The organism is Sagittula sp. SSi028, assembly GCF_048553715.1.
GTDB lineage: Bacteria > Pseudomonadota > Alphaproteobacteria > Rhodobacterales > Rhodobacteraceae > Sagittula.
In genome coordinates this window covers 224390-339060 of sequence record NZ_JBLZNC010000003.1, presented here as the reverse complement: position 1 = coordinate 339060, position 114671 = coordinate 224390, and the positions used below count along the sequence as shown (strand labels likewise).

General features: G+C 61.8%; 101 protein-coding genes, 2 tRNA genes, 3 pseudogenes and 2 riboswitches (1 of these 108 cut by a window edge). Of the genes and pseudogenes, 61 read left to right on the top strand and 45 right to left on the bottom strand.

Annotated elements, in window-relative coordinates; all coding sequences use genetic code 11:
- The 13 genes from ACN5AZ_RS07780 to selD form a co-directional block, all read left to right on the top strand.
- Positions 1-1346, top strand: partial view of an acyl-CoA dehydrogenase C-terminal domain-containing protein gene (locus ACN5AZ_RS07780; RefSeq protein WP_419428295.1) — the 3' portion only. The gene continues 436 nt to the left of window position 1, outside the view; 1346 of the gene's 1782 nt are visible here — the last part of the coding sequence; its start codon lies beyond the left edge, outside the window; it ends in the stop codon at positions 1344-1346.
- Positions 1347-1801: 455 nt separating this feature from the next.
- Positions 1802-2440 (top strand): glutathione S-transferase family protein, encoded by a 639-nt coding sequence (locus ACN5AZ_RS07775; RefSeq protein WP_419428294.1) that lies wholly within the window; start codon positions 1802-1804, stop codon positions 2438-2440.
- 136 nt (positions 2441-2576) lie between these two features.
- The gene (locus tag ACN5AZ_RS07770) at positions 2577-3788 is read left to right on the top strand and encodes an acetyl-CoA C-acetyltransferase (RefSeq protein ID WP_419428293.1); all 1212 of its coding nucleotides are present in this window, start codon (positions 2577-2579) and stop codon (positions 3786-3788) included.
- A gap of 93 nt (positions 3789-3881) precedes the next feature.
- Positions 3882-6083: a 3-hydroxyacyl-CoA dehydrogenase NAD-binding domain-containing protein gene (locus tag ACN5AZ_RS07765; protein ID WP_419428292.1), complete on the top strand. Its 2202-nt coding sequence runs from the start codon at positions 3882-3884 to the stop codon at positions 6081-6083.
- 385 nt (positions 6084-6468) lie between these two features.
- Positions 6469-6690, top strand: a complete 222-nt coding sequence (locus ACN5AZ_RS07760) for an STAS domain-containing protein (protein ID WP_419428291.1) — start codon at positions 6469-6471, stop codon at positions 6688-6690.
- Entirely contained in the window at positions 6687-7061 is a 375-nt protein-coding gene (locus tag ACN5AZ_RS07755) for a response regulator (protein WP_419428290.1), read from the top strand. The genes ACN5AZ_RS07760 and ACN5AZ_RS07755 overlap by 4 nt, the downstream gene beginning before the upstream one ends.
- Positions 7061-9199, top strand: coding sequence for a chemotaxis protein CheA (locus ACN5AZ_RS07750; RefSeq protein WP_419428289.1), 2139 nt, complete (start codon positions 7061-7063; stop codon positions 9197-9199). Before ACN5AZ_RS07755 ends, ACN5AZ_RS07750 begins: the two co-directional genes overlap by 1 nt.
- A complete protein-coding gene (locus ACN5AZ_RS07745) occupies positions 9192-9659 on the top strand; it encodes a chemotaxis protein CheW (protein WP_419428288.1) in 468 nt (155 codons plus the stop codon). The genes ACN5AZ_RS07750 and ACN5AZ_RS07745 overlap by 8 nt, the downstream gene beginning before the upstream one ends.
- Positions 9659-10510 carry a CheR family methyltransferase gene (locus tag ACN5AZ_RS07740; protein WP_419428287.1) on the top strand — a complete coding sequence of 284 codons (852 nt, stop codon included), beginning with the start codon at positions 9659-9661 and terminating at the stop codon, positions 10508-10510. Before ACN5AZ_RS07745 ends, ACN5AZ_RS07740 begins: the two co-directional genes overlap by 1 nt.
- A gap of 29 nt (positions 10511-10539) precedes the next feature.
- Complete coding sequence (locus ACN5AZ_RS07735) at positions 10540-10926, top strand: response regulator (RefSeq protein ID WP_419428286.1); 387 nt, start codon at positions 10540-10542, stop codon at positions 10924-10926.
- A 402-nt stretch (positions 10927-11328) separates the two neighbouring features.
- On the top strand, positions 11329-12414 hold the full coding sequence (locus ACN5AZ_RS07730) for a CheB methylesterase domain-containing protein (protein ID WP_419428285.1): 1086 nt from the start codon (positions 11329-11331) through the stop codon (positions 12412-12414).
- Positions 12411-12947, top strand: a complete 537-nt coding sequence (locus ACN5AZ_RS07725) for a chemotaxis protein CheD (RefSeq protein ID WP_419428284.1) — start codon at positions 12411-12413, stop codon at positions 12945-12947. Before ACN5AZ_RS07730 ends, ACN5AZ_RS07725 begins: the two co-directional genes overlap by 4 nt.
- A gap of 139 nt (positions 12948-13086) precedes the next feature.
- Positions 13087-15222: a selenide, water dikinase SelD gene (selD, locus tag ACN5AZ_RS07720; RefSeq protein ID WP_419428283.1), complete on the top strand. Its 2136-nt coding sequence runs from the start codon at positions 13087-13089 to the stop codon at positions 15220-15222.
- On the opposite strand, the gene mnmH is transcribed toward selD, so the two are convergent.
- Positions 15195-16262: a tRNA 2-selenouridine(34) synthase MnmH gene (gene mnmH / locus ACN5AZ_RS07715; protein WP_419428282.1), complete on the bottom strand. Its 1068-nt coding sequence runs from the start codon at positions 16260-16262 to the stop codon at positions 15195-15197. The genes selD and mnmH overlap by 28 nt on opposite strands.
- A 141-nt stretch (positions 16263-16403) precedes the next feature.
- On the opposite strand from mnmH, the gene ACN5AZ_RS07710 reads away from it, so the two are divergent.
- Positions 16404-16478, top strand: a tRNA-Phe gene (locus tag ACN5AZ_RS07710).
- A 66-nt stretch (positions 16479-16544) separates the two neighbouring features.
- On the opposite strand, the gene ACN5AZ_RS07705 is transcribed toward ACN5AZ_RS07710, so the two are convergent.
- On the bottom strand, positions 16545-17723 hold the full coding sequence (locus ACN5AZ_RS07705; RefSeq protein ID WP_419428281.1) for a tyrosine-type recombinase/integrase: 1179 nt from the start codon (positions 17721-17723) through the stop codon (positions 16545-16547).
- A 12-nt stretch (positions 17724-17735) separates the two neighbouring features.
- On the bottom strand, positions 17736-18275 hold the full coding sequence (locus ACN5AZ_RS07700; RefSeq protein ID WP_419428280.1) for a hypothetical protein: 540 nt from the start codon (positions 18273-18275) through the stop codon (positions 17736-17738).
- A 125-nt stretch (positions 18276-18400) separates the two neighbouring features.
- Between ACN5AZ_RS07700 and ACN5AZ_RS07695 the strand changes: the two genes are divergently transcribed.
- The 6 genes from ACN5AZ_RS07695 (at position 18401) to ACN5AZ_RS07670 (ending at position 27718) form a co-directional block, all read left to right on the top strand.
- Positions 18401-18649 carry a helix-turn-helix transcriptional regulator gene (locus tag ACN5AZ_RS07695; protein ID WP_419428279.1) on the top strand — a complete coding sequence of 83 codons (249 nt, stop codon included), beginning with the start codon at positions 18401-18403 and terminating at the stop codon, positions 18647-18649.
- Positions 18650-18659: 10 nt separating this feature from the next.
- Positions 18660-19166: a helix-turn-helix domain-containing protein gene (locus tag ACN5AZ_RS07690; RefSeq protein WP_419428278.1), complete on the top strand. Its 507-nt coding sequence runs from the start codon at positions 18660-18662 to the stop codon at positions 19164-19166.
- Positions 19141-20217, top strand: a complete 1077-nt coding sequence (locus tag ACN5AZ_RS07685; RefSeq protein ID WP_419428277.1) for a site-specific integrase — start codon at positions 19141-19143, stop codon at positions 20215-20217. Before ACN5AZ_RS07690 ends, ACN5AZ_RS07685 begins: the two co-directional genes overlap by 26 nt.
- A 314-nt stretch (positions 20218-20531) precedes the next feature.
- Positions 20532-25841 carry a DEAD/DEAH box helicase gene (locus ACN5AZ_RS07680; RefSeq protein ID WP_419428276.1) on the top strand — a complete coding sequence of 1770 codons (5310 nt, stop codon included), beginning with the start codon at positions 20532-20534 and terminating at the stop codon, positions 25839-25841.
- Positions 25838-26461 (top strand): hypothetical protein, encoded by a 624-nt coding sequence (locus ACN5AZ_RS07675; protein ID WP_419428275.1) that lies wholly within the window; start codon positions 25838-25840, stop codon positions 26459-26461. The genes ACN5AZ_RS07680 and ACN5AZ_RS07675 overlap by 4 nt, the downstream gene beginning before the upstream one ends.
- A gap of 69 nt (positions 26462-26530) precedes the next feature.
- Complete coding sequence (locus ACN5AZ_RS07670; RefSeq protein ID WP_419428274.1) at positions 26531-27718, top strand: hypothetical protein; 1188 nt, start codon at positions 26531-26533, stop codon at positions 27716-27718.
- A 929-nt stretch (positions 27719-28647) separates the two neighbouring features.
- Here ACN5AZ_RS07670 and ACN5AZ_RS07665 read toward each other — a convergent pair.
- The 5 genes and pseudogenes from ACN5AZ_RS07665 to ACN5AZ_RS07645 form a co-directional block, all read right to left on the bottom strand.
- Positions 28648-29908, bottom strand: a pseudogene (locus ACN5AZ_RS07665) (AAA family ATPase); the annotation flags it as partial.
- Between the two features lie 135 nt (positions 29909-30043).
- Positions 30044-30767 (bottom strand): annotated as a pseudogene (locus ACN5AZ_RS07660) (transposase); the annotation flags it as partial.
- A 419-nt stretch (positions 30768-31186) separates the two neighbouring features.
- Complete coding sequence (locus ACN5AZ_RS07655; RefSeq protein WP_419428273.1) at positions 31187-31795, bottom strand: AAA family ATPase; 609 nt, start codon at positions 31793-31795, stop codon at positions 31187-31189.
- Positions 31796-31961: 166 nt separating this feature from the next.
- On the bottom strand, positions 31962-33059 hold the full coding sequence (gene ychF / locus ACN5AZ_RS07650) for a redox-regulated ATPase YchF (protein WP_419428272.1): 1098 nt from the start codon (positions 33057-33059) through the stop codon (positions 31962-31964).
- A gap of 88 nt (positions 33060-33147) precedes the next feature.
- Positions 33148-34521, bottom strand: a complete 1374-nt coding sequence (locus ACN5AZ_RS07645; protein ID WP_419428271.1) for an MATE family efflux transporter — start codon at positions 34519-34521, stop codon at positions 33148-33150.
- A 261-nt stretch (positions 34522-34782) separates the two neighbouring features.
- On the opposite strand from ACN5AZ_RS07645, the gene trpA reads away from it, so the two are divergent.
- Complete coding sequence (trpA, locus tag ACN5AZ_RS07640) at positions 34783-35574, top strand: tryptophan synthase subunit alpha (protein ID WP_419428270.1); 792 nt, start codon at positions 34783-34785, stop codon at positions 35572-35574.
- Positions 35575-35710: 136 nt separating this feature from the next.
- Positions 35711-36874: an alpha-hydroxy acid oxidase gene (locus ACN5AZ_RS07635; protein ID WP_419428269.1), complete on the top strand. Its 1164-nt coding sequence runs from the start codon at positions 35711-35713 to the stop codon at positions 36872-36874.
- 57 nt (positions 36875-36931) lie between these two features.
- Here ACN5AZ_RS07635 and ACN5AZ_RS07630 read toward each other — a convergent pair whose 3' ends face one another.
- Positions 36932-38368 (bottom strand): KAP family P-loop NTPase fold protein, encoded by a 1437-nt coding sequence (locus ACN5AZ_RS07630; RefSeq protein ID WP_419428268.1) that lies wholly within the window; start codon positions 38366-38368, stop codon positions 36932-36934.
- Between the two features lie 354 nt (positions 38369-38722).
- Here ACN5AZ_RS07630 and ACN5AZ_RS07625 point away from each other — a divergent pair, with 354 nt between their 5' ends.
- Positions 38723-39346: a 50S ribosomal protein L25/general stress protein Ctc gene (locus ACN5AZ_RS07625; protein WP_419428267.1), complete on the top strand. Its 624-nt coding sequence runs from the start codon at positions 38723-38725 to the stop codon at positions 39344-39346.
- 347 nt (positions 39347-39693) lie between these two features.
- On the opposite strand, the gene ACN5AZ_RS07620 is transcribed toward ACN5AZ_RS07625, so the two are convergent.
- Positions 39694-39921 carry a hypothetical protein gene (locus ACN5AZ_RS07620; RefSeq protein ID WP_419428266.1) on the bottom strand — a complete coding sequence of 76 codons (228 nt, stop codon included), beginning with the start codon at positions 39919-39921 and terminating at the stop codon, positions 39694-39696.
- Between the two features lie 204 nt (positions 39922-40125).
- Positions 40126-40231: riboswitch (TPP riboswitch) on the top strand.
- A 55-nt stretch (positions 40232-40286) separates the two neighbouring features.
- On the opposite strand from ACN5AZ_RS07620, the gene thiD reads away from it, so the two are divergent.
- From thiD to doeA, 12 genes are all read left to right on the top strand, one after another.
- On the top strand, positions 40287-41114 hold the full coding sequence (gene thiD / locus ACN5AZ_RS07615) for a bifunctional hydroxymethylpyrimidine kinase/phosphomethylpyrimidine kinase (RefSeq protein ID WP_419428265.1): 828 nt from the start codon (positions 40287-40289) through the stop codon (positions 41112-41114).
- Positions 41111-42088, top strand: a complete 978-nt coding sequence (locus ACN5AZ_RS07610; protein ID WP_419428264.1) for an FAD-dependent oxidoreductase — start codon at positions 41111-41113, stop codon at positions 42086-42088. Before thiD ends, ACN5AZ_RS07610 begins: the two co-directional genes overlap by 4 nt.
- Entirely contained in the window at positions 42072-42269 is a 198-nt protein-coding gene (gene thiS / locus ACN5AZ_RS07605) for a sulfur carrier protein ThiS (protein ID WP_419428263.1), read from the top strand. The genes ACN5AZ_RS07610 and thiS overlap by 17 nt, the downstream gene beginning before the upstream one ends.
- 2 nt (positions 42270-42271) lie before the next feature.
- Complete coding sequence (locus ACN5AZ_RS07600; protein WP_419428262.1) at positions 42272-43042, top strand: thiazole synthase; 771 nt, start codon at positions 42272-42274, stop codon at positions 43040-43042.
- The gene (locus ACN5AZ_RS07595) at positions 43039-43635 is read left to right on the top strand and encodes a thiamine phosphate synthase (RefSeq protein WP_419428261.1); all 597 of its coding nucleotides are present in this window, start codon (positions 43039-43041) and stop codon (positions 43633-43635) included. The genes ACN5AZ_RS07600 and ACN5AZ_RS07595 overlap by 4 nt, the downstream gene beginning before the upstream one ends.
- Positions 43632-44624, top strand: a complete 993-nt coding sequence (locus tag ACN5AZ_RS07590; protein WP_419428260.1) for a ThiF family adenylyltransferase — start codon at positions 43632-43634, stop codon at positions 44622-44624. Before ACN5AZ_RS07595 ends, ACN5AZ_RS07590 begins: the two co-directional genes overlap by 4 nt.
- A complete protein-coding gene (locus tag ACN5AZ_RS07585) occupies positions 44621-45553 on the top strand; it encodes an ABC transporter substrate-binding protein (protein ID WP_419428259.1) in 933 nt (310 codons plus the stop codon). The genes ACN5AZ_RS07590 and ACN5AZ_RS07585 overlap by 4 nt, the downstream gene beginning before the upstream one ends.
- Positions 45553-46236, top strand: a complete 684-nt coding sequence (gene tenA, locus ACN5AZ_RS07580) for a thiaminase II (protein WP_419428258.1) — start codon at positions 45553-45555, stop codon at positions 46234-46236. Before ACN5AZ_RS07585 ends, tenA begins: the two co-directional genes overlap by 1 nt.
- On the top strand, positions 46233-46958 hold the full coding sequence (locus ACN5AZ_RS07575; protein ID WP_419428257.1) for an ABC transporter ATP-binding protein: 726 nt from the start codon (positions 46233-46235) through the stop codon (positions 46956-46958). The genes tenA and ACN5AZ_RS07575 overlap by 4 nt, the downstream gene beginning before the upstream one ends.
- Positions 46955-47686: an ABC transporter permease gene (locus ACN5AZ_RS07570; RefSeq protein ID WP_419428256.1), complete on the top strand. Its 732-nt coding sequence runs from the start codon at positions 46955-46957 to the stop codon at positions 47684-47686. Before ACN5AZ_RS07575 ends, ACN5AZ_RS07570 begins: the two co-directional genes overlap by 4 nt.
- 79 nt (positions 47687-47765) lie before the next feature.
- A complete protein-coding gene (locus ACN5AZ_RS07565) occupies positions 47766-48944 on the top strand; it encodes a GAK system CofD-like protein (protein ID WP_419428255.1) in 1179 nt (392 codons plus the stop codon).
- Between the two features lie 134 nt (positions 48945-49078).
- Positions 49079-50278, top strand: a complete 1200-nt coding sequence (gene doeA / locus ACN5AZ_RS07560) for an ectoine hydrolase DoeA (protein ID WP_419428254.1) — start codon at positions 49079-49081, stop codon at positions 50276-50278.
- Positions 50279-50310: 32 nt separating this feature from the next.
- On the opposite strand, the gene ACN5AZ_RS07555 is transcribed toward doeA, so the two are convergent.
- Genes ACN5AZ_RS07555 through ACN5AZ_RS07545 form a run of 3 tightly spaced genes read right to left on the bottom strand, consistent with a single transcriptional unit; the run spans position 50311 to position 52626 of the window.
- Positions 50311-51303 carry an MDR family oxidoreductase gene (locus tag ACN5AZ_RS07555; protein WP_419428253.1) on the bottom strand — a complete coding sequence of 331 codons (993 nt, stop codon included), beginning with the start codon at positions 51301-51303 and terminating at the stop codon, positions 50311-50313.
- The gene (locus tag ACN5AZ_RS07550) at positions 51300-51956 is read right to left on the bottom strand and encodes a TetR/AcrR family transcriptional regulator (RefSeq protein ID WP_419428252.1); all 657 of its coding nucleotides are present in this window, start codon (positions 51954-51956) and stop codon (positions 51300-51302) included. The genes ACN5AZ_RS07555 and ACN5AZ_RS07550 overlap by 4 nt, the downstream gene beginning before the upstream one ends.
- 43 nt (positions 51957-51999) lie before the next feature.
- Positions 52000-52626: an alpha/beta family hydrolase gene (locus ACN5AZ_RS07545; RefSeq protein ID WP_419428251.1), complete on the bottom strand. Its 627-nt coding sequence runs from the start codon at positions 52624-52626 to the stop codon at positions 52000-52002.
- Between the two features lie 484 nt (positions 52627-53110).
- Between ACN5AZ_RS07545 and ACN5AZ_RS07540 the strand changes: the two genes are divergently transcribed.
- From ACN5AZ_RS07540 to ggpS, 7 genes are all read left to right on the top strand, one after another.
- On the top strand, positions 53111-54124 hold the full coding sequence (locus tag ACN5AZ_RS07540) for an amino acid ABC transporter substrate-binding protein (RefSeq protein ID WP_419428250.1): 1014 nt from the start codon (positions 53111-53113) through the stop codon (positions 54122-54124).
- A gap of 81 nt (positions 54125-54205) precedes the next feature.
- The gene (locus tag ACN5AZ_RS07535; RefSeq protein ID WP_419428249.1) at positions 54206-55468 is read left to right on the top strand and encodes an amino acid ABC transporter permease; all 1263 of its coding nucleotides are present in this window, start codon (positions 54206-54208) and stop codon (positions 55466-55468) included.
- An 18-nt stretch (positions 55469-55486) separates the two neighbouring features.
- The gene (locus tag ACN5AZ_RS07530) at positions 55487-56896 is read left to right on the top strand and encodes an amino acid ABC transporter permease (RefSeq protein WP_419428248.1); all 1410 of its coding nucleotides are present in this window, start codon (positions 55487-55489) and stop codon (positions 56894-56896) included.
- 15 nt (positions 56897-56911) lie between these two features.
- Positions 56912-57691: an amino acid ABC transporter ATP-binding protein gene (locus ACN5AZ_RS07525; protein WP_419428247.1), complete on the top strand. Its 780-nt coding sequence runs from the start codon at positions 56912-56914 to the stop codon at positions 57689-57691.
- A 246-nt stretch (positions 57692-57937) separates the two neighbouring features.
- A complete protein-coding gene (locus ACN5AZ_RS07520; protein ID WP_419428246.1) occupies positions 57938-59071 on the top strand; it encodes an NAD(P)H-dependent glycerol-3-phosphate dehydrogenase in 1134 nt (377 codons plus the stop codon).
- Positions 59068-59841: an HAD-IIB family hydrolase gene (locus ACN5AZ_RS07515; RefSeq protein ID WP_419428245.1), complete on the top strand. Its 774-nt coding sequence runs from the start codon at positions 59068-59070 to the stop codon at positions 59839-59841. Before ACN5AZ_RS07520 ends, ACN5AZ_RS07515 begins: the two co-directional genes overlap by 4 nt.
- A gap of 3 nt (positions 59842-59844) precedes the next feature.
- Entirely contained in the window at positions 59845-61362 is a 1518-nt protein-coding gene (gene ggpS / locus ACN5AZ_RS07510; protein WP_419428244.1) for a glucosylglycerol-phosphate synthase, read from the top strand.
- 21 nt (positions 61363-61383) lie between these two features.
- Here ggpS and cobF read toward each other — a convergent pair whose 3' ends face one another.
- Genes cobF through cbiE form a run of 6 tightly spaced genes read right to left on the bottom strand, consistent with a single transcriptional unit; the run spans position 61384 to position 66575 of the window.
- Positions 61384-62121 carry a precorrin-6A synthase (deacetylating) gene (gene cobF, locus ACN5AZ_RS07505; RefSeq protein ID WP_419428243.1) on the bottom strand — a complete coding sequence of 246 codons (738 nt, stop codon included), beginning with the start codon at positions 62119-62121 and terminating at the stop codon, positions 61384-61386.
- A gap of 10 nt (positions 62122-62131) precedes the next feature.
- On the bottom strand, positions 62132-62851 hold the full coding sequence (gene cobA, locus ACN5AZ_RS07500) for a uroporphyrinogen-III C-methyltransferase (protein WP_419428242.1): 720 nt from the start codon (positions 62849-62851) through the stop codon (positions 62132-62134).
- A complete protein-coding gene (locus ACN5AZ_RS07495; protein ID WP_419428241.1) occupies positions 62848-64161 on the bottom strand; it encodes a cobyrinate a,c-diamide synthase in 1314 nt (437 codons plus the stop codon). Before ACN5AZ_RS07495 ends, cobA begins: the two co-directional genes overlap by 4 nt.
- Positions 64161-64964: a precorrin-4 C(11)-methyltransferase gene (gene cobM / locus ACN5AZ_RS07490; RefSeq protein ID WP_419428240.1), complete on the bottom strand. Its 804-nt coding sequence runs from the start codon at positions 64962-64964 to the stop codon at positions 64161-64163. Before cobM ends, ACN5AZ_RS07495 begins: the two co-directional genes overlap by 1 nt.
- Before the next feature lie 28 nt (positions 64965-64992).
- Positions 64993-65355 (bottom strand): cobalamin biosynthesis protein, encoded by a 363-nt coding sequence (locus tag ACN5AZ_RS07485; protein ID WP_419428239.1) that lies wholly within the window; start codon positions 65353-65355, stop codon positions 64993-64995.
- Positions 65352-66575, bottom strand: coding sequence for a precorrin-6y C5,15-methyltransferase (decarboxylating) subunit CbiE (gene cbiE / locus ACN5AZ_RS07480; RefSeq protein WP_419428238.1), 1224 nt, complete (start codon positions 66573-66575; stop codon positions 65352-65354). The genes ACN5AZ_RS07485 and cbiE overlap by 4 nt, the downstream gene beginning before the upstream one ends.
- Here cbiE and ACN5AZ_RS07475 point away from each other — a divergent pair.
- Positions 66574-67305, top strand: a complete 732-nt coding sequence (locus tag ACN5AZ_RS07475) for a cobalt-precorrin-6A reductase (RefSeq protein ID WP_419428237.1) — start codon at positions 66574-66576, stop codon at positions 67303-67305. The genes cbiE and ACN5AZ_RS07475 overlap by 2 nt on opposite strands.
- On the opposite strand, the gene cobJ is transcribed toward ACN5AZ_RS07475, so the two are convergent.
- The 7 genes from cobJ to ACN5AZ_RS07440 are packed head-to-tail and all read right to left on the bottom strand — an operon-like array spanning position 67306 to position 75354.
- Positions 67306-68052: a precorrin-3B C(17)-methyltransferase gene (gene cobJ / locus ACN5AZ_RS07470; protein WP_419428236.1), complete on the bottom strand. Its 747-nt coding sequence runs from the start codon at positions 68050-68052 to the stop codon at positions 67306-67308.
- Positions 68049-68789: a precorrin-2 C(20)-methyltransferase gene (cobI, locus tag ACN5AZ_RS07465; RefSeq protein WP_419428235.1), complete on the bottom strand. Its 741-nt coding sequence runs from the start codon at positions 68787-68789 to the stop codon at positions 68049-68051. The genes cobJ and cobI overlap by 4 nt, the downstream gene beginning before the upstream one ends.
- A gap of 2 nt (positions 68790-68791) precedes the next feature.
- Positions 68792-69421 carry a precorrin-8X methylmutase gene (locus tag ACN5AZ_RS07460; RefSeq protein WP_419428234.1) on the bottom strand — a complete coding sequence of 210 codons (630 nt, stop codon included), beginning with the start codon at positions 69419-69421 and terminating at the stop codon, positions 68792-68794.
- The gene (locus ACN5AZ_RS07455; protein ID WP_419428233.1) at positions 69418-70542 is read right to left on the bottom strand and encodes a cobalamin biosynthesis protein CobG; all 1125 of its coding nucleotides are present in this window, start codon (positions 70540-70542) and stop codon (positions 69418-69420) included. Before ACN5AZ_RS07455 ends, ACN5AZ_RS07460 begins: the two co-directional genes overlap by 4 nt.
- Positions 70539-73838, bottom strand: coding sequence for a cobaltochelatase subunit CobN (gene cobN, locus ACN5AZ_RS07450; RefSeq protein WP_419428232.1), 3300 nt, complete (start codon positions 73836-73838; stop codon positions 70539-70541). Before cobN ends, ACN5AZ_RS07455 begins: the two co-directional genes overlap by 4 nt.
- Positions 73839-73884: 46 nt before the next feature.
- The gene (gene cobW / locus ACN5AZ_RS07445; RefSeq protein ID WP_419428231.1) at positions 73885-74937 is read right to left on the bottom strand and encodes a cobalamin biosynthesis protein CobW; all 1053 of its coding nucleotides are present in this window, start codon (positions 74935-74937) and stop codon (positions 73885-73887) included.
- A gap of 3 nt (positions 74938-74940) precedes the next feature.
- Entirely contained in the window at positions 74941-75354 is a 414-nt protein-coding gene (locus tag ACN5AZ_RS07440) for a DUF1636 family protein (protein ID WP_419428230.1), read from the bottom strand.
- Between the two features lie 104 nt (positions 75355-75458).
- Positions 75459-75681: riboswitch (cobalamin riboswitch) on the bottom strand.
- 35 nt (positions 75682-75716) lie between these two features.
- On the opposite strand from ACN5AZ_RS07440, the gene cobO reads away from it, so the two are divergent.
- From cobO to ACN5AZ_RS07415, 5 genes are all read left to right on the top strand, one after another.
- Positions 75717-76340 carry a cob(I)yrinic acid a,c-diamide adenosyltransferase gene (cobO, locus tag ACN5AZ_RS07435; RefSeq protein ID WP_419428229.1) on the top strand — a complete coding sequence of 208 codons (624 nt, stop codon included), beginning with the start codon at positions 75717-75719 and terminating at the stop codon, positions 76338-76340.
- Positions 76341-76416: 76 nt separating this feature from the next.
- The gene (locus ACN5AZ_RS07430) at positions 76417-76677 is read left to right on the top strand and encodes a YrhK family protein (RefSeq protein WP_419428228.1); all 261 of its coding nucleotides are present in this window, start codon (positions 76417-76419) and stop codon (positions 76675-76677) included.
- 61 nt (positions 76678-76738) lie between these two features.
- Positions 76739-78184: a cobyric acid synthase gene (locus tag ACN5AZ_RS07425; protein WP_419428227.1), complete on the top strand. Its 1446-nt coding sequence runs from the start codon at positions 76739-76741 to the stop codon at positions 78182-78184.
- Positions 78185-78274: 90 nt separating this feature from the next.
- On the top strand, positions 78275-79366 hold the full coding sequence (locus ACN5AZ_RS07420; protein WP_419428226.1) for a carboxynorspermidine decarboxylase: 1092 nt from the start codon (positions 78275-78277) through the stop codon (positions 79364-79366).
- Positions 79367-79409: 43 nt separating this feature from the next.
- The gene (locus ACN5AZ_RS07415) at positions 79410-80663 is read left to right on the top strand and encodes a saccharopine dehydrogenase family protein (RefSeq protein WP_419428225.1); all 1254 of its coding nucleotides are present in this window, start codon (positions 79410-79412) and stop codon (positions 80661-80663) included.
- A gap of 61 nt (positions 80664-80724) precedes the next feature.
- Here the strand turns inward: ACN5AZ_RS07415 and cobD are convergent, their stop codons facing one another.
- The 4 genes from cobD to ACN5AZ_RS07395 are packed head-to-tail and all read right to left on the bottom strand — an operon-like array spanning position 80725 to position 83979.
- A complete protein-coding gene (gene cobD / locus ACN5AZ_RS07410) occupies positions 80725-81696 on the bottom strand; it encodes a threonine-phosphate decarboxylase CobD (RefSeq protein ID WP_419428460.1) in 972 nt (323 codons plus the stop codon).
- Entirely contained in the window at positions 81696-82643 is a 948-nt protein-coding gene (gene cbiB, locus ACN5AZ_RS07405; protein ID WP_419428224.1) for an adenosylcobinamide-phosphate synthase CbiB, read from the bottom strand. The genes cobD and cbiB overlap by 1 nt, the downstream gene beginning before the upstream one ends.
- Entirely contained in the window at positions 82640-83407 is a 768-nt protein-coding gene (locus ACN5AZ_RS07400) for a propanediol utilization protein (protein ID WP_419428223.1), read from the bottom strand. Before ACN5AZ_RS07400 ends, cbiB begins: the two co-directional genes overlap by 4 nt.
- Complete coding sequence (locus ACN5AZ_RS07395; protein WP_419428222.1) at positions 83404-83979, bottom strand: histidine phosphatase family protein; 576 nt, start codon at positions 83977-83979, stop codon at positions 83404-83406. Before ACN5AZ_RS07395 ends, ACN5AZ_RS07400 begins: the two co-directional genes overlap by 4 nt.
- 77 nt (positions 83980-84056) lie before the next feature.
- Between ACN5AZ_RS07395 and cobU the strand changes: the two genes are divergently transcribed.
- Genes cobU through cobS form a run of 3 tightly spaced genes read left to right on the top strand, consistent with a single transcriptional unit; the run spans position 84057 to position 86308 of the window.
- Complete coding sequence (gene cobU / locus ACN5AZ_RS07390; protein WP_419428221.1) at positions 84057-84581, top strand: bifunctional adenosylcobinamide kinase/adenosylcobinamide-phosphate guanylyltransferase; 525 nt, start codon at positions 84057-84059, stop codon at positions 84579-84581.
- Entirely contained in the window at positions 84565-85581 is a 1017-nt protein-coding gene (gene cobT / locus ACN5AZ_RS07385; RefSeq protein WP_419428220.1) for a nicotinate-nucleotide--dimethylbenzimidazole phosphoribosyltransferase, read from the top strand. The genes cobU and cobT overlap by 17 nt, the downstream gene beginning before the upstream one ends.
- Entirely contained in the window at positions 85574-86308 is a 735-nt protein-coding gene (gene cobS / locus ACN5AZ_RS07380; protein ID WP_419428219.1) for an adenosylcobinamide-GDP ribazoletransferase, read from the top strand. The genes cobT and cobS overlap by 8 nt, the downstream gene beginning before the upstream one ends.
- 2 nt (positions 86309-86310) lie before the next feature.
- On the opposite strand, the gene ACN5AZ_RS07375 is transcribed toward cobS, so the two are convergent.
- The gene (locus ACN5AZ_RS07375) at positions 86311-87306 is read right to left on the bottom strand and encodes an aldo/keto reductase (protein ID WP_419428218.1); all 996 of its coding nucleotides are present in this window, start codon (positions 87304-87306) and stop codon (positions 86311-86313) included.
- 91 nt (positions 87307-87397) lie between these two features.
- Complete coding sequence (locus ACN5AZ_RS07370; protein WP_419428217.1) at positions 87398-88072, bottom strand: response regulator; 675 nt, start codon at positions 88070-88072, stop codon at positions 87398-87400.
- 184 nt (positions 88073-88256) lie between these two features.
- Here ACN5AZ_RS07370 and ACN5AZ_RS07365 point away from each other — a divergent pair, with 184 nt between their 5' ends.
- Both ACN5AZ_RS07365 and ACN5AZ_RS07360 read left to right on the top strand, forming a co-directional pair.
- Positions 88257-88952: a sensor histidine kinase gene (locus ACN5AZ_RS07365; protein WP_419428216.1), complete on the top strand. Its 696-nt coding sequence runs from the start codon at positions 88257-88259 to the stop codon at positions 88950-88952.
- 55 nt (positions 88953-89007) lie between these two features.
- On the top strand, positions 89008-90012 hold the full coding sequence (locus ACN5AZ_RS07360; RefSeq protein ID WP_419428215.1) for an Ldh family oxidoreductase: 1005 nt from the start codon (positions 89008-89010) through the stop codon (positions 90010-90012).
- Here the strand turns inward: ACN5AZ_RS07360 and ACN5AZ_RS07355 are convergent.
- The 9 genes from ACN5AZ_RS07355 to glpD all read right to left on the bottom strand — a co-directional run bounded on the left by ACN5AZ_RS07355 (position 90009) and on the right by glpD (position 100416).
- Positions 90009-91127: an iron-containing alcohol dehydrogenase gene (locus ACN5AZ_RS07355; RefSeq protein WP_419428214.1), complete on the bottom strand. Its 1119-nt coding sequence runs from the start codon at positions 91125-91127 to the stop codon at positions 90009-90011. The two genes, ACN5AZ_RS07360 and ACN5AZ_RS07355, sit on opposite strands and share 4 nt — an antisense overlap.
- Positions 91124-92626: a glycerol kinase GlpK gene (gene glpK / locus ACN5AZ_RS07350; protein ID WP_419428213.1), complete on the bottom strand. Its 1503-nt coding sequence runs from the start codon at positions 92624-92626 to the stop codon at positions 91124-91126. Before glpK ends, ACN5AZ_RS07355 begins: the two co-directional genes overlap by 4 nt.
- A gap of 159 nt (positions 92627-92785) precedes the next feature.
- Entirely contained in the window at positions 92786-94507 is a 1722-nt protein-coding gene (locus ACN5AZ_RS07345) for an extracellular solute-binding protein (protein WP_419428212.1), read from the bottom strand.
- 69 nt (positions 94508-94576) lie between these two features.
- Positions 94577-94852, bottom strand: a complete 276-nt coding sequence (locus tag ACN5AZ_RS07340) for a DUF2160 domain-containing protein (protein WP_419428211.1) — start codon at positions 94850-94852, stop codon at positions 94577-94579.
- Between the two features lie 14 nt (positions 94853-94866).
- Positions 94867-95730 carry a carbohydrate ABC transporter permease gene (locus ACN5AZ_RS07335; protein WP_419428210.1) on the bottom strand — a complete coding sequence of 288 codons (864 nt, stop codon included), beginning with the start codon at positions 95728-95730 and terminating at the stop codon, positions 94867-94869.
- 1 nt (position 95731) lies between these two features.
- Positions 95732-96604, bottom strand: coding sequence for a carbohydrate ABC transporter permease (locus tag ACN5AZ_RS07330; protein ID WP_419428209.1), 873 nt, complete (start codon positions 96602-96604; stop codon positions 95732-95734).
- Positions 96604-97680, bottom strand: coding sequence for an ABC transporter ATP-binding protein (locus ACN5AZ_RS07325; RefSeq protein ID WP_419428208.1), 1077 nt, complete (start codon positions 97678-97680; stop codon positions 96604-96606). Before ACN5AZ_RS07325 ends, ACN5AZ_RS07330 begins: the two co-directional genes overlap by 1 nt.
- A 10-nt stretch (positions 97681-97690) precedes the next feature.
- Positions 97691-98779 (bottom strand): ABC transporter ATP-binding protein, encoded by a 1089-nt coding sequence (locus tag ACN5AZ_RS07320; RefSeq protein WP_419428207.1) that lies wholly within the window; start codon positions 98777-98779, stop codon positions 97691-97693.
- 50 nt (positions 98780-98829) lie between these two features.
- Positions 98830-100416 carry a glycerol-3-phosphate dehydrogenase gene (gene glpD, locus ACN5AZ_RS07315; protein WP_419428206.1) on the bottom strand — a complete coding sequence of 529 codons (1587 nt, stop codon included), beginning with the start codon at positions 100414-100416 and terminating at the stop codon, positions 98830-98832.
- Positions 100417-100656: 240 nt separating this feature from the next.
- On the opposite strand from glpD, the gene ACN5AZ_RS07310 reads away from it, so the two are divergent.
- Positions 100657-101418, top strand: a complete 762-nt coding sequence (locus ACN5AZ_RS07310) for a DeoR/GlpR family DNA-binding transcription regulator (protein ID WP_419428205.1) — start codon at positions 100657-100659, stop codon at positions 101416-101418.
- 71 nt (positions 101419-101489) lie between these two features.
- On the opposite strand, the gene ilvD is transcribed toward ACN5AZ_RS07310, so the two are convergent.
- From ilvD to ACN5AZ_RS07295, 3 genes are all read right to left on the bottom strand, one after another.
- On the bottom strand, positions 101490-103337 hold the full coding sequence (gene ilvD, locus ACN5AZ_RS07305; protein ID WP_419428204.1) for a dihydroxy-acid dehydratase: 1848 nt from the start codon (positions 103335-103337) through the stop codon (positions 101490-101492).
- Between the two features lie 119 nt (positions 103338-103456).
- Positions 103457-104521 (bottom strand): 2Fe-2S iron-sulfur cluster-binding protein, encoded by a 1065-nt coding sequence (locus ACN5AZ_RS07300; protein ID WP_419428203.1) that lies wholly within the window; start codon positions 104519-104521, stop codon positions 103457-103459.
- 4 nt (positions 104522-104525) lie between these two features.
- Entirely contained in the window at positions 104526-105758 is a 1233-nt protein-coding gene (locus ACN5AZ_RS07295; RefSeq protein WP_419428202.1) for an aromatic ring-hydroxylating oxygenase subunit alpha, read from the bottom strand.
- Positions 105759-105902: 144 nt separating this feature from the next.
- Here ACN5AZ_RS07295 and ACN5AZ_RS07290 point away from each other — a divergent pair, with 144 nt between their 5' ends.
- The gene (locus ACN5AZ_RS07290) at positions 105903-106784 is read left to right on the top strand and encodes a LysR family transcriptional regulator (RefSeq protein WP_419428201.1); all 882 of its coding nucleotides are present in this window, start codon (positions 105903-105905) and stop codon (positions 106782-106784) included.
- On the opposite strand, the gene ACN5AZ_RS07285 is transcribed toward ACN5AZ_RS07290, so the two are convergent.
- Positions 106781-107422 carry a TetR/AcrR family transcriptional regulator gene (locus tag ACN5AZ_RS07285; RefSeq protein ID WP_419428200.1) on the bottom strand — a complete coding sequence of 214 codons (642 nt, stop codon included), beginning with the start codon at positions 107420-107422 and terminating at the stop codon, positions 106781-106783. The genes ACN5AZ_RS07290 and ACN5AZ_RS07285 overlap by 4 nt on opposite strands.
- Positions 107423-107535: 113 nt before the next feature.
- Here ACN5AZ_RS07285 and ACN5AZ_RS07280 point away from each other — a divergent pair, with 113 nt between their 5' ends.
- The 6 genes and pseudogenes from ACN5AZ_RS07280 to ACN5AZ_RS07255 all read left to right on the top strand — a co-directional run bounded on the left by ACN5AZ_RS07280 (position 107536) and on the right by ACN5AZ_RS07255 (position 114009).
- Positions 107536-109572, top strand: coding sequence for an FAD-dependent oxidoreductase (locus ACN5AZ_RS07280; RefSeq protein ID WP_419428199.1), 2037 nt, complete (start codon positions 107536-107538; stop codon positions 109570-109572).
- A 111-nt stretch (positions 109573-109683) separates the two neighbouring features.
- Positions 109684-110049, top strand: coding sequence for a response regulator (locus tag ACN5AZ_RS07275; RefSeq protein ID WP_419428198.1), 366 nt, complete (start codon positions 109684-109686; stop codon positions 110047-110049).
- A gap of 115 nt (positions 110050-110164) precedes the next feature.
- Positions 110165-111508: an EAL domain-containing protein gene (locus tag ACN5AZ_RS07270; protein WP_419428197.1), complete on the top strand. Its 1344-nt coding sequence runs from the start codon at positions 110165-110167 to the stop codon at positions 111506-111508.
- A gap of 45 nt (positions 111509-111553) precedes the next feature.
- Positions 111554-113527 carry an ATP-binding protein gene (locus ACN5AZ_RS07265; protein WP_419428196.1) on the top strand — a complete coding sequence of 658 codons (1974 nt, stop codon included), beginning with the start codon at positions 111554-111556 and terminating at the stop codon, positions 113525-113527.
- Between the two features lie 163 nt (positions 113528-113690).
- Positions 113691-113795: pseudogene (locus ACN5AZ_RS07260) on the top strand (IS5/IS1182 family transposase); the annotation flags it as partial.
- Positions 113796-113934: 139 nt separating this feature from the next.
- Positions 113935-114009 (top strand) — tRNA-Asn (locus tag ACN5AZ_RS07255).
- Positions 114010-114671: the final 662 nt, after the last annotated feature.

The following is a 114671-nucleotide window of genomic DNA, read 5'->3' as shown; positions in this document are numbered from 1 at the left end:
CCATGTACCTCCCCAAGATGGTGACCTGTGAATGGACCGGCACCATGAACCTGACCGAGCCGCACTGCGGCACCGATCTGGGCCTGATGCGCACCAAGGCCGTCCCGCAGGAAGATGGCACCTACAAGGTCTCCGGCCAGAAGATCTTTATCTCTGCGGGCGATCACGACATGTCCGAGAACGTGATCCATCTGGTGCTGGCCAAGATCCCCGGCGGCCCCGAAGGCATCAAAGGCGTCTCACTGTTCATCGTCCCGAAATTCATCGTCGATGAGAACGGCAACCCCGGCACCCGCAACGGCGTCTCTGTCGGCAAGATCGAAGAGAAAATGGGCATCCACGGCAACTCGACCTGTGTGATGAACTACGACGAGGCAACCGGCTACCTGCTCGGCACCGAGCACAAAGGCATGCGCGCCATGTTCACCATGATGAACGAGGCCCGCCTCGGCGTTGGCCTGCAGGGCTACGCGCAGTCCGAAGTCGCCTACCAGAACGCGCTGGAGTACGCCAAGGACCGCCTGCAGGGCCGCGACGTGACCGGTGTCAGAAACCCCGAAGGCCCCGCCGATCCGTTGATCGTGCACCCCGACATCCGCCGCAACCTGATGGACCAGAAATCCTTCAACGAAGGCGCACGGGCATTCACCTACTGGGGTGCGGAAATGATCGACCGCGCCCACCGCAACAACGACGAAGCCGCCCACGGCCTGATCTCGCTGTTGACCCCGGTCATCAAAGGGTTCCTGACCGACAAGGGCTTCGAGATGGCGACCAACGCCCAGCAGGTCTACGGCGGCCACGGCTACATCGAAGAATGGGGCATGTCCCAGTTCGCCCGTGATGCCCGCATCGCCATGATCTACGAAGGCGCAAACGGCGTGCAGGCGCTCGACCTTGTCGGCCGCAAGCTGGCACAGGACGGCGGCAAACATGTGATGGCCTTCTTTGCAATGGTCACCGATTTCATTAAGGACACCAAAGGCCGCTCCGACGCCTTCGAGAAGGATTTCCGCGAACCGCTGAAAGCCGCCTCCAAGGATCTGCAAGCCGCTGGCATGTTCTTCATGCAAAACGGCATGAAGAACCCCAACGCAGCGCTGTCCGGCTCCTATGACTTCATGCACATGTTCGGACATGTCTGCCTGGGCCTGATGTGGGCGAAAATGGCAATCGCTGCCGAGGACAAGCTGACCGCCGGTGACGCGGATGCGGATTTCCTTAACGCCAAGATTGCAACCGGCCGCTACTACATGGCGCGTCAACTGCCGATGACCTCCACGCACCTCACGCGGATCGAAAGCGGTGCTGACACGGTTATGGCGCTGGACGCGGCCCAGTTTTAATCCAGCAGGTGGGGTATCACGCCCCACCTGCCCCCCTCGGGGCTGCTTGAGCCAACAGCGAGACAGAAACCACGTCCGTGACCTTCCAGACCCCGCGAGTTTGCGCTGGCAACAGCATACAAAATAGACCGTTACGCGAAGGGGAGAGCGCGCAATGAGGTATTTGAACCAAGAAAAAGCAGGAAGGGCGCGTTTCGGACCCCGACTCGGGGCTGCATACGCCCTTCCTACCGTGCCCGGCCCTTTGGCTAGAATCGGGGCTTTTCCTTGGACGGTCATCGGCTCCTCAGCCTGTACCGTGGCTCCAAATTCCTCGAGATCTTCTAACATTCCCTTAACCGCCGCAAATTCCGGCTTTTTCTTGGGTCAAATACCTCACGGGGGTGTGGGGGTGTGAAACCCCCACGACGCGCCGCTACGAGTTGGATACAGCTTTCGGCAGGAGGACTATACCAATGACGATGACACTCTATTGCTTTGGGGAATCAGGACATTCCTATAAAGCGGCGCTGGCTTTGGAACTGGCGGGTCTGGACTGGGCGCCACGAAAGGTCGATTTCTTCAACGGCGAAACCCGCGGGCCCGCCTACCGTGGTGAGGTCAACGAGATGGGCGAATGTCCCGTTCTTGAGGACGGAGAGCTGCGCCTGTCACAATCGGGCGTGATCCAGCAGTATCTCAGCGACACCTACGGCCATTTTGGCGGTGACACCGCCGCCGAGCGACGCGAAATTCTGCGGTGGGTGCTGTGGGACAACCACAAGCTGTCGTCGATGGCCGGTGTGACACGCTTCCTTATGCATTTTTTGCCAGAAGATAAGCGCCCGCAGGAGGTAATCGCCTTTAATCAAGGCCGGCTGGCCAATGCTTACGCTGTTCTGGACACGCATCTTCAAGGGCGCGACTGGATCGTGGGCAGCGCGCCGACAAATGCCGATCTCACATGTTGCGGGTATCTGTTCTATCCCGAAACCTTCGGATTTGACCGTGCAGATTGGCCAAACATCGACCGTTGGATGTCGAACATCCAGTCTTTACCGGGTTGGAAGGCGCCATATGATCTGATGCCCGGATCTCCGGCTGATCGCGCGTGACACTCTGCCGCCACATATCATCTGGCGTGGTCCCGTTTCGCGGACCGAACGCTGCCGCACTTATGGTCGGGGGCTGTATGGCCCCCTGCCCCACACACTTCAGAGTTTCGAATTCGAATAAGAAAGGACGTGTCTGATGACCGAAGCCTATATCTATGATGCTGTGCGCACCCCGCGTGGCAAGGGTCGCAAGGACGGCGCGCTGCACGAAGTCACCTCTTTGCGTCTGGGCGCACAGGTGCTGAACGCGGTCAAGGAACGCAACGGTCTGGACGGCCACGCGGTCGAGGATGTCATCTGGGGCAACGCCACGCAGGTGATGGAACAGGGCGGCTGTCTGGCACGCTCGACCGTTCTGGCCTCGGATCTGGACGAACGCATTCCCGGCCTGTCTATCAACCGTTTCTGCGCCTCCGGGATGGAAGCGGTGAACCTCGCGGCCAACCAGGTCAAGGGCGGGGCCGGTCAGGCCTATATCGCTGGCGGCGTTGAAATGATGGGCCGTGTGGCCATGGGCTCTGATGGCGCGGCCATTGCGGTTGATCCGTCGATCGCCATGGAAAGCTACTTCGTGCCGCAGGGGATTTCGGCCGACATTATCGCTACCGAATATGGCTTCAGCCGCGATGATGCAGACAGCTTGGCGGTGGAATCCCAAAAGCGCGCCGCAGCCGCTTGGGAAGACAACCGTTTTGCCAAATCGGTGATCACGGTGCGTGACCAGAACGGTCTCGCGATCCTCGATCGCGATGAATACATGCGTCCCGGCACCGATATGCAAAGCCTCGGCGCGCTCAAGCCGTCGTTCAAGGAAATGGGCGAAGTCATGCCCGGCTTCGACAACATTGCCTTGATGAAATACCCCCACCTTGAGCGCATCAACCACGTGCACCACGCGGGCAACTCCTCGGGGATCGTGGACGGCTCTGCCGCCGTTCTGATCGGCAACAAGGCGTTTGGCGAGCAATACGGCCTGAAGCCGCGCGCCCGCATTCGCGCCACCTGCAAGATCGGCACCGATCCGACCATCATGCTGACCGGCCCCGTGCCCGCGACGGAAAAGATCCTGCGCGACAGCGGCATGTCGATCTCCGACATCGATCTGTTCGAGGTCAACGAGGCCTTTGCTTCCGTGGTTCTGCGTTTCATGCAGGCGTTCGACGTCGACAGCTCGAAGGTCAACGTGAACGGCGGCTCCATCGCCATGGGCCACCCGCTGGGCGCCACCGGCGCGATCATCATCGGCACTCTGCTCGACGAGCTGGAGCGCACCGGCAAAGGCACAGGCCTTGCAACGCTGTGTGTTGCCTCCGGCATGGGCGCGGCCACGATCATCGAACGCATCTGAGCATAACGGGCGCAGGGTCATCCCCTGCCCCACATCATACGCGGTCCCCCGCGTCACCACGCAGCGGGACTTCTGGAAAACGGGAGAAATTACATGACCGATTTCACCATGGAAAAAGGCGCCGACGGCGTCGCGGTGATCACTTGGGACGTGCAGGGCAAGTCCATGAACGTCATGTCGATGGAGGCATGGCCAGAGCTTGAGACGCTGGTCGACGACGCGCTCGGCGACGATGCGGTCAAGGGCATCGTGATCACCAGCGGCAAGGCCGACAGCTTTGCCGGTGGCATGGATCTCAACGTCATCGCCAAGATGAAGGAAAGCGCAGGCGACGATCCCGCGCGCGGTCTGTTCGACGGGCTGATGGGCGCACATGCCATCCTGCGCAAGATCGAACGCGCCGGCATGGACGCCAAGACCAACAAGGGCGGCAAGCCGATTGCCTCTGCCCTGCCCGGCACCGCGCTGGGGATCGGGCTGGAAATCCCGCTCGCCACGCATCGCATCTTCTGTGCCGACAACGCCAAGGCCAAGATCGGCCTGCCGGAGATCATGGTCGGCATCTTCCCCGGCATGGGCGGCACCACCCGTCTTGTGCGCAAGCTGGGCGCGATGGCCGCATCGCCCTACCTGCTCGAAGGCAAGATGATGCCCCCCGCCAAGGCGAAATCCGCAGGTATCATCGACGAGGTCGTCGAAGACCCGCTCGCCGCGGCCAAGGCATGGGTTCTGTCCGCGACTGACAAGGACATCCTCAAGCCGTGGGACGCCAAGGGCTACAAAATGCCCGGCGGCGCGCCCTACCATCCGGCGGGCTTCATGACCTTTGTCGGCGCATCGGCGATGGTCAACGGCAAGACCAAGGGCGTCTACCCGGCGGCCAAGGCGCTGCTGTCTGCCGTCTACGAAGGCGCGCTGGTGCCCTTTGACACAGCACTCAAGATCGAGGCGCGCTGGTTCACCAACGTGCTGATGAACCCGTCGTCCGGCAACATGATCCGTTCGCTGTTCATCAACAAGGAAGCGCTGGAAAAGGGTGCTGTGCGCCCCGCAGATGTGCCCGATCAGAAGGTCAAGAAAGTCGGCGTTCTGGGCGCGGGCATGATGGGTGCGGGCATCGCGCTGGTGTCGGCTCAGGCCGGTATCGACGTGGTGCTGATCGACCAGAAACAAGAAGCCGCCGACCGCGGCAAAGCCTACACCGAAAGCTATCTCGACAAGGGGATCTCGCGCAAAAAGATCACCGCCGAAAAGAAAGAGCAGGTCCTGTCGCGCATCACTGCGACCACGGATTACGCGGCTCTGTCTGACGCGGACCTGATCGTCGAAGCGGTGTTCGAGGACCCCAAGGTCAAGGCCGAGGTCACAAAGGCTGTCGATGCGGTCACCAATGACGACTGCATCTTTGCCACCAACACCTCGACCCTGCCGATCTCGGAGCTGGCCAAGGCCTCCAAGAACCCCGAGCAGTTCATCGGTATCCACTTCTTCTCGCCCGTCGAGAAGATGATGCTGGTCGAGATCATCAAGGGCAAGGAAACCGGTGACCGTGCCACGGCCAAGGCGCTCGACTTTGTGCGCCAGATCAAGAAGACGCCGATCGTGGTCAACGATGCGCGCTTCTTCTACGCCAACCGCTGCATCATCCCCTACATCAACGAAGGCATTCGTATGGTGAAGGAAGGTGTCGCACCGGCGCTGATTGAAAACGCGGCTAAGCTGGTCGGCATGCCTTTGGGCCCGCTGCAGCTGGTGGACGAGACCTCCATCGATCTGGGGGCCAAGATCGCGCGCGCAACCCGTGCGGCGATGGGCGACGCCTACCCCGATGGCGAAGTCGACGAGGTGATCTTCTGGATGGAAGAACAGGGCCGTCTGGGTCGCAAGACCAACGCGGGCTTCTACGACTACGACGAAAAGGGCAAGCGTCAGGGGCTGTCCGACACCGTCAAGGCGCAGTACCCGCAGGCCGACGAACAGCCCGACCTGACCGAGGTGCAGCATCGTCTGCTGTTTGCCCAGTGTCTGGAGGCCGTCCGCGCGCTTGAAGAAGGTGTTCTGATGGACATCCGCGAAGGCGATGTTGGCGCGATCCTCGGCTGGGGCTTTGCGCCGTGGTCCGGCGGCCCGCTGTCCTGGCTGGACATGATCGGCTCGCCTTATGCCGCCGAGCGTTGCGACGCGCTGGAGGCCGCACATGGTGCGCGGTTCCACTGCCCCGAGCTGCTGCGCGACATGGCCGCCAAGAACCAGAGCTTCTACGGCCGCTTTGGCAAAATCGCAGGCGCGGCCTGATCTGCCGCGCATAGCGAAAGTTCATTAAACTTGGAAACGGGGCGCAGCATGCGCCCCGTTTTTCGTTTGCCATAGCGAACACTCGTCCTGCGCGGCAAAACGCAACGCTTTTTCAGTGCGTTACCTCGGGGGCTGTCCGGAGCTGGTCTTCGACATGCGCGGCGCCCGTAAGGGAGGCTTCCTGTCGCCGCGCCAGTTCATTCAAAAGCCATGGTTTTCCCAAAATCTTAGAACCGTTTGTTAAGACAGCGTGCGTATTCCTGCTCAGCGTCAATCGTGCCGTCGTCAGACGTGCACCATGCCACCAAGGATGCTGTTCGCGATGCCAGACATAAACTTTCACGCTCTAGGACCGACACGCGCCCGCTCCGGTGAGGACCCGCTTGTGTCGTTTCTTCTCAACACGCGGAAATCACCGGTAACGGTTTCTGCCCGGGACGTCGGACGACTGGATTCACACCGGCTGCAACTTCTCTTGGTGGCGCAGAAACAATGGCTGGCCGATGGTGTCCCGTTCGAACTGACGGACATGTCGCCCGGTTTTCGCGAGGGGCTCGAACGGCTTGGGCTCGAATCCGATCATTTTGACAAGGAGATGTCCCAATGACGACCAAGGTTTTGGCGATCGATGACTCCCGCACGATCCGAAATTTGCTACGCGTGTCACTGGAGGGCGCGGGGTTTGAATTCCACTCCGCCTGCGACGGCCAGGAAGGGGTCGAAGTCTTCCCCGAGGTAGACCCCGACGTTGTCATCACCGACATCAACATGCCGAAAATGGACGGTTTCGGTGTGATCGACAGCCTGCGCAGCGGTCCAAACAGGACCAATGTACCCATTCTGGTGCTGACGACCGAAAGCTCGGACAAATTGAAATCACGTGCGCGCACGGCCGGTGCCACAGGCTGGATCGTCAAACCCTTTGACGATGCCTCCCTCGTCTCGGTTCTGCGTCGCCTGACGGGGCACGTCGGCTGATGAGCGGATCAATCAGAGACACCTTTTTCGAGGAATGCGAAGAGCTCCTCGAAGCATTGGTAGAGGGTCTGGCCCTTCTTGAAGAAGCACCAGACGATATGGAAACGATCAACGCGGTTTTCCGCTCGGTCCATTCGATCAAGGGTGGCGCAGGGGCTTTCGGGCTCGAGCGTTTGGTAAACTTTGCTCACACGTTCGAAACCGTTCTGGACAAGGTCCGCGACAAGGATCTGCAGATCGACGAAAAGCTGATGACCCTCGGGCATCGCTGCGGCGACCACCTGCAGGATCTTGTGGGCTCCGCCCGTGACGAAACCGATCTCGACGAAGGCTCCGAAGCGGAGCTTATCAAAGAGCTAGAAAGCTACCTTGGCGGAAAATCCGAGGTGGAAGAATTCAGCTTTGACGCTCTGACACTTGATTTTGACGGACCTGCGGTTGACGTCCCGCTTGAGGTCGAAGCGGCCGGAGATCGCACCTACATCATCGAATTCAAACCGGCAAAGGGCCTGTATGAAAACGGGCATGAACCTCTTCTGATCTTTGATGCCCTCAGCGAACTTGGTTCACTTACGGTCAAGGCCAATCTGGACGGCCTGCCCGATTTCGACTCCTTCGATCCCAATGACGCGGTCATTTCCTGGACCCTCACGCTTGTTACTGGTGAAACGGAAACGACCCTGCATGAGGTTTTTGAATTCGTCGAGGGTCTGTGCGAGATGTCGCTGACAATCGACGCCAATGCGCCGGCGGTCGCCGCGACAGAAGCAGAAGCACCGCTCGCTCCCGCCCCGGAAGTGGCCGAACCAGCTCCGGTGGACACACCCCCGGTGGCACAGGCGGCACCTCCAGTCGCGAACGAAAAGCCAGAAACTGCGCCAGCAGCCGCACCAGCTGCCAGCAAGGAATCGCGCGGCCCAAAGCCGACGCTGCGGGTGGATTTGGACCGGGTAGATAGATTGATCAACACCGTCGGCGAGTTGATCATTAACCAGGCCATGATCTCGCAGCGTATTGAAGAACTCGACCTGCCGACTGTTGCTCATCTTACCAATGAGCTGGAAGCATACAAACTACTCGCCCGCGACATCCAAGAGGGGGTGATGGCCATTCGCGCCCAACCGGTAAAGCCGCTTTTCCAGCGAATGGCCCGGATCGTTCGCGAGGCTTCCGATGCCACCGGCAAAAAGGCCAAGCTGGTCACAGTGGGTGACTCCACAGAGGTCGACAAAACCGTCATTGAACGCCTTGCCGATCCGCTCACGCATATGATCCGCAATGCCGTAGATCATGGTTTGGAATCGCCAGAAACACGGGCTGAGCTCGGCAAAGATGTTACCGGCACCATTCGACTATCGGCAGCACATCGCTCCGGCAGTGTCTTCATCGAGATCTCCGACGACGGTGCCGGGCTAAACCGCGAACGTATTCTCGAAAAAGCGATCGAAAAAAATTTGGTCGCACCCGATGCCGAGCTGTCAGAGCCGGAAATCGACAACCTCTTGTTCCTACCAGGATTTTCCACCGCTGGAAAGGTATCGAACCTTTCGGGGCGCGGCGTCGGTATGGATGTTGTCAAAAACGCCGTGCAAGCGTTGGGGGGAAGGGTATCGATCACCTCCACGCCCGGTAAAGGGACAACTTTCGCAATCGTTCTACCGCTCACATTGGCCGTAATGGACGGGTTTGTCATTTCTGTTGGCGACCAAACCATGGTCATCCCAATTTCCACCATCTTGGAGACCATTCGCCCCAATTTTAATGACATCCATATGGTGGGTACAGACAGCCACGTCGTGTCTGTGCGCGGATCCTACGTTCCAATCGTTGACGTAGCAGCTAGCCTCGGATTGCACGGAACAACCAAAACCGATGATCTAGGGATCTTACTCCTCGTTAGCACCGAAATGCAGGGTTTAACAGCTCTACGCGTCACGGCCATACACGACCAACGTCAGGTCGTTATCAAAAGTCTCGAGAGCAATTATGCCGCCATCCCCGGTGTTTCCGCGGCAACAATACTAGGTGACGGAAAAATAGCTCTCATTTTGGATCCCGAAGAAATAATTCGTCTAGGGCATTCTTCCGTACCCGATCTATTCACTCAATCAAGCAAGCCAGAGGTCCGACATGTCTGAACCAGCCGAAGTGAAAACGGATACTCAGTTTGAGTTCATTACTTTCTCTGCGGGCGGACAGAGTTACTGTCTCGAAATTACTCAAATTCGAGAGATACGCCGTTGGACGCCGGTAACAGCGCTACCTCATACTCCATCAGACGTCCTGGGCGTAATGAACCTAAGAGGAGCCGTAATTCCAATTTTCGATTTAGCAGCACGATTCGGGTTAGGTGCGACTCCGCCTAATGAGAGGAATGTAGTCATTGTCGCAGCCGTCGATAGCACCACCGTGGGGCTTCTCGTAGAATCGGTATCCGAAATATTGTCTGTGGAAAAGCAAGCCATTCAGGAAACTCCCGATATAAAATCTGAAACCACCCGAAATAGCATCCTCGGGATGATTTCAGTAGATGAGAACATGGTTCGAGTCGTTAACTTAGACGCCGTTCTAGACTCAGGAAAAGGGGTGTCTCTATAATGCCCCTTACAAACTCTAGTACAGTCGAAATTCCATTTACCGATTCAGACTTCGAGCAAATTGCAAAACTTGCTCGCTCAAATTTTGGCTTGAGCTTGGCCGATAGCAAAAAACCACTGGTATATTCCCGCTTAGCAAAGCGCTTAAAAGCCAGATCTCTTACTAGTTTTCCGGACTACCTTCTGCTTTTAAACCAGCCGCAGGAGAGAGATGAACGGCTAGAATTGATCTCAGCGCTCACAACAAACGTAACTAGCTTTTTCCGCGAAAAACATCACTTTGAATTACTCGAGGAAAAAATAGTCCCTTTGATTAAGGAGAGGATCAAGTCATCGGCCCGAGCTCGTTTGTGGTCCGCTGGTTGTTCGTCCGGACCAGAACCCTACAGTATTGCAATGACGTTACGCTCGGCACTCACAGATCAAGAAGTAAAGAACACAAAAATCTTAGCGACCGATATCGACCCTAAAATAGTCCAAAAGGCGCGAGCTGCCGATTATCCTGAAACGGAAGTTAAAGGCATACCGGAGCGACACCTGAAGAAATATGTTGAAATAGACGAACGCACCTCCAGAATAAGATGCAAAGAATCCATCAAAAATATAGTTACATTTGCGGAACTGAACCTGATGAGCGACTGGCCTTTCAAAGGTCCTTTCGAAGCAATTTTCTGCAGAAATGTAGCAATATACTTTGATCAAGATACACAGCAGAAGCTGTGGATGCGCTTTCACGACATGCTATGCCCCGGCGGCTATCTAGTGATTGGACATTCAGAACGCATAAGTGGCCTGGCAAGTGAAAAACTCACACCTGTTGGAATCACAAGCTATCAAAAGCTTGGTCAATAGACCAATTCTCATACCCCAAGGAGGCCCCAATGGGATTAAAAGAATCTTTGCGCATCATGGTAGTAGATGACATGGCAACCAGCCGTGGACTGATCACTCAAGCGTTGGACGATATTGGCATCAAGAACTATGTCACTGAAAATGACGGCCAGCGAGCATTCGAAAAACTGGCAAAAAGTCCGGTGCACCTCGTTCTATCTGATTACAATATGCCAGGTATGGATGGGCTTGGACTTTTAAAATCAGTTCGAACGCATGGCCCTACACAAAAAATGGGTTTCATTCTCGTTACGGGGCGTCCGACTCCTAAAATTGTTGCTCAAGCTAAACAATTGGGCCTCAACAATATGATCAAGAAGCCCTTCACAGCAGACTCCATGAAAGCGTGCATCGAAAGCGTAGTGGGGCGCCTGTAATGAACCAAACTCAGCCGAACCTTCCGTTGAAAACAGCCACACGACGCGTTGCTGGGGAGCTAGAAGGTCTTCACGCACGACTCGAGCGTTTAGAGTACGGACTGGATATGGTTTTCTTACATAGTTCGGAGGGGATAAATGGGCAGTCGATCCAAATGTTGCAAGAACTTGATGTTTTGCGGCAGTCCCTGGGGGCTTTATCAGACTTCCTTACTCATCTATCCGACGAAACCAATTCAAACGGAGACGTAGATCCGGCGGCTGCCCTAAACGCAGTCCCCTTGCGAGATATGGCAATTCGGCTAGAAGGTAGGACAAAGCGCGCCGAAACATCCGGTGTGCCAGACCTCTTTTAAACTAACTTCGCCCCTCCTCGACGATCCACCTAAAGGGTGACATTCGATGAAAAAATTTCGCTTTATCGTTGCTCATCCAGAATCTCGGATTCGAAACAAATGGGAGCGTATAATAAACCAACATGAAGGTTTTGAAGTCGCGGCAACGGCGTCAGACCTTATGTGCACATATACGGAGGTCGAACATAGGACACCGCACGCAGTTCTGATAGCCGATGCCCTGACACATAAACCAGAATTCGAGGTCATGCGGGCACTGTTCTCGGCGCTTGACGTTCGGTGGCTAATAATCGGAGCAAAGCAAGGCAGGCGCCTTACTCAGCTTCCTGCAAAGGCGGACCTATTTTCACTTCCAGAAGATGCTGACAACACAGCTATGCTGGAACAAATCGAGAGTTTAGTAAAGAACACGTTTGTCGCGTCGATACCACGACCCAAACACAACGCCTACGTTCGCCATGCTAGAAATATAGACCCCAGCCAAAATCCTGAGAGGCATAAATCGATCCGGCATAGCCAAGGGCCGATGTCACAGGCTGAAAACCTTATATTAATTGGCGCCAGCACGGGCGGGGTAGAGGCGCTCATCTCCGTACTCTCCCATTTTGACGAGACTTGTCCACCAACGCTCGTGGTTCAACATACTGGATCCGGTTTTGGTCGAAGTTTAGTAGACCTTCTCGATCGCCAAACCCGCCCACAGATCCGGTTGGCTGACGGGCCATTCTCGCTCCGCCCGGGAGTTGTCGTTCTTGGCGCTGGGAACCGAAGACATCTGGTCATGGCAGATTGTAAGAATTTGATATGCGACCTCGGGGACGATCAGCCTGTATCAGGGCATGTACCGTCGGCCGATGTCCTGTTCCGGTCTGCAGTCCCGATGGCCCGCCAAGTGACCGCAGCTCTGCTGACCGGAATGGGCCGCGACGGTGCCGAAGGCTTACTTACCTTAAGACGGTCTGGCGCGACAACCGTCGCACAGGATCAAGCCAGTTCGGTCGTGTACGGCATGCCCCGTGCTGCGGCAGAAATCGGAGCTGCCGAGCACATTCTACCCTTGAACAAAATTGGACCGGCTTTGCTTGCTCAAGCATGCGCCCCAGCGCCGAAAGGCAAGGAGTTTTCGAGATGAACACGGGAACAGAGCGTTTGGTCAACGTGATCCAAGGCGATTACGCCATTTCAGAAGACCCTGATGAAGTGCTCACCACGGTTCTGGGCTCCTGTATCGCGGTTTGCATGTTCGACACAGAACGCAAAATCGGTGGGATCAATCACTTCCTACTGCCCAGTCGGGACGGCGCCGCCGGGGAGAACGTGCGCTACGGGGCATATGCGATGGAACTTTTGATCAACGGCATGCTAAAACAGGGTGCCGAACGATCGCGTCTGCAGGCAAAAATGTTTGGCGGGGCCAGCATGATGGGGAACTTGCGCGACATCGGGTCGTCGAACGCCAAGTTTGCCCATGAATTCCTCGCGATGGAGGACATTCCAGTCGTGTCCGAAAGCACCGGGGGCACGTCGGCCCGCCGCATCAGGTTCTGGCCCACAACCGGCCGTGTAAGACAGCTTATGGTCACCGGCGAGGTTGATCCGATCCCGGTCGAGAAACCCAAACTGCCGCAGCGCCCAAAGGCCGCCGAAGATATTGTCCTGTTCTGAATGCTTTGGAGCGATGCCTCCCCTGCAACACGGTTAACAGATTTGTCAGCAAAGGTAGGATGAAGCCCCCATGGGGTTGGTGTATGCATCGGGAAACTTCGGCCAGCGCGACCGCGCTGCCAGCTAAGGATGCGCAAATATGCAGGACGGAGCCTTTCCCGCCACCCGTGATCTGGTCCTTGTCGGCGGGGGGCATACGCATGCCTTGATCCTGAAAAAATGGGGGATGAATCCGCTGCCCGGAACGCGGGTCACGGTCATCAACCCGTCTGCGGCAGCGCCATATTCCGGCATGCTTCCCGGACATCTCGCGGGCCATTACGCCCGTGCGGATCTGGACATCGATCTGGTCAAACTTGCCCGCTACGCGAAGGCGCGGATCATCATCGACGCAGCCACCGCCATCGATAGCGCCCAGCGAAAGATCCACTTGCAATCAGGGCGTTACATCGAATTCGACGTGGCCTCTATCGACGTGGGCATCACCTCCGAGATGCCTCAGATTTCCGGATTTGCCGAACATGCGGTCGCGGCAAAACCGCTTGGCCCCTTTGCGGAAAAGTGGCGCGCCGCGCTCAACGACAGCTCCGTAACCTCAATCGGGATCATCGGCGGCGGCGTCGCGGGCGCAGAGATCGCGATGGCCTTTGCCCATGCGCGCCGCAGCCGGAGCATCCCGACAGACGTGCACCTGATCGACCGCAACGCCATTCTGGACGCCCTGCCCGAACGCGCGGCGCACCGCATCCGCGGGGCGCTCCAGCAGGCCGGCATCACACTGCACGAACATCACGCGGTCACGGCCATCACCGCCACCCATATTGTCACCGATCAGGGCGACATCCCTGCCCATTTCACCTGTGGCGCAGCCGGGGCCAAACCGCATGACTGGCTCAAAACCAGCGGCCTGCCCTTGCATAATGGCTTTGTCGAGGTTGGCCCAACACTGGAAACCCCGATTCAGGGCATTTTTGCCGTAGGCGATTGCGCGCACATGGTCCACGCCCCCCGCCCCAAGGCCGGGGTCTATGCGGTGCGCCAAGCGCCGACGCTTTACGAAAACCTGCGCGCGCGCCTGGCCGACACCCCCCCGCAGCGACGGTACAAACCGCAATCGGATTATCTCAAACTGGTCTCACTTGGCGGCAAGTCCGCGCTTGGTGACAGGTTCGGGATGGCCTTTTCCGGCGCTTGGGTCTGGAAATGGAAAAACCATATCGATCAGACCTTTATGAATCAGTTCCGTGACCTCCCCAAGATGAAGACGCCGGACCTTCCCACCGCCCACGCCGCAGGGCTTGATGAGCTGATGCAGGGTAAACCGCTGTGTGGCGGCTGCGGTGCCAAAGTCGGACAGCCCGCGCTGCTACAAGCGCTGCAAAGCCAGACACCCGGCGACGACGCCGCCATCGTCCCCCTTGGTGGCAAGGAGATCGTGATCTCGACCGATCATCTGCGCGGCATGGTAAACGACGCGACCGTGATGACCGAACTGGCGGCGCATCATGCGCTTGGCGACATCTGGGCCATGGGCGCACAGCCCTTTGCGGCCACCGCCAATGTTGTCATCCCCCGCGCCTCCGACCGGATCGCCGCCCGTCAACTGGACGAAATCATGCGCGCCGCGCGCAAGGTGATGACAGCCGCTGGCGCAGATATTGTCGGCGGGCACAGCTCCCAGGGGGCAGAACTGACCATCGGTTTCACCATTCTGGGCAGGGCCCCCGCCGCGCCGATCACGCTTGCAGGGGCCCAGTCCGGCGACCGTTTGATCCTGACAAAGCCCATCGGCTCCGGCGTTCTGATGGCCGCCGAGATGCAGGGCGCAGCCGACGGTCAGGATATCGCCGCCGCGCTGGCCCTGATGACCCAATCCCAGCAAGCCGCCGCGGAACTGCTATCGCACGCCCATGCCATGACCGATGTGACCGGCTTTGGCCTGTTGGGACACCTGCGCAACATCTGCGTGACGTCCGGTGTCGCCGCGCGTCTGCGCGTCGATGCGGTGCCGCTCATGCAAGGGGCAGAGGCACTGGCGCAGGCGGGCATACGTTCCTCGCTCTATCCCGCCAATCGCCAGATCATGCCCGACCTGCCCGCAGGCGCGCGCTTTGATCTGATGCTGGATCCGCAAACCGCCGGTGGGCTGCTGGCCGCCCTGCCCGCCGACGATGGCGCCACCCTGCAACGGCTGCGCGCCGCAGGCTACCATGCCGCCGAGATCGGCGAGATCACTGCCGCCGCAGATCAGACCCCGCCCGTCACGCTGGCCTGAAGCTGCGCCGCAATCCTGTCGGCCAACGCATCCAGCGCGGGCGCGTCCAGCGTCTGTGTCTCGAACCGCGCCATCACCTCCGGCTGCATCGCCTTCATCGCCTTGCGATAGGCCGGATCGTAGTGATCCTCGGCCAAAGACGCGCAAAGCGCCACCTTCTCCCCCTCGCGGCTGAGCGTATCCCAATGGTCCACCAAGGCATGCCCGCGATGGAAGCGCAGCGGCGACAGCCGGTCGGCCAAGCGCTCCGGGTCCGCCAGAATATCTGCGTAAGCCTCTGCCAGATAAGTCGCGCGCACCGCCACCGGCGCCTGCACTTCGATCCACGGGGCCTGCTTCATCGCGGCCCACAAAGACGGTGGCAGGTTGATCCCCCCGATCTTGGCGCTCTCGGCCTCGACCACCACCGGGCGCGCGGGGTCCAGCGCCACAAAGGCCGCCGCCAAGGCGGTCTCAAACGCTTTCTGACTGGGCTGCCCCCCGGGCAGATCCCCCAACAAAGACCCGCGATGGCGCGCCAAGGCCTCCAGATCCACGACCTGCACATCACGCGCCCGCAGACGCGCCAACAGGTCTGTCTTGGCCGTGCCGGTATAGCCGCCCAGCTGTACCAGCTTATGTGGCAAGGGCGCGTCGTACAGGTAATCCTTCACCAGGCGGCGAAAGGTGCGATAGCCGCCCTGCACCACATCTGACCGCCAGCCGATCTCACCCAGCATCCAGGCAAAGGTCCCCGACCGCTGCCCGCCCCGCCAACAGTAGACCAGCGGCCGCCATTTGCCGTCATGCGCAGCCAAAGGCCCCGCCACATGGCGCGCGGCATTCTGGAACACCAGCGCCGCCCCCAGCTTGCGGGCCTTAAAGGGGCTGTCCTGTTTGTAGATCGTCCCCACCCGCGCGCGTTCCTCATTGTCGAGAACCGGCAGATTGATCGCGCCGGGCACATGGTCCTCGGCAAATTCCGCCGGACTGCGCACATCAATCACGGTGTCAAAGCCGTGTTTCAGCAGGTCTGGCAATGTTTTAGGAGCAATTGTCATGGCCGAGACTTAGCCCGATCCGCAGCTTCTGGAAAGCGTGGAAGAAGAAAGTGAAAAAAGTGACATTTTGCGCTTGCCACCACTTTGTGGCTCGGTTATTCCGCCTCCACCCGAGGGGCAGCGCAGCGCCCCCCACCCAGTGCCCGGGTAGCTCAGGGGTAGAGCAGTGGATTGAAAATCCTCGTGTCGGTGGTTCGATTCCGCCCCCGGGCACCATTAAAATCAGTAACTTAGCCTCCATCCGGCGCAGTACACTTAAACGCACGTGTAATTCTTGTGTAATCAGGCCGAACTCTTCGGCTTTAGCTTTCTGATGTTGCCTTCGTGAGTGCCGCTAACCCGTCCTTCCAGCCGATCCATCGCCGCTTCGATGTGCGACCCGCTTTGATGCGCGTAGCGCGCAACCATGGACAACGTCTTGTGACCGGAAATGCGCTGGACTGTGGGCAGATCAACGCCTGCCTGAACCAGATGCGTCACCGCCGTATGGCGAAGCGTGTGAGGCGTAATTTGATCCGGGTCCAGCCCAGCGCGTTCAGCAGAGCGACGAAAGGCCTTGCGAATGGTGTGGACGTGGCCTGTGGCGCTTCCTGGAGAAGGAAAAACCCATTCGCAACCGGGAGGAAGCATGCGCATTCTGTTCTCTAGATAGTCAGCCAACTCACGCGTGATCGGTTGTTCGCGTGAGCCTGCCTTGGCCTGCGGAACCCAGATCACTCGCTTCGCGATGTCGACGTCTTCTCTGCGGATCGCGAGGATTTCCGCGTGGCGCATCCCCGTGTTAAGCCCAACCATGACAAAAGCGTGTACGTTTTCATTGTGATCCGCCGCCGCTGCTTTCAGAAGTGCAACGCATTGCTCATGAGATAGATAGACGATCCGTTGATTGTCCTCTTTGAAGCGAACAATCTTAACCGACTTGCTTTTGATCCACTTCCATTCAACCGCTTGGTTAAGAAGATGGGATAGTGTGGCCAATTCCCGATTAACCGTCGCCTTGGCCGCGCCAGCAGTTCGGCGCGCCTTTTTGTAGCGCTCAATGTCGAAGGACTCTATCGCACTCAATGGCTTTGCTGCTAGGAACGGAACCAAATGTTGCCTAAGTTGACGCTTTTTGATGTCGATGTTTTTTCCATCGCTATCCCGAAGCCTCTGAACATATCGGTCTGCGGCTTCTTCAAAGCTCATTTGTGTCTTACGCCCTTCGGGCAACTCCAAACGCTGACGCCTTGCATCAGTTCTGGCTTGGGCGATAAAGTCCTCCGCCTGCTGCCTCGTCACACCCTCGGACTCTCGTCCGATCACGCGATGAATTCGCCGACGGTCGACCATGATGTTGACCGAATAGACGCCGTCGCCGTTGCCATCCCGTCGAAAGGTGATCCCGTGTTCCGAAATGGAAGTCCCCGACTTCAGAGAACGGATCGCAGGACGTGTGAGCTTGGAGAAGCGAATAGCCATTTCAATGCACCTCTAGAAAGGAATCTCGTCGTCGATGTCTCTACTGGATGGCGGCGTACCTACACCGGGAAGGACGTGTGGCTTCTTTTCCCCCATCGCGACCGCGACTAGGTCCTCCCAATATTCGTCGACCCGCTCTCTGACGATGGCGTCCAAACTGATGTCGAAATCCCATTCGTCCCCACGCCAACGACCTCGCCAAAAATGCCCATTCTCTTCGATCAGCGCCCAAATGTGTTGCTCTTCGAAGGTCAGCAGCTCCGGAGCGACGATTCCGAGTGATACCAAACGCTGGCTCTCGCGGACGTGCCAAAGTACATCCGCGCGTTCTCCGAAAGTACTTGGCTCATCAAAATCCGAGTTGCGCCACTTGTTGATGACCTGCGTCTGAATGTGTTCGGCCAAAGTCGCTTCAATGAATGAAGACTTGGTTCGCCGTTGAGACCGAGCAGCCAACTCACACAGATAATTCAGGCGTGGATCGAGCCGAATCGATACCGTCTCGGTCCTTCCCAGTTTGGAACCTGCACCTTTGGGAGCCTTGATTGCCATGATGTCCTCGTGTCGAAACGTTCCGTCATGATCCATTTTGCACGTTACGTATTGAGTTTCAATACACGTCTTGCTCTTCTTTCCTTGTACCTACTGGCAAAATCCATTGAGCAAGGAAACAAACCATGAAAATCGACACCGACACCCAGCGCGTATTTGTCCACCCGGACGGACGGATGGACCGCAAAAACGCCGCCCGTTACCTTGGCTGTTCACCCAAAACGCTCGCGGATTGGGCAATGAAAGGCCAAGGCCCGCAGTACGTTTTGCTTGGCGGTCGCGCCTTCTACTTTCTCGAAGACTTGCAGTCCTGGATCGCTGCTGCGCCTCGTCTCGCCGGGACCGGCGGTCGGGAAATCCGGGCGAGCGACTAGGGCCGAGACGATGCCGGGAGCCAAGAACCCGGACCGTAGGCGCATCCGCATCCGACGCACCTACTCGGTGCCCGAAGTCGCGACTCTACTCGAAGTACACGTTCACACTGTGCGCCGTTGGCTCAAGAACGGGTTGGGTTCGATTGATGGCCAGAACCCAACCCTGATCCACGGCGCAGAGCTTCGCAGATATCTGGACGTCCGTGCCATAGGCAGGAAGCAAAAGTGTGGCCCGGACGAGATGTACTGCCTTTCATGCCGTGCACCACGCCTGCCAATTCTGGGCTCCGTCCACATTGCCGATCTCAATGAGAAAACGGTTCGTCTGGTTGGGGTGTGCTGCACGTGTGGCAGAAAAATCTGCCGAGCAGGAAGCGCTTCACGACTGCCAGAATACACCGCGTCATTCGGTGCAGTCCAAAGGCGGACGCCAAGCCTAAAGGGGAGCAGCATTCCTCTCTTGGATGGTGACTCAAAGGAGCAAGACGAAAATGGACAAGTTCAACGCGGAAAATGAGCGGATCAAGCGTGACTACGCTGAGTTCCTACGCGAAGCGGATCAAAAGTCCGAAGCCACCGTGCGCGGGGTAGAAAAGGCGATCCTGCGCTTCGAGGAGCACACTGGTTTTTGCGACTTTGGCCGCTTCAATCGCGATCAGGCGAAAGGCTTCAGGGCGGCAATGTCCTCCCCTGCTGACGAAAGCAAACGCCTCGGAAACTCAACCGTTCTTTCGACTTTGAAAGCGGTGCAACGGTTCTTCCGGTGGCTGTCGGTGCAGCCGGGGTTCAAGTCCAAGATCGACACCAACGCCATCGCCTACTTCAACCTCTCCGAAAAAGACATACGCGCGGCGACTACTTCGCCTTCGAAGCCCTCACCGACCATGGATCAATTGAAACGCGCATTGGAATCGATGCCTTCGAAGACCATTCTGGAACAGCGTGATCGTGCCGTATTCGCTCTTCTCATGATGACCGGTATCCGCGACAACGCAGCCGCCTCCTTGCTGCTAGGCCATGTCGACATCGACCGGCAGATGATCGTCCAAGACCCCAAGACCGTCCGAACCAAGAACAGCAAGCTGATAGAGTCCGTTTTGTTGCCGCTTGGGCCTGAAATTGAAGACGCTCTGTTTTCATGGGTCCGCTACTTGCGCGACGATCTCCGGTGGCAGGCTGATGATCCGCTTTTCCCTCAAACTCTACAGCGGATTGACCCGCACAAAGGACCAGTTGTTGACGGTATCAAGCGCCAAGTGTGGTCCAACTCCCAGCCTATTCGTCAGATATTCAAACGCGCATTTGCCGCTGCCGATCTCCCCTATTTCACCCCTCACAGGGTGCGAAATACTGTCGTTGAGTACGCGTACCTCACGTGCCGGACACCTGAAGAATTTAAAGCATTTAGCCAGAATCTTGGCCATGAAAGCGTTGTGACGACATTATCCAGCTATGGTCAAATCCCACTGGCGAGACAGCGCGAGTTGATCCGCAATGCTGGCAAGAGCAAAGACCTCGACGCAAAGTTGGAGCTTTTGCTGGAAAGGCTTGATTTTGGGAAGGAATAGGGACGTCAGCGTAAAGATTGCTGGAGTGACCAAGCTGTAAAAGCGACGACGTCCGTCCCCCTCTACTGACCGCTAGAGCGCGTTTACTTGGAAGAGGGTAGACCCTCGCACATGGCCGGAAAAATAACGATCTAACCCACGCGCAGCTTGTCGAACTACTGGAAATCCGCGACTGGACCCAGGAGTTCGGGCTGATGTGGGAGCGAGACGAGATCGAGGCAGACGCGGCGGTGGACGGTATGCCCAGCACTCGCTAGGGTTCCCTAACCGACAGTTAGTCGGAAGAACAAAACCAGTAAACAGGATAATGACGGGTGCTTCTTCAAGACATTTTAGAAGAGTACCGCGCATCCGCGCGGACCGAGCGTGAAAAGGGTGACTATTTTGAACGCCTCATTCGCGTGTTTATGGAAAACGACGATACTCAACGCCAATACTATTCAAAGGTTGAGCCGTTTGCAGATTGGGCGGCATCGCGGGGATGGAGCAACACTGACACTGGCATTGATCTCGTTGGTACATTGTCCGACGGGTCTGGTTTTGCTGCTATCCAATGCAAGTTCTACGCCCCTAACCAAACCATCCAAAAACCCGATATCGACAGTTTCATATCCGCATCATCGAATGACCTCTTTACCCGGTTGGTCATCGCAGACACCACGCACAAAGAGCTTGGGCGCAATACGCAGGAAACTTTGGACAAGCTTTCCAAGGAATGGAACAGGATCAGTGTCGCAGAACTTGAGGCAAGCCGCATTGATTGGTCACAATTCATCCGCTCTGGTACGGTTAGCCTAGCGCCTAAAAAGCAGCTTCGAGACCACCAGAGAGACGCGCTTCGCGAAGTCCAGACTGGGCTGGAAACGGCAGATCGCGGCAAGCTGATCATGGCTTGCGGTACGGGGAAGACCTTCACAGGGCTACGAATAGCGGAAACTCTCGCGGGACCGGGAAAGCGCGTTCTGTTCATGGTTCCTTCGCTTGCTTTGATGTCGCAAACGGTCCGAGAATGGAAGAATGATAGCGAGAATCCGTTCACCGCATTCTCCGCCTGTTCGGATACGAAAGTGGGGCGCAGAGCCGACGCAGACAGCCTTGATCTGAACGTGCATGATCTGGCGTTTCCTGCGACGACAGACCCCGAGAAGCTGGCCCGTCAGGTCCTATCCGCGCCATCGGATCAAATGACAGTGGTGTTTTCTACATATCATTCGATTGACGTTCTCACCCGCGCCCAGAAGAACCACGACCTGCCAGAGTTTGATTTGGTCATTTGTGACGAGGCGCATCGTACGACGGGCGTAACGCTCAAGGACGAAGACGACAGTACCTTTGTCCGCATCCACGACAACGCCTACGTCGCGGCTAAAAAACGCCTCTACATGACCGCGACGCCGCGCATCTTCGCGGATACAGCCAAACGCAAAGCAGACGACTACGACGCCCGTCTGGCGTCCATGGATGATGAGGATAAGTTCGGCAAAGACCTGTTCCATCGTGGCTTCGGTTGGGCCGTCGAGAACCAACTTCTGACAGATTACAAGGTGGTCGTCCTTGCCGTTGATGAAGGCTTGGTATCGCAGACGATCCAGAACCGCCTCAAGGACGGCCCAGAACTTACACTGGACGACGCGACGAAGATCATCGGGTGCTATAAGGCTCTGACGAAAAGCGACCTCGCGAAGGATTTGGAGTTTGACCCGCGCCCGATGAAGCGTGCTCTGGCCTTCTGCCAAAGCATCAAGAAATCCGAGATCATCGAAGATGAGTTCACGCAGGTAGTCGACGAATACGTTGGCAATGATCTGATCGACGACGACCGCCATCTAAGCACCGAAGTTCGCCATATTGACGGCAGCTACAACGCCAGCTCGCGTGAGGAATTGCTCAACTGGTTAAAGGCGGACGCGGGAGACAACACGTGCCGCATCCTTACGAATGCCAAGGTGCTCTCTGAGGGTGTCGACGTGCCCGCTCTGGACGCGATCATGTTCATGCACCCTCGCAAGAGCCAGATCGACGTTGTCCAGTCTGTAGGCCGCGTTATGCGGCGCGCTGAGGGGAAGAAGCTGGGCTATGTGATCCTGCCCGTCGCCATTCCGCCCAATACGAAGCCAGAGGACGCACTTAACGACAATGAGCGCTACAAGGTCGTCTGGCAAATCCTCAACGCCCTACGCGCCCACGACGAGCGTCTGGACGCACGTATCAACCAAGCGGAGCTGGGCGAGGATATCAGCGATAAGGTGGAGCTGATTAGCATTTCCTCGGAGAGCGAGCTGAAAGAACTGACGGCGGTCGTCGACGACTTTGACACGAATAAGCAGAAGCGCAGCAAGCCGGGTTCCGAGATAGGCAAGGAAGGCCCAGCGCCCCGCCGTACAGATGACTCTGACGCGCAACAGGCCTTTGTCTTTGACGAGTTTACCCGCGCCATCATGGCGAAGATCGTCGAGAAATGCGGAACCCGGGAATACTGGGACAAATGGGCAAAGGACATCGCAAAGATCGCCCAGACCCACATCACCCGCATTAAGACCATTGTCGCGCAGGAGGGACCGGAACGCGAAGCCTTCCTCGCCTTCCTTGCCGAACTTCAGGACGACCTGAACCCCGAGATCACCGAAGACGAAGCGATTGAAATGCTCGCCCAGCACCTCATCACAAAACCGGTCTTCGACGCACTCTTCAAATCCAGCGAGTTCACCAAGGAAAACCCCGTTTCTCGCGCGATGGAGATCGTGCTGGGCCAGCTTGATCAGCACAACCTGTCCAAGGAGTCAGAAAGCCTTCAGAAGTTCTACGCCAGCGTCCAACGCCGCGCGGCGGACGTGGTCACGGCAAACGGGCGGCAAGAGCTGATCCTGAAGCTCTACGACAGCTTCTTCAAAGGGGCCTTCCCCGTCCTCACCCAACGCCTTGGCATCGTCTACACACCTGTTGAGGTGGTCGACTTCATCCTGCATTCGGTCAACGACGTGCTGAAGGCCCAGTTTGGGCAAACGCTTGGGTCGCAAGGCGTCCACATCCTTGACCCCTTCACCGGGACCGGCACCTTCATCACCCGCTTGCTGCAATCTGGCCTGATCGCGCCGGAAGAACTGGAGCGCAAATACAAGCACGAGATTCACGCCAACGAGATCGTGTTGCTGGCCTATTACATCGCCGCCGTAAACATCGAGACGGTCTATCACGAGCTGGCTCAAGGGGAGCTGAACAAGGACGCGCCATATGAGCCGTTCAAGGGCATCCTGCTTACCGATACATTCCAGATGTACGAGCAAGAGCGCGACATGATCGCGAAACTGCTCCCTGATAACTCTGAGCGCCGCACCCGTCAGAAAGAGCTGGATATCCGTGTGATCGTTGGGAACCCTCCGTACTCAGGCGGGCAACGCGATGATAACGATGAAGCATCAAACATCGATTACGCTAATCTAGATTCAAAAATTGCCCAAACATATGCAGCGAAATCAAAAGCCAAACTCAAAACTGCTCTAAAAAACAGTTACATTAGAGCATTTCGTTGGGCAACTGATCGCTTGGGAGACGCAGGAGTAATCGCCTTTGTCACGGATGCGGGTTGGGTCGATGGCAACGCCATGGACGGGATGCGTCAGTGCTTGGTCGAGGATTTCACTGAAATTTCGATATTTCACCTTAGAGGAAACCAAAGAACTGAGGGTGAAACCTCGCGTCGGGAGGGCGGTAAAATCTTCCTTTCGGGTAGCCGCTCCCCGATTGCGATAACTGTTCTGGCCAAACAGCCTCAACGCGAACCTGCCGGTCGGATACGCTTCTATGCTGTGGACGATTATCTCGACCAAAAACAGAAACTTCAAATCACACGGGAATTCGCTTCAATAAATGGGATAGGTGAGAAAAGCCTATGGTCCGAAATTGTCCCAAATAGGGAGAATGATTGGTTGAACCAACGCGATCCAAGTTTTGAGCTTGGCGTCAACATTGGAAGCAAGATCAAAGGGGCCGTAGGGGCAATTTTTGGAAACTATTCTAGCGGTGTGAAAACCAACAGAGACTATTGGTGCATCAACTCATCCGCCGATACGGTCTCAGCAAAGATGGGTCAAATGATTGATTTCTACAACGATGAAGTTGATCGTCTTGCCTTCGACCCAGATGGTTTCACAGCGAGCACCGATACGAAACTGATTAGCTGGGACGGAACGCTTCGGGCGGACCTCAAAAAACGCAGGCGAGGTGAGTTCTCCGAAGAACGGATTGTGCCGATACTGTACCGTCCGTTTCAACCTCAATGGATGTACTTTGACAGGCAATTCAACAACAGCATCTACCAGATGCGAGAGCTGTACCCTGCACCCTCAGCCCAAAACAGAACAATCTGTCTGACGGGTATCGGTGAGGCAAAGCACTTCAGCGCGCTGATGAGTGATCGGATGACCGAGCACAAATTTCACTACAACAGCCAGTGCTTCCCTCTTTATCTTTTCGAAGAAAGAGAACCTGAAGAAGGTCTCTTCTCGACTGATGATCCTGATGGCAACTTGCAGCGCCGCGACGCCATCACAGACGAAGGCCTTTCCCATTTCCATGCCGCCTATCCGGGACAAGAGATCAGCAAAGAGGACCTGTTCTACTATATCTACGGCCTCCTGCACTCGCCGGAGTACCGCGAGCGTTTCAAGAACAATCTTGTCAAACAGCTCCCCCGCATCCCGGCGGTCAGGACCTTCGAAGATTTCGCCGCCTTCCGCGATGCAGGCCGCGCGCTGGGCAATCTGCATGTGAACTTCGAAAGCGTTAAACCGTATATGGTCACCTTCAAAGAAGGCGACCACCGGCTTATCCCAGAGGCCCAGAACGACCCCGTCGCCTTCTACCGTGTCAAGCACACCAACAAATGGAAGTGGGGCGGCACGGGCAAGGAAAAGGACCTCACGACCGTCATCTACAACGACAACATCACGCTCCAGAACATACCGCTGGAAGCCTATGATTACGTCGTCAACGGCAAGCCCGCGTTGGAATGGGTGATGGAACGGCAGGTCGTGAAGACCGACAAGAAAAGCGGCATCGTCAACGACGCCAACGACTACGCCAACGAGACGGTCGGCGACCCCAAATATCCGCTGGAGCTGTTCCTACGCGTGATCACCGTCAGCCTTGAGACGATGAAGGTCGTCAACAGCCTCCCTCCGCTGGACATCGATACGGGTGAGCAAAAAGGCGTCCGCACCGTCGCTGAGCTTAAGTCAGCCATCAACGAACACTGGGTGGGTACAGAAGCGGCTCAGACGGCCCTACAAATCGTCGACGCTGTCAGTGGGGGCAAGGTGAACCCAGAGCAAACCCTACGCGTCCGCGGCCTCCTAGAGCTTCTGGGAAGGGACGAACTGACCAAGGATGTGATCGCGGCTTTGGCGATCTTGGTGCAGTCCGAATACGCGATCTTCCGCGCCTCAGCGGAATGCGTAGATGATGACGGCACGCGGCATCCGCTTAGTCCTGAAGAATTCCAACGCGCGCTGGATGTCGATACGGTCCTGCATCCGTTGACAAACGAGGATGTCGTAGGCGCATCTGAACGGGTTGTGCCCTTCTTCGAATTGGACAGCGATCTGTTTGAGGTGCCGGTCTCATGACGATCACCCCGGACGCTCTCGCCGCGCTCAAAGCCCCGTTTTTAGGAACGGCGCAGGAAGCTGGTATAGATTTTGTCTATGCGCAAGATCACGATGGTCGTGTGCGAGCGGTCAGAAGACTTGTTGACTTCGCCTGTAGTGAACTGGTGAAACACCGCGAAAAGAAGCAAGATGACGATGAAGATGGTCTGACTGTTCAAGTCTGCAGTATGCTCAAGATAGGCGGTGTGAAGGCTGTACACAACGCCTCTGTCGGGGGGCATTGCGACATTGTCGTTGAAGAGCGTGACGACTTTTTATGGCTGGCGGAAGCTAAAATTCACAGCAGCTATTCTTGGTTAGACAAGGGCTTTCAACAGTTATCTACCCGGTACTCGACGGGCAACTATGGGCAAGATCAAGGAGACGTCTTGATCTATTGCTTTGTCCAGAATCCAATGGTCGTAGTGTCCAAGTGGCGGGAAGAGTTAGTAACCCGAAATCCGGACGTCAGTACTTCTGACGGCGAAGACGAAAACCCTCTATCATTCGTTTCTACTCACAAGCACGAGTGCTCAGGTCTGGACTTCGGCGTTAGACATAAAGCGGTTTCGCTTTATTGGAATCCTAAAGATAAATAAGTCCACGCCACAATGCGTGATGTAACGGCTGATATTGAATGACTTTCCCAAACTGGACATCGACTGCCCATGGCACAGCCTGACCTATTCTTTGATCTTATCGACGATACCGAATGGAACGCCTGCATCGGTCGTCAAGGCGATGAAGAGAACTACGCCGATGGATACATTGAGGCGGCGATAGAGTTGGCTGCGGCGGTTCTAGAGAAGCGCATGTACGAGAAACGCGATACGCTGGTTTTGCCAATACTCTACAACGGACGCCACGCTATAGAACTCACCCTCAAGCTGGTGATCGGGGAGTTGGTCCGGGCAAACATAGTGAGCGACGGCCATCCGAAAAACCACGATATCGCGTCACATCTGGCCTTCCTTGAATCGAAAGTCATGCCCGACGAGCTTTTCCGAGAGCGATTGTCGGCGCTTCGACCCTACGTCGACAGCCTCGCCCAGATTGACGACGATGGACAGGAGCTTCGCTTCCACGAAAACCGCGATGGACAGCGCAGCATGGAGGGGAAGGCCCTTGCAAACATTGCCGTCATCCGGGAGAGCCTTGGCAAGTTACAGGAAGTGCTAAAGAACCTAAAAAATCGTTCGTATTCGCTGTGTGACGAATGGCGGACGGGTACAAGAACAACTCAATGCTCTCGCCGTGATCTATCGGAAATTGCCGTAATGCTCCCAAAGCGAGAGAATTGGGCATCGGCAGAATTCGACGAATGCAAGCGCAGGATCAAAAAGCGGTTCGGACTAGGCAACAGGCAGTTCAGTATTGCACTCGACAAAATTCAAGAAACCCGTGGGCTTTCTGGCCTTCTTGGCATCGAGACGGACTTGACTCATCTCTCGGACGCCAAGGCGGATTGGCTACTTAAGCAATGGGACAAACTGCACCCGCCACGTAAAAAGGCCGATGATCTAGGAACAGAATATTTCAAACTCGACCGCGCCGCGATGCTGCAAAGCATGCGCGACGAAGCCAAAGTTCATGAAGCCATCGTGTGCGGACTCACAGAAGATGAATTCGCGGATGCTGAGACGGTCTACTATATGGCAAGAGACGGTGTGTTCCCTGAATTCTATGAGCCCAGACTAGAAGGCAAGAAGCGTGTGTTCGGAGCCCGCAACGACTTCGGCCAAGAAGTTCGCGACCTCATGAGCAAAACAAATTTCAGGCGTCACTTCGTCGAGGGTTTGCGGGGCGTCGGCAGAATTAATTTTGCTGGCGGCACTTTACTCGACGAGGCCCTGTAGCTGTTAAGTTATTCTGCAACTCTCTCACAGGCACTGTGGCGCAACCCAAAAAACGGACTCTCCCACCTATGGGACCGGCCTCAAATAATAAATCGTTTACGCAATTCCTGGCAAAGGGATGGACGAGCGCGTCGCAACTTGCCAGACCAGCCCATGCCTGCACGATGAACTCCCGTGGCAGCCCGACGATCCACTATTCCCACAATCATCACAGAACTTCTTTATGAAAGCGCCGCGAAAGGCGCGCGATTTGTGACGCTGTTCTACTCAAGAACAAAACAAGTCTGTCGAGATTAATAAAGTGTAATTTGTGTGTAATGTGTGCCGGAACGTTCCGGGATTTTCCAGACACTGATCGACAATAAGCACACCAGGAGCATCGAGAATTTGGAGGCTTTTCAGATGGTTCCGATTTGCCCAGACAAATCCAAGCCATCCAGGATGAAAATTGAAAATCCTCGTGTCGGTGGTTCGATTCCGCCCCCGGGCACCATTCCAAAAAAACTTAGATAAGTTATTGAAAACGGTTGTTATTTTTGCAGCCACTCAAAAATACTGAGTTCTGCACTTAGCGATTGCTACACATTTTGCTACACAAAAAGCTCCACACTCCAGATAAGTTCTGACCCAAAATATGGGCGTGTCCGCAAAACGTGTTGGTCGCATATGTTGCCTTGCCAAACGTTGGCTGCAGACCTCAGTTCCACATCGATTGCAAAGACCGTCGGGAAGCAGACCTTCTCTGCGGGTGCGAATTCGCCCTCATCAGTACATGGAAGCGGACATTGCACCGGGATCACGCCACCGGATGGAGCCACCCGACAATGGGGCCGGGAAGCAGACATGCGGCGATGTCGCGCTGATGCCGCAGCACCGTTACAACGCGGAAATTCTTGGAAGCATCAAATCAATGCTTTTACGAGGGCACTCTATTTTATCTGGTATTTCAGTCTTCGTTGAACGAATGCGGGTTTGGAGCCCTCCAGAATTTTGACGATGGCATCATTGATACGCGGGTTTTCAATCGAACCACTTTCATAGGTAAATTTGTAGTTGTCGGCCTTGTCGAGCGTCGCCTAAAGAATTTGCTCAGCGTCGGCCCCGACGGCAAGATTCGGGTTGTGAGTGACCAATACCACCTGCCGAGATTTCTTAGCCTCGCGAATGCAACGCGCGAGCACGGTAAAGATGCTGTCATTGTCGAGGTTGTCTTCCGGCTGGTCGATAATTAGCAGTGTTTTTTCTCTGTCGAGATGCAGGTAGAACACCAGCAGCAATAGACCTTTTTTCACCTGGCGAAAGCTGGTCCAGGTTTTTTCCGCCCAATCGAAGCTCATAACGCAGCTCGAAATATTCCAATGAGAAAAGCAGATCGTAGAAACTCTTTACTTCCTTGACCTGTTTCGAGATATCTTCCGCTTTGACGTCGGCAATGATGGTCTTGGCAAAGCTTAGTATGGTTTCAACATCATTCCAGTTCACCTCTACCATGCGCTTTTCCAGATCGCTGCGCCTCTCTACAGTACCGCGAAACGGCCCGCGCGCCGTCTGGGTCACGAGTGCCAGAAAGCGCCGCGGAAATTCGTGCGACGGAACAAATGACGCGTCGATCGACACATCGAATGCCTCCGAACTTACCGTTTCCAGCTTCTCTTCGACGCTGGATTTCAGGCCTTCGTAGAAAGAGCGCACCTTTTCCTTGGAGGTGAAAATCGAACGCGCGAGATCATCGCGGTCGGAATAACGGGTATCAAGTTGCGCCTGCAGGTCTTCCTCAATGTAGCGGTTACGGGCCTCCAAGTTCTTGATGGTTCCGGGCTTGGGGCTCTCATCTTCCCCCATGACCTCTTCCATCTTCTTATTGATATCCGAAAGGGTCTGGAGGTAGCGCTGAAACCGGCGCTGCGGCGCGGACAGAGTTTCCTGCAAGGCCTCCAGTTTATCAGCGAGATATTGTTGGACCTTGCGTAGAGAAGGGACGCTGGTGAGCGCGGCAAAGTCCGTGCCCTCGGTAAACTCGTCAGCGTGCTCGGCCTCTAACGCCTTCACTTCGGCGGCAAGTTCGGTAGCCTTGGCATCAATGCTTGCGGTGCTAATCCTGTGGGAAACGATGGAGTCAATATCCAGACCAAAGCGTGTACAGATGGGCCTAAGCTCTTCCTTACCTTGCTTCACGTGAGCGTCGAGTAGACTTGCACCGTTTTTGTTCCGGTGTGTTGCTCATTTTAGGCGGCGATCTTTTTGAAGGCCACGGGTGATTTGCCGTCCAGCGCTGAATGGCGTCCCATTGCGGCAGGGCATTCCGCAGGAAATGTCCCGAGAGGGGCCAGCCCATTTCTGGTTTGGCGCCGTCGCCGTGAAATCCTGGCTCAGTCGGTTCGGGGCGATGTTGAAGCTGTGATCACTGTCTCCCTCTCGGCAGATTTGGCTTCACCAAATCGCCTGCCGGGCAATGGTTGCCCTACATGAATGCCCAATTCGTTTAATTCCTGCGTCATGCGCGGGCGGCCATAGCTGCCCAAGCTGAGCCGGTGTTGTTCGCGGATGTGTGCCAGGAGGATCATGTCGCGCCGCTGGCGATGTGAGGTCGGTCTGCTGCGCCACGCCCGTAACCCACGGTCCGTAACCTGCATAAGTCGGCACAGGTGCGCGCGTGAAAGACTTCCGAGATACTCGGCAATGAATTGAAATCTCATTGCTTTTGACCTGCGAAGAAACCTCTCGGGACATTCTTTCAGAATGCCCTGCCGGTCAGGGGATTGCCGCTTTTATCAACACCTCCCCTTTCACCGGGCAGACAGTCCCCCGGACTGTCCGCTGATCCGGCTCAAGCCCGCAGGATACGGTTCTCTTTACGCAATCGCTCATTCTCGCGGCGCAGATCCGCGTCCTCGGCGGCAGCGGGATCGGTCGAGTAATCCCGCATCCACTTGCCCAGGGTCGAAAACCCAACTCCAAGATCTGAGGCCACCTGTCGCCGTGTCAGGCCACTATGCGTCGCGATCCGAACCGCCTCACGTTTGAAATCTTCACTGTGTTTGGGGGCCATATCCGGTCTCCTTCATGGCGAGCATTGCTCGCAGATAACCGGAACAGAAGTGATGCAAGTCCACTACACACGGGAGTGAATATTTGGATCTGTATAACCGAATTGCTCACGGTACTGCACCGAGAAAAAGTGCATATGCCGTCTTTGATCCACGCGCGGAGGAAGGGACTTTTCTGGAGAACCTACGCCGCTGAAGCTTATTGCAGCCGCGGCCGTGCCTCCAGTGTCTCCGCCCGCTCCAGCATCCGTACGACATCCCGCAAGCTCATCCGGCGCCCCGTCATTCGGGGCGCCATTACCAGCACCTCACACACGGCCTCCAGTGCCTCCTGCGACAGCTTCATCTCCAGCCCGCGCCGCACGGCGAAGTCGTGCAACTGCGCAGGGGTGATGTCGTGGACCTCGACGATCTGGCAGCGTCACAGGAACGGCTCGGGCACGGTGTCGATCTGGTTGGCAGTGAAGAGCCAGGAGAAGTGGCTCATGTCGAACGTCACGCGGAAATAGGGGCAATTCCAGGCGTGGGCCGAGCCCGGTTCCATCAGGCCGAGCATGGCCTCGGTCAACGAAAACACCCGCCCGCTCGTGGATTTCTCGACGCCGGCCTTGCAGATCTCGTCCACCACGAAGATCGGGTTGGCGATGCGGTGATCCAGCAGCAGGTTCACCGGCCGCCCTGGCGTTGAGCTTCCCCAGCCACGTTCCACGCCCGCAATGTCAAACCCTGCACTGCCGGCGCCCGCATCGCTCTGACCCATCGGCAGGTTGAGGCGATTGGCCGAGGACCGCGTCCATGCGCTTTTCCCGGTCCCCGGCGGACCGTTGAGTAGCATGGGTTGGATCTTGATCGGGGTGCTGCGGCGCGCGGCGCGGCGCAGGTCATGCCAGGCGGTTTCCGTTGCCCGTCCCATCCATGACATCTCGGCATGCAGCGCCGCGGCGACTTCATCCGCCCAATGCTCGGACGGTGCCATGATGGCCCGCATGCACGCCTCTTTCGGGCTGAGCTGCTTGCGGTCGTCGTCCATGCAAAACGCCGCCCCGGTCGGAGCGGCGTTTTCGCGGTCACGTAAAATCAATAACGTAGCCGGAGGTGGTAGAGCAGAACCCGTCAAGTGGCAGCCAAAAACCCCCGAATGGCAAAATTACCATGGGCATTTCAGGACCCGAAATCCGGGCCTCGAACCACCCCGCTCAGGTGTTGAACAGGAAGTGCAGCACATCGCCGTCCTGCACCGTGTAGCCCTTGCCCTCGGCGCGCATCTTGCCCGCCTCTTTTGCGCCCGCCTCGCCGTTGCAGGCGACGTAGTCGTCATAGGCGATGGTCTCGGCGCGGATAAAGCCTTTTTCGAAATCGCCATGGATCACGCCCGCCGCCCCCGGCGCACCGGTGCCGCGCTTGATGGTCCATGCACGGGCCTCCTTGGGGCCGACGGTGAAATAGGTCTGCAGATCCAGCAGCGCGTAGCCCGCCTTGATCAGACGGTCCAGACCGGCCTCTTCCAGACCCAGCTCGCCCAGAAACTCCGCCGCCTCTTCTGCATCCAGTTGCGAGATCTCTTCCTCGATCTTAGCCGAGATCACCACATGGGAATTGCCCTGCTTGGCGGCCATCTCGCCCACCGCAGCAGACAGCGCGTTGCCGGTGCCCGCATCGCCCTCGTCGACGTTGCACACATATAGGATCGGCTTGGCGGTCAGAAGCTGCAGCATCTTCCACTGCTTGAGATCATCCTCGTCCACCTCAACCGTGCGCGCGGGCTGGCCGTTTTCCAGCGCCGCCAGCGCGGCTTTCATCAGCCGCTCCTGCTGCACCGCTTCCTTGTCGCCGCCGCGCACCTTGCGCACGATGTTCTGCAACCGCTTCTCCAGCGATTCCATATCCGCGATGATCAGCTCGGTCTCGATGGTTTCGGCATCGCCTACCGGGTCGACACGGCCATCCACATGGGTCACATCGTCATCTTCGAAACAGCGCAGCACATGGGCAATGGCGTCGGTCTCGCGGATGTTGGCCAGAAACTGGTTGCCCAGACCCTCACCCTTGGAGGCGCCTTTGACCAGACCGGCAATGTCGACAAAGGTCATGCGCGTCGGGATAATCTGCTTGGAGGCGGCGATCTCCGCCAGCTTGTCCAACCGCGCGTCCGGCACAGCCACATCACCCACGTTGGGCTCGATCGTGCAGAACGGAAAGTTCGCCGCCTGCGCCGCAGCGGTTTTGGTCAATGCGTTGAACAGGGTCGACTTGCCCACGTTTGGCAGCCCCACGATTCCCATCCGAAAGCCCATGTCGTCCTCCTGTTTATAGGTCGCGCCGCTTCTATGCGGCCCGCGTCAAAGGCGCAAGGGCGATGGCCCGCAAGCCCGCCCTGCCCTGTCAGTCCACCGCCTGCCCGCGGGCGAAAATCGCCCCTGCTTGCGTCCAGAACCGCCAGATCAGCAACCCACAGGCCAGCGACAGCCCTGTGACCAGTCCCATCCAGACCCCGACCGCGCCCCAATCCAGCACAAAGCCAAAGACCAGCGCCGATGGCATGCCCACGCCCCAGTAGGACAGGGCCGCCAGCCACATCGGCACATTGGTGTCATGCAGCCCGCGCAACATGCCCAAGTAATTGACCTGCAGCGCATCGACCAACTGGAACAGCGCGGCCATGGCCATCAACTGCGTGCCCACGGCGATCACGGCGGCGCGCTGCGGCTCTGACGGGGCGACAAACAGGCTGATCAGCGGCTCCGGCAGGGTCAGGAACAACAGGATCGACAGACCGGCGATAAAGGTGCTCAGCCCCGTGACGACCCGTGCGCCGCGCAGCAAATGGTCCAGATCGCCGCGCCCCAGCGCATTGCCCGCGCGCACCGTGGCCGCGTTGGACAAGCCAAGCTGCACCACAAAGGTGGCCGAGGCGATCTGCAACGCGACCCCATGCGCCGCCAAAGGCACCGTGCCCAGCCAGCCCATCAGAACGCTTGCACCTGCAAACAGCGCAACCTCTGCCAATGTGGTCAGCCCGATAGGCAGGCCAAGGGAAAACACCTGCCGGAACATCTCCCAATCGGGTTTGTAGAAGCGCGCAAACAAGGTGTGCTCGGGCAAGCGGCGCAGCGCATACAGCGTGATCAGCAGGAACGACAGCGCCTGCACAAACAGCGACGCCAGCGCAGCCCCTGCGATGCCCATCTCCGGCAGCCCCAGCTTGCCAAAGACCAGCACGTAATTCAGCCCGCCGTTGACCACGGCGGCAAAGACCGTGACCCACAGCGCCACCCGCGTCAGCTCCAGCCCGGCGAGGTAGTTCTTCATCACCATGACACCCAGCGCAGGCAGCATGCCCCAACCGGCAATCCGCAGGTAGGTCTGCGCCATCTCGGCGATCTCGGGGGTTTGTCCCAGCGCCAGCAGCACCGCCTCCGAAAACCACAAGACCGGCATGACCAGCGCGAAATACAGGATCGACCACCAGACGGCCATGCGCGTGGCGCGGCGGATGCCCGTCTCGTCCTCGCGCGCGGCATAGGTCGCGATCATCGGCAGGATGGCCCATGCAAAGCCCGAGCCGAACAAGAACAGGGTAAAGAAAACAGACGTGGCCAGCACCAGCGCCGCCAGTTCAGGGATGCCATACCAGCCCACGATCACCGTGTCGGTGATCCCGATGCCAAGCTGCGCCAGATGCCCTCCCACAAGGGGCAGGCCCAGCCGCAAGGTGGCGCGCAAATGGTCGGGGTATGTCATCACTGCTTGTGTCATGCTTTGCCCCTAGCCCGCGCCGCCGTGGCGGGCAAGCCTTCGCCAAGACCTTGGGTAAAACTTCGTGATTGCGGGGATGTGGGCCTTCTTCGGGACGGGCCCCCAAGCCAGATGCTTGCGGTCATGTCCGGTCAGGTCGACCGCCTGCGATCTGCGCGCGAAAACCGCAATCGCCCCCCGACTGCGGCGCCCCAGCCTCCGGCCCATTGATTTTCCCGATCCTTTCCGGCAACAGAACAACGACGTTATCCGGAGACAGCCATGACCCGCATCGAAACCAAATTCGCCCAGCTGCTCACCGAGGGCAAAAAAGCCTTTGTCGCCTATATCATGGCGGGTGATCCGAACGAGGAAAAGTCGCTCGAGGTGATGCAGGGTCTGCCCGGCGCCGGTGTCGATATCATCGAACTGGGCCTGCCCTTCACCGACCCCATGGCCGACGGCGAGACCATCCAGCTTGCCGGTCAGCGCGCGCTTGAGGCGGGCATGACGCTGCAAAAGACGCTCGACATGGTCCGCGCCTTCCGCGCCACCGACGACACCACCCCCATCGTGCTGATGGGCTACTACAACCCGATCTACAACCGCGGCGTCGACACCTTCCTCAAGGACGCGTCCTCCGCCGGCATCGACGGTCTGATCATCGTCGACCTCCCCCCCGAGGAAGACGAGGAGCTGTGCATTCCCGCGCAAAAGGCCGGCCTCAACTTCATCCGCCTCGCCACGCCCACCACCGATGACAAACGCCTGCCCGCGGTGATGCAGAACACCTCCGGCTTCGTCTACTACGTCTCGATCACCGGCATCACCGGCGCCGCCGCAGCGCAGGCCGCCGACGTCGCCCCCGAGGTCGCCCGCATCAAGGCCGTCTCCGACCTCCCCGTCATCGTGGGCTTCGGCGTCCGCACGCCAGAGACCGCCCGCGACATCGCAGGCGTGGCCGACGGCACCGTCGTAGGCTCCGCCATCGTCAGCCAGATCGCCGACAACAAACCCACGGCCGACATCCTCTCCTTCGTCAAATCCCTCGCGGACGGCGCCCACAGCGCCTGACCCCGCCCCACAACCCATCCACCTTCAAACCACGCGTCCCCCCGGGGCGCGTGGTTTTTTGCATCTCCAGCGCGAAACCCTTGCCAGAACCCACCCCGATTGGTAACAATCCCTTACCAATCGGACGGAGCCACCCATGCCCACAATCACCAACATCGACGATCTCAAACAGATCCACCGCCGCCGCGTGCCAAAGATGTTCTACGACTACTGTGAATCCGGCTCATGGACCGAACAGACCTTCCGCGAGAACACCTCCGACTTCCAACAGATCTACCTCAAACAGCGCGTCGCCATCGACATGGCCAACCGCTCCACCGCCACACAGCTCATCGGGCAGGACGTCGCCATGCCCGTGGCGCTCGCCCCCGTCGGGTTGACCGGCATGCAAAACGCCGATGGCGAGATCAAGGCCGCCCGCGCCGCCGAACGCTTCGGCGTGCCCTACTGCCTCTCCACCATGTCCATCTGCTCGATCGAGGACGTGGCCAGCCACACCTCCAAACCCTTCTGGATGCAGGTCTACACGCTCAAAGACGACGACTTCATGCGCAACCTCTTTGACCGCGCGCGGGATGCCAAATGCGCGGCCGCCGTCATCACCGTCGATCTGCAACTGCTGGGCCAGCGGCACAAGGACCTCAAAAACGGCCTCTCCGCCCCGCCGAAATTCACCGTCAAATCCGTGGCCAACCTCGCGACCAAAGTGCCCTGGGGCCTTGAGATGCTGCAAACCAAACGGCGCTTTTTCGGCAATATCGTGGGCCACGCAAAGGGGGTCGAGGACCCCTCCTCCCTCGCCACATGGACCGCGCAAAGCTTTGATCAATCGCTCGATTGGGACCGCATCCGCGAATTCCGCAAGATGTGGGACGGCCCGCTGATCATCAAAGGCATCATTGACCCCCGCGACGCCCTCGAGGCATGTAACGTCGGCGCCGACGCCATCGTGGTCAGCAACCACGGCGGCCGCCAACTCGACGGCGCCCTCTCCTCCATCCGCGCGCTGGAGCCGATCTTGGACGCCGTGGGCGACAAGATCGAAGTCCACATCGACAGCGGCATCCGCTCTGGCCAGGACGTGCTAAAGGCCGTGGCCATGGGCGCCAAAGGCGCATGGATCGGCCGCGCCTACGTCTATGGACTGGGAGCAATGGGCGAAGCCGGCGTCACCAAAGCGCTAGAGGTCATCCACAAAGAACTGGACATGTCCATGGCCCTCTGCGGCCACACGGATGTGAACACCGTGGATCGGGATATCCTGATGGTGCCAAAGGGGTTTTCGGGGGAGTGGGGGTAAATTGGCGAGTAGTATCAGGGGGAAAATAAAACCACACGCCCTAAAGTTCCCCTAACGTTAGACTTTACCAGAAATGTTTTCGAAACTTTGCATCGTTTCGAACATTTGTCGGTACTCCAGCGCCAGGCCGTGTCCCATCCGCCCAGTAGTTTTGCCCCCTGCAAGATACCGAACCTCCTGCAAGGTAAGCCTCCGCGCCCATTCGACGAATGTATCGCCTGGGTCGCCCACGACGCCACCTTTTAAATTTACCTGACAGAATACTTTAACCATCTCATTGAATGTGTAGCCTTTTGCAACCGCCTCTCTTTTAAAACGTCTAAAATCGAATAGAGGCAATTCCCTATCATTTAACTTCTTTGGCCCTGTCACGCTTTCCGGATGCGCGTTAATGGCAAGGTCTAAAAGAAGCAGAAGATTAATTTTTACTTCCTCAACCTCCCATGTCGCAACGAACGTAGCTATATAATCCATAACCTGCTCGATATACCGCAAGGACACACCGAAATACTCGAAGGACCTACTTAGAAAGTTTTGCGCGCTTAGCTCGTCAGGCAAAGAAAAACTACTTTCCGAAAGGCCATACCTCTCCAAGCTATATAAAACAAAATCATCTATTTTTACGTCTTGAAAACGATAGGTTCGATCAATGAAGCGTGACAAATACCTTCGACCATCGAACCCCTGCCCATAGACGCCACTTATAGCATAAGCTAATTGCTCGGTGTTTGTAGCTAAGATGAAGACAACATTCTCAACGTAGAAAAGGTGCTTCACACTTTCCAGAAGCTCGACGGCGTAATCGGGGCGACAACGATCCAACTCATCTATAAGTACAAAAATTGGATCCTGAACGCCCTCCAGCCCAATAACTTCTCCACTCAAATCGCTTAAATTGCGCCGAAAATCGCTTCTTGCTAGCTTCGCTTCTTCGAAAGAGGAAAGCGCTGCTTTGCCTGCAGCTTCGATGGCCCCTTCCACGAATTCACCCACGCTTTCTTCCAGACCACCATAGCTCGACACTTCACCTTGACCAAGCGACGAGAGCAAGTCTAACGCCTCCTTGCCAATTTTCTTCTCAACGAAATGATGCGCAGCAGATTTAAAGCCCGCCCCTACCACCTTCATAGTCGACCTAGCAAGCGGCTCGACCACCTTGGCGACGGCTGCAGAGGACTGCTTCTCTTCAAGAATGGATTTTAACTCCCCATTGATTTTTGTCGCTACCGCCGCAAAAGGGTCATTTGAATGATCATCCTTCCACGCATCAATATACACAGCAACGTGGCCCAACGACTTCATATAGTTCTTCAACTCATTCAGGAAGAATGTCTTACCGCTACCCCATTCTGAGTCTAAATTCACCACGTAAGACTTCTGCAGGCCAGCATTTTCCCTTTGTCGCAACTTCCCCTTGATAAAACGTAAAAGTATATCAGCGTCTCTTTTCCGGTTTAACTTATCACCTTCAGGCCAACGGTATGCTTTATTCATCTTCGCTCCAAATGCACGTCTAAATTAGAAACCCTAAGAATTCACTTCGACTACACAACTCCGCCTGCATTACTATGGCACAAAACCTAAAATGGTCTATGCTCTCTACTACCGTTTGCAATCCCGAATTCGCTTACTGCATTTCATGGACTACCATCGCAAGCAAAGCACTCGTTAACCCTTTGTAAACAAAAAAGGTTTCGTGACGAAACCTGTCTATAAAGGCGAAAGCCTTCATCCGGGGCCCCGTCTCTCCCACATAAGCCTTGCCAAACGCCCCGATTCCCCCTAAAGGCCACCCTTCACGCGGGGTGACAGCCTTGGAGGCACCCCCATCATTTTAGGAGATACAAAATGGCTGGTGAGATTCCCGATCTTCACGCCGAGATCCGCACGGGGACAGGCAAGGGCGCCGCTCGTGCAGCACGCCGCAACGGCATGGTTCCCGGCGTCGTCTTTGGTGGCGACAACGACCCCCTGTCCATCCAGATGCCCTTCAACGTCCTGTTGAAAAAGCTCAAGGACGGCCGCTTCAAGTCCACCCTCTTCAACCTGAAAGTCGAAGGCCAGGAAGACGTCCGCGTCATCTGCCGCGACGTTCAGCGCGACGTGGTCAAGGACCTGCCGACGCACTTCGACCTGATGCGCCTGCGCCGCACCTCGAAGGTTAACCTGTTCATTCCCGTCGAATTCGTCGGCGAAGAATCCGCACCCGGCATCAAGAAGGGCGGCGTTCTGACCGTTGTTCGCCCCGAGGTGGAACTGGTTGTGACCGCAGGTGAAATCCCCGAGAAAATCACCATCGACGTGTCCAAACTGGCCATCGGCGACATCGTCCACATCTCGGACGTGACCCTGCCCGAAGGCGCCAAGCCGACCATCGACCGTGACTTTGTCATCGCCAACATCTCGGCCCCGTCGGGTCTGGCGGCGTCGGACGATGAGGACGAAGGCGAAGAGGAAGCAGCAGAGGCATAAGTCCCTCTCGCGCTTGCGATTTTCCGAAGGCCCCTGCATCTGCGGGGGCCTTTTTCGTTGCGCCATGCCCTGCTCAGACGCGAAAGGTTTAAAATGTCCCGTCATCGCCGAACGGGGGTGGGAGGAAGCCTTTACCGTATCCTGCCTGTGCCACGTCACCGCGCGCCAATGCTCCGGCGCGGGATCGCTGAACCCTCCCCACGCACCGCACACATCTATGGGGCCCCGTCCCCCGCAGTGCCAAAAACAAAGGCGCGCCAGCATTCGGGCGCGCCTTGTCGTATCGTCAGCGTATAGTCACCGCAGCACCTGTGACGCCCGTTCGGGGCGCGCGCGCGGGCTGCGGCTTAGGCCAGCTGTTCTTTGACCTTGGTGATGATGTCCTCGACCGAGAGGCCCAGACCTTCGAGCATGGACAGATCGATGCCCTTTTCTTCGAGCATGGAGGTCACGGCCTCGGCGTCGAGATCGGCCAGCGCGGACAGGTCGATGCCGCTTTCGCTGATCTTTGCCATGATTTCATCGGTGCCCCCAAAGGCGTTCATCGCCTTGCCCAGCATATCACCAAGTCCCATCGTCATTCTCCGTCATGTTGGATTGTCGTTCTGATGCACCCAAGGTCCCATTCTTTGCCCCGCAGCGCAAGATCGTAGACCCGTCACGCATCAGGGAGTTTTCATAGGCTTTTCCCCCGAATGCGGCGGTCTGCCGCCCTGATCCGGCGCACGCCAAGTCATTCAGAGGTTGTGGTCCCCTGACAGGCAGGCTAGCTTCTGGCGCAACATCCGTTGGGGTGCCCCATCTTGGGGCTGAGAGGCGCAGCCGCGCTAACCCATCGAACCTGATCCGGACAATACCGGCGTAGGGAACGGAGACTGACTGCCACGGAGGCCTGAATTCCGTGTGCGCGCTCCCTCCTTACGTCGATGGAGGTAGCGATATGACGACCCAGACAGCCAATAAACGCGTGGCGTGGCCATCAGCCCTGACCATTGCCGGATCGGACAGCGGTGGCGGCGCGGGCATTCAGGCGGATCTGAAGACCTTTTCAGCGCGCGGTGTCTTTGGCACCAGCGCGATCACCGCGATCACGGCGCAGAACACCTGTGGCGTGGCGGCGGTGAGCACCCTGACGCCGGAAATGGTGGCGGCACAGATCGCCGCCGTGCTGACGGACATCCCCCCCAAGGCGGTCAAGATCGGCATGCTGGCCACTGCCCCCATCGTGGATGCGGTGGCGCAGGCGCTGCGCGGATACACGGGGCCGGTGGTGCTGGACCCTGTGATGGTGGCGAAATCCGGCGATGCGCTGCTGAACCCCGAGGCCGAGGCAGCGCTGACGCTGATGTTGTTGCCACGGGCCGAACTGCTGACCCCGAACCTGCCAGAGGCCGCGCGGCTGTTGCGCCAGCCCGTCGCGCAGACAGAGGCGGAGGTTGTGGCACAGGGGCGCGCGCTGTGTGAGCTTGGCGCGCAGGCAGTGCTGATGAAGGGCGGTCACGCCAGCGGGGCCGTGTGCACCGACCGTCTGGTCACGGCCGATGCGGTGGTCGCGTTTTCGCGCCCGCGCATCGAGACGCGCAACACCCATGGCACCGGCTGCACCCTGTCCTCGGCCATTGCGGCGGAGCGGGCCAAGGGCGTGGCCCTGACGGACGCGGTGGCCCATGCCCATGACTGGCTGCACGGGGCCATCACGGCGGCGGATGATTTGGGGATCGGGTCCGGTCACGGGCCGGTGCATCATTTCCACGAGGTCTGGACATGACGCAGGCCACCGTCCTCGGGGCCGGTGTGGCGGGGCTGTGCGTGGCCACCGAATTGGTGGCGCGCGGGGTGTCTGTCACGGTCTACGACCCAAGGCCCGCCCCCGGACCACATGGCTGTTCGTGGTGGGCGGGGGGCATGTTGGCCCCGTTTTGCGAGGGCGAGACCGCCGAGGATGCGGTGCTGCGCCACGGGCGCGGGGCGGCGGCGTGGTGGCAGGCGCAGGGCGTGGAGTTGCACCATCGCGGCACGCTGGTGGTCACGCTGGGCCGGGACCGGCGCGAGCTGGACCGCTTTGCCCGTCGCACGCAGGATCACGAGGTGGTGGATGCCGCCGATCTGGGCGGGCTGGAGCCGGATCTGCAGGGGCGGTTTTCGCGCGGGCTGTTTTTCGACCAAGAGGCGCATCTGACCCCGCGCGCGGCTTTGGCGCGTTTGCAGGCGGGCTTGGTCGCGGCGGGGGTGTGCTTTGCCACCACGCCGCCACGGGCGGGCGGTTTGACCTTTGATTGCAGGGGGTTGGCGGCGCGCGATGTGCTGCATGATCTGCGCGGCGTCAAAGGCGAGATGGCGGTTCTGCGCTGTCCCGAGCTGGCGTTGACGCGGCCTGTGCGGCTGCTGCACCCGCGCTATCCGCTGTATGTCGTGCCGCGCGGTGATGGCGTTTACATGCTGGGCGCCACGCAGATCGAAAGCCATGACACGCGCCCCCGCGTGCGGTCGGTGCTGGAGCTGCTGAGCGCGGCCTATGCGCTACACCCCGCCTTTGGCGAGGCGGAGCTGGTGGAGATCGGCTGTGATGCGCGCCCCGCCTTTGCCGACAACCTGCCGCGTCTGCGCAGGCGGGGGCAGACCTACTACCTCAATGGCTTGTTCCGGCATGGGTTTTTGCTGGCACCGGCCTTGGCGCAGATGGCGGTGGCCGCAGCGCTGGATCACGCAAAACCGGAGTTCATGGATGAAGATCACGATTAACGGCACCCCGCAGGAGATCGCGGCAGGCACCGTGGCAGAGGTTCTGGAGCTGTTGGGCCAGTCCGACGCGGTGGTGGCGACGGCGTTGAACGAAAGCTTTGTGCCTGCGGGCGCGCGGGCGGGGGCCGTGTTGCACGACGGCGACCGGCTGGAAATCGTCGCCCCCCGGCAAGGAGGCTGAGCATGCAGCTGTACGGCAAGGAGATCGGGTCGCGGCTGATGTTGGGGACGGCGCAATATCCGTCGCCGCAGGTGCTGGCGGAGGCGTTTCGCCGGTCGGGTGCGGGGATTGCCACGGTGTCGCTGCGGCGGGAGTCGGGCGGCGATCAGGCGGGCGCGGATTTCTGGGCCTTGGTGCGGGATCTGGGGGTGGCGGTGCTGCCCAACACCGCCGGTTGTCATTCGGTGCGCGAGGCGGTGACCACGGCGCAGATGGCGCGCGAGGTGTTTGGCACGAAATGGATCAAGCTGGAGGTGATCGGCCATGCGGATACCCTGCAGCCAGATCCTTTCGCGCTGGTAGAGGCCGCGCGCATCCTGTGTGACGAGGGGTTCGAGGTGTTCCCCTACACCACGGAGGATCTGGTGGTGGCAGAGCGTCTGTTGCAGGCGGGTTGCGAGGTGCTGATGCCATGGGGCGCGCCCATCGGGACGGGGCTGGGGCTGACCAACATCTACGGCCTGCGCAGTCTGCGCGCGCAGTTTCCCGACGTGCCGATGGTGGTGGATGCGGGGCTGGGGCTGCCCTCGCAGGCGGCGCAGGCGATGGAGATGGGGTTTGACGCGGTGCTGCTGAACACCGCCGTGGCGCGTGCGGGCGATCCCGCCGCCATGGCAGAGGGGTTTGCCCGCGCGGTGGAGGGCGGGCGGCTGGCCTATGCGGCCGACCCGATGGAGCCGCGCGACATGGCCGCCCCCTCGACCCCGCTGATCGGACAGGCGTTTTTGTCATGAGCCTGCCGCGTTTCTACCCGATCTTTGACGATGTGGATTGGCTGCGACGGATGTTGCCCTTGGGCGTGCGGCTGGTGCAGCTGCGCATCAAGGACCGCACGCCGGACACGTTGCGCCCCATGATCGAACAGGCGCAGGCGTTGGCGCGCAGCCACGGGGCCACGCTGGTGATCAACGACCACTGGCAGCTCGCCATCGAGGCGGGCTGTGACTGGGTGCATCTAGGGCAGGAGGATCTGGACGCGGCGGACCTGCCCGCGATCCGGCGCGCGGGGCTGCGGCTGGGGATCAGCACCCATGACCATGCAGAGCTTGACCGCGCGCGGTCCCTGTCGCCCGACTATATCGCGCTCGGGCCGGTCTATCCCACGATCCTCAAGCAGATGAAATGGCACCAGCAAGGGCTGAAGCGCGTCACCGAGTGGAAATCGCTGATCAAGGATCTGCCGCTGGTGGCCATCGGCGGCATGTCGGTCGCGCGGGCACAGGGCGCCTTTGCCGCAGGGGCCGATGTGGTGTCCGCCGTGACCGACATCACCCTGCACCCCAGCCCCGAGACCCGTGTGCGCGAATGGCTGGACGCGACCGCATGACCCGCTATGCCCGACAGATTGCCGTGCCCGCCTTTGGCCAGCAGGGCCAAGACCGGCTGGCCCGCGCGCGGGTGCTGGTGGTCGGCGCAGGCGGGCTGGCCGCGCCGGTTCTGCAATACCTGGGCGGAGCCGGTGTGGGCCAGATCCGGCTGGTGGATGCCGACCACATCAGCCGCAGCAACCTGCACCGCCAGACCCTGTTCCGCGAGGCAGAGGTGGGCCAGCCCAAGGCGCAGACCGCCGCCACCGCCATCAGAGCGTTGAACCCTGACATCACCGTCACCCCGATCACGCGCACGTTGGACCCCGCCAATGTGGCCAGCCTGTGCGCGGGCGTCGATCTGGTGCTGGACTGCGCCGACAGTTTTGCCACCAGCTATATCCTGTCGGACCATTGCAAGGCTATGGGCCTGCCGTTGATCAGCGCCTCTGTCGTGGGGATGGAGGGGCATGTGGGCGGCTTTTGCGGCACGGCCCCCAGTCTGCGCGCGCTGTTTCCCGACCTGCCACAGCGGGCGGGCTCCTGCGCCAGTGACGGTGTGCTTGGCCCCGTGGTGGGCATGATCGGCGCACTGCAGGCGCAGATGGCGGTGGCGGTGCTGGCAGGGATCACCCCGTCCCCGCTGGGACAATTCGTGACCTTTGACGCGCTTAGCCTGCGCAGCAGCAGCTTTCGTTTTGACGCCGCCGCCGAGCCCGCGCCAGAGGAAATCTGGCGCTTTGTCGCGGCGACGCAGATCGACGCCCGCGACCACATCATCGATTTGCGCGCCCCCTCGGAAGGGCCGCTGGTCCACCCGCATGCCCAGCGCCGCAGCCTGCAGGAGATCGCGCAAGCCCCCCCTGCCCCGCAATCCCCCGACCAGCGTGCCATTCTGGCCTGCCGGTCCGGTCTGCGCGCCTTTGCTGCGGCCCGGCACTTGGCCCCGCTGTGGGGCGGCAACATCACTTTGGTCGCGCTTGGCGACACCACCGGAGGAGAGACATGAAACATATCGCAACCGCGCTGGCGCTGGCCTGTGCCACCCCTGCCATGGCCGCGGACGAGTTGAGCGTGATGCTGGACTGGTTTGTGAACCCCGACCACGGGCCGATCATCCTGGCCGAGGAGCTGGGCTATTTCGAGCAGGCCGGTTTGCAGGTCGATATCATCGCCCCTGCCGATCCGTCCGACCCGCCCAAGATGGCCGCCGCAGGCCGCGCGGATCTGGCGATTTCCTATCAGCCGCAATTGCATTTGCAGGTGGCCGAGGGGCTGCCGCTGGTGCGGGTGGGCACGCTGGTCGCCACGCCGCTGAACTGTTTGCTGGTGTTGGAGGACGGGCCACAGACGCTGGCCGATCTGCGCGGGGCCAAGATCGGGTTTTCCGTCGCCGGTGTCGAAGAGGCGCTATTGGCCGCGATGCTGGCAGAGGGCGGGCTGACGCTGGCGGATGTGGAATTGGTTAATGTGAACTGGTCGCTGTCGCCTGCGCTGATGTCGGGACAGGTGGATGCGGTGATCGGGGCCTTTCGCAATTTCGAGCTGAACCAGATGGACATCGAGGGCGTCGCAGGCCGGTGTTTCTACCCCGAGGCCCATGGCGTGCCCACCTATGACGAGCTGATCTATGTGGCCAACCCCGACAGCATGGACGCGGACAAGCTGCGCCGGTTCCTGCAGGCCACGGAACGGGCGACCCAGTATATCGTGAACCACCCCGAGGACAGCTGGGCGCTGTTTTCCGGCACCTCGGCCGAGCTGCGCGATGAGCTGAACAAGCGCGCCTGGGCGGATACGATCCCGCGCTTTGCCCTGCGTCCCGAGGCGCTGGACGCAGGCCGCTATGCCCGGTTCGAGCAATTCCTGTCGCAGGCCGGTCTGATCGAGGGCACGCGCCCTGTGATCGATCTGGCGCGCGATCTGGGGGCCGAGTGATGGCGGCGGTCGATGCGCCTTATGGCGCGGTGTTTGCGCAGTGGCGCGCGGCGGCAGGCCCTGATTGGGCCGCCTACACCGGCCATGACTTTGTCATAGGCTTGGGGGATGGCAGCCTGCCGAGATCCGCGTTTTTGCATTACCTCAAGCAGGATTACGTGTTTTTGGTGCATTTCTCGCGGGCGTGGGCCTTGGCTGTGACCAAGGCCGAGACGCTGGAGGAGATGCGCGCCTGTGCGGCCACGGTCCATGCGCTGATCGACGAGGAGATGCGCCTGCATATCGAGACCTGCGCGGCCTTGGGGATTTCGGAGGCGGAGCTGTTTGCCACGCAGGAGGCGCCCGCGAACCTTGCCTATACGCGCTATGTTCTGGACGCCGGCCATTCGGGGGATTTTCTGGATCTGATGGCGGCTTTGGCGCCTTGTGTGCTGGGCTATGGCGAGATCGGCGCGCGGCTGGCCCCGTCGGGCGGGCCTTATGCGGATTGGATCGCGACCTATGCGGGGGCGGCGTATCAGCAGACCTGCGCCGAGGTGGGCGGGCTGATCGATCGTGCGGTGGCGCGGCGGCTGGGGAATGCGCCGCAGGACAGCCCCCGCTGGGCGCGGCTGTGCGCGCGCTTTGGCGTGGCGACACGGCTGGAGGTCGGGTTCTGGGACATGGGGCTGTCGGGCGCATGAGCGCGCCTGCGGTGCAAATCACCGGCGCGGCGGAGGTCGCAGGCGTGCGGCTGTTCGCGCCGCTTGCGCTGACCTTGGGGGCCGGGCGGTGGTGTTGCCTGCTGGGGCCGTCGGGCGTGGGCAAGTCGACGCTGTTGCGGCTGGTGGCGGGGCTTTCGGCGGCGCAGGTGCGCTTTGACGGGGCGATCGTGGCGGATGACGGTCTGCCCTTGCAGGGCCGTGTGGCGATGATGGCGCAGAGCGATCTGTTGCTGCCGTGGCTGTCGGTGCTCGACAATGTGACGCTGGGGGCAAGGCTGCGCGGCGAGGCGTCGGATCGGGCGCGGGCGCGCGATCTGCTGGATCAGGTGGGCTTGCGCGCACATCTGGGCACCGCGCCTGCTGCGCTGTCGGGTGGGCAGCGGCAGCGGGTCGCCTTGGCGCGCACCTTGATGGAGGACCGCCCCGTGGTGCTGCTGGACGAACCCTTTGCCGCGCTGGATGTGCGGTCGCGGACGCAGATGCAGGATCTGACAGCACGGCTGCTGGCGGGGCGGACGGTGCTGCATGTGACCCACGACACCGCCGAGGCCGCGCGGCTGGGACAGGACGTGCAGGTAATGACCCGCGAGGGGATCACGGCGAAGGCGCCACCCGCCGCCCCTGTGCCACGGCGCTATGACGCGGGCGAGGTGCTGGGCTTTCAGGCGCGGCTGCACCGGCTGATGATGGCCAGCGCATGAGCGGGCTGTGGCGCGCGCTGGCGCTGGTCTGTCTGGGGGGGCTTTTGTGGCAGGGGCTGGTCTGGGCCACCGGTTGGCCGCGCTACATCCTGCCCGCGCCCACAGAGGTTGCGATCACCCTATGGGCCAGCCGCGCGCTGCTGGCGGAACATGCGGCAGTCACGCTGGCCGAGGTGATCATCGGGCTGCTGCTGGGCACCGCCGCAGGGGCCGTCACGGCGCTGGCACTGGCCGCATCACGCCACGTGCGCCAAGTGCTGCGCCCGCTGCTGGTGTTCTCGCAAGCGGTGCCGGTCTTTGCGCTGGCGCCGATTTTGACGCTTTGGCTGGGCTACGGGCTGTGGTCCAAGATCGCCATGGCGCTGCTGATCATCTATTTTCCGGTGACCTCGGCCTTTTACGACGCCTTGCTGCGCACGCCGCCGGGCTGGGTGGAACAGGCGCGGCTGATGGGGGCGTCGCGCTGGCGGATGCTGCGCCACATACAGGTGCCTGCGGCGATGGGGGGCTTTGCCTCAGGGCTGCGGCTGGCGGCGGTCTATGCCCCCATCGGGGCCATCATCGGGGAATGGGTCGGCGCGTCACGAGGGCTTGGCTATCTGATGTTGCTGGCCAACGGGCGCGCGCGCATTGATCTGATGTTTGCGGCCCTCATTGTGCTGGCCTGCATGACGCTGGCGCTGCATGCGGCAATCGACGCGCTGTGCCGCCGGTACTGGGACAGATGACGCCCCGCACCCGCGCCGACAGATGACAGCGCCGCCCTGCCCGCCTATAACGGGGCAAAACAAAAGGCGCGCGCAGGCCATGAAACAGGTGCAGATCAGACTTTCGCGGGACAGCCTTCTGCCCGACCCTTTGCGTGTGGCGCGTGCGGCAAGCGCGCCGCATCTGGGGCCGCGCATCCTGTTTTTCAGCGGTGGCAGCGCCTTGAACGGCATTGCGCGAAAGCTCAAAACCTACACCCATAACTCGGTCCACCTGATCACGCCCTTTGACAGCGGCGGCAGTTCCAAAGTGCTTCGCGAGGTCTTTGACATGCCTGCGGTGGGCGATCTGCGATCACGGCTGATGGCGCTGGCCGATGAAAGCGTTCTGGGCCAGCCGCAGGTCTATGCCCTGTTCAGCCACCGGCTGCCGCGTGACGGAAGCCCTGCGGAGCTGCGCACGCAGGTCGAGCGCATGGCCCGTGGCAAACACCCGCTGATCTCTGCCATATCAAAACCGATGCGCCCGCTGATCCAGACCCAGTTGGACAGTTTTCTGGCCCATGCGACTGCGGATTTCGACTATCGCTATGCCAGCATCGGCAATCTGATCCTTGCGGGCGGGTATCTGTCACAGGGCCGCGCGCTGGAGCCGGTGTTGTTCATGATGTCTAAGATGGTCGATGTGCGCGGCACCGTGCGCGCGATTGTGGACGAGACGCTGCATCTGGGGGCCGATCTGGCCGGTGGCGGTCGCGTTATCGGCCAGCGCCAGATCAGCGGCAAGGAAGCCCCCCCGCTGGCGCAGCCGATCACCCGTCTGTTCCTGACCGACGGCTCCACCGAGACCCGCGTCAGCCTGCCCAAGCGCAACCGCAAGGCCATCGCGGAGGCCGATGTGCTGTGCTACCCGCCGGGCAGTCTGTATTCCAGCGTGATCGCCAACCTGCTGCCCGAGGGCACAGGCAGCAGCATTGCCGCGCGCCACGTGCCCAAGGTCTATCTGCCCTCGCTGGGGCATGACCCCGAGGCCATCGGCCATGATCTGGCCGATCAGGTGGGCGCGCTGCTGGCCCCGCTGTTGGCGGATGCAGGGCCTGAGGCGCAGCCCCGCGATATGCTGACCCATGTGCTGTGTGATCCGTCGATGGATGCGCAGGCCTGCGCGGCGGTGACCGCGCGCTTTGGCATCGACTGTCTGCGCCTGCCTTTGGCGCAGGACGCCCAGCCGCGCTATGACACGGACAGCGTGGCCCGCGTTCTGGTGTCGCTGGCCTAGACGCCTGCGCGGCGGGCATTCGGGGTCTGGCTGCGTGGTTTTTTCGGCCTGCCCCCTTGCTCTGGCTTTGGGGCGGCGACAGGGTGAGCGCACCGATCCCGCTTGTCGGGTCCCCCTGTCGTGCGAAGGCCCCCATGAACAAATTACAAAGAACGCCAGAGCGTTACACCACAGAAGAATACCGCCTGCGCCTGTCGCGTCTGCGCCAAAAGATGGAACGCCACGGGATGGATCTGCTGATCCTGTCGGACCCGTCGAACATGTCGTGGGTGTCGGGCTACGGCGGCTGGTCGTTCTATGTCCACCAATGCGTGGTGATCGGCCCCACCGGCGATCCGGTCTGGTTCGGACGGCTGCAGGATGCCCAAGGCGCCTATCGCACGGTGTGGATGTCGCGGGACAATGTGATCGGATACCCCGACCATTTCGTGCAATCGACAGACTGCCACCCGATGGAATACCTGTGTGACCGGCTGCGCGATCTGGGCTGGGCCAAGGGCACCATCGGCGTCGAGATGGACAACTACTGGTTTTCCGCCCGCGCCTATGAGCGGCTGCAGCACGGGATGCCTGATGCGCGCTTTGCCGATGCGACGGGCTTTGTGAACTGGGAGCGCGCGGTCAAATCCGACAAAGAGCTGGAGTATATGCGGCAGGCGGCGCGTATCGTGGAGCGCATGCACCATCGCATCGCGGACAAGGTCGATGTGGGCGTGCGCAAATGCGATCTCGTGGCCGAGATCTATGACGCGGGGCTGCGCTATGACGAATGGTACGGCCATGGGGGCGACTACCCCGCGATTGTGCCGCTGCTGCCGTCGGGGCCGGATGCCGCCGCGCCGCATCTGACGTGGGACGATCTGCCGATGAAAGCGGGCGAAGGCACGTTTTTCGAGATCGCGGGCTGTTACCAGCGCTATCACGTGCCGCTGTCGCGCACGATCTTTCTGGGCAAGCCGCCGGTGGAGATTCTGGATGCAGAGAAAGCGGTGCTGGAGGGTATGGACGCGGGGCTGGAGGCGGCGCGCGCCGGAAACACCTGTCATGACATCGCCGAGGCGTTCTTTGGCGCGTTGGACAAGCGTGGCATCCAGAAGGACAACCGCTGTGGCTATTCCATCGGGCTGAGCTACCCGCCGGACTGGGGCGAGCGGACGATGTCGCTGCGCCGCGGTGATATGACAGAGCTGCAGCCGGGCATGACCTTTCATTTCATGACCGGCCTGTGGATGGACAGCTGGGGCTATGAGACGACGGAGTCCATTGCGATCACCGCCGATGGCCCGCCGGAGGTCTTCTGCGATCTGCCGCGCAAGATGTTGGTGAAATCCTAAGGTCGGGGGGGCTTTGTGCCCCCCTTTTGGTGTTAGCCGAGGTCGGGGGCCACGGGGACCACGACGCGGCCACGGATGTCGCCGGTGAGGAATTTCGGCGCGGTGGCGATGACGTCTGACAGGGCGACCTCGACCGAGAGGCCGCCGAGTTTTGCAAGGTCCAACTCGGCTGCGAGCGCCTGCCATGCGGCACGGCGTTTGGGCGCGGGACACATGACGCTGTCGATGCCTGCCAGCGTGACGCCGCGCAGGATGAAGGGGGCGACCGACGCGGGCAGATCCATACCGGCGGCCAGACCGCAGGCGGCCACGGTGCCGCCGTAGCGGGTCATCGACAGAAGGTTCGCCAGAACCGTGCTGCCTGCCACATCGACGCCACCGGCAAAGCGTTCCTTGCCCAGCGGGCGCGGCTTGCCGGACAGTTCCTCGCGGTCGATGATCTCTACCGCGCCAAGCTGTTTGAGAAAATCGGCCTCGCTTGCGCGGCCTGTGACGGCGGCCACGTGGTAGCCGCGCTGCGCCAGCAGCAGCGTGGCCACGGAACCGACACCACCGGCGGCGCCTGTGACGGCGACGGGGCCGCTGTCGGGGGTGACGCCCTGCGCCTCGAGCGCCTGAACGCAGAGCATCGCGGTGTAGCCTGCGGTGCCGATCTCCATCGCCTGACGCATGGTCAGACCGTCGGGCAGCGGCACCAGCCAGTCGCCTTTGACCCGCGCCTGTTTGGCCAGACCGCCCCAGTGCACTTCGCCCACGCCCCAGCCGTTCAGGATGACCTTGTCGCCCGCTTTGTAATCGGGGTGGCTGCTGTCACGGACCACACCGGCAAAGTCGATGCCCGGCACCATGGGGAATTTGCGCACAACCGGCGCGCTGCCGGTGATGGCCAGCGCGTCCTTGTAGTTCAGCGTCGACCACGCCACGTCGATGGTCACATCGCGCTCGGGCAAGGTAGCGGGGTCGATCTGCGTCAGATCCACCGTTTGTGTGTCGTCTGTCTTGTCGATCACAATAGCATCGATCATCTTGTCCTCCCTTGGGGGCTATCCCCCTGTGTCAAAGCGAAAAAACTGCCTGCAAAGGCGCGCAGCGGCGCGGGGCCCTGCACCATGCGGGCGCGCAGGACCGCGCCCTCCCACCCGGTCCAGAACAGATCGGCCAGTTGCGCCGCATCCAGCGCGCGGGGCAGATCACCCGGGGCCTGCGCCAGACAGGCGGCGGTGCGCGCCTGCCAGCCGGAGAGCACCTGTTCCAGCTCGGCGCGGAAACTGTCGGGCAGTGTCGGCATCTCTTGGCCCAGATTGCCGATCAGACAGCCACGGCGAAAACCGTGCCGCGCCATGCCGTCCTCGGCCCTGCGGGTGAAGGCGCGCAACCGGTCCAGCGGCGCAAGATCCGTTTGGTCAAAAGCGCTGTCCAGCACGGTGATGAAGTAGCTGTCATAGGCGGCGATCAGGGCGCTGCCAAAGGCCGCCTTGGACCCGAAGTGGTGGTAGAAGCTGCCCTTTGGCACGCCCGCCGCGCGCAAGATGTCATCCACGCCGGTTGCGCCGTAGCCGCGTTCCGTCAGATGGGCCAGACCGGCGCGGATCAGCCGCGCGCGGGTTTCGGACTGGTCCGGCGCGGTGCGCGGGCGGCCCCGTTTGCGCGGGGCAGAAGGGTCAGCTGCGGTGCTCATGGCATTAATTAGACAGAGCTGTCCAATAATGTCCAGCGCGCGGTTACAGCTGCGCGGCAATCCAGCGCGCACTGGCCTGTGCAGCCTCGGCCAGCAGGTCGCCCTGTTCCTGCCCTGTCACCCGTTTGCGCGGTTTGAAATCATGGTCCCCGTCGTCCAGCCAATGCAGCTGCACCTGTGGGGGCAGACCGTAGCCTGCGATCTCCTCGGGGGAGCCAAAGGGGTCGCGGGTGCCGTGACAGATCAGCACCGGCGCCGCGATGTCCATCAGATGCGCGGTGCGCAGCCGGTCGGGTTTGCCCTGCGGATGAAAGGGATAGCCGTAACACAACGCGCCCTGCACCTGCCCCGTGCGGGCCAGATCGTCCGCCACCATGCTGGCCACGCGCCCGCCCATGGATTTGCCGCCGATAAACAACGGCCCCGCGCAGGCGAGATCATCCACCGCGCGGCGGAATTCATCGCACAAAAGGTAAATTTTTGGCGGGGGACGCCGTGGTCCACCCTCCCGCCGCTGCGCCATATAGGCGAATTCGAACCGGATGACGCGCAAATTTTGCGCCATCAGCGCTTGGGCCAGCGCCTCCATCACCGGATGATCCATCGGCGCGCCGGCCCCATGCGCCAAGAGCAGCGTCGCCACCCCCTGCCCGCCTGTAAGAAATGACATGACCCTATGCTCCCTTATGCGAAAAACCGACAACCCACGGCATACATTCAAAGAATCGCTTTGACCAATCGCGGCGGTGCAGCGTCGACCACTACAGGCGAGTGAATCGGGGCAAGACACCCCTAACGAGCACTTACCCAAGGGAAGCTGTGGATAACTCCCCGTGTTTATGACCGGCAAGTTTTCGGGTGATGAAAAATTATGCACACGCATCGGGCGACCAACAAATTTGCAACCGTCTGATTGCACTGGGTTAATCCCGCTTTCCCTGCGTTAAGCAGCACCGCGCGGGCCCGTCAGGGGGAAAATCCCGGACACGCTGGAATTTACACGTGGCAAGTTTTCGCAATAGTCTTGCGGAGATGCTGAGGAACCAACGCAAAAATGAGGACAATCAACATGATCTCGTCAAAGACGCGGATCCACTGGACGTTGTGCCCCATGCCGTTTCCGGCATTCTGATTTCATTAATAGGGAGCAAACCATGAAATCGAACCTTCTGCCGATCGCAGCAGCCGCCGTGCTGGCCGCAGGTGCAGCTGGCGCAGCCACGCTGGACGACGTCAAGGCCGCAGGCAAGCTGAAGTGCGGCGTCAGCCAGGGCCTGCCCGGCTTCTCGACACCGGACGACAGCGGCAACTGGACCGGTCTGGACGTCGACTACTGTAAAGCCGTTGCAGCCGCCGTTCTGGGCGATGCCGACGCTGTTGAGTATGTGTCGCTCTCGGCCAAGGACCGCTTTACCGCGCTGTCCTCCGGTGAAATCGACATTCTGTCGCGCAACACCACATGGACCATCACCCGTGACACCGATCTGGGCATCACCTTCACCGGCGTGTCCTACTACGACGGCCAAGGCATGATGGTGCCGAAGTCGCTGGGCGTGACCTCTGCTCTGGAACTGGACGGCGCAACCATCTGCACCAACACCGGCACCACCACCGAGCTGAACATCACCGACTACTTCACCCAGCACGGCATGTCCTTTGAGCTGGTCGCTCTGGAGAACTCCGACGAGGTGATCGCGGCATATGGCGCAGGCCGTTGCGACGTCTTCACCACCGACCGTTCCGGTGTGGCCGCCGAGCGTCTGAAGCTTGCAAACTCCGACGAGCACATGGTGCTGCCGGAAACCATCTCCAAAGAGCCGCTTGGTCCGTCCGTGCGTGCCGACGACGAGCAGTGGGAGAAGATCTCGCGCTGGGTTCTGAACGCGCTGATCGAAGCCGAAGAGCTGGGCGTGACTTCGGAAAACACCGAAGAGATGATGTCCTCTGACAACCCGTCCGTTCAGCGTCTGCTGGGCGCGGGTGACAACAACTACGGTGCGCCGATCGGTCTGGAAGCAGACTGGGCGAAGAAAGCCATCGAAGCTGTTGGCAACTACTCGGAAATCTACGAGCGCAACGTGGGCGTTGAAACCCCGCTGGGTCTGGACCGTGGCGTGAACTCGCTGTGGACCGACGGTGGCCTGATGTACGCACCGCCCATCCGCTAAGCGACACCAATCTGGAAAGGGACGGGTTCGCCCGTCCCTTTCTTTATAAAAACAACCATAACACGAACGTGGGGAACATTCATGAGCTCGATGAGCGAAGGCGGCACACCCGCCGGAGGCCAGCCATCGGGAGAGCGTCGCGGTCTCGCCGCACTGGTCTTTGACGCCAAGGCCCGATCTCTCTTTTTCCAGGCAATCCTGGCGGTTGCCATTCTTGCGCTGATCTGGATGGCCATCGGCAACGCTGCCGACAACCTTGCCGCCCAGAACAAGGAATTCGGTTTCGGGTTCTTTGACCGCCCGTCCGACATCCAGATCCTGACGACCTTCGGGACATGGCTTGTGGGCTATGCGCCCGGACAGAACACGGTGTTTGACGTGTTCCTCGTGGGCATTGCCAACACGCTGATCGTGTCGATTGCCGGTATTATTTTCGCAACCTTCTGGGGCTTTTTGCTGGGCATCTTCCGGCTGTCGCAGAACTTTGTGCTACGTGGTTTTGCCACCATCTATGTCGAGCTTCTGCGCAATATCCCCCTGCTGTTGCAGATCTTTTTCTGGACCGCCGTGCTGCGCATCATCGCGCCGTCGCAGCGGGGCACCTATTCGACGCTGATCCCGGGCCTGTTCCAGTTCGACGCCAAGGGCATCTATGGCCCCTACCCTGTGACCTCCGCGGGCTTTGGCATCGTGGCGCTGTCGGTTCTGGTCGCCATCGCCGCGGCCGTGTTCTACGGCAAACACGCCAAGAAGAAACAAGATGCCACCGGCCAGCCGTCGCCTGTGGGTCTGGTGTCCGCCGCGCTGATCATCGGTATTCCGGTTGTGGTGTTTTTCATCATGGACCGTCCGCTGTCGATCGAATGGCCGAACTTCGTCTCCGACGGTCCGGTGCTGCGTCGCGGATTTGAGCGGGGCGTGGGCAGCTATATCGCGCCGGAATTCATGGCGCTGTTCCTTGCGCTGGCCACCTACACCGCAGCCTTTATCGCAGAGATCGTGCGCGCCGGTATTCAGGCCGTACCCAAGGGCCAGTCCGAGGCCGCAAGCGCACTGGGTCTGCCCAAGGGCGTGGCCATGCGCAAGGTCATCCTGCCGCAGGCCTTCCGTGTGATCGTGCCGCCGCTGACCTCGCAATATCTGAACCTGACCAAGAACTCGTCGCTTGCGGCAGCCATCGGCTACCCCGAGCTGGTCGCGGTCTTTGCAGGCACCACGCTGAACCAGGTTGGCCGCGCGATTGAAATCATCGCCATCGTGATCCTTGTCTATCTCGTGATCTCGCTGCTGACGTCGTCCTTCATGAACTGGTTCAACAACCGCGTGAAGCTGGTCGAACGGTAAGGTCGGGAGAAAACAACAATGATTGACAGACCTGTAGATCACCCCGCCTTCAACCACGAAGTCGCCTATGTCCGCACCGAGGACGCGCCCACATTGCCTGCGCCGAAATCGGAAATCGGCGTCGGCGCGTGGCTGTGGCGGAATATCTTTGCCTCGATGGCGGATTATTCCTCACCGGCCAAGGCGGTCACCTCGATCCTGATGACCATCATCACGGTCTTCACCGCCTATGCGCTGATCTGGATGACATGGACGCTGCTGGACTTTGCGCTGTTCTCGGCCACCTTTGGCGATCCCGAAGGGCTCAAGCGCGAGGCCTGCCTGCCCAACCCGACCGGCGCTTGCTGGCCCTATGTTCAGGCCAAATGGTACCAGTTCATGTACGGCTTCTACCCGCGTGAAGAAGTCTGGCGCGTCGATGTGCTGTTTGCCCTGCTGGCCATTGGCATCGGCTGGCTGGTGTTCATCAACAAGCACAAAGGCAAGGTCGCGGCCTTCATGCTGCTGGGCTATCCGCTGCTGGCCTATGTGCTGCTCAACGGTATGCCGGTCGAGGACAATGGCGATCTGGGCCATATCTTTGCCGGTGTGTGGTTCCCTGCCCTTGTGGCGGCGGTGCTGGGCGCGGGCTGGTGGCTGGCGGCCTCCGGCAAGTTCGGCGATGTGGGTCAGGCCTTTGCCCCTGCGTTGCTGATGGGCGTGATCGTCGTAGGCATGTTTGCGGTGCTGCCGCTGGTGACCATGGCCGTCGACCTGACGCTGGGCACGGAAGTGGTGGAAACCAACAAATGGGGTGGTCTGACCATCACGCTGGTGGTGGCCATTGCCGGTATCGTGGTGTCGCTGCCCTTTGGCATGTTGCTGGCGCTGGGGCGTCGGTCGAACGCGCCGATCATCAAGTATTCCTCGGTCATCTTCATCGAAGTGGTCCGTGGCATCCCGCTGATCTCGGTGCTGTTCTTTGCCTCGGCGATGCTGCCGTATTTCCTTGAGCCCGGTGTTGATTTCAACAAGCTGCTGCGCGCCATGATCGGTGTGATCCTGTTTGCCTCCGCCTATATGGCAGAGGTCATTCGCGGCGGCCTGCAGGCGATCCCGAAGGGCCAGTACGAGGGCGGTATGAGCCTTGGGCTGTCGTTCTGGCAGCAGATGCGGCTGATCATCATGCCGCAGGCGCTGACCACCGTGATCCCCGGCATCGTGAACACCTTTATCGGCCTGTTCAAGGACACCACGCTGGTGCTGATCATCTCGATCTTTGACCTGTTGGGCATCCTGCTGGCCACGCTGAAGGACCCGGAGTGGGCGACCCCCACCACGGCCTACACCGGCTATCTGGTGATCGCGCTGATCTACTTCATCTTCTGCTTCGGCATGTCCCGTTACTCCGTCCATATGGAACGCAAACTCGACCGGTCGCACCGGTAAGAGGAGACTTAACCAATGACTGAACACGCAACCGCACAATCGCAGATGCAGGTCTCTGACGAGGTCGCCATCCAGATCAGCAACATGAACAAATGGTACGGCACGTTCCATGTTCTGCGCGACATCAACCTGACGGTCTATCAGGGCGAACGCATCGTGATCTGTGGCCCCTCGGGGTCCGGCAAATCCACCATGATCCGTTGCATCAACGCGCTGGAAGAACACCAGCAGGGCACCATCGACGTGGATGGCACGCGCCTGACCAACGATCTGAAGAACATCGACAAGATCCGGTCCGAGGTCGGCATGTGCTTTCAGCACTTCAACCTGTTCCCGCATCTGACCATTCTGGAAAACTGCACGCTGGCGCCGATCTGGGTGCGCAAGACGCCCAAGAAAGAAGCCATCGAGACGGCGATGCATTACCTTGAAAAGGTGAAGATCCCCGATCAGGCCAACAAATACCCCGGCCAGTTGTCCGGTGGTCAGCAGCAGCGTGTGGCGATTGCCCGTTCGCTGTGCATGAAGCCGCGGGTGATGCTGTTTGACGAACCCACATCGGCGCTGGACCCGGAGATGATCAAAGAGGTGCTCGACACCATGATCGAGCTGGCCGAGGAAGGCATGACCATGCTGTGTGTGACCCACGAGATGGGCTTTGCCCGTCAGGTGGCGAACCGCGTGATCTTTATGGATCAGGGCCAGATCGTTGAACAAAACGAGCCGGAAGCGTTCTTTAACAACCCGCAAAGCGACCGGACCAAGCTGTTCCTGAGCCAGATCCTCGGCCACTGAGGATTTTGCATTTATCGAGATGAGGGGCCCTCGCAGGAGACTGCGGGGGCTTTTTGCAACTTTTGGATGTTTTTGTTTCGTCGGATTTTTGGGCATTTGGCCGCCTAGGCCCGGCAGCGGGCGGCGTTTGATGCCGCGATGCAGAAAAATTCCTGCCCTTAAGGAACCCTCAAAGGCTTTGTCCGTTAGTTACGCGTGTGAGCTGATGCTCATGCGTTGATGTCAGCGCAGACATGGAAACGACAGATGAGGCCCGCTATCAAGGATCAGATCCAGCCCCCCGCCCCCGACCCCTACAGTAGCGTCACCGTTCTTGGTGCAGGCAGTTGGGGGACCGCCTTGGCCGCCGTCATCGCCCGCAACGGGCACAACGTCCGCCTGTGGGCGCGCAGACCAGAGCAGGCGGATGCGATCAATGCCAGCGGACAGAACGGCGATTACCTGCAGGGTGTGGATCTGCCCGAGGCGATTACGGCGACATCGGATCTGGCGGAGGCGCTTTCCGGCACGCAGGCTGTGATCCTTGCCACCCCTTCACTGACATTGCGCGCCATGTGTCAGGCGATTGCGCCGCACCTGCCTGCGGATGTGCCGTTGGCGCTGGCGTGCAAGGGGGTTGAGCGGCGCACCGGCCTGCTGCTGTCCGAGGTGGTCAGCGACGAGCTGCCCGGCCATCCGGTGGGCGCGGTGTCTGGCCCCACATTCGCGCGCGAGACCGCGCTGGATCATCCCACGGCGGCCACCGTCGCCTTCGCCTTTTCCTATCACGACCGGCTGAAACCGGATCAAAGCCCCGCCGCGCGGATGGCGCTGACCCTGTCTGGCCATGGCTTTCGCCCCTATGTGTCCGACGATCTGGTCGGGGTCGAGGTCGGTGGCGCGGTCAAGAACGTGATCGCCATCGCCTGCGGGATGATGTCCGGCGCGGGCTTTGCCGAGAACACCCGCGCGGCGCTGATCACCCGTGGCATCGACGAGATGAAGCTGCTGGCCACAGCCTTGGGCGGGCGGCGCGAGACGGTCACCGGCCTGTCGGGCGCGGGCGATCTGACGCTGACCTGTTCGTCGACCACCTCGCGCAACATGTCGCTGGGCCATCAGCTGGGTCAGGGCATCCCCCGCCCCAACTGTTTCGAGGGCCGCAATGTCGTGGTCGAGGGCGAGGTCAACGCCGTCTCTGTCACCGATCTGGCAGCACGCGTGGGGGTGCCCATGCCGATCTGTGAGACCGTACACGCCATCCTGCACGAAGGCGCCGATCTGCAAGAGGCGTTCAGCGCCCTGTGGGCCCGCCCGATCGAGGCGGAACCCTATGCGCTGGATCTGTCCATCGACCACCCTGCGCCGCAACATTCCCTGCCCTTCGGAGGCCACGCATGAACGTCCACACCGCCCCCCGCCCCGCCATTGCCGACCGCCGGTTCACGCTGGCCACCGATCTTGACGGCACGTTCCTTGGTGGCACGGACGCAGATCGGGCGCGCCTGTACGACTGGATCGAGGCGAACCGCGACAGCATCGGGCTGATCTTTGTCACCGGACGCGATCCCGAATTCATCATGCAGATGTGCCGCGAGAGGGGTCTGCCATGGCCGGAATATGTGGTGGGCGACGTGGGCACCACGATTGCCGAGGTCACCGCCGACGGCCATGTGACCCCGATCCCTGCATTGGAAGAGGACATCGCCGCCCGCTGGAAAGACGCGGGCGCGGTGGTGCGCGCCACGTTGGACGGCCACCCCGGGCTGACGCTGCAGAACACCGCATTCCGCTACCGTGTCAGCTATGACCTGAACCCCGATGTCTTTGACCCCAGCGCCAAGCAACGGGTCGAGGAGATGGGCCACGACTGGCTGATCTCGGACAACCGCTATTTCGACGTGTTGCCCAAAGGCGTGTCCAAAGGCCCGTCGATCCGCCGTCTGGTGGATCATCTGGGCCTGAACCCCGCTACCACCCTGTGCGCGGGCGATACGATGAACGATCTGTCCATGCTGGTGTCGGGCCTTCCCGCTGTGGCCGTGGGCAACTCCGAGGCCGATCTGTTGGCCCAGCTGACCGATGACGTCTACCGCGCCCGCGCCCATGGCGCGGCAGGCATTCTCGAGGCGATTGACGCGCTCGATCTTCACGACACACCGAAAGGATAATCCATGCCCTCTGCTGAACAGGACCGCTCCAATCTTGTGATCGTCTACCACCGCCAGCCCTACGAAGAAGTCGAAGTGGATGGCAAGATCGAATACCGCGAAAACAAATCCCCCAACGGTATCGTGCCCACGCTGAAATCCTTTTTCGGCCGTTTCGACAAGGGCGCTTGGGTGGCATGGAAACACGCCGATGATCCGTCCAACCCCGAATTCGACCGCGTGGTGGAAATCTCGGACGCTTATGGCACTTACAATGTCTCGCGCCTGCCGCTGACGCCGGAACAGGTGAGCAGCTTTTACCACATCACGTCCAAAGAAGCCTTTTGGCCGATCCTGCACGGGTTCAAGGAACGCTATAACTATGACCCCGTGGATTGGTCGACCTTCCGCGAGGTGAACTGGGCCTTTGCCGAGGCCGCCGCCGAAGAGGCTGCCCCCGGTGCCGTGGTCTGGGTGCACGACTACAACCTATGGCTGGTGCCGGGCTATCTGCGCACCCTGCGCCCCGACGTGAAGATCAGCTTTTTCCACCACACGCCCTTTCCCGGCGCGGATATTTTCAACGTGCTGCCGTGGCGCAAGGAGATCCTTGAATCGCTGCTGGCCTGTGATGTGGTGGGCTTTCACATCCCGCGTTATGTGAACAATTTCGTCTCTGCTGCGCGCTCGCTGCTGGAGGTGGATACCCAAAAGCGCGAGAAGGTGAAGCCGGAGCTGAACAACCAGACCTCTGCCCTGTCAGAGCAATCCGTGGTCACCGAGCTTGCCTATGAGGGGCGCACGGTGAAGCTGGCGGCAAGCCCCGTGGGCGTTGATGTGGATTACATCGAGGAGCTGGCGAAAAACGACGTCACCGCCAAGCGCGAGGCCGAGATCCGCGCCGAGCTGGGAGACCGCCGTCTGATCCTGTCGGTGGGGCGCACCGATTACACCAAGGGCGGTGTCGAACAGCTGGCATCTTATGAACGTCTGCTGGAAGAGAACCCCGATCTGCGCGGCAAGGTGCAGCTGATGCATGTGTCTGTGGCGGCAAACGCGAATATGACCGCCTATCAGCAAATCCAGGAAGAGCTGGAAAGCATGGCAGGCCGGATCAACGGGCGCTTTGGCAGCTTTGACTGGCAGCCCTTGGTGCTGATTTCGCGGCCCGTGCCGTTCCGCGATCTGGTGGCTTATTACCGCGCGGCAGATGTGGCGTGGATCACCCCGCTGGCGGATGGCATGAACCTTGTGTGCAAGGAATTCTGCGCCGCGCGCACTGATGGGGACGGCGTTCTGGTGCTGTCGGAATTCGCAGGCGCTGCGGTGGAACTTGCGACGGCTGTGCCCACAAACCCGTTCAGCAACAAGAGCATGGACAGCGCGCTGCTGCATGCGCTGGAGATGCCGGAGGACGAACGCCGGGGCCGCATGGCGGTGGCGCGCAAGCTGGTGGCCAAGCAGGACATCCGCTTTTGGGCAGAGGACCAGATGCAGGCGCTGGACCTTGGCGTCAAAGGGCCAAGTTTCGAGGCCGCCTGATGAGCTTTGCAGGCGGGCGGATCACTCCGCCGCCTGCGCCCGCATCAGATAGGTGTCCATGATCCATCCGTGGCGGGCGCGTGCCTCGGCGCGGGTGGCGATGATGCGGTCTGTGACCTCGTCCAGCGGGCCGTGATCGAGGATCTGTTCCGGCATGCCCAGATACGCCCCCCACCACAGATACAGCCCCTGCCCCCGCAAGGACTGAAAGCTGCATTCCCCGTCCAGAACCGTGACCACGGTTTCCGCCGTCTCGGGCCAGCCGTCCTCGCGCAGGCGGCGCCCCGTCGTGGTCAGGATGCGCCCGTTGACCGTGTTCAGCGGAATGGCATGGGCGGCGGTCAGCGCCTGCACGGCGGTGATCCCCGGCAGAACGCGGATGTTTGTCTGATCCGTCAGCCGCGCGGCAATCCGCATTGTGCTGTCGTAGAACGACGGGTCGCCCCAGACCAGCAGCGCCACATGGGCGGCGGGGCCTGCGGCCTGCTGCCAGCGGCGGGCGATCTCGTCATGCCAGCGCGCCACCCGTTCCAGATAGGGCAGGTTTTCGTCGCGCGTGGGGTAGTCGAAAAACGCGATTTTCGCTGTGACGCCGATCTGCTCGAGCAGGTGCAGACGAATGTCGGCCAGATCGTCTTTGCCCGCACCCTTGCGCGGCACAAGGATCAGATCGGCACTGCGCAAGGCGGCTTCGCCCGCGCGGGTGAGGTGGCCGGGGCTGCCCGTGCCGATGCCCACAAGGGTGGCGCTTTGGATCATGGGGTGCCTCTCATGCCTCGGCCAACGGGCCGTAGAGGATCAGCGCGGGCTTGCTGCCCTTCTCCGCCGAAAGCTGCTGGGCCAGCGCCTGAACGGTGGTCCGTGTGATGCGTTGATCGGGGCCGGAGACGTCCTCGGCCAGAAGCGCGGGCGTGTCGGCGGGCAGACCGTGGGCTTGCAGTGCCTCCGCCAGCAGGGGAAAGGTTCCCTTGCCCATGAACACCACGGTAGAGGCCTGCGCATCCGCCAGCGCCGCCATGTTGAGATCCTCGGGCAGCACGCCTTTGACGTCGTGGCCGGTGACAAATTGCACCCGCCGCGCGGTCAGCCGCCGGGTCAGGGGGATGCCTGCCGCCGCAGCCGCTGCAATTGCCGAGGGCACGCCGGGGATGATCTCGTAGGGGATGCCGGCGGCCTTGAGCGCGGTCAGCTCTTCTTCGAGACGGCCAAACACGCCGCTGTCGCCGGATTTCAGGCGCACCACGCGTTGGCCGGTCTGGGCATATTCCACCAGCAGGCGGCTGACGTGGTCCTGTTTCGGACTGGGCCGTCCCGCCCGTTTGCCCACGCCCACCAGATCGGCCTGCGGCCCTGCGTGGTCCAGAATGGGCCCTGACGACAGGTCGTCAAACAGCACCGCATCGGCGCGCTGCAGACGGTCCACGGCCTTGAGCGTCAGCAATTCGGGGTCGCCGGGGCCGGAGCCTACGAAGGACACAAAACCGCTCATGGCTGCTCTCCGGTGATGAGGTGAAAGAAGGTGCCTGTGACATGGCCGTTCACCGATCCGGTTTCGGGCACGGGGTTACCGTCGGCGTCACAGACCTGTGCCAGCGGCTGGTCCGGCTCGTCCAGAATGGTCGAGTAGTGGAATTCATGACCGCGCAGGGCCTGACCTGCGGCAAAGCCCGGCATCGCTGCCTGCAGCGTCGCGCGACGATAGCCAAGGTGGAACTTGCGTTTCTCGTAAGAGGTCACAAGCCCCAGAAGCCCCGCCATCTGGTGACGCACGCCCTGTTTGTCGATCAACGCGGCACCCAGCGCCATGTAGCCCCCGCATTCACCATGCACCGGTTTGGTCTGCGCGTGGCGTTGCAAACCGGCGCGGTAGGTGTTGGCTGCGGCCAGCTGGCCCGCGTGCAATTCGGGATAGCCGCCGGGCAACCAGACCAGATCGGCCTCGGCAGAGGGGGCCTCGTCCGCGAGGGGCGAGAACGGCAGGATCTCGGCCCCGGCTTCGCGCCACCCCTTGAGGATATGCGGGTAGGTAAAGGAAAACGCCGCATCCTGCGCCAGCGCGATACGCTGTGCGGGCGGGGGCGGCAGGCGCAAAGCCCGCGTAGGTCGGGACTTGTCCCGACTGTCTCCGGCGGCCAAAATCGCGTCCAGATCCACATGATCGCGCAGAAAATCCGCGTAGCCCGCAATGGCCGCATCCAGATCGGGGTGTTCCACCGCCTGCACCAGACCCAGATGGCGTTCCGGCAGCGCCAGATCACCACGACGGGGCAGCACGCCCAGCACATTGATGCCGGCCCGTTCCATCCCCAAGCGGGTCAGCCGCTCATGGCGCGGCGAGGCGCAGCGATTCAGGATCACCCCCGCAAAGGGCAGATCCGGCATATACTGTTTGAACCCCAGTGCGGTGGCGGCGGCGCTTTGTGCCTGCCCGCCCACGTCGATGACCAGAACCACCGGCCAGCCCATGCGCCGCGCGGTTTCCGCGCTGGAGCCGAAACCGGACTGCCCTTCGGTGGCGACCCCGTCATAGAGCCCCATGGACCCTTCGGCGACACAGAAATCTGCCCCCTCGGCCTCGGACGCGAGCGCGTCAAGCAGCCCCGCATCCATCGCCCAGGTGTCGAGGTTAAAGGACGCCCGCCCACAGGCCGCGCGGTGAAAGGCCGGGTCGATGTAATCGGGGCCGGATTTGAACGGCTGCACCGTCAGGCCGCGGTCGGCCAGCGCGCGCAACAGCCCCAGCATCACCGTGGTCTTGCCGGTGCCCGAGGCCGGAGCGGATACCAAAACTCCCCTCATCAGCGGGTCTCCTTTGTGTCCGGTGTCCAGTCGGACCAAGGGCTGTCCGCGCTTTGCGGACGATAGCGGCGGTCGTAATCGACGGCGTAAAGACAGCTTTCGTCAAACCCCTCGCCCGCCAGCGCAGGCCCCACCAGAATAAGCGCGGTGCGGGTGATGTCGGCGTCAAGCGCCGCCTCGATCCCCGACAGGGTGCTGCGGATGATGCGCTGGTCCGGCCAAGACGCGCGGAACACCACCGCCACGGGACAATCCGCGCCATAGGCAGGGGTCAGGTCGGCCACCACGGCGGCGATGTTCTGGATCGACAGGTGAATGCACAGGGTCGCGCCGGTGGCGGCAAAATTACCCAGCGTTTCGCCCTCGGGCATCGAAGACGCCCGCCCCGGTGTGCGGGTCAGCACCACCGATTGCGCAAGCCCCGGCAGGGTCAGCTCCGCCCCCAAAGCCGCAGAGGCTGCGGCAAAGGACGGCACGCCCGGTGTTACATCGTAGGGGATGCCCATCTCGCGCAGGCGGCGAAGCTGTTCGCCCATGGCCGACCAGACCGACAGATCGCCCGAATGCAGCCGCGCCACGTCCAGCCCCTGCAGATGCGCATCCGCGATTTCCTGCATGATCTGGTCAAGATCCAGCGGCGCGGTGTTCACGATGCGCGCGCCTTCGGGACAATGCGCCAGCACCGCCTCGGGGACCAGCGATCCCGCATACAGACAGACGGGCGCGGCGGCGATCAGGTCGCGTCCGCGCAGGGTCAAAAGATCCGGCGCGCCGGGGCCTGCGCCAATGAAATGCACTGTCATGTCGTGTCTCCGCGCCGCGTGCGATTGGTCATTCGTCCTCTCCGATGGCAAAGGCGCAGGTGGCTTGCCCGTCCTCGGAGATCACCCGCGTCGACACCAGCCGCGCACCGGGGCCGGCGGCGGCGAGGGCTGCGGCCTCGGCCACCGATCCCACGCCACGGGCGCTGAGCGCGGCCTCGGACCGGGTGGGGGTGTCCTGCATGATCATAAAGCGGTCAGAGACGCCGATCACAGGGCGCTGCATGCGGCCCGCCAGCCCTTGCAGCAGCGGCAGCTTGTCTTCGACCGTGGCCAGCACCACCGCATCCTGCCCAAGACGGGCGCGTTTGTAGGCATCGGCCAGACTGTCCACCGTTGCCCCGCTGCGAAATCCGAACCCTGCCACGATCATAGCGTCACACTCCATTGCACCACCGGGTAGGCGGCCTTCCATCCTTTGCGCGGGCCAAGGGGGGCGGCCTGCGACAGATCGATCCGCAACAGGTCCCCGCCCCGCCGCGCCTGCGCCTGCATCAGCAGCGCCTCGCTTTCTAGGGTAACCGCATTGGCCACCAGACGCACGCCGGACAGGTTGGTCTCCAGCCATGCCAGAAGCGGCTCGGACAGGCCACCGCCAATGAACACGACGTCGGGGCGGTCGAGCCGGTCCAGCACATCGGGCGCGCGGCCTTCGATCACCTGCAGGCGGTCCTGGCCCAGCGCTGTGGCGTTGTCGCGGATGCGGGCGGCACGGTCTGCGCGCAGCTCGACGGTTTGCGCGCTCAACGAGGCGTCGCACATCAGCCATTCGATGGCGATCGAGCCGGAGCCCCCGCCGATGTCCCACAGATGCTCGCCTGCGCGCGGCGCCAGCGCCGACAGGGTCAGCGCGCGCACGGGCCGTTTGGTCATCACCCCGTCGCTGTCAAACAGCGTATCGTCGCGCCCCGTGGCCAGCGTCATCCCCTGCCCCACAGGTTCCAGTCCGACCACCACCGGATGGCCCACATCATCGGGCAGCGCATCGGCGCGGGCCTGCCGGATGCGTTCGCGCGGGCCGCCCAGAGCTTCGAGGATATGCACCTCGGAGGCGCCAAAGCCCACATCGCACAGGTAGCGGCCCAGATCACCCACCGCCGCGCCATCGCGTAAGGTCACGATGATGCGCCGCCCTTCGGCCAGTTGCGGGCGCAGGCGTGACAGCGGCGCCGCATGCAGGCCCAGACACAGCACGCTTTCCAGCCCCCAGCCAAGGCGCGACCCTGCCAGAGACAGGCTCGACAGGCCGGGCAGAGCGCGCCATTCCCCCGGCGACAACCGGCGCGCCAGAACGGCCCCCGCCCCGAACCAGAACGGATCGCCCGAGGCCAGCGCCACGACCTGACGCCCCGCCAAAGCCAGCAGATCCTCGACCCCGCGGGCAAAAGGCACCGGCCATTCGCGCAACTCGGCCTTGATCCCCAGATCGCCAGCAGACAAAAGACCCATGTGGCGCGACGGCCCCATGATGATCTCGGCCTGCTGCAACGCGCGGCGTGCGGCGGGGGACAGACCCTCTGGCCCGTCTTCGCCCAGACCGATCACGGTCAACCACGGATCTCTCCGGGGGCTGGTATTGCGGGGATCAGACATGACAAACCCTCTTGTTCTTGGCGGCACGACAGAGGCCACCGCTCTGTGCCGCGCCATGGCCGAGGCCGGCCTGAGCGGCACCATTTCCTTTGCCGGTCGCGTCGACCGCCCCGTGCGCCAGCCTTTGCCGCAGCGTGTGGGGGGCTTTGGCGGGGTCGACGGGCTGGCGCAGTATATCCGCGACAACCGCATCAGCCACCTTGTGGATGCCACGCACCCCTTTGCCGTGCAGATGAGCCGCAACGCGGTGGAGGCCTGCGCCCTGACCGGCACGCCGCTGGTGGCGCTGACCCGCGCCCCGTGGCAACCCGAATCCGGTGATCGCTGGCGTGCTGTCGCAGACATTCCCGCCGCCGTGGCCGCGCTGGATGGCGCGCCGCAGCGCGTGATGCTGGCAGTGGGGCGGATGCATCTGGCGGAATTCGCCCCCAATCCGCAGCATTTCTATCTGCTGCGGCTGGTCGATCCGCCCAAGGCCCCCCTGCCCCTGCCCGACACCCATGTGGTGGTCGACCGTGGTCCGTTTTCGCTCGACGATGACCTTGCGCTGATGCGCGCGCATCGCATTGATGTGGTGGTGTCCAAGAACGCGGGCGGCACCGGCGCGCGGGCCAAGCTGTTGGCAGCGCGGGAGCTGGGCCTGCCGGTCATCATGATTGACCGCCCCGCCCCGCCATTGCGGCGCGAGATCCACAATGTCGCGGACGTTCTGGACTGGTTGGCGCACTGATCAGCCTTCGACGAAACGCGGGGTGTAGACGATCTGCGTCCCCGCAATCACCCGCGTCAGCGACGAGCCCACGATCACCATGGTCCGCATATCGGCCATCTCTGGCGTGGCATCGCGCAAGGCCACGACGCGGAGCGCCTCCTCGGGGGTGCTGACCGCGCGGGCAAAGATCACCAGACGTTCCGGTTCGCAGGTCTCACGCAGGATCTGCAGGGTCTTCTCGAAGCCTTCGGGGCGGGATTTGGACCGTGGGTTGTAGAACGCCATGGCGAAATCACCCTCTGCCGCGAGGCGCAGACGCTTTTCGATCAGCGCCCAAGGCTTGAGATTGTCGCTGAGGTTGATGGTGCAGAAATCATGGCCCAAAGGCGCGCCCGCCCGTGCCGCCGCCGCAAGCGAGGCGGTGATGCCGGGGATGACCTCGATGTGCAGGGATTTCCATGCGGCAGGCCCGTTCTCCAGCGCCTCGAACACCGCGCTGGCCATGGCAAAGACACCGGGATCGCCGGAGGAGACCACCGCCACGCGCCGCCCCTCGGCGGCCATGGACAGCGCATGCTGCGAGCGGTCGATTTCCACGCGGTTGTCGCTGGCGTGTTTCACCAGCCCGTCACGGTCAGCCACGCGCGCAACATAAGGGATATAGCCCACCACATCGGTGGCCGTGTCCAGAACCGCCTGCGCCTCTGGTGTCACCAGAGCGTCCGCCCCCGGCCCGAGGCCCACGATTTTCACCCAGCCGGTCATGGCCTGCGCCCCTGTCCATGCACCACGATGATCGAGAAATAGGGCGTGATCCGGTCGCCCGCATCAGACAGGCGCTGCACGGTCTGGCCCTGCTGGCTGGCGTATTCCACCAGCCAAGCGCGGTCATACAGCCCCGCCGCGCGCAGAGCGGTTTTGACCTTGGCGATGTTGCGCCCGATTTTCATCACGACCAGCGCATCGGCCTCTTTCATCCGCGCGGCCAGCACCTCTTCGGGGAGCGTGCCCATCAGCACCGACAGCACGTCATCGCCCCAAGTGATCGGGTGGCCCGTCGCGGTCCATGCCGCCGACATGCCGGTGACCGCAGGGGTCACCTGCACCGGCACCGTGTCCCGCAGCCGTTCGTAGATGTGCATGAAAGAGCCGTAAAAGAACGGATCGCCCTCGCATGGCACCACCACGTCCTCGCCAGACACAAGCAGGGCGCGCAGGTGCATGGTCACCTCGGCGTAGAATTGCGACAGCGCCTCGTTATAGCGCGGATCGCCCAAGGGAATTTCCGTGGTGACGGGGTATTCCATCGGAAAGTGGATCGCGCTGTCGGGCAGGAACGGCTCGGATATGGTCAGGGCGTGGCCCTTGCGTCCGGCCTTGCGGAAATAGGCGACGTGGCGCGCGCCCTCCAGCAGGCGGCGCGCGCGCACGGTCATCAGATCCGCATCACCGGGGCCAAGCCCGACCCCGTGCAGCGTGCCCATCTTGGGGGATTGCGACATGCTCATTCCGCCCGGCTCGCGATGGCGTTGATGGCCGCGACGGTGATCGCGCTGCCGCCCAGACGCCCCTCGACGATGCAGCAGGGCACCGGCTGGTCCGCCCAGAGCGCGTCTTTGGATTCCACCGCGCCGACAAAGCCCACGGGACAGCCGATGATGGCCGCAGGGCGCGGGCAATCGGGGTCCTGCAGCATGTTGAGCAGGTGGAACAGCGCGGTCGGCGCATTGCCGATGGCCACAACCGCGCCGTCCAGATGCGGGCGCCACAGCTCCAGTGCTGCGGCGGAGCGGGTGTTGGACATGCGCGCGGCAAGGTCATGGATGCCCTCGGCGTGCAGGGTGCAGATGACCTCGTTATTGGCGGGCAGACGTTTGCGCGTGACACCTTCGGACACCATGCGCGCGTCGCACAGGATGGGCGCACCGGCCTGCAACGCCTTGCGCGCGGCGCTGGCAAAGTCGGGGGAGAAGCGGATGTGCTGTTCCAGCCCGACCATGCCTGCGGCGTGGATCATGCGCACGGCGATGGGTTCCTCGTCGGCGCTGAAGCGGGCCAGATCGGCCTCGGACCGGATGGTGGCGAAGGACTGTTTGTAGATAGCCGCGCCATCGGTTTCATAGCTGTAGGTCATTGAGGGCTCGTGAGATGAGAGATGGTGTCTTCGGCGTTCAGGCCGCTGTGGGTCGGGGCGCAGGCGGCGGTGCCGTTGCGCACGATGTCATAGGTGCCGTTGCGCCCCACCACCGTCACCGCCGAGGCGCGCGCGCGGGCGCAGCCCTTGGTGCAGCCGGAGACATGCAGGTCACGCACATGGGGGGCCAGTTGGCGGGCCAGATGGCGGGTATCCACCGTCCCTTGCGGGCAGGACGGCGCGCCACGGCAGGCGCTGGTGGTCAGCAGCGGATCATCGGGATCGGTGATAAATCCGGGGTGCGTTTCGGGGCAGTTGCCCTCGACCAGACAGATCCGCCACGGGGTGATGCGCAGGGCGCTGGCGCCGCTGTGCATCATCAGGGACACCAGATCCACCGCTTCGATCCGGCCAAAGGGCGCGCCGAAGGCCCCCTGCCCGCCGACGGCGGGGCGGGATGCGGCCGGACGGGGCGCATGCCCCTGCCAGTCCTGCGGCAGGCCACCGGCGGCGACCCAGGCGCGCACCCGGCGCTGGTCGGCCTGCCGTGTGGCGGCAAAGAGATGCGCAAGCTCGATCAGGCGGTCGATGGCGCAGTCTTCGGTCACGGGGCGGCCCGTGGTGGCGCCATCGGCGCGCAGGATCAGCCCGTCGGCGCTGCGTTCCAGCCGGATGTCCGCCGGATCCTGTCCCAGCACGGGCGCATCCCCCAGATCCACGGCAAAGCCCACTTTGGCGGGCAGATCGGGCAACTCGGACAGCCGCGCGTACAGGTCCTGGGTCAAACGTGGTGTCAGATCGTCCTGATCCAGCCAGTCGGGCGCGACCAACACGTTGCGGCGGCTTTCCAGCGTGGCGTCCGCATCCAGCAGCCCCACATCGGCCAAGGCCTCCAGCATCTGGCCGTGGTCCTCGGCGCGCACTCCGTAGATCTGCAGGTTGGCGCGGTTCGTCATCTCCAGACCGCCGTCGCCCAACCGGTCCGCCAAGGCGCACAGGCGCAGCACCTGCGGCGCGGTCAGCCGGGCCAGACGGGGCCGCACCCGCACCACCAGCCCGTCGCCCGAGGCCATAGGGCGCAGCGCCCCCGGGCACCAGCCGCGTCTGTGGTCTGTGCTCATGCGCCTTGCTCCTCTTCGAGGCTGGCAAGGATGGAATTGCGTCGTGTCACCCACAGCCCTGCCCGCATCAGTTCCTTAAAGCGGTCTTGCATCGCCGCATAGGCCTGCGGGTTGGCGTCGCGCAAAAAGGCCGCCACGTCAGGATCGCCCAGCGTGGCGTCGTGATAGGCATCAAACAGATGCCCCGGCACCACACGCGCCAGATGCGCGAAGGCCGCCATGTGATCCAGCGTGGCCGCAATTTCCGCAGCGCCGCGAAAGCCGTGCGGTTTCATTCCCGCCAGCCAGCGCGGATTGGTGGCGCGGGCGCGCACGACGCGGGCGATTTCCTCGGGCAGGCTGCAGGCGCGCGGGTTGGCGGGGTCCGCATTGTCGAGATGGTAGAGCGCGGCCCGCCCGCCGGTGATCGCCTGCGCTGCGGCAAAGCCCCCCTCATGTGCGGCGAAATCCGCCGCCAGCAGCAGATCGGTTTCCGGCAGGTCGTGCAAATGCACAAAGCTGTCCGCATCGGCCACGCGCGCGCGGATCCCCGCGGCATCCGCCGTGACCGCATCGCCGTCCAGCGCATAGGACGAGGCGCGCAGCCATGCCTCGCCCGCGGCCGCACGACCGGCGTCGCTGTAATCCTCGGCGGTGGCGCCCATGCCCAGACCGTAGGATTCCGGCGCGGGTCCGTAGACACGGGCCAAATCGGCGCGCCCTGCAAACGGGTTCCAGTCCGCAGCCTCGTCACGCTGGGCCAGTGCCCGCACCGCCTGTGAAAACAGCGTGGACAGCACCGGAAAGACATCGCGAAACAGGCCAGAGACGCGCAAGGTCACATCGACGCGCGGACGGTCGAGTTCCGCAATCGGCAGCACCTCGATCCCCGAGACGCGCTCCGACCCTGTGTCCCAGATCGGGCGCACCCCCAGAAGATGCAGCGCCATGGCAAATTCCTCGCCCGCTGTGCGCATGGTCTGCGAACCCCAGAGATCCACGATCAGCGCGCGCGGCCAGTCGCCCTCGTCCTGCAGGTGGCGGCGGACCAGCTCTTCGGCCAATGTGACGCCTTGGGCGTAGGCGGCGCGGGTGGGCACCGAGCGGGGGTCGGTGGTGAACAGGTTGCGCCCCGTGGGCAGCACGTCGCGCCGTCCGCGATAGGGCGAGCCCGACGGCCCCGGCGCAATCCGGCGCCCATCGAGCGCGTCGAGAATGGACTGACGTTCGCCTGCGGCGCTGGCCTCGGCCTGCGGCAGGGTGCTGCCTTCGGTGCGGCCCCAGATGTGCAGCCCCTCGCCGAACTGGCTTTCCTTGACGTCACAGACAAAGCGGTCGATGCGGGTGATCGCCTCGGCGGTGGAGGTGGCGCGCTCCAGCCCCAGATCGTCCTCGACGCCCAACGCCTGCGCCTCGTCGCGGATGGCGCTTTGCAGGCGGTCGCGGCGGCGTGGGTCCAGCCCGTCGGCGTTGGAAAATTCGTCCAGAAGCGATTCCAGCGTGGCCAGCCGGTCCGGTGTGCCCGATTGCACCAAAGGCGGCGGCACATGGCCCAGCGCCAGCGCGCCCAGCCGCCGCTTTGCCTGCGCCGCCTCGCCCGGGTCATTGACGATAAAGGGATAAAGCACCGGCATGTCGCCGGTCAGCACGCGCGGCCAACAGTCCGGTGACAGGGCCACGGATTTGCCCGGCAGCCATTCCAGCGTGCCATGCGCGCCCACATGGACAAGCGCATCGGCCTGTTGCTGCAGCCACAGATAAAACGCCACATAGCCGTGGCAGGGCACGCGGCTGACGTCGTGGTAGTCGTCGTCACGCGTGGCCGGTGTGCCGCGTTCGGGTTGCAAGGCCACGATGGCCTGCCCCGTTTGCAGCGCGGCAAAGGCAAAGGCCCCGTCCTGCACCAGTGCGTCGTCTTCGGGCGCGCCCCAAGCGGCCTGCAGATCGGCGCGCAGACGCTCTGGCAGCCGGGCCAAGGCTGTGCGGTAGTCCGCCAGTGGCCAGCGCAGATCGCGCGCCAGCAATGCGGTCGGCAGATCATCGGGCGCGGCACCCACGTCATAGCCCGCCGCGCGCAGGTCGGACAGGATGGCCAGCGCGGAGGCCGGTGCATCCAGCCCCACCGCATGGCCCATGTTCCAGTCCTTGCCCGGATAGGTCGACAAGACCAGCGCGACGCGCCGCTGGGGAACCGGCTGCTTGGCCAGTGCAAGCCGCGCGCAAACGCGGTCGGCCAGGGCCGCCACCTGCGCGGGGTCGGCGCGATGGGCAAAGCGGGCGAATTGCAGATGCGGGTCGCGCGTGCCCGGCTCTTTGAAGGATACCACATCACCCGCCAGTGATCCGTCGACCTCTGGCAGGACAACATGCATGGCGAGGTCTGCGGGCGACAGGCCGCGCTCTGCCTCGGCCCAGGCGCTGCGGGTGGAGGTCGCCAGCGTGCATTGGAAGACCGGCGCATCCACCGCATCCAGCGGCGTGGTGCCATCCGCGCCCTTGCCGGAGAACGCCGTGGCGTTCAGGATCGCCGCCGGTTGCAGCGCGGTGAGCTGGCCGTAAAGCCAACAGGCGGATTCAGGCGCCTTGAGCGAGGGGACAAAGAAACAGTGCACCGCATGGCCCCGAGCGGTGAACTCGGCGGCCAAGGCGCGGATCGGGTCCAGATCCGCCGCCACAAGATAGGAGCGGTAGAACACCAGCGCCACGGGTTGATCGGTCGCGGCATCCTGTGCTCCAAGATCCGGCAGCACCGCGCCTGTGTCCGGAGACCAGACGCCATGCGGTGGCAGGGATTTGGCCCCCATCACCGGCCCCGCATACAGCCCCGCCGCCAGCGCAAGCTGCGCCAAGGCCGCCTGTGCCGCCACGGTGCCGCCGCTGTCGCACAGATGCTGCAGCCGACGCAGGGTGGATTTGGGCAGGGTGGAAAAGTCGTCCAGACGCGTATCCTCGCGCCCGTCGGCGGGCAGCACCGCGAGAGCCATGCCACGCGCCTGCGCCAGCGCAAACACCTGCTGCAGGCCGTAGGACCAGTAAGGCACCCCGCCGATCAGCCGGATCAGGATGCCCTTTGCACCCGCAAGCGTCTGTTCGATGTAGGTGTCGACGGAGAGCGGATGTTTCAACGCCGCCAGATTGGCCAGCCGCAGCGTGGGCATGCGGCCGTCCGGGCCACCCCCGCGCCGCCAGCCCTCGGCAAAGGCCCCCAGATCACTGTCAGAGAAGGACAGCACCACAAGATCCGCGGGCGTCTGCCCCAGATCCTGTGGTGTGTCGGTCTCTTCGAGCCCGTGGCTTTCGCGAAAGATGACGTGCATGGGATGCCCTTAGCAACCTCGGCGGCAGGTGGGTTGAAAACCCACCCTACGCAGGCGCGGTTTCTGCCCCGAGGATGGCGTGGATTTCGGCGACCTTGATGTCGTCATGCTCCCCGATCACCACAACGCGGCTGCGGCGCGGCTCGTCCTTGGCCCAGGGGCGGTCGTATTGGTGGCGCACCCGCGCCCCCACCGCCTGCACCAACAGGCGCATCGGCTTGCCCTGCACGCTGGCGTAGCCCTTGACCCGCAGGATGTTGAGCTCGTTGGCGAGCCGTTCGATCGCCGTCACCAGCGCCTCGGGGCTTTGTTGTTCGGGCAGCTCGACCACGATGGAATCGAAATCGTCATGTTCGTGATCGTGGTGGCCGTCGTGATGGCTGGGGCGGGCGTCCATGTCATCCTCTGCCGCCGCTTCAAGCCCGAGGATCACGCGCGGGTCCACCACGCCCTCGGCGACTTCGACCACGGGCAGCGGGCGGGGGGCCTCGGCTGCGATGATCTCTTTAGCACGCGCCACGCCCTCTGGCCCGGCGAGATCAGGCTTGGTCAGCAGGATAATGTCGGCGCAGGAGATCTGATCCTCGAACACCTCGGACAGCGGGGTTTCATGATCGATGCTGTCATCGGCGATGCGCTGTGCGTCCACCGCCGCCACATCGGGGGCAAAGCGACCGGCGGCCACGGCCTCGGCGTCAGCCAGCGCAATCACGCCGTCCACCGTGATCTTGGAGCGGATATCGGGCCAGTCGAACGCCTTCAGCAGCGGTTTGGGCAGCGCCAGACCGGAGGTTTCGATCAGGATATGTTCGGGGCGCGGGTCCAGCGCCATCAGCGCCTCGATGGTGGGAATAAAGTCATCGGCCACGGTGCAACAGATGCAGCCGTTCGCCAGCTCCATGATGTTCTCGGCAGGGCAATCGGGGATGGCGCAGGATTTCAGGATGTCGCCGTCCACGCCCGCATCGCCGAATTCATTGACAACCACCGCCAGACGCTTGCCGCCCGGGTTCTGCATCAGATGGCGCACCAGCGTGGTCTTGCCGGAGCCCAGAAAGCCCGTGATCACGGTGACAGGCAGTTTTGCAAGATCGGTCATGGGTCAGTCCTTTGTCGCAGGGGGAATACGCGCCACACAGTTGCGCTTGAAATGGTCGGGACGTTCGCGCCACGGGATCAGCCCGTCCGTCGTCGCGTGATAGCGCGCCGCGCCGTCCAGCAGCATCGGCGCATGGGCCGCGTCGTCGAGATTGCCATAAACGTAGGTCCAGCGGTCCCCGCCCCGCAAGGCCACAGTGCAGCCGGCCTCGCAGTTTTGCAGGCATTCCACCGCCGTCACGCGCACGCCTGCGGGGATATCACCGCCCGTCAGCGCATCATACAACGCCTGCCCGGGGCGGCGGTCGTCGGCGGGCACCTCGGACTGGCCGCGGCATTTCACACAGACCAGCAGTTCGACAGGCGCTGTGGCGCGGTTCTCTGCGTCCTTGGCGGCTTCGATGACCGTGTCGGTCATGGCGTCCTCATTCGTTGTCGGCGCGCGGCAAGGGGATTGCTGGCCATTGCGAAAACGGCCCCGCATGCTCCCCCGGATCACCCCGCCCGGTTGCAATTGCCCGTGCCCGTGTCACGGCGGCTGGCAGGTCTCCCGGCTTGCGGAACAACGGCCTTGGGATCAAGGCCGAAACGGTGCCCGACCTTCCCGACGCCGCGTCGCGGGCATCAGTGGTTCGGACCCTTTCCGGTCACGGTCGCGGGGGCGGCTGTGCTTGACCCCGCGTATCGAGGCTGCACATTCCCTTTTCACCTGTTAGAGACAGGCACCAGCAAAAGGCAGATGCGCCGGAACACCGGCTCTTGTCAAGGAAAGGACGCGCCATGACAAAGGATGTGACAGAGGCCGACGCCGCCCGCCACGCCGAGAAGATGAAAAAGATCAAGGCCGCGCGCGACCGCATGATGGCCACCAAGACCGAGGAAAAAGGCCTGATCATGGTCCATACCGGACCGGGCAAGGGCAAATCCTCCAGCGGGTTTGGCATGATCCTGCGGTGTATCGCCCACGATATGCCCTGCGCCGTGGTGCAATTCATCAAGGGCAACTGGGTCACCGGCGAGGCCGAGATGATCCGCACCCGTTTCGCCAAAGAATGCCGGTTCTTTATCTCCGGCGAGGGCTTCACCTGGGAGACGCAGGACAAGGAGCGCGACATCGCCGCCGCGCAAAAGGGCTGGGAGATCGCCAAGCAACAGATCCTTGATCCCGAGATCCGGTTCGTGCTGCTCGATGAGATCAACATCGCGCTGCGTTATGATTATCTCGACATCGACGAGGTGGTCGATTTCCTGCTGCATCAAAAGCCCGAGATGACCCATGTCTGCCTGACCGGGCGCAACGCCAAACCCGAACTGATCGAAGCCGCCGATCTGGTGACCGAGATGACATTGGTCAAACACCCCTTCCGCGACGGGATCAAAGCACAAAAAGGTGTGGAGTTTTAAGCCGCTTTGATGCGGCGCGCTGGCCCGTGAACCGTCACGGGCTAGCTTTGTCGCGACACAGACGAGAGGCCGCCCCATGTTCAACACCGATCTGCACGACGCCACGCCAAAGCACCAGGAGGTCTATGGCTTTTACGAACGGCTTTACACCACGGTCGATTTTCTTGCGGGGCTCGCGTTTCTTGTGGGGTCGGTTCTGTTTTTCTGGGACAGCACGCAGACCGTGGCCACATGGTTGTTCGTGATCGGCTCGGCCCTGTTTGTGGCCAAGCCCGCCTCGCGCTTTGCCCGCGAATATCATCTGGCGCAACTGCCCCTGCCCGGGGATGATGGCTGATCTTGTTGTTGCGGGCGAGCGGGCGTATCACCGCTCGGATTGATGACGGGAGGGGCGCGCCATGCCAGCTTTGATGATGCAGGGGACCGGGTCCAACGTGGGCAAATCGGTGCTGGTGGCGGGCCTGTGTCGCGCGGCGCGCAGGCGCGGTTTGTCGGTCGCCCCCTTCAAGCCGCAGAACATGTCCAACAACGCCGCCGTGACCGCTGACGGGGGCGAGATCGGGCGGGCGCAGGCCTTGCAGGCGCGGGCCTGCGGGCTGGAGCCTGTGGTGGATATGAACCCCGTCCTGCTGAAACCGGAAACCGATGTGGGCAGTCAGGTGATCGTGCAGGGCAAGCGTCTGGCCACAGTGCGCGCGCGCGATTACGCAGCACTGAAGCCGCAGCTGATGGCGCATGTGATGGACAGCTTCCACCGCCTGAAAGCGCAGCATGATCTGGTGATTGTCGAAGGCGCGGGCTCTCCGGCGGAGGTCAATCTGCGCGCCGGTGACATTGCCAACATGGGCTTTGCCGAGGCCGCGGCGCTGCCCGTGGTGCTGATCGGGGACATCGACCGGGGCGGCGTGATCGCGCAGATCGTGGGTACCCAAGCGGTGCTACCGGACGGGGACCGCAACCGCATCGCGGGCTTTGTCGTCAACAAGTTCCGTGGCGACCCGCGCCTGTTCGACGACGGCTATGACTTTATCGCGCGGCATACCGGCTGGCCCGGCTTTGGCACGGCCCCGTGGTTTACGGATGCGTGGAAACTGCCCGCCGAGGACGCGCAGGACATCCGGTCCAACGACGCCGCTGACGGGCTGCACATCGTCTGCCTGCATCTGTCGCGGATCGCCAATTTCGATGACCTCGACCCGCTGGCGCAGGAGCCGTCGGTGCGGCTGACGATGCTGGGAGCGGGACAGCCGATTCCCGGTGATGCGGATCTGGTGATCCTGCCCGGGTCGAAATCCACCCGTGGCGATCTGGCGTTTCTGCGCGCCCAAGGGTGGGACATCGACCTTTTGGCGCATCACCGGCGCGGCGGGCGCATTCTGGGGATTTGCGGCGGCTACCAGATGCTGGGGCATGTGGTGCGCGATCCCGATGGCATCGAAGGGCCGGCAGGCGAGACCGCCGGGCTGGGCTTGCTGGATGTGACCACCACCATGACCGGCGACAAACGTCTGACCCGCGTGACCGCCCGCCATGCCGCCACCGCCCTGCCCTTTCAGGGCTACGAGATCCACATCGGCCGCACCACAGGAGCCGATTGCGACCGCCCCTTTGCCATGCTGGACGCACAGCCCGACGGGGCGCGGTCTGCGGATGGCCGGGTGCAGGGCAGCTACTTGCACGGCATGTTCAGCGATGATGCCTTTCGTGCGGCGTGGCTGGCGGATCTGGGGGCGACTGCGGCCACGGACAGCTATGACGCGACGGTGGACGCCACGCTGGATGCGCTGGCCGATCACCTTGAGACGCATCTGGATGTGGCCGGATTGCTGGATCTTGCGCGCTGACGCCCCACATCGCCAATTGCGGCAGAGGCGCAGACCCGCTACACGCCGCGTGACCGCTTTGTCCTTTGCGCACAGGAAAGGCCCGCCGCCATGCAGACCCCCTATTACCTGATCGACAAATCCCGCCTTCTTCCCAATATGGAGAAGATCGCCCATCTGCGGGAAAAGTCCGGCGCAAAGGCGCTGTTGGCACTGAAATGTTTCGCCACATGGTCGGTGTTCGATTTCATGTCCGAGTATATGGATGGCACCACCTCGTCGTCGCTGTTCGAGATGAAGCTGGGGCGCGAGAAATTTCCCGGTGAGACCCACGCCTATTCCGTCGCATGGGCGCCGGACGAGATGGCAGAGGTGCTGGCCTCTTCGGACAAGGTGATCTTCAACACCGCCCAGCAGTTGCAGCGGTTCGAGGCGCAGTCGCGCGGCCACACCCGCGGCCTGCGGGTGAACCCCGGTGTGTCGACGTCGGAATTCGATCTGGCCGATCCGGCCCGCCCCTTCAGCCGTCTGGGCGAACACACGCCCGAGGACATCGCCCCCGTGGCCGATCTGGTGTCCGGCTTCATGTTCCACAACAACTGCGAAAACGACAGCTTTGAGCGGTTCGACGAGATGCTGGGCCAGATCGAGGACCGCTTTGGCGCGCTGATCAAACGGATGGAGTGGATCTCGCTTGGCGGCGGCATCCATTTCACCGGCGAGGGCTACCCGCTGGACCGCTTTGCCGAGCGGCTCAAACGCTTTGCCGGCGAGAACGAGGTGCAGGTCTACCTTGAACCCGGCGAGGCGGCGATCACCAATTCCACCACGCTGGAGGTCACCGTTCTGGACACGCTGCACAACGGCAAGAACCTTGCCATCGTCGACAGCTCGATCGAGGCGCATATGCTGGATCTGCTGATCTACCGCGAAAGCGCCAAGATGGCGGAACGCGGCGATCAGGAATGGATGATCTGCGGCAAAAGCTGTCTGGCCGGTGACATTTTTGGCGAATTCAAATTCGATCACGCCCTGAAACCCGGTGACCGGCTGTCCATGCAGGACGCCGCCGGTTACACAATGGTTAAGAAAAACTGGTTTAACGGCGTGCAGATGCCAGCCATTGCGATCCGCGAGCTTGACGGATCGGAGCGGCTGGTGCGCTCTTTTACCTACGACGATTTCGCGGCTGCCCTGTCGTGAGTGACCGCCCCCTTGCGGGGCCTTCATCAAAGGGAGTTCTGACTTGAAGAAGAACGTTCTCATCATCGGCGCCGGTGGCGTCGCGCAAGTGGTGGCGCACAAATGCGCCCAGAACAATGACGTGCTGGGTGATCTGCATATCGCAAGCCGCACGAAATCCAAATGCGACGCGATCATCGCCAGCGTGCATGAGAAATCCGCCATGAAGGTGGAGGGCACGTTTGACGCCCATGCAGTGGACGCCACCCAATCCGCCGAGGTCGCATCCCTGATCAACAAGACCGGCGCGCAGATCGTCATCAACGTGGGCACCGCCTTTGTGAACATGCACGTGCTGGACGCCTGCATCGAAACCGGCGCCGCCTATATCGACACGGCCATCCACGAAGAGCCCGACAAGATCTGCGAGACCCCGCCGTGGTACGCCAACTACGAGTGGAAGCGCCGCGACACCTGCGCGGAAAAGGGCGTGACCGCGATCCTTGGTGCCGGTTTCGATCCGGGCGTGGTGAATGCCTTTGCCCGCTTTGCCATCGACCAGATGGACGAGGTCAAGAGCATCGACATCGTCGACATCAACGCAGGTTCGCACGGCAAGTATTTCGCGACCAACTTTGACCCCGAGATCAACTTTCGCGAGTTCACGGGCGTCGTCTACTACTGGGAAGACCAGCAGTGGAAAGAGACGACCATGTTCGCCTCTGGCCACGAATGGGATCTGCCGGTGGTTGGCCCGTCCAAGGCCTACCAGTCCGGCCACGACGAGGTGCATTCGCTGGCGACCAACTACCCGCAGGCCGACGTGCGCTTCTGGATGGGCTTTGGCGACCACTACATCAACGTCTTTACCGTGTTGAAAAACATCGGCCTTCTGTCCGAACAGCCGGTGAAACTGGCCGATGGCGGCGAAGTGGTGCCGCTGAAGGTGGTCAAGGCCTGCCTGCCCGATCCCGCAAGCCTTGCGCCCGAATACACCGGCAAGACCTGCATCGGTGATCTGGTCAAAGGCGTGAAGGACGGCGAGGAGATCGAGCTGTTCGTCTATAACGTCGCCGACCACAAGGACGCGTTCAACGAGGTGGGCAGCCAAGGGATTTCCTACACCGCAGGCGTGCCGCCGGTTGCAGCGGCGATGCTGGTGGCCACCGGTGAATGGGATGCCAAGACGATGAAAAACGTCGAAGAGCTGGACCCCAAGCCGTTCTTCACCCTGCTGGACGGGATCGGCCTGCCGACCCGCGTCATCAAAGGCGGGCTTAAGGGCGAGGACATGCCCTGGACCGACTACGCGGGCTGAACGGCTTTGCCATGAAACATACGGGCGGGGCCAGTGGTCCCGCCTTTTTCATTGGCCCGCCCTATCGGCGGAGCGCGTCAAACGCCGCCGCGACCTGCGGCCATTCCTGCGGTGCGGGCAGGCCCAGCCTGATCCAGTGTGTGCTGTAGGGAAAGATGCGCGACCAGATATGCTGGCGCGCCAGATGATCCTGTGCCGCAGCGGCGTCCGGCGTGGTGTAGGTGCGAAACAGCTCGGTCCCGCCCGCAAGGGTCCAGCCCGCCTGCTGTGCCAGCGCATCCATACGGGCGCAATCCGCATGCAGCCGTTCCACCGTCTCCGCCTGCCAAGCGGCATCCGTCAGCGCCGCGCGCGCCAGCGTGATCGCGGGACCGGAGACCGGCCAGGGACCTGCGATTTCGCGCAGCCGTGTGGCCACAGCCCCTTGGCCGATGGCAAAGCCCAGCCGCACGCCTGCGAGCCCGTAGAACTTTCCAAAGGATCGCAGCACCAGCACATTGTCGGGCAGGTCGTGGCGCGCCAGTGACAGATCGGGACGCGCATCGCCAAAGCTTTCGTCTACCACCAACAGCCCGACGCCAGACGCCAGCTGCAAAAGCTGCTCGGGCGTGACAATGCGGCCGTCGGGATTGTTCGGGGTGACAACCACAGCCAGATCCGCCCCGGCTAAACTGCACAGGTCCGGCGTCTCCGTCACGGTCCAGCCGCTCGCGCGCAGGCAGGCGGCGTGTTCGTTGTAGGTGGGCGTCAGCACGCGCGCCTGCCCCGTGGGCCGCAAAAAGGGCACCGCCTGAATGGCGGCCTGCGCCCCTGCGGTGGCCACGATCTGCGCCGCAGTGCCATAGGCGTGGCGCGCCGCCTGTTCCAGACCGGCCATGTCGCGCGCCGTGGGCAGCGCCTGCCACGCATCCTGCGCGATTGGCGGCAGCGGGTAGCTGACACGATTGATGCCGGTGGACAGATCGACCCAGTCCTGCGCCGCGCCGCCGTATGTGGCCTGCGCCGCGTCCAGATTTCCGCCGTGATCGCGCATCATGCGCCTCCCCCTGCCAGTGCCAGCACCATAACCACCCCGAGCACGCCCGCCGCGCCCCAGACCGCGCGCCGGAACATCGCCAGTGCCGCGACCATGGCGGCACCGTCCGCATCACCGCCTTCGGCGTTCAACCACGGCTCTTGCGCCACGTGGGTTTCGTACACCCGTGGCCCAGACAGCCGCACGCCGATTGCACCGGCCATCGCCCCTTCGGGCCAGCCAGCATTGGGCGAGCGGTGCTGGCCTGCATCACGCCACATCACGCGCCACGCGGGACGCCCGCCCCACAGCGCGATCAGACCGCCGGTCAGCCGCGCGGGCAACAGGTTCGCCACGTCATCAATGCGCGCAGCCGCTTTGCCAAAGGCCTCATACCGGTCCGAACGATGGCCGATCATCGAATCCATCGTGTTGATCGCCTTGTAGATGACGATCCCCGGCAGCCCCGCGATCAGCCCCCAGAATAGCGGGGCGATCACCCCGTCAGAGGCGTTCTCGGACAGGCTTTCGATGCCCGCACGGGCCACCCCTGCGGTATCAAGCCGCGTCACATCCCGCCCGACGATCATGGCCACCGCCTGTCGCGCCGCCGCCAGATCCCCTTGGGCCAAGGGCTGCGCCACAGCGTCGACATGGTCATGCAACGACCGCGCCGCCACAAAGGGCCATGCAAGCACGCCAAGCACCACCGCCCCAACCCATCCCGCAGGCAAGGCCCAAGCCACCAGCGCCGCCAGCCCGCCAGACAGGCCGCAGACCATCACAACCGTCAAAGCGCCCGCCGCGATGCGCGCGCCCCGTGAGCCTGTATTGAACCGCCGCTCCAGCGCCGAGATCAGACGCCCCATCCAGACCACGGGATGGCCCACGGCGCGAAACAGCCGGTCCGGCCAGCCGACCTGCGCGTCTATGGCCAAGGCCACCAGCATCGCCAAGGCCATCATGGCGCACCTCCCGTGTCAAAGCGCAGCACATCCGTCAAACCGGCGGCGCGCAAGGCAGGCAGCGCCTGGTCCGGCACCGCCCCACGGGCAAAGATCAGCCCGCGTGCTGATCCGGTATGGGCGCGCAGCTCTCCCAAAGCGCCCAGGCTGCGGCGCAGATCCGGCATCGGACCGGCACCGCCGCGCCGCGCAGCACACCGCTGCGCCGATTGCGTGGCCACAGCGGCGGCGGCACTCAGGTCTTGCGCCGCGACCGCGCTGCGCCATGCGGTGACCAGATCGCCCACGTCGGCGAAATTGCTATCGTTCGGGTCCGTACGCTCGGGCGCGCCCCAGAAGCCGCCCACCACGGTGCAGGGCGGCGGCCGCGGGAAATCCGCCACGCTGCGCGCTGCGCGCGAGGCCCACAGCCTGCGGTCCGGCGCGTCGAACATCACGGGATCACAGGCCCCTTCGACCGCAAGGCAGGCCTGCGCCAACTGCTCGGCGCTGCCCTGAAACCCCATGGCCCGCGCCACCGCGACCAAAGCCGCTGTGGATGCCCCTGCCCCGCCGCCTGCGGGCATGTCGGCACGCACCTTGGGCAGCGGCCCTGTCAGCCCCAGACCGTCAGCAAACGCGCGCAAGACAGGGTCCGGGAACAACGCCGTGCCATCGCGATGGCTGCTGACCGCCAGCGCGTCGCAGGCCACGGTCACCAAGACCACCTGCCCGTCCATCAACCCCTGCAGCCATTCGCCGAAATGCCCCGCAACCCGTGTCACAGCCCGCCCCCGTTGACCTGACGCACCGACACGGCAGCGCCCTGCCAGACGCCCAAACGGGTGGCCGACAGCGGCGCGATCTCGAACGCCAATGCCCCGCCACGCGCGCCCAGAACCTGCCCCAGCGCAGCGCGGATCACACCGGCATGGGCCACCACCGCCACCGGCCCCACGGCCTGCTTGGCGATCTCGGACAGTGCGGGCGCGATCCGGTCACACAGGTCGTCAAAGCTTTCGCCACCCGGCCAGCGATGGGCCGCCAGCGCGGGTCCGTCCAGCTCTCCGATGTCGGGAAGATCGCTGAGCGCCGCGCCATCGTAGCGGCCGAAATTCTGCTCCCACAGGCGCGCGTCTTCCGCCGCCTGATGGTCAGGAAACAGCGCCTGCGCGGTAGACACGCAGCGGCGCGCAGGGCTGGTGATCACGCATTGCGGATCGGGCAGCATGGCGCGCAACGCCGCCACGGCGTCCGCCTCGATGCGCGCGGGGAAATCCGTGCGGCCCGCCAAACGTCCCGGCACCGCCACCGGCGCATGCCGTATCAGGATCAGTTCCGCCCGTGCCTGTGCCATCGCCTGTGCTGTCCTTACGTCTATTGCGCCGTTTTGAGGCTTTTCAAAACGGGGCGAACCTGCTTTTTCACGAGATCATGGAAAAGTCGATACTCATCACGGGCGGGGCACGTTCGGGAAAGTCCGAACTGGCCGAACGGCTGGCGCTGCGCCCGACGGGACGCGCCATCTATATCGCCACGGCCGAAGCCTGGGACGATGAGATGCGCGCCCGCATCAAAACCCACCAGGACCGGCGCGGCGCGGAATGGACCAACCTGCACGCGCCCATGGATCTGTGCAGCGCGCTGCGCGACAGCGATGGCGGCGATCCAAGGCTGGTTGATTGCCTGACGCTGTGGCTGACCAATCTGATGCTGTCCGAGCGCGATTGGCGTGCCGCAACGGAACAGCTGTGTGATGTGCTGACGCAACAAAGCGCACCTGTGGTGCTGGTGACAAACGAGGTGGGCGCAGGCATTGTGCCCGACAACAAACTGGCGCGCGATTTTCGTGATGCCGCAGGCTGGCTGAACCGCCGCGTGGCCGAGATCTCGGAGACCGTGATCCTGACCGTCGCAGGCTGCCCAATCAAGGTGAAACCCAATGACACTCCTATCTGATCTGACCACATTGGCCGAGGTCGAGGCCCTTGCCGCAACCCTGCCAGACGCCGACGCCGATGCCATTGCCGCCGCGCGCGCCCGTCAGGACAGCCTGACCAAACCGCCCAAAGCCTTGGGCCGGCTCGAAGATCTCGCCTGTTTTATGGCGGGGTGGCAGCGCAGCGAGCGTCCCTCTGTCGGGCAGGCGCAGGCCATTGTGTTTGCGGGCAACCACGGGATCTGCGCCAAGGGGGTGAACCCTTTTCCGCAAGAGGTCACCGCCCAAATGGTGGCGAATTTCGAACATGGCGGCGCGGCGATCAACCAGCTGTGTCGTGCCAGCGGGGCCGATCTGGAGGTGGTGGCGTTGGATCTTGACCGCCCCACTGCGGATTTCTCCGAAGGGCGCGCCATGACCGAGGCCGAGGTGCTGGAGGCGATGGCGCGCGGTGCGGCGGCCATCCCGCCCAGCGCGGGCACCCTGATCCTTGGCGAGATGGGCATCGGCAATTCCACCGTCGCGGCGGCGCTGGCCTGTGCGGCCTTTGGCGGTGACGCTGCGGATTGGGTCGGGCGCGGCACAGGGTCCGACGCCGAAGGCAAGGCGCTGAAGGCCCGCGTGATCGAACAGGGCCGCCAGATGCACGCCGATGCGACGGGGCTTGCGCTGCTCTGCGCCTATGGCGGACGCGAACAGGCGGCGATCTGCGGCGCCGTGATCGAGGCGCGCGCCCGCCGCATTCCCGTGATCCTTGACGGCTACATCTGCACGGCGGCGGTGGCCCCGCTGTTTGCCGCCGATCCGGCGTTCCTTGATCATTGTATCGTGGGGCACCAAAGCGCCGAACCCGGCCATGCGCGCCTGCTGGACGCCATGGGCAAGACCCCTGTTCTGACGCTGGACATGGCGCTTGGCGAAGGATCGGGCGCAGCCTTGGCCCTGTCGGTGCTGCGCGCGGCGCTGGAGTGCCACAATGGCATGGCAACCTTTGCAGAGGCGCAAGTGTCCGGTGGCTAGGCGCCGCTGGTTTGACGAGGCGCGGCTGGCGGTGATGTTTCTCACCCGCCTGCCTGTGGGCCGCCTGTCAGATCCGGTGCCGGATCTGGCGCAGGTGCGATGGGCCTTTCCGCTGGTCGGGCTGATCGTCGGCGCCATGGTGGCGGGGGGCTGGGTCGTGCTTGGCGCGTTGGGGTTTGCGCCACTGCTGGCCGCGGCACTGGCGCTTGCCGCGCAGGTGATGATCACAGGGGCGCTGCATTTCGACGGGCTGGCGGATACGGCGGACGGTCTGGGCGGCGGTCGCGACCGCGCGCATGTCCTGCAGATCATGCGCGACAGCCGGTTGGGCAGTTACGGTGCCGTGGCGCTTGGCCTTTGTGCCCTGATCTGGGTGCTGGCGCTGGCGGACACGGCCCATGGGGGACTGGCGTTGATCAGCGTGGCGGTGGCCAGCCGTCTGGCCATGCTGGTCGTTCTGGTCGAATTGCCCGCCGCGCGGGAGGACGGATTGGGGCAATCCGCCGGAGGGTCGCGCCGCCCCTATCTGTTGGGCGCGGTTTTGTCCGTGGCTTTGATGAGCTGCTTTGGCTGGCTGGGACTGGCGGCCGCATTGGCGATGGGAACGGTTTCCCTGTTTGTGGCCCGGCGTGCGCGCCGTCGCATCGGTGGTCAAACCGGCGACATCTGCGGCGCGACACAGCTTTTGTCGGAGACCGCCGGACTGGCGATCCTGTCTTTGGCTTAAGCTTAGCAATACCCCTCGGGGCCATTGGATTGCGCAACCGAATAGCGATCCCCGTGACACCAGCCCACGGGCAGCCGCCGCTCGATCTCAAGGATCAGTTCGGGGTCCATCAGGCTTTCGGCCCCCTGCACCAATTCGGCAAAATGGGCGCAAGAACGGGTGCCCGGTATCGTGACGATGCTGCGGCTTTGGCCCAGAACCCAAGCGATGGCCAAGGCCGCTGCAGGCACCCCGACCTCTGCGGCGAGGTCGCGAAAGCCCGCACTGGCCTGTAGGTTGCGTTCCAGATTGCCCGGCGCAAATCGCGGGTTGCTGGACATGAACGGGTTGTCATCGAATTTTCCGGGCTGGGGCGGGCGATCCGTCAGCAAGCCGCGCCCGACCGATGAGAATGCGACCAATGTGGTGCCCAACGCCTCGCAGGTCTGGATCAGACCCAATTCCGGCAGACGCGTTTGCAGAGAATATTCCGACTGCACCGCCGCAACGGGGGCCACGCGGGCGGCGCGGCGCAGCGAGGCGGGCGAGATTTCGGAAAAACCAAAGGCCGCGATCTTTCCCTTTTGCTGCAGGGCAACGAGACTTTCGACCACCTCCTCGATCGGGATGCGCTGGTCGCGGCGGTGGACATAGAACAGATCCACACGATCGACGCCGAGCCGGGACAGGCTGGCATCAAGCTCGGATTCGAGATGTTCGGGCGAATTGTCGAAACACCGCTGGCCCGTGGCGTCCGTTGTGATGCCAGCCTTGGTGGCGATCAGGAAAGGGCTGGGGCCGCCGCGTTTGGCAAGCCAAGTTCCGATGGCCTGTTCGGACCGCCCCATGCCGTAGATGTTGGACGTATCCACATGGGTCACCCCCGCATCCACGGCCGCATCGAGAATGGCATGGGACTGGTCTTCGGTCACAGGGCCGTAGAAGTCTGAAAAAGACATCCCTCCTACGCCCAAAGCCGATATCTCTGGCCCATCGCTGCCCAAATTGCGTTTCAGCATCACACTCCCCCGTTTTGTGTCGGCCCCCGTGGTATGTCGGGATTATGCCGGACCGTCGGGCGGCTGCCACCGAAAACTTCTACACTGTGGTCTAGCGGAATTTCAGCGGCTCATCAGAGTCGAAAAGATAAGAGACATTCCATGCATCGGGGTCTGTGAGCCCCTTGCTGGCCAGCATGTCGATGATGCGTTTGTCGATGGTGTCGATAAATTTGCCGAACTCCATCTCGTCGCGCACGACTTTGGCCACGTCTTTGGCGATTTGCACCCTTTGCTGGGCCAAAAGCTCTCCGATCCAGTGGCGGGAGGCTTCGGAAAACACCTTGGCCGAGGCGATCATGATTTCCCGCAGTTTGTCCGGGTCCAGCGCATCCTTGTTCAGGCAGTCCAGCGATCCCTTTTTCATCGATGCCACGGCCACATCGGTGCGCATTTCGGACGAGATCATAACCACGGCGGCGGCAAAGTTCATCGGATGGTTGTTCACCAGACGTTGCGCCGCCAGCCCGTTGCCCTTGGGCAGCATATAATCGATCAAAATGACGTCGTAGGACCGTTCGTCCAAGGCCTGTTCAAACTGTTCGATATCGGACGTCATATAGGTGTTGATGGGCAAACCGGTCTTGCCACAGGCCCGTTCGATCCGGCTGCGATCAAAATTGCTGTCGTCCAGCACCAGCACCTCGAACGTGCCTTTGGAGCGTGTGTCGTTACCGCCAAAAGGCAGCGGGTGCGCGTTATGCAAATCCTCGGTTCTGTGTTCCACTGCGTTCACCGCTCCGCCATTTCACCACCTCGGATTGCTTACCCAAGACCACGGAATTAACCAAAAACTCCTTCCTTCGGTATTTCATCGAATTTGCCGCAAAACCGCGATTGAAGGCGTTTGGGCTGTCGTTTGAGGACGTGCTACGAAGGCCCCCTAGACCAAACGCCGAGCAAAACCTGATATGGACCACGCGCAGCAAGAGTTTGAAGCCCAGCTTTATATCATCACCCATGATCTAAAGACCTACTCGCGCGCGATGCGTGTCATCCCCGACTGGATCGAGGAGGATATGACCGATTCCGGTTCCGCCATTCCCCCGGTGGTCGGGGAACATATTGAAATGCTGCAGAAATACGCGCGCGGGATGGATGCAATGCTCGACAGTCTGACAGATCTGTCCCGCGTTGGGCGACTTGCCGATGCGCCGACCACCATTGCGCTGCGCCCGGCGGTGGAACGCATTTGGCAGACGTTGCCGCAGCGACAAAACTACACTTTGGATGTGGACCACCTGAACGGTGCAACGCGCGCGCCCGTGAATGATCTGGACCGATTGCTTACGGCACTGCTGTCCAATGCCGTGGTCCATCGGGGCGATCCGGCCGGGCGGGTTGCCGTCAGATCCCACAGGCAGGGGGATCGCATTGCCCTTTGCGTTCTGGACGATGGACCTGGCGTGGACCCTGAAGTTCACGAACAGGTCTTTACCCCACTGTACACCCTGCGACCCAAGGACGAAACGGGCTTTAGCGGCATGGGTCTGGCCATCGCCAGAAAAGTCGTCGGCACCCTTGGCGGGCAGATCCGCTTTGCCACGCCGCCTGATGATTGGTCATGCTGCATCGAATGTGATCTGCCAGCCGCGACACAGGTTTGAGCATAGCGCCCCGCTGCGCTACCCCTATGCGGGCAACCACCGCAAAGGACCGACCATGACAACACTTCGGCTGACCCGCGACGAGGTCCACGATCTGGCGACTCGAACGCTGCAAAAAGCAGGCTACGGGCCGAACCATGTGCGCGCCATCGCGGATATGTTGACCACATGCCAGATGGATGACTGCCGAAGCCACGGTCTGTTCCGGCTGTTTATGTGTGTGGAAACCACCCGCAGCGGACAGGTGGATCCGACGGTTGAGCCGCAATTGACCTTGGACGACAGCGCGGTGGTGCGCGTCGATGCCAAGGGCGCCATTTCGCTGCGTGCGGTTCAGGCCGCGATGGCGCCGTTGATCGACCGTGCGCGCAGCTTCGGGATCGCGGCCTTGGCGGTGAACCGCTGCTACCATTTCTCCGCCCTCTGGCCCGAGATCGAACAGCTCAACCGTGCAGGTCTGGCGGCGCTGTCGATGGTGCCCAGCCACGCATGGGTCGCCCCTGCGGGCGGCACGCGCGGCGCTTTGGGCACGAACCCGATTTCCTTTGGCTGGCCACGTTCGGAGGATCCTTTTGTCTTCGACTTTGCCACATCGGCCTTTGCGCGGGGCGAAATCGAGCTTTACCGCCGTGCGGGCAAGCCCCTGCCCGAAGGCGTCGCGCTGGATCGCGCGGGACAGCCGACCACGGATCCGCAGGCCGCGATGGACGGGGCCATGTGCACTTTTGGCGGCTACAAAGGCTCGGCCCTGTCGATCATGGTCGAACTGATGGCCGGCCCTTTGATCGGGGATCTCACCAGTCTCGACAGTATGGCCCATGCACAAGGGCGCCCGGAGGCCCCGTTTCACGGGCAAATCATCCTCGCCTTTGACCCGGAGCGGCTGTCAGGTGGGCAGCACTCGGATGGCGATGCCCGGGCAGAGCGGCTGTTTGCCGAGATCGGGGCGCAAGGGGCGCGGCTGCCGTCGCAACGGCGCTACGCCGCCCGCGCCCGCAATACGGCGCGGGGCTTTGTCGAGGTGTCAAAGCAATTGATTGATGATATTCGCGCGCTTTAGAGCGCGCGACCCTCTGCCAGTATCTCTTGTAGAATGGCGGGTGGCAGGCTGACGGGGTTGCCTTTCATAGACGAGGACGACGCGGCCATATCGGCCACGGTGGCGTCCTCCATAGCGCCCATCTGTGCCAGCGGCGCGCCCGACAGAAAACCTGTCAGCGCATCAGCGGCGGTGTCGCCCGTGCAGACCGCCGTGACCCAGCGGTCCACATCGTCAAAACGCGCGACGGACAGCCCCGCCTGCTGACAGGCGTGGCGATTGGCGCGCAGGACCGCAGGCAGCAGGCGCGCACAAATCGCACCATGCGGGGCGCCGGTTTGCCCGCCGATCACCCCCGCCAGCCCGTGCACCGCCCCCAGACCTGCGTTGGCCAGCGCGATGCCCGACAGATGGGCTGCGGCCAACAAAGTGTCGCGGGCCTGCGCGTCCTCCCCGCGCGAAAGGGTCATCAGCGCGTGCATTGTGGGACCGATGGCTGCGGCACAGATCGCATCGGTTTCAGGCATCGCGCGGCTGCTGAGGTAGGGTTCGATCAATTGCGTCAGCGCGTCCATGCCGCAGGCCAGCGTCACCGGCCAAGGCGTCCCATCGGTCAGCGCGCCGTCCAGAACCGCCACATCCGGCAACATGCGCGCATCGCGCAAGGATACTTTGCGGCGGTGCTCCGGCACGTCGATCACCGCGTTTTTGGTGGCCTCCGCACCGGTCCCGGAGGTGGTGGGCACCGCGATATAAAACAAAGGATCGGTTGTGAGCGGCAGCCCCTGACCGACGACTTCGAGATGGTCCAGCGGATCGCCCGTGGCGGGCAACAGTGCCGCCAGCGCCTTGCCCAGATCGATGACCGACCCGCCGCCCACGGCGACCACCGTTTCGGGGCGCAAGGGGCGCAGGTCCTGCAAATGGGTGACTAGCGCGGGCAAGGACGGCTCCCCCTGCCCTGTGATGACCTGCACATCGCGGCCCAAAGCACGCAGATCCGCCACAAGATCATCCGCCCAGCGGGCAGAGGCCCCGCGCACCACCACGGCGGGACCGCCCCCCGTGATGCAATCGATCACGCGCGCACGGCTGCCCCGCCCTGTCAGCGTGCGGCGCGGCACCAATAGGGTCACGATGCATACCCGATGGTTGCGTCCACCGCCTTGCGCCACGCGGCATAGCGCGCGTCACGGGTGGCGGTCTCCATCGCCGGTTCAAAGCCCTTTTCCGCGCTCCATCCGGCGGCAAAGCTGTCCATATCCGGCAACAGCCCCAACTGGCTGCCCGCCAGCCATGCCACGCCGGTTGCTGTGGTTTCCAGCACATGCGGCCGTTCCACCGGCGCGTCGATGATGTCGGACAGGAATTGCATCGCGTAGTCAGAGGCGCTCATCCCGCCGTCCACGCGCAAAGTGGCCTCTTGGGCGGCGTCATTGGCCCCGGCCCAATCCGCGCGCATTGCGTCCAACAGATCACGGGTCTGGAAACCGACACTTTCAAGCGCGGCACGGGCGAATTCCGCCGGGCCGGAGCCACGGGTCAGCCCGAAAATCGCGCCCCGACATTCGGCGTTCCAGTAAGGCGCGCCCAGACCGGTAAAGGCGGGCACCAGCACGACCTCTTGGGCGTCGTCGGCGCGTTCCGCCAGCGGTTGGGTTTCGGCGGCGTTGCGAATGATCTGCAACCCGTCGCGCAGCCATTGCACCACGGCCCCCGCGATAAAGATCGACCCTTCCAAAGCATAGGTCGGCTTGCCGTCCAGCTGATAGGCAATGGTGGTCAGCAGCCGGTTTTGCGACCGCACGGGTTCAGAGCCGGTGTTGAGCAGTGCAAAACACCCTGTCCCGTAGGTCGATTTCAACATGCCCGGCTGAAAGCACGCCTGCCCGATGGTGGCGGCCTGCTGGTCGCCTGCGATGCCGCGGATCGGGATCGGTTTGCCAAACAGATCGGCGCGGGTTTCGCCAAAATCGGCGGCGCAATCGCGCACTTCGGGCAGCATGGACATGGGAATGTTCAGCTTGTCGCAGATGGTCTTGGACCAGCGGCCTTTGCGGATGTCATACAGCATGGTGCGCGCGGCGTTGGTGGCATCGGTCAGATGCTGCGCTCCACCGGTGAGGTTCCAGACCAGCCAGCTGTCGACGGTGCCGAAACACAACTCTCCTGCTTCGGCACGGGCGCGCGCGCCGTCGACATTGTCGAGCAACCAGGCAAGCTTGGTGCCGGAGAAATACGGGTCCAGCAGCAGGCCGGTGCGGTCGGTCACCACATCTTCGAAGCCTTCCGCTTTCAGCGCCTTGCACACATCCGAAGTGCGGCGGTCCTGCCAGACGATAGCGTTGTGGATCGGCTTGCCGGTCTTGCGGTCCCAGACAACGGTTGTCTCGCGCTGGTTGGTGATGCCGATGGCGGCAATGTCTTCGGCGCGCACGCCGGCCTTTTCCATCACACCGCGACAGGTGGCCGCTGTGGTGGTCCAAAGGTCCGAACAGTCGTGTTCAACCCAGCCGCTGGCGGGATAATGCTGGGCAAATTCTTCCTGCGCGGAGGCGGTGACCTTCAGCGCCGCATCAAACAGCATCGCGCGCGTGGAGGTGGTGCCTTGGTCAATGGCAAGGATCAGCGTCATGGAAGCCTCGTGTGGTTCGGTGTTCTCGGGGTCCGGCGGCGGGCCTCGACCCATGTGCGGGAGGCCAGAAAACGACGGCGGACAAGGATGTGCAAGGGGGCGCGGCCACAGCTGCGCCAAGGCGGTCGGGGCCCGCAACAGGCCCCGACCCAAATCGGCTTACTGCCAGGACTTGATCAGCTCATCATATGCGATGGTGATCGGCTCTTCGTCCTCGTTTTCCAGCTTCGCCTTGGGCGAGCCTTCCTGCGACAGCCAGTACTCGGGGTCCTGCTCTTCGTTCAGCTTCGGGCCGATGTCGCCCTGAATGCCGGCACGTTCGAGACGTTCCATGACCTTTTCCTGATCCTCGCACAGCGCGTCGAGCGCCTCTTGCGGGGTTTTCGCACCGGACATTGCGTCACCGATGTTCTGCCACCACAGCTGCGCCAGCTTGGGGTAGTCAGGCACGTTGGTGCCGGTGGGCGACCACTGCACGCGCGCGGGCGAGCGGTAGAATTCCACCAGACCGCCCAGCTTGTCCGCACGTTCGGTGAAGGACTCGTGCTGGATCGAGCTTTCGCGGATGAAGGTCAGGCCCACGTGTGATTTCTTCACGTCCACGGTCTTGGAGGTGACGAACTGCGCGTAAAGCCACGCGGCCTTGGCGCGATCCTCGGGGGTGGATTTCATCAGCGTCCAGCTGCCTACGTCCTGATACCCGATCTTGGTGCCTTCTTCCCAGTAAACGCCATGCGGGGACGGGGCCATGCGCCACTTGGGCGTGCCGTCCTCGTTCATCACCGGCAGGTCGGGCTTGACCGTGTCGGCGGTGAAGGCGGTGTACCAGAACATCTGCTGGGCCACGTTGCCCTGTGCGGGGATCGGGCCTGCCTCGGAGAAGGTCATGCCAGCCGCTGCGGGGGGCGTGTATTTTTCCAGCCATTCGATGGCCTTGGTCACGGCGTAAACCGCTGCGGGGCCGTTTGTGGCACCGCCACGCGCAACGCAGGAGCCCACGGGCTGGGACTGCTCGTTCACGCGGATGCCCCATTCGTCCACCGGCAGGCCGTTGGGCTCACCCTTGGACCCGGCACCAGCCATGGAGAGCCACGCATCGGTGTAGCGCCAGCCAAGGCTCGGGTCTTTCTTGCCATAGTCCATGTTGCCAAAGACTTCGCCATCGACGCCCATGTGCGACAGGTCACGCCCGGTAAAGAATTCGGCGATGTCCTCATACGCCGACCAGTTCACGGGAACGCCCAGCTCGTAGCCGTATTTCTCTTGGAAGTCGGCCTTGTTCTTGTCGTCGTTGAACCAGTCGTAGCGGAACCAATACAGGTTCGCGAACTGCTGGGTCGGCAGCTGGTAGAGCTTGCCATCGGGGGCCGAGGTGAAATCGGTGCCGATGAAGTCTTCGAGATCCAGCGTGGGCAGCGTGACGTCTGCGCCCTCGTTCGCCATCCAGTCGGTCAGGTTGCGCACCTGCTGATAACGCCAGTGCGTGCCGATCAGGTCGGAATCATTGACGTATCCGTCATAGATGTTCTCGCCCGACTGCATCTGTGTCTGCAGCTTTTCGACAACGTCGCCTTCGCCGATCAGGTCGTGGGTGACCTTGATGCCGGTGATGGCCTCGAACGCCGGTGCCAGCACCTGCGATTCATATTCGTGGGTGGTGATGGTTTCGGAGACGACTTTGATCTCCATGCCCTGCATGGGGGCTGCGGCGTCGATGAACCACTGCATCTCGGCCTCTTGGTCCGCACGCGACAGCGCGGACATATCGCCGATTTCCTCATCCAGAAACGCTTTGGCCGCGTCCATATCGGCAAATGCCGCCCCGCCCGTCAGGCTGAGCGCCACCGCCAGAGCGGTGGTCGATTTCAATGAAAAGTTCATATGGTTTCCTCCCTTATAAGAACTTTCGATCGATGGGGCGCCCTGAAATACGGACGCCCCGTTGGTACGTCACACCCAGCGAAAGACCGCAGCGGCGTAAACGGCGCAGACGGCAAGCGCCCACGGCTGCGTGTCGGGACCAACCAGCCCCAGCCACGCGAGATTGATAAAGGCCGATCCCAGCAGCGTGATAAACAGCCGGTCGCCCCGTGTTGTTTCGATCCGCAGCACGCCGGTACGCGGCGTCTCGGGGAATTTGATCGCAAGGATCGTGAAAAGGATCAGCAGACAGGCGATCACCCCAAAGAAGATCGCGGTCGGCCAGGTCCATGCCATCCAGTCCATTGGTCAGCCCTCCCTTATACCCGGCCCAGGGCAAAGCCCTTGGCGATGTAGTTGCGCACGAAGTAGATCACCAAGGCCCCCGGCACGATGGTCAGGATGCCCGCCGCCGCCAGCACGCCCCAGTCGATGCCGCTCGCCCCTTGGGTGCGGGTCATGATTGCGGCGATGGGTTTGGCGTCCACCGTGGTCAGTGTCCGCGACAGCAGCAGTTCGACCCATGAGAACATGAAGCAGAAGAATGCCGCCACGCCGATGCCGCTTGCGATCAGGGGCATAAAGATCTTCACGAAAAAGCCGCCAAAGGAGTAGCCGTCGATATAGGCGGTCTCGTCGATCTCGCGCGGGACACCGCGCATGAAGCCTTCCAAAATCCAGACCGCCAGCGGCACGTTGAACAGGCAATGCGCCAGCGCCACCGCGATATGCGTGTCGAACAGACCCACGGACGAATACAGCTGAAAGAACGGCAGCGCGAAAACAGCAGGCGGCGCCATGCGGTTGGTCAGCAGCCAGAAGAACAGGTGTTTGTCCCCCATGAACGAATAGCGCGAGAACGCATAGGCCGCAGGCAGCGCCACCGCGAGGCTGATCACCGTGTTCATCACCACATAGATCAGCGAGTTCACGTAGCCCATGTACCACGACGGATCGGTCAGGATCGTCACGTAGTTCTGGAACGTCAGGTTGCGCGGGAACAGCGTGAATTCGTTGAGGATCTCCGTGTTGGTCTTCAGGCTCATGTTGAGCAGCCAGTAGATCGGCACCAGAAGGAACAGCAGGTAGACCGTCATCACGATGGCCGATGTCTTTACCTTGAACCGGCGGCGGGTGTTGGACCCGCCTGCGGTCAGGCTTTCGGGGATGGTGGCATCGGTCATGTCACATGCCCTTTTTGTCGAGGTTGGTCATCACGGTGTAGAACACCCACGAAATCAACAAGATCACCAGGAAGTACATCAGCGAGAACGCCGCCGCCGGTCCAAGGTCGAACTGTCCCAAGGCCATCTTTACAAGGTCGATGGACAGCAGCGTGGTCGCATTGCCGGGGCCACCGCCGGTGACAACGAAGGGCTCTGTGTAGATCATGAAGCTGTCCATGAACCGCAGCAGGATGGCGATCATCAAAACGCCCATCATCTTGGGCAGCTCGATAAAGCGGAAGACCTTCCAGCGGCTGGCCTGATCGATCTTGGCCGCCTGATAATAGGCGTCGGGGATTGATTTCAGACCGGCAAAGGCCAAAAGCGCCACCAGCGAGGTCCAGTGCCAGACATCCATGACGATGATCGTCACCCATGCGTCGAACGTGTCCTGCGTGTAGTTGTAGTCCACTCCGAGCGCATCCAGCACATAGCCCAGCAGGCCGATGTCGACGCGGCCAAAGATCTGCCAGATGGTGCCGACCACGTTCCACGGGATCAGCAGCGGCAACGACATCAGCACCAGACAGAAGGACGACCAGAACCCCGATTTGGGCATGTTCAAGGCCACGTAGATGCCCAGCGGAATCTCGATGGCAAGGATGATGGCCGAGAACATCAACTGCCGTTGCAGCGCGCCCCACATACGGTCGTCCTGCAAAAGCTCTTCGAACCATACAAGGCCCGCCCAGAAGAACTGGTTGTTGCCAAAAGTGTCCTGCACCGAATAGTTCACCACCGTCATCAGCGGGATCACGGCAGAGAAAGCCACGAGGATCAGCACCGGCAGGACAAGGAACCATGCCTTTTGATTGACTGTCTTCTGTTGCATCAGGCCGCCTCCCCTTTGACGCGCCAGTCGTTGGCGTAGATGTTCACATGCGCGGGATCAAAGGTAACGCGGTTCATATCCGCGCTGATCCGGTCGTCTTCGCCTGCGATGATGTTGATGTCATGGCCAAAGAATTCGGCGCGGATGATCTTGTGGCGGCCCACGTCTTCGACGCGGCGCACCTTGACCGGCAGACCTTCGGACTGGCTGAGACGGGCGAATTCGGGGCGCACGCCCAGCTCGACCTTGCCATCCAGCGCGCCATAGCCCTGCGACAGCGCAAGTTCGGTGCCGTCGATATAGGCACGGTTGCCCGACACCTTGGCCGGGATCACGTTCATGCCCGGCGAGCCGATGAAATAGCCGACAAAAGTATGCTCGGGCCGCTCGAACAGCTCTTCGGGCGTGCCGATCTGCACCACGCGCCCGTCGTACATCACCACCACCTTGTCGGCGAAGGTCAGCGCCTCTGTCTGGTCGTGGGTCACGTAGATCATCGTGTGGCCGAAATCATGGTGCAGCTTTTTCAGCTGGGTGCGCAGCTCCCACTTCATATGCGGGTCGATCACGGTCAGCGGCTCGTCGAACAGCAGCGCGTTCACGTCCTTGCGCACCATGCCACGGCCCAGCGAGATCTTTTGCTTTTGATCCGCGCCAAGGCCTTGGGCCTTGCGGTGCAGCATGTCCTCCATCCCGATCATGCGGGCGATTTCCTGAACGCGCTCCGCGACATAGGTTTCATCGCGGCCACGGTTGCGCAGCGGAAAGGCCAGATTGTCGCGCACGGTCATGGTGTCGTAGACCACCGGAAACTGGAACACCTGCGCGATGTTGCGTTCTGCGGTTGGGGCGTGGGTGACATCCTTACCATCAAACAGGATGCGCCCCTGCGACGGCTGCAACAGGCCGGAGATGATGTTGAGCAGCGTGGATTTGCCACAGCCCGACGACCCCAGCAGCGCGTAGGCTTCGCCATCGACCCAGTCGTGGTTCAGCTCCTTGAGCGCGAAATCATCCTCGGAGGTCGGGTTCTTGAGATAGCTGTGCGCAAGGTTGTCTAATGTGATTTTGGCCATTGGTCCCTCCTCACGCCGCCAGCGCGTAGGACGCGGGCGCAACCAGCGTCCCGTCCTCGGCAAAAATGTAGACATGGCGCGGATCGAGATAGACCTTCAGCGCCTCGCCGATGGCCAGATCATGCACCCCGTGCACCAGCCCCACCCAGCGTTCGCCATGGTGGTCGAGGTGGACAAAGGTCTCCGATCCGGTCAGCTCGGTCACGGTCAGCGTTGTGTCAAAGGCGACCGCATCCGCCGCATGTTTGCCAATTTCCAGATGGTTGGGGCGGAAGCCCGCCATGTAGCGCCCGTCGGCCAGACCGGCCAAAGCGCCGGTGGCCGGCGCGCTTTGACCCGCGCCGAACATCAGCTTGCTGCCGGTCTTGGACACAGACAAAAAGTTCATCGGCGGATCAGAGAACACCCGCGCCGTGGTGGCATCGACGGGCTTGCGGTAGACGTCCGGCGTGGGGCCGAATTGCGTCACCCGCCCCTCGTGCAAGGTCGCCACATTGCCGCCCAGCAGCAACGCCTCTTCGGGCTCGGTGGTCGCATAGACAAAGATAGAGCCGGAGGCCTCGAATATCTTGGGGATCTCGACGCGCAGTTCCTCGCGCAGCTTGTAGTCGAGGTTGGCCAGCGGCTCATCCAGCAGCACAAGACCCGCGTTCTTGACCAGCGCGCGTGCCAGCGCGCAGCGCTGTTGCTGCCCGCCCGACAGCTCCAAAGGCTTGCGTTGCAACATGGGCGTCAGCTGCATCAGCTCGGCGGTTTCACGCACGCGGCTGTCGATTTCCTTGGCCGACACGCCCAAGAGCTTCATCGGAGAGGCGATGTTGTCGTAGACTGTCATCGACGGGTAGTTGATGAACTGCTGGTAGACCATCGCCACCTTGCGGTCCTGCACCCGCTGGCCGGTCACATCCTCGCCATTCCAGTGAATGCTGCCAGAAGCGGGCTGGTCCAGCCCAGCCATCAGCCGCATCAGCGACGTCTTGCCAGAGGACGTCGGCCCCAGCAGCACGTTCATGGTGCCTTTTTCCAGCGTCAGGTCGGTGGGGTAGATATGCATCTGCCCCTCGACGCGCTTTGACACGTCTTTCAGTTCCAGAGTCACCCCTGTCCCCCCTTTTGTCTACAGGCGGCTCCGTTCCGCCCGGAAAATCGTTATTCGGCGGCGGTGGCGGCCTTACGCCGCGCTGCCATCCAGTCGTCCAATTCTGCAATCTGATCTTGGCTCAGACGCAGCCCCAACTTGTTACGACGCCACACCACATCCTCGGCGGTGCGGGCATATTCACGATCCATCAGCCAGATGACCTCGGCCTCTGTCAGAGTGGCTCCGAAATCCCGGCCCAGCTCTGCAAGCCCCCCCGCCTGGCCAAGGATCTGGCGGCTCTCGGTGCCATAGGCGCGCACCAGACGCAGGGCGTGGCCCTCGGTCAGGAACGGGTAATCTCGACGCAAGCCGGCAACCAGCGTGGCCACGCCATCGACAGGGAAATCCCCGCCGGGCAAGGGCACACCTGCGGTCCAGGGCTCTGCCACCGTCAGATGCTCGCCGATCTTCTCCAGCGCGCTTTCCGCCAGACGGCGGTAGGTGGTGATCTTGCCGCCAAAGATATTCAACAAGGGCGCCCCTGTGGAGTCGACCTTTAGCGTATAGTCACGGGTGGCGGCGGTGGCGCTGCTGGCCCCGTCGTCATAGAGCGGCCGCACGCCGGAGTAGGTCCAGACCACATCCTCCGCGCCAAGCTGTTGCTTGAAATACTGGTTGGCGAAGTTCAGCAGATAGTCGCGTTCCTCGGGCGTGCATTCGGGCGACACAGACGGGTCATCATGTTCCGCATCCGTGGTGCCGATCAGGGTGAAATCAGTCTCATACGGAATGGCAAAGATGATCCGCCCGTCGGTGCCTTGGAAGAAGTAGCATTTGTCGTGATCGTAAAGCTTTTTGGTCACGATATGCGAGCCGCGCACCAGCCGGACGCCCTCGCGCGAGTTGATGCGCACCTTTGTCTGGATGATGTCGCCGACCCACGGCCCGCCCGCGTTGATCAGCATGCGCGCGTGATGGGTCCGGGTCTCGCCACTGTCGGTATCGCGGGTCTCGACCCGCCAGCGGTCGCCTTCGCGGGTGGCGGACAGCACCTCTGTCCGGGTCATGATCTTGGCGCCGCGCGCCTCTGCGTCGCGGGCGTTCAACACCACCAGCCGCGAATCCTCGACCCAGCAGTCAGAGTATTCATACGCCTTTTCAAAGCGTTCCTGCAGCGGCGCGCCCTCGGCCCCCGCCTTGAGGTCGACCGACGTAGTGCCCGGCAGGATTTTGCGCCCCCCGAGGTGGTCATACATGAACAGGCCCAAACGGATCAGCCACGCAGGGCGCCGCCCCTTCATCCACGGCATGACCATAGACAACAGGTTCGACGTGGGCGTGTTGGATTCAAACCGCATGTCGCGGTGATAGGGCAGCACAAAACGCATCGGCCAAGAGATATGCGGCATGGCGCGCAGCAGGGTTTCCCGCTCGATCAGCGCCTCGCGCACCAGCCGGAATTCGAAGTATTCGAGATAGCGCAAGCCACCGTGGAACAGCTTTGTCGATGAAGAAGAGGTCGCCCAGGCGAGGTCCTTCATCTCAGCCAGAGATACGGACAAACCACGCCCGGCCGCATCCCGGGCAATGCCGCATCCGTTGATGCCGCCACCGATGATGAACAGATCGGTCGTGGTGCTGTCAGTCTGGGCCATGCGGCTCCTCCCCGAACGTAAATGGCTACGGATTTGTGACAAAGACCGCGCGTTTTGGCAATGGCCTATTTTCGTTTATGTTCGTTTTCTGCGGTGCAGCGTCAAAACCGCGCTCAAACGACAAAATTGACAAAGCGGGATTGCGAAAACGCAAAATGACGCGCCTATCCCGTTGATTGCGGACCGCCCTGCCCCCTATGGTGTCGGACACTGCCCGCAGACCACAAGGAAAGACCGCTTATGTCCCAAAGCTTTCGCCACCCCGAAATCCTTGAAATCGCGCGCAGAAATGGCAAAGTCACGGTCGAGGATCTGGCCGAACACTTTGGCGTCACCTTGCAGACCATCCGCCGCGATCTTGCGGATCTGGCCGACAGCGGGCGGCTGGAACGGGTGCATGGCGGGGCGGTTTTACCCTCGGGGACGACGAACATCGGCTACGAGGAGCGGCGCAGCATCAACCCCGATGGCAAGACCGCAATCGCCCGTGCATGTGCAAAACGAATCCCCAATGACATCGCTTTGTTCCTGAACATCGGCACCAGCACCGAAGCGGTGGCGCGTGAATTGCTACATCACACGAATCTCATGGTGGTGACGAACAACATGAATGTGGCCAACATTCTGGTGGCGAATCCCGACTGCGAAATCATCGTGACGGGCGGTGCGCTGCGGCGGTCGGATGGTGGATTGGTCGGCACGCTGGCGGCGGAAACCATCGCCAAGTTCAAATTCGACGTGGCTGTGATCGGCTGTTCCGCGCTGGATCAGGACGGCGATCTGCTGGACTTCGACATTCAGGAAATCAGCGTCAGCCAAGCCATTCTGCGCCAGTCAAGACAAAGCTTTCTGGTCTCCGACCACTCCAAATTCACCCGCTCTGCCCCGGCCAAAATCGCCTCCCTGTCCGAGGTCGACACGTTTTTCACAGACAAGCCTTTGCCGGATGCCGTGGCCAGCCGGTGCGAGGGGTGGGGCACGCAGATCGTTGTGACAGGCTGAGCGCGACAGGTCGCAAAAAAGCCCGCGCAACGGATGTCACGCGGGCCTATGGTGTTCAGCACTCTGGCAGATCAGTTGTTCAATTGATCCACATCGCGCACCGCGCCCTTGGCCGCGGAGGTCGCAAGCGCGGCATAGGCCTTGAGCGCGGTCGACACTTTGCGTGTGCGTTTTTCTTCGGGTTTCCACCCCTTTTCGTCACGGGCCGCACGGCGCGCGGCCAGCGTGGCATCGTCCACCGCCAGATGGATCGAACGATTGGGGATGTCGATCTCGATCTTGTCGCCCTTTTCCACCAACCCGATGGTGCCGCCTTCGGCCGCTTCGGGCGAGACGTGTCCGATGGACAGACCGGAGGTGCCACCCGAAAAGCGGCCATCGGTCAGCAACGCGCAGGCTTTGCCCAGACCTTTGGATTTCAGGTAAGAGGTCGGGTACAGCATTTCCTGCATGCCGGGGCCGCCTTTGGGGCCTTCGTAGCGGATCACCACCACGTCGCCCTCTTTGACCTTGCCGGTCAGAATGTCGCTGACGGCAGTGTCCTGGGATTCGCAGACATGCGCGGTGCCGGTAAATTTCAGGATCGATGCATCCACACCTGCTGTTTTCACGATACAGCCGTCCTGCGCGATATTGCCGAACAGAACCGCCAGACCGCCATCCTGGCTAAAGGCGTGCTCCTTGGACCGGATCACACCGTTTTCACGGTCGGTGTCGAGCTCCTTAAACCGGTTCTCGGTCGAGAACGCCTGCGTCGTGCGCACCCCACCGGGGGCCGCCTTAAACAGGTTTTCCGCTTCGGGGTTGTTGGCCACTTTGATGTCCCACTTAGCAATCGCCTCGCCCATGCTGGACGCATGCACCGTGGCACAGTCGTTGTGCAGCAGGCCCGCGCGGCTGAGCTCACCAAGGATCGAGAAGATGCCACCGGCGCGGTGCACATCCTCCATATGGACATTTTCGATGTTCGGCGCGACCTTGCACAGGCAGGGCACCTTGCGCGACAGCCGGTCGATGTCATCCATGGTAAAGTTCACGCCGCCCTCGGCTGCGATGGCCAGCAGGTGCAGGACCGTGTTGGTCGACCCGCCCATGGCAATGTCCAGCGACATGGCGTTCTCGAAGGCCTCAAAGGTCGCGATCTCGCGCGGAAGCAGACCTTTTTCCTCGTCGTTGTAGTGACGCTTGGTGATCTCGACGATCTTGCGCCCTGCTTCGAGGAACAGCTGTTTGCGGTCTGCGTGGGTCGCCAGCGTCGAGCCGTTGCCCGGCAGCGCAAGGCCCAGCGCCTCGGCCAGACAGTTCATCGAGTTGGCGGTGAACATGCCCGAACACGATCCGCAGGTCGGGCAGGCGTTTTCCTCGATATGCTGCACCTGTTCGTCGGTGTAAGTCTCTGAGGCCGCCGCCACCATGGCATCGACCAGATCGACCTTTTTGACGTCCAGCCCTTCGATGTCGACCTTGCCGGCCTCCATCGGACCGCCGGAGACAAAGATCGCCGGCACGTTCAGGCGCATGGCGGCCATCATCATGCCGGGCGTGATCTTGTCACAGTTCGAGATGCAGACAATCGCGTCGGCGCAGTGGGCGTTGACCATATATTCCACGGAATCGGCAATCACCTCGCGCGAGGGCAGCGAATACAGCATGCCGTCGTGGCCCATGGCGATGCCGTCATCCACGGCGATGGTGTTGAATTCCTTGGCAACCCCGCCTGCGGCCTCGACCTCGCGGGCGACCATCTGGCCCAGATCCTTCAGGTGGACGTGACCGGGCACAAACTGGGTAAAGGAGTTCACGATGGCGATGATCGGCTTGCCGAAATCGCCGTCCGTCATCCCTGTCGCACGCCACAGGCCACGGGCGCCTGCCATGTTGCGGCCATGGGTGCTGGTTCTCGAACGATAGCGCGGCATTGGTTCCCTCCACAAATGCGTCAGGCCCTCATAACGCCTTCGCGCGGGGGATTAAACGAAATTGCGCACGGCTTGCGGCAAACGCATGTTTGCTATGCGTCCGCCTGTCTTTTGCGGTGTCACGCCTCGATGGCCACCTTGCCGATGGGGTTCGAACAGCAGGCCAGAACATAGCCTTCGGCGATTTCATCCTCGGTGATTCCGCCGTTGTGGACCATATGCACCGTGCCTTCGGTCTTGCGCACCTTGCAGGTGCCACACACCCCAAAGGTGCAGCCCGACGGGATCACCAACCCGGCAGAGCGCGCGGCCCCCAGCAAGGTTTCCGTCTCGGCACAGTCGACCACGGCACCAGAGGTCAGGAATTCGACCTGCGCGCGCGCCTCTTCGTCGAGCGTCACATCATCAGGCACCTCGCCGGTTTCGCCCACCGGCGCGTTAAAGCTTTCCTGATGGTAGCGGTCCATGTCAAAGCCCAGACCCGCCAGCGCCTCGCGCACGGCAGTCATGAACGGCTCCGGCCCGCAGCAGAACACTTCGCGTTCCAGATAGTCCGGCGCCACCAGACCCAGCATCAGCTGGTTGAACTGCCCGCGATAGCCGGTCCACGGATGGTAGCGGTCGGTTTGCTCGACCACCCAGGCCAGCTCGATCCCCGTGATGCGCGAGGCCATATGTTCCAGCCGTTCACGAAAGATGATCTCGGACGGGCGGCGCGCGCAGTTGACGAACACAATGTCGGGATCGCGGCCCGCGTCATACATGGCGGTGGTCATCGACATCATCGGGGTGATCCCCGAGCCTGCCGAGATAAACAGATATTTTGGCGAGGGATGGTTGAGATGCGAGAAATGCCCCCCCGGCCCGATCGCTTTCAGGCGCATGCCCGGACGTAGGTTGTCCAGCATCCAGCGCGTCCCCAAGGACCCTTCTTGCGCCTTGACCGTGATGGTCAGCGACGTGGGCCGCGACGGGGCGGAGCTGATGGTGTAGGTGCGGTGCAACGGCCCGCCCGCCACCGGCAGCTCCAGCGTCAGAAACTGTCCCGGCTTGTAGCGAAACAGCGCCCCGGACGGTGCCTGAAAGGTAAAGGTGACCACATTGGGCGTCTCCGGCAGAAAGGAGACGCATTCCAGCGGCTCGTCATCGGACCAGAAGGCCAGCGTCGGCGTCATGGCTGTCATCGCATCACTCCGCCGCGACCGCACGCGGCCCCATGCCACGCTGCAGGGTTTTGACGTACCAATCGACAAACTGGACCACACCATCCTCCATCACCGGGCTGTAGGGACCGGGTGTATATGCGGGAGAGTTGATGCCCAGCTGGTTGTCCTCGACGATCTGGCGGTCCTCGTCATTGGTGGCCAGCCAGACCTCTGTCAGCCGTTGGATGTCGTAATCAACCCCTTCAACCGCGTCCTTGTCCACCAGCCAAGTGGTGGTCACCTCTGTTTCCTGCGGCCCGATGGGGGTGACGCGGAAGGTCAGCGAGATGTCCGGCAGAAAGTGGTTCCACGTCGAGGGGTAGTGGAATTTCAGCAAGGTCCCTGCATCGGGCACGCTGACCCGCCCGAGGAACCGCTTTGACGCGGGCTGCAGGTCCATTGTGTAGGACAGCGCGCGCTCTTGCAGCGGCATGCGCGCCAGCCGGTATTGCCCCGCGTAACCCGCCATCACAAAGCGCGACGGCGCGCCGGCGGCTTCGCATTTGTCGAAATGGCTTTGCAGTTGCGGCGGCGTCTCGCCATCGGCGGACACACCTGCGACCGCAGGGTCCAGCGGGAAGGACCGGCACAACGCGGGGTGCGTGCCCGCGCAATGGTAACATTCGCGGTTGTTCTCCCAGACCAGCTTCCAGTTGCCCTTTTCGATGATGGACGACTGGTAGGCCACCTTGGCCCGATCCAGATCATGCACCGCAAGATAGGGGCGCGCGGTGTCCGCAAAACTGTCGAAATCCGGCGCATCCTCGGCCAGACAGATATAGATCAGCCCCGCCAGATCGCGCACATGCACCGGTTTGAGGCTGTGTTGGCTGGGGTCGAAATCCGGCCCCATGTCACGCGCCCAGATCAGCCGCCCATCCAGATCGTAGGTCCACTGATGGTAGGGGCAGGTCAGCTTGGCCACCGCGCCCTCGCGCGCTTTGCACAGCACCGATCCACGGTGACGGCAGGAATTGTGAAAGCCGCGGATCTCACCATCCGCGCCGCGCACCAGAACCACGTTATACGCGCCGATCTGCACCCGCGCGTAAGCCCCTGTTTTCGTCAGCTGGCAGGCGGGAATGGCAAACTGCCACTCGCGGTAAAAGATCGTCTCGAGATCCTGCGCATAGATTTCAGGATCGGTGTAGAAGGCGCGGTCCAGCGAATGGCCGGGCATGTGCTGCGCCAGCAGGTCGGACAGATCAAGGGGCATGGCAAGAACCTCATGCGGGAAAACTAATCTTATGCCTTGCGTGACAGCGTGAATATGCGCCTATCAATGGCAATAATTCTCACCTTGAGTTAGATTTTTTAAACTCAGACCAATATCGACCTGCCCCCGACCAAAAGCGACACAATGCCCCGACATTATGACCTGCCTTCGCTGAATGCCCTGCTATGTTTTGAGGCAGCGGCGCGGAATCTCAGCTTCAAAAGTGCCGCGACCGAGCTGAATGTGACCCCCGCTGCGGTCAGCCATCAGATCAAGCGAGTCGAATCCGATCTTGGCTGCCCGCTGTTTCGCCGCCAGCATCGCGGGGTCGAGCTGACCGAAGCTGGGGCCTATCTGTTTGTCGCCCTGCAACGCGGCTTTGAAGGCATGGCAGAGGCGGTGCGGGACGTGCGCACCACGGGCGATGCTCGGGACGTGGTGGTGCACACCACCACCGCCGTCAGCGCCTACTGGCTGACGCCGCAGCTGACCGCCTTTTGGAAGGTGCGCCCCGAGATTATCGTCTCGCAACTGGTCAGCGACACCGCCACCCCTGCAGGGCGCGCCGATCTGAGCATTCACTACGGCCCCACTCCGGAGGAGGGCACAGGCCACCTGCCGCTGTTCACCGACCACATCCTGCCCCTGGGCACGGCTGACTTCGCGCGCAGGCACCCCCTGCGCGGCCCCGATGATTTGCGCCATCTGCCGCTGATCCATGTGGTGGCCGACGGGCTGGACTGGACCGGCTGGGCGGAGTGGTTCGCCCATTTCGGGCTGCCCGCGCCCAGCGCGCGGGGCATCGTGGTCAACAATCACATGATCGCGCTGCAGCTCGCGCGCGACGGGGTGGGCGCTGTGCTGGGCTGGACCGGATTGATCCAGAAGCTCATCGACGATGAGACCCTTTGCCCGTTGGTCGCGCAGCGCATGCCCTCACCCCAAAGCTTTTATCTGCACACCCACGCCAAGGCTTCGCGCGAGGCGTTGGTGTTTCGCGACTGGCTGGCGGCCTCCCTGCCCTAAGGCCCGCCCCCTGCCCCGCCGTGGCGTGCATGAAACCGCGCCAGATCGGCGACACTGGGCGGCTGCCCCGCAAAGGTCTGCACATAGGCGGGGATACGCGCCATGCGATCGGCCAGTGTTTCCTCTGTCTGCAAGGCGATATAGCCGATCTGCACCAGATAGATGGTCCGCGCGCGCACGTCTGCCTCGCCCGCGTCGAACCCGAACCTGAGAAACATCTCGCGGATTGCCGCCAGCCGCCGGTCGTCTGCGGCGCTGACACGCGCCGCCACCTGTGCATCACGATGCGCCCAGCCGCGCACCGCCATGTCGTAGCGCGGCGAAAACCCCTGCGCATCCAGAAACACGCTGATGACGTTCAACACCGCCTCGGGGATCGTGGCCGCATAGGCCGCCGCCGCCGAAACAAGCGCCTGCGTGTTCGCGGCCTCCCAGTCGTCCTGCAAGGCCTGAAGCAGCGCGGCGCGGTCTTTGAAAAACCAGTAAAAGCTGGTGCGCGACAGCCCCAATCCCGTGGCGAGCGGCTGCACCTTCACCGCGTCGATCCCGTGGTCGATCAGGGCCGCCCGCGCCGCATCCAGCCAGACCTCTCGTGATCCGCGCCAGCCTGTCTGATCCTGAATATCCTGCTGCGTCATGACGCCATTCTAGGCAGACCTGCCCCGCGCAACAAGCATAACGGTCACTCATGACGTTTTAATTGACAGGTATGTACATTTCTGGAATCGCTGGCACAGCAAGGGAGCCCGCCATGACCAACGATCCGCTTCTCCAGCCCTATCAACTGAAACATCTGACCCTGAAAAACCGGCTGATGATCACCTCGCATGAACCCGCCTACCCCGAGGACGGCATGCCCAAGGATCGCTACCGCGCCTATCACGTCGAACGCGCCCGTGCCGGGGTTGCGCTGACAATGACCGCCGGATCGGCCAGCGTGTCGCGCGACAGCCCGCCGGTGTTCAACAACATCCTTGCATGGAAGGACGAGGTCATCGGCTGGATGAAACAGCTCACCGACGAATGCCACGATCATGGCTGTGCGGTGATGATCCAGTTGACGCATCTGGGCCGCCGCACCCGTTGGGACAAGGCAGACTGGCTGCCCGTTGTGTCAGCCAGCCACCGCCGCGAACCCTCGCACAAGGCGTTTCCCAAACAGGCGGAAGACTGGGACATCGCGCGCATCATCTCCGATTACGCCGATGCGGCAGAGCGGATGCAGGCCGCGGGCCTCGACGGGATCGAGCTGCAGGCCTACGGCCATTTGATGGATCAGTTCTGGTCGCCCCTGACCAACACGTTAGAGGGGCCCTATGGCGGTGATCTGGACAACCGCCTGCGCTTCACCTTTGATATCCTGTCCGAGATCCGCAAACGCTGTGGCGCGGATTTCATTGTCGGGCTGCGCTATACGGCGGATGAGGATCTGCCGGGCGGGCTGACCCGCGCCGACGGGCTGGAGATTTCGCGCAAGCTCAAGGCCAGCGGCATGGTCGATTTTCTCAACGTCATTCGCGGCCATATCGACACCGACGCCGGTTTGACGGATGTGATCCCTGTGCAAGGCATGCGGTCCGCGCCACATCTGGATTTCGCCGGCGATGTTCGCGCAGAAACCCAGATCCCCACGTTTCACGCCGCCAAGATACAGGATGTCGCCACCGCACGGCACGCCATTGCCAGCGGCAAACTCGACATGGTGGGCATGACCCGCGCCCATATGGCCGACCCCCATATCGTGGCAAAGATCGCGCGCGGCCAAGAGGACCGCATCCGCCCCTGCGTAGGCGCAAACTACTGTCTCGACCGGATCTATCAGGGCGGCATGGCGCTGTGCCTGCACAACCCGTCCACCGGGCGCGAGCTGGAACAGCCCCACGACATTGCGCCAGCCGACGTCCGCAAAACTGTGATGGTCATCGGCGCAGGTCCCGCCGGGCTAGAGGCCGCCCGCGTCTGCGCCCTGCGCGGGCATCACGTCACCGTCCACGAGGCGGCGAATGATCCCGGCGGGCAAGTGCGGCTGACCGCGCAAACCCCGCGACGCGCCGAGATGATGCAGCTTGTCCAGTGGCGCTTTGCCGAATGCGAACGCTTGGGCGTCCGGTTTCATTTTAACAGCTACGCCGAGCCCGAGACTGTCACCACGTCCGATGCAGAGGTGGTGATCGTGGCCACCGGCGGGTTGCCCCACACGGAGACCATCGGTGAGGGCGCGGCGCTGGCCGTCTCCGCTTGGGACATTCTGTCAGGCGATGCGGCGGCGGGCTCTGACGTCTTGATCTTTGACGACGCGGGCGATTACGCGGCGCTGCAAGCGGCAGAAAAGCTCGCCGCGACCGGTGCGCGGGTCGAGATCGTCACCCGCGACCGCGAGATCTCCTCGGAAGTGATGGCCATGTCGCTGACCCCGGCCATGCGGGCACTGCAAGCGCAGGATGTGACCTTTACCGTAACGTGGAAGCTTGATGCGCTGCGGCGTGACGGGAACGGGCTGGTTGCCACGCTGGGCAGTGACTATGGCGGTGTACAGCGGGAACGCCGCGTCGATCAGGTTGTGATCAACGCAGGCACACGCCCGCTGGATGATCTGTATTTCGACCTGCGCGACGGTTCGGTGAACGGCGGCGCGGTGGATTACGACGCCCTGATTGCCGGAGCGCCGCAGGCGGTGCGCGAAAACCCCGACGGCCGTTATACACTTTACCGCATTGGCGATGCCGTGGCCGCGCGCAACACGCATGCCGCAATCTATGATGCCTTGCGGCTGTGCCGGACGCTGTGATGAATGAACGAAAGATCGCCTTTACCTGACATTCACCAGTTAACGCGAAAAGCCATCGGGACTTGCATGAACCGTGGCACAGTCGACCCACACCCAGCCTCGGGAGGTGGCATGACACACGTATTGCTTGTCGACGACGAACCCCTGTTATGTGACGAATTGGCCGATGGTCTGGAGCTGGAGGGGTTCGAGGTCCACGCCGAACACACGGTTCCTGATGCGCTGAACGCGCTGGCAGCAAGCTCCTATGACGCGGTCATCACCGATCTGAAAATGCCCAAGATGGGCGGCATGGACCTGATCCGTGCTTTGGGGCAGCGGTCTTTTGACGGTGTGATCATCGTCCTCTCGGGCCATGGCGCGGAACGCTCGCGCACCGATGCGCTGGCAGCAGGCGCGCGCGCCTGCCTGTCCAAACCTGTCGATGTGGATGAGGTGGTGACACTTTTGTCGCAGCATCTGCCCCCGTCAAATTAACGATGTCCCCGCAGTGCCGCAATTCGCCTTGGAATGAACACCTCGGCGAAACGCCCTCGTAAGACGCGCGCTTTAGCCTGATCCGGATTTTTTCACGCCCGAGGAAGGAGCCGCCATGATCGACGCGTCCAACACCGCCCTGCGTGACAGCGGCACCATCCTGCTTGTCGACGACGATCACGTCGCTCTTGAAGAGTTGCAGGACATCACCACGCTCGAAGGGTGGTCCAGCCTGACCGCTGCGTCGGTGGACGATGCCCTGGACCGTCTGGCAGATACGCCAGACATAAACGTGGTGGTCACTGACGTGCACTTTGGCGGCACTGATGGCAACACCGCCAACGGGTTACAGCTGATTTCGCGCGCACAGGCGCGGTTTCCCGATCGCGGTCTGTCTTATGTCGTGCTCAGCGGCGACCCCAATGCGCTGTCCTCCTCCGTTCAGACGGGCGCCGTGGATTTTCTTAACAAACCGCTTGATGGGGATGAACTGGTCGCCGCGATCAAGGCCGCCCGCGCCAACGGCGGGCGCGAGCGCACAGTGTCCGAGCTGACCGCCTTTCTGCTGTCGAAAATGCAGAAAACCGCGAATGCCCTGAAACAGGCCAACGAGGATCTTGAGCAGTTCAGCGCCAAGGAACAGGACCGAAAGGTCACAGATAACAAACGTGTCAAAGCGACGATGATCCGGCAAGCGCTGCACAACGGCCATCTTCTGCCCTGGCTGCAGCCGCAAATTGACCTCAGCAACGGGCGTGTCTGCGGCTTTGACAGCGTTCCCATGTGGATAGATGCAGACGGCGCAACCAAGGACGCCGGCAGCATCATGGCCTTCGCATCCGAGGCCGGCATTCAGGCCGAAGTCGACGGTGCCATCCGGTCTGCCGCCATCCGCGCCATCAGCTATTTCACCCGCGTGGGCCTGCCGGAATGTGCCGTGTCCTTGCACGTTTCAAAGGACCAGCTTCGCAAACCCGGTCTGGTCGTCGCGGCCGTGCAGGAAGCCGTGGAAAACGGGCTGGCCCCGGAATCCCTGTGTTTTGAAATGCCTGAAGATCTTGACCTAAGCGTTTCCGGCGCGGAACACATCCGGGCGAACCTGTCGGACATGCCAAACCGTGTGTTGCGCCTGAACATGCAAAGCAATGGTGGGCTGCATGGGGTGTCCGCGCTTAAAGGGTTCGAGTTGGACCAGATCAAGCTGGACCTGACGGGATGTGCCGACTTTGCCAACAGTCGCGAACATCAGGCGGGAACACGCGCCCTGATCGGCCTCGCCCGCGCCATGGGGGTCGAGGTGATCGCCAGCGGCATCAAGTCCACGGCCGAGCAGAACTGGCTGCGCAACAATGGCTGCGCCATCGGCCAAGGCCGCCATGTGGGGGAACCGATGGCCGTGGATGATGCGCTGGCCTGGGCGCATGCCAACCTCAACCCGCCCCTGCCGCGCAAAGCCTGACGACAGCGCAAGCGCAGAAGCAGAAGACACACCGGACCACCAAGCATGTCATTTCGATTGAAAACAGTGTTGGGGATCACCCTGATCCAGATGACCGTTCTGGCGGTCCTGGTCATGTTGAATTACGTCTCGCTCGCCAGCGCGACGTCTCGGCACTTTTACGAACGCGCCGAAACGATGGGGCATATATTTGGCCACGCAATAGCCGGCGCCCTGGCCACGCAAGACCTCTATACCATTGATGCCGCGATGGAATCCGCAATGCTGGCCGAGGACATGGCCTACGCAAGAATTCGGGATCACACCGGGCGCATCCTGTCCACGGCGGGCGATCCGGCATCCCTGGCGCAAGATCGAAAACATGATGCCAGCTTCGACGATGCCTTACAGGACCACTATCTCGATATCGTGCATCCTATTCTTGAGAATGGCGCATACCTTGGTACCGTTGAGCTCGGGCTCAGCACAGCACGTATCGAAGCCCACCTTCTAACTGCCTTGCGGCGCAGTCTGACACTCGCGCTTCTCGGCGGGGTGCTGGCGGCGGGCTTTGGCTATGGACTTGGCACTTTGCTGACGCGCCAGACCCGTGATCTGCGCGAGGGGGCGCGCGCCCTTACAGCAGGCAACCTAAGCCACCGCGTGCCGGTCTACGGCAAGGATGAGCTGGCAGAGGCCGCAGTCAGTTTCAACGAAATGGCCGAAGCGACAACTGCCGCCATTGACGAAATCAAAAGACAACGCGACACCGCGCTAGAGCGTAAGGCAAGGATCGGCGTGATCCTGACCTACATGAGCGCAATCGCCAGCGGCAAAGAGATCGCGCATATTCCCGACACCGAAAGGGAGGACGAAATCGGCGATCTGGCGCGGGCCACAGTTGTTCTAAGGCAGGCCATGGAGACCGCTGAAAAAGCCCACCGCGAGCAAAACCACCTGATCCAAGCTTTCAATCAGGTCAATGAACAAGTGGCTATCTTCGACACCCACGGGCAGGTTATCTTTGTAAACTCGGCCTTCCGGCAAGCGAACGCCCCCGTTCTTTCTGCCCTGCCCGATAGATTTACGCGTGAAGACTTTCTGAGAAAGGGCTGTGAACTTGGCCACTTCGGGAACATCGAAGACATAGATGCTTGGGTAGAGGCGCAAAGCTACACGCGCACCGGTGCACCGCGCGAGTTCCGTAACAATGTCGGGCAAATCCTACTGATCAGTCACACTTGGATTGAGGATGTCGGCCTCGTCGTGTCGGCCAAGGACGTGACAGAGCTGCGCAAATCCGAACACCAGCTTTTGCAATCATCGAAAATGGCCACGCTGGGCGAGATGGCAACCGGAATTGCACACGAGCTCAATCAGCCGCTGGGCGTGATTCGTATGGCCGCGTCAAACAGCATCAAACGGATCGACCGCGACATGGCGGAGCCCGATAAACTCCGCGAAAAATTCGTTCGCGTCGCCGAACAAACAGAGCGGGCCGCCCAAATCATCAACCAACTGCGCGTGTTCGGACGCAAAGCCAACGGTCGCCGTGAACTTATTGATTTGAACGCCTCTTTGAGCGAAATCGCGGCGCTCGCCCGCATGCAGTTGCACACGCTCGACATTGCTCTAACTGTCGATCATCCCTCCGAGACTGGGTTTTGTCTTGGCGAAAAGGTCCTGTTTGAGCAGGTTTTGCTTAACCTGATCAGCAACGCTGCTGACGCGATCGAACAATCGCAGGCCGAAAATCGCTCGATACACGTTTTGGCGGCCTATTCAGCTGAAGATGGTCAAAACAGAATTACTGTCACGGACACCGGAACAGGCATCCCGGAACACGTCTTGGACAAGCTGTTCGATCCGTTTTTCACAACCAAAGACCCCGGCAAGGGCACAGGGCTTGGCCTGTCGATAAGCTTCAGCACGATCCGCGATATGGGTGGACAAATCAGCGCGACGAACACCCAATCCGGCGCTTGCTTTCAGATTACACTCCCGTCTGCAAAAGATGAACGGAACACTCTCGCAAGCTAGATACAACCGCGACCGCCACGCACCAATTATAGAATTCAATGCTTAAATTCAGCAATAGCGGCACTTGAAACGTAAGCGCCAGCCGCTGCATAGCGCTTTAGGTTCAGGACCCATGAATGTGGTTGGGCGTTCATGATCCGCCCCTCGAAAATGAGCGGTGGCCATGTCTGATCTTTTCTGGTTGAGCGATGCTCAAATGGCGCGTCTTGGGCCTTACTTTCCAAAGGCACACGGTAAACCCGAAGTCGATGACCGGAGAGCTTCTTCTCGGCGATCGCACTCGCCGCAATGGTCATCTTCTGCCTGTGGGGCGGAATGCATCCTGAGCCTAGCCCGAAAATTTTCGCAAATTCTTCGACACCCCCTCTAGACGCCCCTGACAGCTGTGGCTATACACCGCGCACCGTTCCGGCGTAGCTCAGCGGTAGAGCAGTTGACTGTTAATCAATTGGTCGTAGGTTCGATCCCTACCGCCGGAGCCATATTCACCGCAAGCCTTTGAGTTTACTGAGAATGCCACTTCGGCACCTCAGACTGTGGCATACGGGTGTTCCATACGGAACCTAGCCAGCTGCGTTAGCTCGCGTCCTAGAGGAAAGCTGACAATGCAGAAGCAGGCTCACATCTTCAAACGCGGGCAATCGCGAACTACTTGTTCCCGCTCTACGCAAGCTGCACAGGCTTGGTGCGATTGACTTGGCCATTCGAAACGCCCGTCCGAAAGTCTGCGTCGGAATGATCTAACCTGACGGTCATTCCGAGCTTCTTCAGGTGCAAGATCGCGATGTCGATCCTGGCGCCGGATTCAACGCGCAAAGCAGTCAAAGCACGCTCGTCCCGTCCCGTGTGACGAACCGCACTCTCGAAATTTGCTATCAGGTGGACATTAGTTAACGCGAACCATGGCCGTGCGATGTCTATCATCTCTGAGGCCTTCGCCACCGCTGCGGGGGCTGTAACGAGCATACTGATAACCCTCCGCTATCGTTAGTTAAAAGGACAAGAATGCCTGAGTTTGGCTGGGTCATTTCGTTCCGCGTGACGTGGCTTTTGAAGTCGCGCCGCCCAACATATGGATCCCGATGCGGCTGCATAGATCGTCACATTCACCGGGGGGGTGCGTTTTTCCAACTTTCAGTGCAGG

Bases quoted from the DNA above. Each gene is read 5' to 3' on its own strand.
- ACN5AZ_RS07740 (WP_419428287.1), top strand. From the start codon at position 9,659: ATGCCCCTTACAAACTCTAGTACAGTCGAAATTCCATTTACCGATTCA.
- ACN5AZ_RS07645 (WP_419428271.1), bottom strand. From the start codon at position 34,521: ATGACACAAGCAGTGATGACATACCCCGACCATTTGCGCGCCACCTTG.
- cobI (WP_419428235.1), bottom strand. From the start codon at position 68,789: ATGTCGCAATCCCCCAAGATGGGCACGCTGCACGGGGTCGGGCTTGGC.
- cbiB (WP_419428224.1), bottom strand. From the start codon at position 82,643: ATGATGGCCTTGGCGATGCTGGTGGCCTTGGCCATAGACGCGCAGGTC.
- ACN5AZ_RS07475 (WP_419428237.1), top strand. From the start codon at position 66,574: ATGACAAACCCTCTTGTTCTTGGCGGCACGACAGAGGCCACCGCTCTG.
- glpK (WP_419428213.1), bottom strand. From the start codon at position 92,626: ATGACGCTGATCCTTGCCATTGACCAAGGCACCACCTCCACGCGCGCG.
- ACN5AZ_RS07575 (WP_419428257.1), top strand. From the start codon at position 46,233: ATGAGCGCGCCTGCGGTGCAAATCACCGGCGCGGCGGAGGTCGCAGGC.
- ACN5AZ_RS07755 (WP_419428290.1), top strand. From the start codon at position 6,687: ATGACGACCAAGGTTTTGGCGATCGATGACTCCCGCACGATCCGAAAT.
- cobD (WP_419428460.1), bottom strand. From the start codon at position 81,696: ATGCGCGATCACGGCGGAAATCTGGACGCGGCGCAGGCCACATACGGC.
- ACN5AZ_RS07695 (WP_419428279.1), top strand. From the start codon at position 18,401: ATGAAAATCGACACCGACACCCAGCGCGTATTTGTCCACCCGGACGGA.
- ACN5AZ_RS07735 (WP_419428286.1), top strand. From the start codon at position 10,540: ATGGGATTAAAAGAATCTTTGCGCATCATGGTAGTAGATGACATGGCA.
- ACN5AZ_RS07285 (WP_419428200.1), bottom strand. From the start codon at position 107,422: ATGACGCAGCAGGATATTCAGGATCAGACAGGCTGGCGCGGATCACGA.
- ACN5AZ_RS07555 (WP_419428253.1), bottom strand. From the start codon at position 51,303: ATGATCGATGCTATTGTGATCGACAAGACAGACGACACACAAACGGTG.
- ACN5AZ_RS07705 (WP_419428281.1), bottom strand. From the start codon at position 17,723: ATGGCTATTCGCTTCTCCAAGCTCACACGTCCTGCGATCCGTTCTCTG.
- ACN5AZ_RS07330 (WP_419428209.1), bottom strand. From the start codon at position 96,604: ATGCAACAGAAGACAGTCAATCAAAAGGCATGGTTCCTTGTCCTGCCG.
- ACN5AZ_RS07725 (WP_419428284.1), top strand. From the start codon at position 12,411: ATGAACACGGGAACAGAGCGTTTGGTCAACGTGATCCAAGGCGATTAC.
- ACN5AZ_RS07515 (WP_419428245.1), top strand. From the start codon at position 59,068: ATGAACGTCCACACCGCCCCCCGCCCCGCCATTGCCGACCGCCGGTTC.
- ACN5AZ_RS07685 (WP_419428277.1), top strand. From the start codon at position 19,141: ATGGACAAGTTCAACGCGGAAAATGAGCGGATCAAGCGTGACTACGCT.
- ACN5AZ_RS07565 (WP_419428255.1), top strand. From the start codon at position 47,766: ATGAAACAGGTGCAGATCAGACTTTCGCGGGACAGCCTTCTGCCCGAC.
- cobA (WP_419428242.1), bottom strand. From the start codon at position 62,851: ATGAGCGGTTTTGTGTCCTTCGTAGGCTCCGGCCCCGGCGACCCCGAA.
- ACN5AZ_RS07550 (WP_419428252.1), bottom strand. From the start codon at position 51,956: ATGAGCACCGCAGCTGACCCTTCTGCCCCGCGCAAACGGGGCCGCCCG.
- ACN5AZ_RS07310 (WP_419428205.1), top strand. From the start codon at position 100,657: ATGTCCCAAAGCTTTCGCCACCCCGAAATCCTTGAAATCGCGCGCAGA.
- ACN5AZ_RS07570 (WP_419428256.1), top strand. From the start codon at position 46,955: ATGAGCGGGCTGTGGCGCGCGCTGGCGCTGGTCTGTCTGGGGGGGCTT.
- ggpS (WP_419428244.1), top strand. From the start codon at position 59,845: ATGCCCTCTGCTGAACAGGACCGCTCCAATCTTGTGATCGTCTACCAC.
- mnmH (WP_419428282.1), bottom strand. From the start codon at position 16,262: ATGACAATTGCTCCTAAAACATTGCCAGACCTGCTGAAACACGGCTTT.
- ACN5AZ_RS07430 (WP_419428228.1), top strand. From the start codon at position 76,417: ATGTTCAACACCGATCTGCACGACGCCACGCCAAAGCACCAGGAGGTC.
- ACN5AZ_RS07530 (WP_419428248.1), top strand. From the start codon at position 55,487: ATGATTGACAGACCTGTAGATCACCCCGCCTTCAACCACGAAGTCGCC.
- tenA (WP_419428258.1), top strand. From the start codon at position 45,553: ATGGCGGCGGTCGATGCGCCTTATGGCGCGGTGTTTGCGCAGTGGCGC.
- ACN5AZ_RS07295 (WP_419428202.1), bottom strand. From the start codon at position 105,758: ATGCCCCTTGATCTGTCCGACCTGCTGGCGCAGCACATGCCCGGCCAT.
- ACN5AZ_RS07585 (WP_419428259.1), top strand. From the start codon at position 44,621: ATGAAACATATCGCAACCGCGCTGGCGCTGGCCTGTGCCACCCCTGCC.
- thiD (WP_419428265.1), top strand. From the start codon at position 40,287: ATGACGACCCAGACAGCCAATAAACGCGTGGCGTGGCCATCAGCCCTG.
- ACN5AZ_RS07525 (WP_419428247.1), top strand. From the start codon at position 56,912: ATGACTGAACACGCAACCGCACAATCGCAGATGCAGGTCTCTGACGAG.
- trpA (WP_419428270.1), top strand. From the start codon at position 34,783: ATGACCCGCATCGAAACCAAATTCGCCCAGCTGCTCACCGAGGGCAAA.
- ACN5AZ_RS07365 (WP_419428216.1), top strand. From the start codon at position 88,257: ATGGACCACGCGCAGCAAGAGTTTGAAGCCCAGCTTTATATCATCACC.
- ACN5AZ_RS07745 (WP_419428288.1), top strand. From the start codon at position 9,192: ATGTCTGAACCAGCCGAAGTGAAAACGGATACTCAGTTTGAGTTCATT.
- ACN5AZ_RS07460 (WP_419428234.1), bottom strand. From the start codon at position 69,421: ATGACCTACAGCTATGAAACCGATGGCGCGGCTATCTACAAACAGTCC.
- ACN5AZ_RS07485 (WP_419428239.1), bottom strand. From the start codon at position 65,355: ATGATCGTGGCAGGGTTCGGATTTCGCAGCGGGGCAACGGTGGACAGT.
- ACN5AZ_RS07770 (WP_419428293.1), top strand. From the start codon at position 2,577: ATGACCGAAGCCTATATCTATGATGCTGTGCGCACCCCGCGTGGCAAG.
- ACN5AZ_RS07375 (WP_419428218.1), bottom strand. From the start codon at position 87,306: ATGCTGAAACGCAATTTGGGCAGCGATGGGCCAGAGATATCGGCTTTG.
- ACN5AZ_RS07495 (WP_419428241.1), bottom strand. From the start codon at position 64,161: ATGAGGGGAGTTTTGGTATCCGCTCCGGCCTCGGGCACCGGCAAGACC.
- ACN5AZ_RS07340 (WP_419428211.1), bottom strand. From the start codon at position 94,852: ATGGACTGGATGGCATGGACCTGGCCGACCGCGATCTTCTTTGGGGTG.
- ACN5AZ_RS07265 (WP_419428196.1), top strand. From the start codon at position 111,554: ATGTCATTTCGATTGAAAACAGTGTTGGGGATCACCCTGATCCAGATG.
- ACN5AZ_RS07590 (WP_419428260.1), top strand. From the start codon at position 43,632: ATGACCCGCTATGCCCGACAGATTGCCGTGCCCGCCTTTGGCCAGCAG.
- thiS (WP_419428263.1), top strand. From the start codon at position 42,072: ATGAAGATCACGATTAACGGCACCCCGCAGGAGATCGCGGCAGGCACC.
- ACN5AZ_RS07395 (WP_419428222.1), bottom strand. From the start codon at position 83,979: ATGGCACAGGCACGGGCGGAACTGATCCTGATACGGCATGCGCCGGTG.
- ACN5AZ_RS07750 (WP_419428289.1), top strand. From the start codon at position 7,061: ATGAGCGGATCAATCAGAGACACCTTTTTCGAGGAATGCGAAGAGCTC.
- cobO (WP_419428229.1), top strand. From the start codon at position 75,717: ATGACAAAGGATGTGACAGAGGCCGACGCCGCCCGCCACGCCGAGAAG.
- glpD (WP_419428206.1), bottom strand. From the start codon at position 100,416: ATGGCCCAGACTGACAGCACCACGACCGATCTGTTCATCATCGGTGGC.
- ACN5AZ_RS07290 (WP_419428201.1), top strand. From the start codon at position 105,903: ATGCCCCGACATTATGACCTGCCTTCGCTGAATGCCCTGCTATGTTTT.
- ACN5AZ_RS07345 (WP_419428212.1), bottom strand. From the start codon at position 94,507: ATGAACTTTTCATTGAAATCGACCACCGCTCTGGCGGTGGCGCTCAGC.
- ACN5AZ_RS07440 (WP_419428230.1), bottom strand. From the start codon at position 75,354: ATGACCGACACGGTCATCGAAGCCGCCAAGGACGCAGAGAACCGCGCC.
- ACN5AZ_RS07455 (WP_419428233.1), bottom strand. From the start codon at position 70,542: ATGAGCACAGACCACAGACGCGGCTGGTGCCCGGGGGCGCTGCGCCCT.
- ACN5AZ_RS07610 (WP_419428264.1), top strand. From the start codon at position 41,111: ATGACGCAGGCCACCGTCCTCGGGGCCGGTGTGGCGGGGCTGTGCGTG.
- ACN5AZ_RS07765 (WP_419428292.1), top strand. From the start codon at position 3,882: ATGACCGATTTCACCATGGAAAAAGGCGCCGACGGCGTCGCGGTGATC.
- ACN5AZ_RS07730 (WP_419428285.1), top strand. From the start codon at position 11,329: ATGAAAAAATTTCGCTTTATCGTTGCTCATCCAGAATCTCGGATTCGA.
- ilvD (WP_419428204.1), bottom strand. From the start codon at position 103,337: ATGCCGCGCTATCGTTCGAGAACCAGCACCCATGGCCGCAACATGGCA.
- ACN5AZ_RS07520 (WP_419428246.1), top strand. From the start codon at position 57,938: ATGAGGCCCGCTATCAAGGATCAGATCCAGCCCCCCGCCCCCGACCCC.
- ACN5AZ_RS07360 (WP_419428215.1), top strand. From the start codon at position 89,008: ATGACAACACTTCGGCTGACCCGCGACGAGGTCCACGATCTGGCGACT.
- cobM (WP_419428240.1), bottom strand. From the start codon at position 64,964: ATGACAGTGCATTTCATTGGCGCAGGCCCCGGCGCGCCGGATCTTTTG.
- ACN5AZ_RS07325 (WP_419428208.1), bottom strand. From the start codon at position 97,680: ATGGCCAAAATCACATTAGACAACCTTGCGCACAGCTATCTCAAGAAC.
- cobJ (WP_419428236.1), bottom strand. From the start codon at position 68,052: ATGACCGGCTGGGTGAAAATCGTGGGCCTCGGGCCGGGGGCGGACGCT.
- ACN5AZ_RS07335 (WP_419428210.1), bottom strand. From the start codon at position 95,730: ATGACCGATGCCACCATCCCCGAAAGCCTGACCGCAGGCGGGTCCAAC.
- cobT (WP_419428220.1), top strand. From the start codon at position 84,565: ATGACACTCCTATCTGATCTGACCACATTGGCCGAGGTCGAGGCCCTT.
- ACN5AZ_RS07630 (WP_419428268.1), bottom strand. From the start codon at position 38,368: ATGAATAAAGCATACCGTTGGCCTGAAGGTGATAAGTTAAACCGGAAA.
- ACN5AZ_RS07595 (WP_419428261.1), top strand. From the start codon at position 43,039: ATGAGCCTGCCGCGTTTCTACCCGATCTTTGACGATGTGGATTGGCTG.
- ACN5AZ_RS07540 (WP_419428250.1), top strand. From the start codon at position 53,111: ATGAAATCGAACCTTCTGCCGATCGCAGCAGCCGCCGTGCTGGCCGCA.
- doeA (WP_419428254.1), top strand. From the start codon at position 49,079: ATGAACAAATTACAAAGAACGCCAGAGCGTTACACCACAGAAGAATAC.
- ACN5AZ_RS07655 (WP_419428273.1), bottom strand. From the start codon at position 31,795: ATGGACGACGACCGCAAGCAGCTCAGCCCGAAAGAGGCGTGCATGCGG.
- ACN5AZ_RS07775 (WP_419428294.1), top strand. From the start codon at position 1,802: ATGACGATGACACTCTATTGCTTTGGGGAATCAGGACATTCCTATAAA.
- cbiE (WP_419428238.1), bottom strand. From the start codon at position 66,575: ATGTCTGATCCCCGCAATACCAGCCCCCGGAGAGATCCGTGGTTGACC.
- ACN5AZ_RS07280 (WP_419428199.1), top strand. From the start codon at position 107,536: ATGACCAACGATCCGCTTCTCCAGCCCTATCAACTGAAACATCTGACC.
- ACN5AZ_RS07635 (WP_419428269.1), top strand. From the start codon at position 35,711: ATGCCCACAATCACCAACATCGACGATCTCAAACAGATCCACCGCCGC.
- cobF (WP_419428243.1), bottom strand. From the start codon at position 62,121: ATGATCCAAAGCGCCACCCTTGTGGGCATCGGCACGGGCAGCCCCGGC.
- cobN (WP_419428232.1), bottom strand. From the start codon at position 73,838: ATGCACGTCATCTTTCGCGAAAGCCACGGGCTCGAAGAGACCGACACA.
- ACN5AZ_RS07535 (WP_419428249.1), top strand. From the start codon at position 54,206: ATGAGCTCGATGAGCGAAGGCGGCACACCCGCCGGAGGCCAGCCATCG.
- ACN5AZ_RS07690 (WP_419428278.1), top strand. From the start codon at position 18,660: ATGCCGGGAGCCAAGAACCCGGACCGTAGGCGCATCCGCATCCGACGC.
- ACN5AZ_RS07625 (WP_419428267.1), top strand. From the start codon at position 38,723: ATGGCTGGTGAGATTCCCGATCTTCACGCCGAGATCCGCACGGGGACA.
- ACN5AZ_RS07300 (WP_419428203.1), bottom strand. From the start codon at position 104,521: ATGACAGCCATGACGCCGACGCTGGCCTTCTGGTCCGATGACGAGCCG.
- ACN5AZ_RS07425 (WP_419428227.1), top strand. From the start codon at position 76,739: ATGCCAGCTTTGATGATGCAGGGGACCGGGTCCAACGTGGGCAAATCG.
- cobW (WP_419428231.1), bottom strand. From the start codon at position 74,937: ATGACCGATCTTGCAAAACTGCCTGTCACCGTGATCACGGGCTTTCTG.
- cobU (WP_419428221.1), top strand. From the start codon at position 84,057: ATGGAAAAGTCGATACTCATCACGGGCGGGGCACGTTCGGGAAAGTCC.
- ACN5AZ_RS07420 (WP_419428226.1), top strand. From the start codon at position 78,275: ATGCAGACCCCCTATTACCTGATCGACAAATCCCGCCTTCTTCCCAAT.
- ACN5AZ_RS07275 (WP_419428198.1), top strand. From the start codon at position 109,684: ATGACACACGTATTGCTTGTCGACGACGAACCCCTGTTATGTGACGAA.
- ACN5AZ_RS07620 (WP_419428266.1), bottom strand. From the start codon at position 39,921: ATGGGACTTGGTGATATGCTGGGCAAGGCGATGAACGCCTTTGGGGGC.
- ACN5AZ_RS07675 (WP_419428275.1), top strand. From the start codon at position 25,838: ATGACGATCACCCCGGACGCTCTCGCCGCGCTCAAAGCCCCGTTTTTA.
- ACN5AZ_RS07270 (WP_419428197.1), top strand. From the start codon at position 110,165: ATGATCGACGCGTCCAACACCGCCCTGCGTGACAGCGGCACCATCCTG.
- ACN5AZ_RS07600 (WP_419428262.1), top strand. From the start codon at position 42,272: ATGCAGCTGTACGGCAAGGAGATCGGGTCGCGGCTGATGTTGGGGACG.
- ACN5AZ_RS07700 (WP_419428280.1), bottom strand. From the start codon at position 18,275: ATGGCAATCAAGGCTCCCAAAGGTGCAGGTTCCAAACTGGGAAGGACC.
- ACN5AZ_RS07545 (WP_419428251.1), bottom strand. From the start codon at position 52,626: ATGTCATTTCTTACAGGCGGGCAGGGGGTGGCGACGCTGCTCTTGGCG.
- ychF (WP_419428272.1), bottom strand. From the start codon at position 33,059: ATGGGCTTTCGGATGGGAATCGTGGGGCTGCCAAACGTGGGCAAGTCG.
- ACN5AZ_RS07670 (WP_419428274.1), top strand. From the start codon at position 26,531: ATGGCACAGCCTGACCTATTCTTTGATCTTATCGACGATACCGAATGG.
- selD (WP_419428283.1), top strand. From the start codon at position 13,087: ATGCAGGACGGAGCCTTTCCCGCCACCCGTGATCTGGTCCTTGTCGGC.